The sequence below is a fragment of the Stenotrophomonas sp. STEN014 genome (genome assembly GCF_056760315.1).
Genome location: NZ_JBRREN010000001.1, coordinates 114,363 through 229,705, shown reverse-complemented (window position 1 = coordinate 229,705; position 115,343 = coordinate 114,363). Strand labels below are relative to the sequence as shown.

Here is a 115,343-nt window from a genome sequence, read left to right as displayed (position 1 = left end):
GGAGAGCGAGGTTTTCACGAGCAGCGGATTCCCGGATTGCGAGCACCGATCATGGCATCGCAGGCCGCTGCCTGACATGGTTCGAAAGTCCTGCCCGCACCCTCCGGCCGGCGGACCGCCCCATCCGCGTCAGTCGCCGGCCCTGTCCCGCTTCCAGCCGTGATGGCGGATATCCAGCCGCAGACTGTAGAGCGCGGTGAACGCCGGGAACAGGTTCTGGATCACCCCCACCGCGTCCTGCTTGGCGGAAAACAGGAAATAGCTCAGCGTCATCAGGCTGCCCAGCACGCTCATGTACCAGAACAGGCGCGGGATCACCGGCTTGCCGGCGCGGCGCGAGGCCGTGAACTGCACCAGCCAGCGGCCGCCGAACATCAGCGCCCCGGTCAACCCGATCAGCTTCCACGGCGACATGTGCACGCCGGTCCACTCCAGCCAGACCAGCGGCTGGTTCATGAACTCCATGCTCAGACCTCTTCCACTGCGGTGCGCCGGGAGCGCGCGATCAGCCAGGCCACGCCACGGAGATCGCGGATGCCGACCAGCGCGCGGCCCAGGTTGTTGTACTTGGACACCCCGGCGGTGCGATGGCGATGGTTGACCGGCACGCTGACCGTCTTCCAGCCGGCGCGCTGCATCAGCGCCGGCAGATAGCGGTGCATGTGATCGAAATACGGCAGTTCGAGGAAGGCCTCCCGCTCGAACAGCTTGATGCCGCAACCGGTATCGGGGGTGTCATCACGCAGCATGCGCGCACGGATCGCATTGGCCCATCGGCTGGCCCAGCGCTTGGAGCCGCTGTCCTGGCGGTTGACGCGCCAACCGGCGAACAGTTTCACCGTGGCCGGGGCGGTATCCCGCTCGGCCAGCAGTCGGGGGATATCGGCCGGGTCGTTCTGGCCGTCACCGTCGAGGGTGGCGATCCACGGCGCCCGCGCCGCCTTCACCCCGGTCCGCACCGCGGTGCTCTGCCCGCTCTGGCTGACGTGGTGCAGCACCCGCAGCTCGGGATTGTCGGCCTTCAGCGCCTGCAGCTGCTGCAACGTGTCATCGCTGGAATGGTCATCGACGTAGACGATCTCGAACGCCAGCCGCCCGCGCAGCGCGGCGGTGATTTCACTGACCAGCGAGGCGACGTTGTCACGCTCGTTGAAAACGGGAACAACCACGGAAAGCGCGGGGTGATTCATTACAGGATCCGTAAGGCAGGCAGGGTGATGGGGCATGCGTATTAAGGAAACGGAACAGGCATTCTCCCGGGCCCGACTTAGCACAGCGTGAAATCAGGCGCGCGATCCAGAGCAGGCGCAGCGCCCTGGCAGCGGAACACCCGACGGCCAGATACTGCCACGCCGACGGCGCGACGGGGACGGCGGCTGTAGCGCAGCCAAGCACCGAGGGTGGCCGCCGGAGGTGACAACCGCGGGAAGATAGCGGCGACGATGTCGGAAACATGTGTGAACTCACCCGGCCACCCGGCCACCCGGCCTCACCGGTGCCACGTCCGCGGCGGCAGTGGAGGGCAGGGGCGAGGCGCGTATTCAGAGTAATATTTCCCGGTTATGCGACGCCCATGACAGCCGGCCCGGGAGGTTTCCCGGGCGGTGCGATGAAGGGACTTCAGGCGTGTTGTGCACCACCTTCAACGGATCTCGGCGTTGCGTAAGCTCACCTGGCGTTTCCTGCTGCTCACCCTGGTTTTCCTGACCCTGTGCCGGCTCGGACTGGCGCTGTGGCTATGGCCGCGGGTGCAGCCGGCCGGTGGACTGTGGCCGATCCTGTTCGGCGGCTGGCGCATCGATCTGAGCCTGCTGGCCATGGTCTGCGCCGTCCCGGTCCTGCTCTCACCCTGGCTCGGCCACCGGGATTGGCCCACCCGCATCACCGGCGGGTGGTACCGGCTGTGGTGGCTGCTGTTCGTGCTGCTGGAAGTGTCCACGCCGCAGTTCCTCCTGGAATACGACACCCGCCCGAACCGGCTGTACGTGGAGTACCTCAACAGCCCGCAGGAGGTCTCGGCGATGTTGTGGCAGGGCTACAAGGGTGTTCTGCTGCTGGCCACGCTGGGCCTGGCGGTGCTGGGTTGGGCCGGATGCCGCTGGCTGCAGGCGAGGCGCGATGCGGTTTCGCTGAAACCCTGGCTGCGCGCGGTGGCTACCGCCAGCGCCTTTGTGGTGCTGTTCCTGGCCGCGCGCGGCACCCTGGACCACCGTCCGCTCAACGCTTCCAAAGTGGCCTTCAGTGACGATGCGATGATCAACGCGCTGCCGCTGAACTCGCTGTACAACGTGCTGCACGCCATCCGCGGCATGACCGGCGAACGCTCGGCCGCGCAGGTCTACGGCGCGATGCCCGAGCCGGAAATGCACCAGCTGGTGCGCGAGGCCGCCGGCATCACCGGGCCACCGCTGGATCCGCTGCACCCCAGCGTGCACCGGCAGCAGGCCAGTGCCGCACCGGCCAAACCGCTGAACCTGGTGGTCATCGTCGAGGAAAGCCTGGGCGCGCAGTACATCGGCACGCTGGGCGGGCAGAAACTGTCACCGCAGTTCGACGCGTTGGCCGAACAGGGCTGGCTGCTGGCACGGGCCTACGCCACCGGCACCCGCTCGGTGCGCGGACTGGAGGCGCTGAGCACCGGTTTCCTGCCCACCCCGGCCGAAGCGGTGCTGAAGCTGCCGCGCAGCCAGAGCGGCTTTTTCAGCCTGGCCGGCCTGCTCGGCCAGTTCGACTACCGCTCGCGCTTCCTCTACGGCGGCGAAGCGCACTTCGACAACATGAAGGCATTCTTCCTCGGCAACGGTTTCGATGAGGTCATCGACCGCCCGCGCTTTGCGGTCAAACCCGGCTTCGTCGGCTCGTGGGGCGCCTCCGATGAGGACATGTTCAACGAACTGCATCACCGCCTGCTGCACGATGACGGCCAGCCGCGCTTCACGATGGCCTTCAGCGTCTCCAACCACAGCCCGTGGGAATACCCGGCCGGGCGCATCCAGCCCAGCACACCGGCCGCCAGCGTGGAGAACACCGCCCGTTACGCGGACTGGGCGCTGGGCCAGTTCTTCGCCCGTGCCAGGCAGTCGCCGTACTGGGAGAACACCGTGTTCCTGGTAGTGGCCGACCACGATTCACGCGTGTTCGGCGCCAGCCTGGTGCCGGTCAAGCACTTCCACATCCCGGCGCTGATCCTCGGCCCCGGGGTGCCGGTGCGGCGCGACGAGCAGATCGTCAGCCAGATCGACCTGCCGCCGACACTGCTGTCACTGATCGGCATCAGCAGTACCCATCCGATGCTGGGCGTGGACCTGACCGTGCGCCAGCCGGGCCGGGCGATCATGCAGTACGGCGACAACTACGGCTATCTGCAGGGCGAGCAGTTGCTGGTCCTGCAGCCACAACAGCCGGCCGAGCAGTTCCACTACCGGCGCGAGGGCGAGACGCTGACGCCTGCCGCGGTGGATCCGGCGCTGGCCAGATTGACCTTGGCCCACGCGCTGTGGCCCAGCTGGGCCTATAACCAGCAGCGTTATGCGGTGCCGGCCAGGGAACTGCAGCCCCGGTCACCCCCGCCCGCCCCTGGGCGCCGGCCGGTCGCTGTGGAACGATAGCCCGCCGGCCGGAGCCCTGAAAAACATAGCCGGAAAGTGGCGGGGCTACTCGATTCGAATTGAGGACGACCCGGCCAGCGGTCCGCCCGGCGGCAGCGCTCAACCAGATGCCTGCCGTGCGCCTCGACCGCGCCTGCTGTCATCGAAACGGCGCCCGCGTACCCGTACCGGCGCGGCAACGCCGGCTCAGGCGGCGCTGCCGAAATACTCGCGGCACCACTGCACCACCGGTGGCAACCCGGTTTCGATCGGGGTGCGCGGCGCGTAACCGAACGCGGCGTGGGCGCGGCGGGTATCGGCCATGGTTTCGACCATGTCGCCGGGCTGCATCGGCCGGTAGATCTTGTGCGCCGGGCGCCCGGCCGCGGTGGCGATCACCTCGATGAAATGTTCCAGTTCCACCGGCGTGTGATTGCCCAGGTTGAATACCTGGTGCGGCGTGGGTTCGGCCGAGGGCTGCGCCAGCGCCCCGAGGATGCCGGCCACTATGTCCGACACATGGGTGAAGTCACGCCGCATGCGCCCCTCGTTGAAGACCTCGATGCTGCGCCCGGCCAGTACCGCCCGGGAGAACAGCAGCGGTGCCATGTCCGGCCGGCCCCACGGGCCATACACCGTGAAAAAGCGCAGGCCGGTGGCCGGCAGACCGTACAGCTGGGCATAGGTGTAGGCCATCAGCTCATTGGCCGCCTTGGTCGCCGCGTACAGCGAGCGCGGCCGGTCCACCCGCTGGTCTTCGGAGAACGGCGGTGTGGCCGAGTCCCCATAGACCGAGCTGCTGGAGGCATACAGCAGGTGCTGCACGCCGCGATGGCGGCACAGCTCCAGCACATTGACGAAGCCCACCAGATTGCTGTCAACGTAGGCGTGCGGATTCTCCAGCGAGTAGCGCACCCCGGCCTGCGCGGCCAGATGGACCACCCGGGTCGGCTGGACCTCGTCGAACAGCGCGGCCAGGCCGTCGCGATCGGTGAGGTCCAGCGTGCGGATATCCACCTGCGGACACAACGCGGCCACGCGGTCACGCTTGAGCTGCGGATCGTAGTAGTCGTTGTAGTTGTCCAGCCCGACCACCCGCTCGCCACGGGCAGCCAGCGCCTGGCAGGTGTAGGCACCGATGAAGCCAGCCGCGCCGGTGACCAGGATGCTCATAGCCTGAGCGGCTCCCGGGCCAGCGCCGCCTTGCGCTCCTTGCTGAAGGCCCACCACGGCTGCGGCGCCTCGCCCGCCATGAAGCGCACCACCGACAGGAACACGTCGATCACGCAGGGGTCGTGCTCCACGCCGGTTTTCAGGCACAGCTGCGCGTACATGTCGTAAGGATCACGCCCGCGCAGATGCGCGGGAACCCGGATTCCGATCAGACGGAGATCCTTTTCACAGGCCGGCCCCACATTCGGGAGGTCGGTCAGACGCAGCAAATGATTGCGGTCGACCTTGGTGGGGTTCATTGCGGTAGGTGCACCTCGGAAAAGTGGATGACGTCAGCCCGGCTGGCGGACGCGCAGCCGTTCCAGCACGCCATCGAGCGTGTCCAGATCGGTGTAATGGATGACCAGTTTGCCCCGGCCACCGCGGCCGTGGGCGATCGCCACCTTGGTGCCCAGCGATTCGGACAGCTCGGTCTCCAGCGAGGCGATGTCGGCCTGCGGCGCGCTCGGACCCGGCTTGGCCTTGCGCGCGCCCGGCACCTTGCCGGCGGCGAACTGCTGCGCGCGGTGCTCGACTTCGCGCACCGACCAGCCCTCATCGGCCGCGTCCTGGGCCAGTTTGGTTGCCAGTTCCGGCGCCAGCGTCAGCAGCGCGCGGGCATGGCCCATTTCCAGGCGGCGGGTTTCCAGCAGCACGCGCACCCCAACCGGCAGATCGATCAGGCGCAGCAGGTTGGACACCGAAGCGCGCGAGCGGCCCACCGCCTGCGCCGCTTCGGCGTGGGTCAGCGAGAACTCGCTGACCAGCCGTGCCAGCGCTTCGGCTTCTTCCAGCGGATTGAGGTCTTCACGCTGGATGTTCTCGATCAGCGCCATCGCGATGACGGTGCGGTCTTCCAGCTCGCGTACCACCGCCGGCACTTCGTCCAGCCCGGCCAGGCGCGAGGCGCGCCAGCGGCGTTCACCGGCGATGATTTCGTATTTGCCGCCCTCGATCTGGCGCACCAGGATCGGCTGGATCACGCCCTGGGCGGTGATCGACTCGGCCAGCTCGGCCAGCTTGCCTTCGTCCATGTCGCGACGCGGCTGGTACTTGCCCGGCTGCAGGGCATCGATGGGCAGCTTGCGCAGCACTTCCCCCGGCTGCGGCTCGGCCACGGCGGCAACAGAGACCGGTGTCACCGCGCCGCGCGGGCCCAGCAACGCATCCAGCCCGCGGCCCAGACCGCGCTTCTTCGCCGTACTCATCAGACAGCCTCCGCGGCGTGGACGGCCGGTTTGCGTTCGGTGTTGCGGCGGATGATCTCGCCGGCCAGGCCCAGATAGGCCACCCCGCCACGCGAACCGCGGTCATAGCCGACGATGCTCTGGCCATGGCTGGGGGCCTCGGCCAGGCGCACGTTGCGCGGCACGATGGTGCGGAACACGCGGTCGCCGAAGTATTCGACCAGCTGCGCGGACACCGCGTTGGCCAGGTTGTTGCGCACATCGAACATGGTGCGCAGCACGCCTTCGATCTCCAGCGCCGGGTTCAGGTTGATCTTCAGCGCCTCGATGGTTTCCACCAGCGCGCTCAGGCCTTCCAGCGCGTAGTACTCGCACTGCATCGGCACGATCACCGAATCGGCGGCGGCCAGCGCGTTGAGCGTGAGCAGCGACAGCGCCGGCGGGCAGTCGATCAGGATGTAGTCGTATTCCTCGCGGATCGGTGCCAGGGCGCGCTTGAGCCGCTGCTCGCGCTCGCTCTGGTTCATCATCTGGATTTCGGCCGCGGTCAGGTCGATGTTGCCCGGCAGCAGGTCGAAGCCTTCCGGGGTCTTCACCCGCACGTCGGCAGCACTGATCTCGCCCAGCAGCAGATCGCAGGTGGACGCGGCGACCTCACGCTTGTCCACGCCACTGCCCATGGTCGCATTGCCCTGCGAATCCAGGTCGACCAGCAGCACGCGCTTGGGTGCGGCGGCAAGGGAAGCAGCCAGATTGACGGCCGTGGTGGTCTTGCCGACGCCGCCTTTCTGGTTGGCGATGGCGATGATGCGAGCCATGCAGGAGAGCCTCGTAGGCGGGTTGGGACTGGGCATTATGCGGCTAGCGGCGCGCAGGCGGAAATCGGCGCGCGCACCCGCGCGCCGGCAACCACCGGCAAACGGGGCCCGTCGGCACCGCTGACCGCGCCCTCGGAACGCTGCGGCGGAAGCGTGATGACGGTCTCAGCGGCGCTGGACCACTACCAGATGGCGGTCGCCCACCAGCCCGGGTACCTGCAGCGGACGCACTTCCAACACCTGCCAATCGGCCGGCAACTGCGCGATTTCCTCGTGCGGGTAGACGCCTTTCATCGCCAGCAGCTGCCCTCCCGGTCGCAGCAGGTGGCCACCGACGGCGATGATGCCGGCCAGGGTATCCATGGCGCGGGCGGTAAGGTTGTCGTAGGCGCCCGGCTCCTCCAGCGCCTCGGCCCGGGATTCGGCCACCCGCGCGTTGCCCAGTCCCAGCTTGCGCACCGCCTCGCGCAGGAAGCGGGCCTTCTTGCCGTTGCTCTCCACCAGCGTGACCTGCAGCTGCGGGTGGGTGATGGCCAGCGGGATGCCCGGCAAGCCCGGGCCGGTTCCCAGATCGGCCAGACTGCCGGAATCGACATGCGAGGCCATCGCCAGCGAATCGAGCAGGTGGCGGGTCACCATTTCGCGTGGGTCGCGGATGGCAGTGAGATTGTAGGTGCGGTTCCAGCGCACCAGCAGGGCCAGGTAGGCCAGCAGCGGCGTGGCCAGTGCGGTGTCCAGACCCATGGCCTGCAGGCCGCGCGCCAGATCGGTGGCGACTTCCGGCGGAAGGGAGATGTCATTCATGGGCGAATTATCGCAGGCCCGATGCCGCTTCCGCCGCCTCCCGCCTGGCTGACAGTAAAATAAGGCCCCGAACCAGGAGGTTCCACGACCTGCCGGCACCCTGTCCGCGCCGTACGACCGGCGCCCGCGCCCACGACGCCCGGCCTCACAGCGGATACCACGCCAGCGCCGCGCGAAAGTCCGCCGTGGCCTGCCACTCGTGCAGGCGCCAGTGGCGGGCCTGGCCCAGCCCCGGATCGCACCAGGCCAGCACCAGCGCGCCGGCGGCCGTCGGCGCGAACTGCAACTTGTGCAGGCCGAAGGAGATGCCATGCCCGTGCGCCTTGAGCAGCGCCTCCTTGGCGCACCACACGCGGAAGAACCAGTGCTCGCAGTCGGCGTCATCCAGTCCCAGCAGCCATGCGATCTCATCGGGATGGAAGAAGCGGCCGATCACCTCGCGCATCTGCCGGCGCGGGCGCTGCTGCTCCAGATCCACGCCCAGCCGCGCGCCCTTGCCCAGCGCCACCAGCAGATGCCCGCCGCTGTGGCTCCAGCCGGTGCCGTAATGGTCCAGCGCGCCGATCAGCCAAGGCCGGCCGCGCTCATCGCGGGTCAGCGGCAGCGCCTGCGGCGTCATACCCAGTTCGGCCGCCAGCACCTCACGTGCCTGCGGCTCGCCGCGGGTGCCGGGGGTATGCGGCAGCATCCACACCTGCACCGGTTCGAACCGCCAGGACGGCCATGGCCCCCGGTTCATGCTGAATGGAACCGGGCAGGGGTCGACAAGGTTTTCACGGCGCCGCGCGTTGACTGTAGGCCCCGCACCGGCACAGGTGCTTTTAGGCAGGGAGAATCAGGCATGGGCCTCATCATCTGGTTGATCGTCGGTGGCGTCGTGGGCTGGCTGGCCAGTCTCATCATGCGCCGCGATGCACAGCAGGGCATCCTTCTGAACATTGTCGTGGGCATTATCGGCGCGATGATTGCCGGCTTCTTCTTCAGCGGCGGCAGCATCAATGCGGCCATCACGCTGCGCTCGTTCCTGTTGTCACTGGTGGGGGCGGTAATTCTGCTGGCCATCGTCAACCTGTTCACCCGCAAAAGCGTGCGCTGAGCCCGGTGCGCAATCACGGATCGGCACGGCTCGACTGGCAACAGCCGGGCCGTGCCTGATTGCCGGCGCGAACCGCCCCACTCCGGCCAGGGCTGCAGCCGTCAGCCCAGTTGCACCCACGCCGGGGCATGGTCGCTGGGGCGCTCCCAGGTGCGTGGCTCGCGGTCGATGCCCGCGGCCACCGCACGCGACTTGAGCGCCTCGGACACCAGGGTCAGGTCGATGCGCAGGCCCAGATCGCGGCGGAAGCCGGCCGCACGGTAGTCCCACCAGCTGAACACACCGGCGGCGTCGTTGTGCAGCCGGAACGCGTCGTACAGCCCCAGGGCCAGCAATTTCTCCAGTGCGCCACGCTCCGCCGCCGAGGTGAGAATGTGCTCCTCGTTCCACACGGCCGGGTCGTGCACGTCGCGCGCGTCCGGGGCGATGTTGAAATCGCCCAGCACCACCAGCTGCGGATACTTCTGCAGCTCGGCGGCAATCCAGTCGTGCACCGCCTCCAGCCAGCGCAGCTTGTAGGCGTACTTGTCGGTGCCGATATCCTGGCCGTTGACCACATACAGGTTGATGATGCGCACGCCATCGACCGTGCCGGCGATCACCCGCTTCTGCTCGTCTTCGAAGCCGAGAATGCCGATCTGCACGTCCTCGATCGGTTGCCGCGCCAGCAGCGCGACACCGTTGTAGGTCTTCTGCCCGGCGAACACGTTGCGGTAGCCCAGTTCGAGCAGGCGTGTGTCCGGGAATTTGTGGTCCTCCAGCTTGGTTTCCTGGATGCCGACCACGTCGGGGGCGAAGCCGGCCAGCCACTGCTCCAGATGCGGCAGGCGGACGTTGAGCGAATTGACGTTCCACGAAGCGATTTTCATGGCGGTGATTCTAATCCGGCGCCCTCGCAAAGGGAGGACAGTTCCCCTGCAAATGGCAACAAAGCCTATCTAGTGAATATTGGGGAATACACTTTTTCAGCGTTCCGATTCGCGCAGACTGCCCGTGGAGATGAGGGGAAGCCATGCGTAGCAAGCTGTTTGTACCCGGCGCACGTCCGGAACTGTTCGACAAGGCGATGGCCGGCCCGGCCGACGCCTTGTCCTTTGATCTGGAAGATTCGGTACCCGAGGCGGGAAAGCAGGCCGCGCGTGAAGAGGTGGCCAGCTTCCTCGCCCGCACCGACATCACCGCCACCGGCAAGCGTCTCATCGTCCGCACCAATGGCAGTGACAGCCCGCACTTCGCCGCCGATCTTGCCGCCGTGGCTGTGCCCGGCCTGTGGCTGCTGAACGTACCCAAGATTGAATCGGCCGCGCAGGTTCGCCACATCGCTGCCGCGCTGGACCAGGCCGAGATCGCCAACGGCGTCACCCGGCCGATCGGCCTGCTGCTCAATATTGAAACCCCGCGTGGCCTGCGCCTGGCCGCTGAGCTGGCCACGGCGCATTCGCGCGTGGCCGGCCTGCAGCTCGGTCTAGGTGACATGTTCGCGCCCAACGGCATTGCGCGCGATCCAGCCAACGTGCACTTCACCCTCTCCGTATTGAAGATGGCCGCCGCCGAAGCGGGTGTGTTCGCCTGCGATGGCGCCTGGCCAGATGTGGCCGACAGTGAGGGTTTCCGTATCGAAGCAAAGATGGCGCAAAGGCTGGGCTTTATCGGCAAAAGCTGCATCCATCCCAGCCAGGTGGCATTGGCGAACGATATCTTCCGCGTTCCCCAGGCGCTGATCGAAGAGGCAGAGCGGATTGTGGCCGCGGCGGCCAAGGCCAGTGACAGCGGCCGCGGCGCATTCCTGTTCGAAGGCCGGATGATCGACCTGCCTTTTCTGCGTCGCGCCGAAGCATTGCTTGCCGCAGCGCGCCCCGTCTCAATCTAGATCGCTTCCGTCGACGTTCGAATTCCTTCTGCCTATCGTGCGGCGGCCCTGTCCGGACCCGCCCACCTTTTACCCGGTCCTTCCATGTCCAGATCCGCGGCCTGCGCTTTCGTCCCCACCCTGCTCCGATACTGCGCACACCCGCTGCGCATGATCGCCATCACCATGCTGTTCATGGTCAGCAGTACCGTGGCAGCCGAGAGCCTGACTACGGTAAGCGCCGGCACCCTGCCGCCGTTGCCGGGGAATGTCGCCCCGGAGGAACTGCTCAGCATCGATGGCCGTACCGTGGCGCTCGGCAAAGGTCAGGCATGGGCACTGCGCGCCGACAACAAGGCCTGGGAACTGCTGACGGGCAAGATCGATGCAACGGTACACGGGGCCATAGCCGCAGGCGGACGGGCCTATCTGCTGGAAGGCAGCGCCGCAGGCACCAGCGATCGCCTGCAGCCACTCCAGCTGCAAAAGAACGATCTGAAGAAGGGCAGTGCGGTGCCACTGCCGCTGGCATTGACCTCGACCCATGCCACCGTGCTGGGCGATACGCTGTACCTGAGCGGCAATGACGATACGGGCGCTACCCGTCTGTACAGCCGCAGCCTTGCAGCCTCTGCCACCAGCGCCTGGCAGCCGCAGACCGTCTGGCCGCAAACCGGCACACCCAGCGCGCTGCAGGCCCAGAAAGGCAGGTTGTATGCCGTGGTGGGTGGTTCACAGGAAAACGACCAGTTATGGCGCTGGTCCACTGAAGACGGCTGGCAGTCGATGCCACCGCTGCAAGGCAAGCTCATCGACGGATCGATGCGCGCCCTGGGCCAGGCCCATATGCTGATGCTGGTGAAAACTCCAGGCGGGAAGATCCAGGCCCGGACCTTCCACTCGATCACCAGTGCCTGGAACACGCTCGAAGATGCACCCACCATTGCCGCACCGCAGGCGATCACCAGCTGGGGCAATGGCCTGCTGTGGGCCAGCACCGGCGCTGGCGGCAGTCAATTCCAGTACGCACAGATAGAAAGCAGCAAACACCTGCTGCGCTGGCTCGACTGGGCAGTGATCATCGTCTATCTGGCAGCGATGCTCGGCATCGGCGCCTGGTTCTATTTCCAGGAAAAACATGGCAGCACCTCCGACTTTTTCGTCGGCGGTCGCAGCATTCCTTTCTGGGCCGCCGGCATCAGCCTGTATGCCACCAACACAAGCTCCATCAGCTTCATCGCCATTCCTGCCAAGGCTTTCGAGACGAACTGGCAGTACATGACCAACAACCTGATCGCCGTTCTGGGCCTGATGTTCGTGGCGATCTGGATCGTGCCACTGTTGCGCCGCCTTGATCTGATGAGCGTCTTTTCCTATCTGGAAACCCGCTTCCATCCGACCATCCGCATGCTGGCCAGCGGGCTGTGCATCGTCATGCAGATCGGCAGCCGGATGAGTGTGATCCTGTTTCTGCCGGCGCTGGCGATCTCCACCATCACCGGTATTGATGTGGTCTGGAGCATCCTGCTGATGGGGGTGTTCACCATCATCTACACCACGATGGGTGGCATGAAAGCGGTGATCTGGACCGACTTCGTGCAGGTGTTCGTGATGTTCGGCGGCGCCATCTTCGCCATCGGCTTCATCATCCAGCAGATCAACGGCGGCATGCCGGAGTTCCTGTCCACGGCCATGGCCGAAAACAAGACCCAGCTGTTCGATTTCAGCTTCGATCTGACCAAAGCCACGGTCTGGGGCTTCATCTTCCTGGTCGTGTTCGACGTGGTGCTGACGTTCCCCAAAGACCAGGTGTTGATGCAGCGCGTGCTGTCGACCAAGTCCGACAAGGAAGCCGGACGTTCCATCTGGACGTTCGCGGCGATGATGATTCCCGGGGGCTTTGTTTTCTACGGCATTGGCACCGCTTTGTGGGTGTATTACAAGAACAATCCGGAACGACTCAATCCCCTCCTGCCGATTGATGCCACGTTTCCGCTGTTCATTGCGGCCGAACTGCCGATGGGGGTGACCGGACTGATCATCGCCGGTATCTTCGCCGCCGCGATGTCCACGCTGTCGAGCATCATCAACAGTGTCTCCACACTGGCCTCTGTCGATTTCTACGAGAGGCTTAAAAAGAATCCGACTCCCAAGCAGAGCGTCCGGTTTGCCGAGTGGATCGGGGTGCTGGTGGGTTTGATCGCCATCGGTATCGCACTGGTGATGAGCAGGTATGACATCCATTCGCTGTTCGATGTTTCCATCGAACTGGCGGGACTGCTCGGCGGCGGTTTCGCCGGTGCCTACACGCTGGGCATGTTCACCCGCCGTGCAAACTGGCAGGGCGTGGCGATCGGCGTAGCCGGCAGCATTCTCATCACCCTGATTTTCTGGTCGATGAGTCTGGTCCATCCGTACTTCTATCTGGCCATCTCCATCCTGCTGTGCATCGTTATCGGCTATCTGGCCAGCCTCTTCTTCCCACCGCCGGCAGCCTCGCTGAAGGGTCTGACCATCTACAAACAGGACACGGCATAACGACCTCTGGGCGTTGAACCATGACCTTGGTCCATCGCACCGGCTGGTCGGCTGATGTAGCGTGCTTGGCAGCTGAGAGGTAGATCGTGGAAACCCAGTTCCTCAATACATTCGTCACCGTGGTCGATCGTGGCTCGATGGCCGCCGCCGCACGTTTGCTGCACATCACGCCAGCCGCCGTGGCCCAGCAGATTCGCACCTTGGAACGCGAACTGGGCGTGCCGCTGATCGCCCGCGCCGGACGTACGGTGAGCGTGACCGAAGAAGGCGCGCGCATATTGCAGCGCGCGCGCGACCTGCTGCGCAACGTCGCCGACCTGCGCAGCGTGGCGAACGAGAACGATCTGGCAGGCGAATTGCGTTTGGGCGCGTGCCCCACCGCACTGGCCGGACTGCTGCCGGACATCCTGTCGCGGATGGTGGCCACATTCCCCCAGATCAACGTCTTCATCAAACCCGGCTATTCGGCGGACCTGTACCGCGCGGTGGAAGGCGGCGACGTGGATGCGGCGATGGTGATGCAGGCACCCTTTCCGCTGCCCAAGACCTGCAACTGGCAGCTGCTGCGTGAGGAACCACTGGTGGTACTGGCGCCAGCCCGTTTTGCCGGGCGCGACCCACACGAATTGCTCTGCGAGCAGCCACTGATACGCTACGACCGTCATGAATGGGGTGGCCGGCAGGCCGACGAGTATCTGCGCCAGGCAGGGATCGTGCCGCGCGAGCGTTTCGAGCTCAACGCCTTGAACGCCATCGCGGTGATGGTGGACCGGGGCCTTGGCGTATCGCTGGTTCCGGACTGGGCCAGACCGTGGCCCGAAGGGCTCAATGTCGTGCGCATCCCTTTGCCGCTGCCCAGCGAACCGCGCCGGATCGGCGTGGCCTGGTCGCGATCTTCGGTGCGGATCCGGTTGGTCAACGTGTTGCTGGAAGAAGCCCGCGCCGCGTTGAACGAGCGTCAGCGCTGAAACAGCGGTCCTGCGCCTGTGCGCAGGGGGCGATAAGCAACAAACCCTAGGGAATGAACATAGATAGCCTCGGTTCTATCACCCTGGGGCCGGCTCTAGTCTCACGCGTATTGCCGGTTGTGCTTGCAGCGCCCTGGGAGGGACGTACACACGGGTCGGCGACCTGGACGCTTGCGTCCATGCAAACCATTCGGCGCTGACAATCCCCAATTGTCCCCGCTGTTTTTTTCCAACGGGGGAGAAATCAATGATCAAGCCACTTTCCGCAGCCATCAGTGCGGCACTGCTCGCATGCGTGATGAGTCCTGCCCAGGCGCAGGACAAGAACGCCACCGACCTCGACCAGGTCATCGTCACCGGTACCCGCACTCCTGTTGCGATCGACAAGGTCCCCGGCGCGGTCACCCTGGTGACCCCCGAACAAGTACAGCGCACCCTCAACCTGACCGAAGACGCCACTGCGGTGCTCGCACGCATGGTGCCGGGCTATTCCGAATCCTCGCAGGCGATGAGCAACTCCGGTGAGACCCTGCGCGGCCGCATCGCGCTGCGCCTGTTCGATGGCGTGCCACAGGGCTCGCCGCTGCGCGAGGGCAACCGCAACGGCACATTCACCGACATGGGCGTCATCGGCCGGATCGAAGTCATCAATGGCCCCTCGGCCGCCGAGGGCATCGGTGGTGCCGGTGGCGTGATCAACTACCTCTCGAAGAATCCGGACGTGGACGGCCACGAGACCACCGTGAGCACGCGCTACGGCACCCAGTTCAAGGATGACAGCGCACAGTCCAAGATCGGCATCATGCATACCTACAAGGGTGATGCAGCCGACTTCCTGGTCAGCGGTGCCTACATCGACCGCGGCGTGGCTTACGACGGCGACGGGCGCCGGGTTGGCCTGAACACCTCCGGCTCGCTGTCCGATTCGTACAGCAAGAACCTGTTCATGAAGGGCGGCTACAACTTCGGCGAAGGCCAGATGCAGCGCATCCAGGCAAGCTACAGCAACTTCCATATCGGCGGTAAGCACAACTACAAACCGGAGGAAGGCTGCCGTTTCGATCCGGTCGAATGTCCGGTGCCGTCCACCAACACCGCCGTGAAGGGCTCCATCGCCGGGTCACTGGCCGAGTTCAATGATTTCGAACAGTTCGCGGCCAAGTACACCAACGCCGACTTCTTCGGTGGCGACCTGAGCGTGGACGCCTATTGGGCGCAGCAGGCCATGCGCTACGTGCCTGAGAACGGTTCGGATCGCCAGCTGGTCAAGCCGGCGCCACCGGAAGCCGAGCGTATCTGGGACCAGTCCGAGATCAACAGCGAGAAGAAGGGGCTGCGCTTCGGCTACGCCTACAACGACCTGTTCAAGGTGGAGGGGCTGCGCCTGCGCGCCGGCCTGGATCTGGTGGAAGACACCGCTGAACAGCGCCTGGCACTGACCAACCGCCTGTGGGTGCCGCCGATGAAGTACACCAGCCTCGCCCCCTATGCCCAGCTGAGCTGGGACATCGGTCCGGTGACGCTGGATGCGGGCATCCGCCGCGAAGACGGCGAGCTCGAGATCGACAGCTACACGACCGTGGCCTTCCGCGACAATACCCGTGTGCAGGGCGGCAAGATGGATTACAAGGCCAACATGCCCAACTTCGGTGCGATCTGGCGCATCAGTGATGAGTGGTCGGTGTTCGCGTCGTACTCGGAGGGCTTTGGCATTGCCAACGTCGGTATTCCGCTGCGTAACATCCAGGCCAACAGCCCATGCAAGGCCGTGTCCTGTATCGCCGACCTGCAGCCGTTGATCACCGAGAACAAGGAAATCGGCTTCAACTGGCGTGGCGCCAAGGGCCAGGTCGGCGCGTCGGCGTACCGCTCGACCTCCGACTTCGGCTCCACCTTGACCATCGACAAGGTCACCGAAGACTTCATCCTCACCCGTGCTCCGGTGGAGATCGAAGGCATCGAGCTCAACAGCGCCTGGACGTTCAACGACCAGTGGAAGGCCACCTTCCTGTACTCGCGCATCCGTGGCCAGACCCAGTACTACGCAGGTTCGGGCCTGGTGAAGGAAATGGGCATCCTGGACATCTCACCGGACAAGGTGAACGCCTCGCTGACCTGGACCCCGGCCGACAACCTCAACGCCACGCTGGGCGTGAGCAAAACCTTCAGCCGCGACCTCCGTGAGACCTTCACCAATCCGACCAACGGCGATGTCTATGAGAACGAAGAGAGCACCTACGGCTATGCGCTGTGGGATCTCAGCGTGAACTACGACACCGGCCGCTATGGCCAGCTGTCTGTAGGCATCGAGAACCTGTTCGACAAGCAGTACGTGCTGACCTGGTCGCAGCTGCCGGGCTGGCAGAACTACTTCTCCGGCCGTGGCCGGATGGTTTCTCTGAGCCATACCATCAAGTTCTGACAGAGGCTTGATGCATAGAGCGCCGCCGCTTTGGTGGCGCTTTTTTTTCGCGCGCCCCGTTGGCGCCAGCCGCACCACCACCGCGTTTTGGAGAGAGAGCGCACCATGAAGAACCTGTTGTCATCGAGCATCACCCTGGCCTTGCTGCTGTCGGCAAACGCACACGCACAGGACACCACAGTGGCAGATCGCGACAAACCCAGCGCCACCACGCTGGACAACGTCATTGTCACCGGCACCCGTGCGCCCAAGGCGGTGGACCGCATCCCGGGCGCAGTCAGCATCATCAGCCTGCAGGAGTTGAACAATTCGCTGAGTCTGACCGAGGACGCCACCGCGGTACTGACGCGCACGATTCCCGGCTACTCCGAATCGACCCAGGCACTGACCAACTCCGGTGAAACCCTGCGCGGCCGCATCGCGCTGCGCCTGTTCGACGGCATTCCACAAACCTCGCCGCTGCGTGAGACCAACCGTGCCGGCAGCTTCACCGACCTGGGCGTGATCGGCCGCATCGAGGTGGTCAACGGCCCCTCCGCGGCGGAAGGCGTGGGCGCGGCGGGCGGCATCATCAACTACATTTCCAAGACACCGGAAGAAGGCAGCCACACCAACGTCAGCACCCGCTACAGCAGCCAGGGTCGCGACGACAGTGAGGGCTGGAAGGTTGGCCTGACCTTCGGCCACAAGGAGGACGCCTACGACCTGCTGCTGTCCACCTCGTTCGTGGACCGTGGCATGGCCTATGACGCCAAGGGCCGCAAGATCGGCATGCGCGGCTCAGGCACCATCAACGACTCCGAGTCGAAGAACCTGTTCCTGAAAGTGGGCACCAACTTCGGCGAAGCGGACATGCAGCGCCTGCAGGCCACGCTCAGCCGCTTCAATCTGACCGGCAAGGGCAACTACACGGGCATCAACGGTGACCGTGCCAACAACATCACCTCGACCTCGATCGCCGGCACCCCGCTGGGCGCCAAGACCGAGTTCAACAATTTCAACCAGTTCTCGCTGTCCTACAGCCACGCCGATTTCTTCGGCGGCACCCTGCTCGCCGACGCCTACCGCGCCGATCAGGCGATGCGCTATCCGGCCGAGAACGGTTCGGACAAGCAGGACCCGCTGTTCGCACCGCTCGGCCAGCTGGTCGACCAGTCCGAAGTCAATTCGGAAAAGCGCGGCGTGCGCACCTCGTGGACCCGTGGCGAGCTGTTCGGCGTTGAAGGGCTGGAACTGCGTGCCGGTGTGGACGTGGTCAAGGACCTCACCGACCAGCGTCTGGCGCTGACCCAGCGCGTGTGGGTACCGCCGATGGAGTACACCAGCACCGCGCCGTATGCCCAGCTGTCGTGGGATATCGGCCCGCTGACGGTCAGCGGCGGCCTGCGTCAGGAAGACGGCGAGTTGAGCGTGGACAGCTACACCACCACCTACTACAACAAGCGCGTGTTCGTGGAAGGCGGCAAGCTGGACTACAAGACCGACCTGCCCAACCTCGGTGTGGTCTATCGCTTCACCGACGAACTGTCGGCCTATGCCTCCTACTCGGAAGGCTTCAGCCTGCCCAACGTCGGCATCCCGCTGCGCAACATCAACAAGCCGGGCCAGAGCGTCAGCGGCATCCTCGATCTGCAGGCGATCATCGTCGAGAACCGGGAAATCGGCTTCAACTGGCGCACCGGCAACGCCACATTCAGTGGCTCCTACTACCGCAGCGACTCGGACTTCGGTGTGTCGCTGAGCACCGATCCGGTCACCGGCGATTTCGTCATGAACCGCGGCCCGGTCAAGATCAACGGCATCGAGTTCAGCGGCAGCTACGACTTCAGCGATGACCTGAAGGTCAATGCGATGTACTCGCACATCGTCGGCAAGACCTGGTTCACCAAGAACGGGCCGCTGGACAAGCGCATGGGCGCCAACGATGTCAGTCCGGACAAGATCGGTGTGAACCTGTTCTGGCGCCTGGCACCGCAGGTTGATCTGAACCTGGGCGCGATGACCCTGCTCTCGCGCACCCTCAACCAGGGCAAGAGCGGCGCCGAACACACCTCCGGGCGCACCCTGCTCGATGTGAGCGTGAACTACGACACCGGCCGCTTCGGCAAGCTGACCCTGGGCGTGGAGAACCTGCTCAACAAGCAGTACATCCTCACCACCTCCGAGGCCAGCAACAGCAACGACGACTGGATGGCCGGTCGCGGTCGCGTGTTCTCCCTGTCGCATAACATCAACTTCTGATGAGCGACCTCACAGCCCGGGGCGTATGCCTCCGACATCGCGATCATGCCCGCCCCCGTGCCCGGCGTGACGCGGTGTGGCTGTACCGCGGCGTCCGGGGCCTGGCCCTGGGCGCCGTGCTCTGTTTGACGGGATTTCCGCTGGTGGCCTGCTCCACCGCGCCCAGCCACGCCGCGCTGCCAGTGGCACCGGTGGCCCTGACAGCGGCACCAGCGCTGCCGGCAATCGACGACTTCCTGCGCGATGCAACTGCCGAGCGCGGCTATCCCGGCGCGGTCGCACTGATCCTGCACAATGGAAAGACCGTGCATGCCGCCAGCTATGGCTGGCAGGATCTGGCACATACCCGGCCGATGCGCCGCGACAGTATCTTCCGCATCTATTCGATGACCAAGACCGTAGCCTCGGTCGCGGCACTGATGTTGATGGACGAGGGCAAGCTGGGTCTGGATGATCCGGTGGCACGTCACCTCCCCGAATTTTCCAAGCTGCAGCTGTTCACCGGCGGCAGCGCCGCCGCCCCACAATTGCGCCCGGCAACCCGCACGCTCACCGTGCGTCATCTGCTCACCCACACCGCCGGCTTCGCCGCTGGCGGCGAGGGGTTCGAAGCGGTGACGCAGCTGCTGGAACAGCACCGGGTGCGCGAGGTGGACACGCTGGCCGAGTACGCCGCACGCTTGAGCCAGGTGCCACTGGCCGCCGAACCCGGCACCCGCTTCCGCTACGACAGCACCTCCACCGAGACCCTGTCGCGGCTGGTGGAAGTAGTCGCCGGTATGCCCTTCGAGCAGTTCCTGCAACAACGCATCTTCACCCCGCTGGGCATGCTCGATACCGGCTTTGAAGTGCCGCTGGCACAGCGCGCGCGGGTGGTCGAGCTGACCACGATGGGCGATGACGCCACCCTGGTGCTGGCCGATGAAACGCATGCACGTGCACCCGGCACCGCATTGCGGCCCTATCGCAGCGGCGCCGGCGGGCTGTACTCCACCGCCGATGACTACGGCCGTTTCGCGCAGATGCTGCTCGATGGCGGCGAGCTTCAGGGCGTGCGCCTGCTCCGCGCCGATACCGTGGCGCTGATGCTGCAGAACCAGCTGGTGCACACCGCGCTGCCCAAGCCGGTCACCGAATTCAGCGATGCCGAGGGCTTCGGTCTGGGCGGCTCGGTGCTGTTGGATCCGGCATTGAAAGGCCGCACCGCCGCGCCCGGCGCGTTCGGCTGGTCCGGTGCCGCCTCGACCTATTACACGATCGACCCGGGCAAAAAACTGGTCGCGATCCTGATGCTGCAGCACCTCCCCGGCGGCGCACAGGATCTGCCGCGCATCAGTACCCGGTTCTACAACCTCGTCGATGAGGCGATACACCCATGACCCAGGTCCAGCCCCGCACTGTGCTCGTCGCCGGTTCGGCCAATCTCGATTTCGTCGTACGTGCCTCGCACGTGCCGGCCCCGGGTGAAACCGTGCTCGGCCGGGAGTTCGGCACCTTCCCTGGCGGCAAGGGTGCCAATCAGGCGGTGGCCTGCGCGCGCGCCGGTGGCACCGCCACGCAGATGCTGCTCGCCCTGGGCCAGGACGACTTCGCCAGGCCGATTGAAGCTTCGCTGCATGACGCCGGCGTGCTGCTGCACACCGTGCGTGACGCTGCATTGCCAACCGGCACCGCCTTCATCTGTCTGTCCGACGACGCCGAGAACGCGATCACCGTCGCGCCCGGCGCCAACATGGCACTGCGCGCCGAACACCTGCCAGCGCTGGACGGCATCGGCTGGCTGCTGCTCCAGCTGGAGACACCGTTGGACACGGTCACCGCCTATGCACGCGCCGCGCGTGCGGCCGGGGTCAAGGTCGCGCTCAATGCGGCCCCCGCGCAACCGCTGCCCGATGCGCTGCTGGCGCTGCTGGACATGCTGATCGTCAACGAGGGCGAACTGGCGGTGGTAGCCGGCAACCCTCCGGCTCTGGCCACCGGGCTGGCGCGCGTGGACGTGCCATGCGTGATCGTGACGCTGGGGTCACGGGGGTGCCTGGCACGCGTGGACGGGCAGATCCTGCTGCAACCGGCATTCCGGATCGAGCCGCTGGATACCACCGCTGCCGGCGACACCTTCTGCGGCGCGTTGATCGCATCGCTGGCCCGCAATTCCCGGCTGCAAGATGCCCTGCTGATGGCCAGTGCCGCTTCGGCGCTGACCTGCACCCGGCTGGGCGCGCAGTCGAGCATTCCTACCTTCCCCGAAGTCGCCGCGTTGCTGGCGGACCGCACCCGCCGACCCGGTGATGACGCCCATGCCGCGCTCGCGGCATGGTGCGCGCTTTGATGCTTTTTCTTTCCGTTCCCTGCTGGATGCCTCGCCCATGACCATGCCTTATCAGATCCCCGACTACGACAATGAAGCAGCCGATCACGGGCGTGAGGCAGTCACCACCGAGTACAAGTTCTCGCACGTCACCACCGGCCGCTACCTGCCCACGCCGGGCAAGGCGCCGGCCTGGCCGTTTGCCGATATCGGCAGCTGGATGATCGACGCCAATGCCTCGGCTTCCGACTGGCTGACCGAGCTGCGCGACTGGCGCACCGAGCACCTGGTGCGTCTGGGCTACACCGACGTCAATTACCGCCGCCCGGAACTGCAGTGGGCCCAGCGCAACTTCGTCCATGCGCAGATGATGGTCGAGGACCGTTATTTCTACGACGTGGAAACCGCGCAGTACACCGTCGACAAGTACCTGGACGACCTGGAGGCGCGCTTCGGCGGGCTGGATTCGGTGCTGATCTGGTACATCTACCCCAACATCGGCATCGATGACCGCAACCAGTTCGACCTGGCCCACACCCTGCCCGGCGGCATCGATGGCCTCAAAGCCGCGGTGCAGGCCTTCCAGGCCCGTGGGGTGAAGGTGTTCCTGCCGGCCAAGCCCTGGGACCACGGCACCCGTGACCCGGGTGTGACCCACTGGGATGGCCTGGCCGAAATCATCCAGTACACCGGTGCCGATGGCATCAACGGTGACACCTTCAACGGCGTGCCGCGTGCGTTCTTCGAGGCCTGCGATGCCCGTGGCAACCCGGTGGTGGTGCAGCCCGAATCGACCATCAGCTCCGAAGAGCAGCTGATCTGGAACGTGCAGAGCTGGGGCAAGAAGGCCCCGGACGGCCCGGTGCCGCCGGTGTCCAAGTGGAAGTGGCTCGAACCGCGCCACATGGTCAACTACGAGAACCGCTGGGGCCGCAACCGCAACCACGACCTGCAGTACTGCTTCTTCAACGGCATCGGCTACAACGCCTGGGAAAACATCTGGGGCATCTGGAACCAGTTCACCGAGCGCGACGGCGAAACCCTGCGCCGCATCGCGCGCATCTACCGCCAGTTCCCGCAGCTGGTGGTGGCCATGGACTGGGCGCCGTACCAGGTCTGCCTGCAGGGCGGCATCTTCGCCAGCGTGTTCCCGGTCGAGGGCCTGGCCCTGCGCACCTTCATCAACCGCTTCGAGTACGACGTGTGCGGCGAGCAGATCGCCATCGACCACGTCGACGGCACCCGCTACTTTGATGTCTGGAACGGCCGCGAGCTGAGCCCGGCGATCCGTGATGGCAAGGCCTACCTGTCCTTTGATATCGAAGCCCGTGGCTTCGGCGCCGTGCTGAGCGTTGCCGCCGGCACCACCGTCGATGGTCTGGAAGACTTCATTGCGTTCACCGCCGAAGCCAACGCCAAGCCGCTGTCGGCTTATTCGGGCGCCTGGAAGGCGCTGCCGCAGCAGATCGCGGAGATCGCCCCGACCGCGCCGGCGGCTACGGCTCCTGAAGGCATGGTCAGCGTGCCGGGCGGCGAGTTCGTGTTTGCCGTCGGTGGTGTGGAAATAGAAGGCTTCAACTGGGCCGGCCAGGACGTGCAGTACCCCTGGGAATCGGTGCCGCGCCGCCACCACCGCCAGGTGATGGACATCGCCGCCTTCCACATCGACCGCCACCTGGTCACCAATGCCCAGTTCAAGGCCTTCATCGATGCCACCGGCTATGCACCGGCCGACAGCATCAACTTCCTGGTCCACTGGGTCGATGGCGCCCCGCGCGCCGGCTGGGAGAACAAGCCGGTGGTATGGGTTTCGCTGGAAGATGCCCGCGCCTACGCCGCCTGGGCCGGCAAGCGCCTGCCGCACGAATGGGAATGGCAGTACGCCGCGCAGGGCACCGACGGCCGCACCTATCCGTGGGGCAACGACTGGGATGCCAGCCGCGTGCCGCGCATCAACCGTGGCCGCCGCATCCTCCCCGCCGAGGATGTGGGCAGCTTCCCACAGGCGGCAAGCCCGTTCGGCGTGGAAGACCTGGTCGGCCATGTCTGGCAGTGGACCGAGGAATTCGGCGATAAGCACACCCGCGTGGCGATCCTGCGCGGTGGCTCCAGCTACCAGCCGCAGACCTCGCACTGGTACTTCCCGCAGGCCTACCGTCTGGACCAGCACGGCAAATACCTGCTGATGGCCCCGGCCAAGGACCGCAGCGGCATGCTCGGCTTCCGCTGCGTGGTGGATGCGGCATGAGCGCATCCATCACCTTCGGCCAGCAGCTGATCGCCCCGGCCGCCGTGCAGCTGGGCGGCGTGTTCGGCGACATGCTCGCGGCCAACCGGTCCGGGCGCCTGTCCAGCTTCATCGTGGACGAGAACAGCCCGTCGATCTCGATCTTCGGCCAGGCCCACAAGCAGCAGAACCAGGAAGGTGACTGGTACGGCGAGCACGCCGGCAAGTGGCTCTCGGCCACCGCCCGTGCCGTGGCCCAGGGCGGCCAACCGCAGCTGGAAGCCAACCTGCGCCGCGTGGCCGACTGGCTGATCAGCCAGCAGGATGCCGATGGCTACCTGGGCAATTACGCCGAAAACCGCCGCTTCACCGTGCCGCAGCCGCCCAAGCCCGAGAGCTGGAACGGCGAGCCGGCGCTGCGCACCTGGGACACCTGGACTCACAGCTACCTGCTGCTGGGCTTCATCGAGACCTGGCGTGCGCTGGGCGATGACGCCTACCTGCAGGCGGCGCGCCGCATTGCAGACCTGTGCTGGGACACCCTGGAAAGCGGCATCGACATCACCACCCTGGGCAACCATCACGGCATGTCGGCCACGGTGTTGCTGGACCCGGCTGCCGACCTGTACCTGGTCACCGGCGAGCCACGCTATCTGGCGCTGGCCGAGAAGATCCTGCAGCAGGCCAATGCCAATCCGCGCCTGGCCCTGCTCGACAAGGGCATCGCCAACGAAGACGCGGCCTTCATCGCCACCGGCAAGGCTTACCAGCTGTCGTGGAACCTGGTGGGCCTGGCCAAGCTGTACAAGGCCACCGGCAACGCCGATTACAAGCGGGCCATCGACAACCTGTGGGACAACATCCGCGAGCAGCACCTGACCCTGGGCGGGGGCCCGTGGGGCGGCGTGGCGCATCGCTCGCGCGAGGTGTTCAACGCACCGCGTACGTTCTTCCCGCAGGCCTATGTGGAAACCTGCTCGGTACTGGCCTGGATGCAGCTCAACCGTGAACTGCTGGCCATCAGCGGCCACGCCCGCTATGCCGACGAGCTGGAGCGTACCGCCTACAACGACCTGCTGGCCGCGATGGCACCCAACGGTGAGGACTGGTGCTACTACACCTTTCCCAACGGCAAGCGCGTGCACACCACCTACTGGCGCTGCTGCAAGTCCTCCGGCGCGATGGCGGTGGAAGAGCTGCCGCAGATCGCCTATGGCGTTGCAGCTGATGGCGGGCTGCGGGTAAACCTGTACGGGGCAGGCGAAGCCACGCTCCATCATGCAGATGCCGGCAAGGTGGTGCTGCAGCAGCAGACCCGCTATCCGTTCAACGGCGATATCAGCCTGCGCGTGACGCCCGAGCACAGCGCCAGCTTCGGCATCGGCCTGCGCATCCCGGCCTGGGCCGAGGACGCCCGCATCCAGGTCAATGGCATCAACGTACCGGTACAGGTTGGCGCGGATGGCTACGTGCAGCTGCAGCGCCAGTGGCAGGCCGGCGATCTGGTCAGCGTGAAGCTGCCGATGCAGCCGCAGCTGCACCGTGCCGCCAACATCAATGTGCAGGAATCGCGTGCACCGGACGGTTCGCCGGTGGCACAGGAAGTACTGCGCTGGGAGTACATCGGCCTGAGCTACGGCCCGCTGGTCTATGCGACCACGCTGATCGATGGCTTCAAGACCGATGAAACGATAAAGCTGCCGGAAGGTGATCCCTTGCGCTGGCTGCAGGTGGGCCAGGACGACGGTGAAGGCGCGCCGGTGACAATGCAGCTGGAGTGCCGCGCGCCGCTGGTATTCACACCGTACTACCGCTGCGGTGGACGTGAGCACGGTGCATGGCGCCTCACGTGGCTGTCATTGGCACCGCAATAAAGCTGTTGCCACCGTCTGCCCCCTGCAGGGTGCAGGCAGCGGTTGAGAGGAAGGCGTTGGCAAGGCGATCCCTGCTTTTTGTCCTCGCTGAAAATACCCGCACGATATGTTTCCTGCCGTGCACGCGGAGGAAACTGCGATCAAGGATTCGAGTGCAGCCCATGTCAGCAAGCAACAACCCATCTCCGTTCGACATCGCCCGGCGCGATGGTGCCCGCGGCCCGCTCAGCGGCGTGCGCGTACTGGACCTGAGCGCCTATATCGCCGGGCCGTACGGCTGCACCCTGCTGGCCGACCAGGGCGCGGAAGTGATCAAGGTGGAGCCACCGGTTGGCGACAATCTGCGCCAGTACCCGTCCACGCTGGAAGCCGAAAGCCGCGCGTTCCTGGGGGTGAACCGTTCCAAGCGCGGGGTGGTGCTGGATCTCAAGCAGTCCGACCAGCGCGCAGTACTGATGCGGCTGGTGCGCGAAGCCGACGTGCTGGTGCACAACTTCCGCCCCAGCGTTCCGGCCCGTCTTGGCATCGACTTTGAAAGCCTGCACAAACTCAATCCGCGGCTGGTGTATTGCTCGGTCACCGGGTACGGCGAGCAGGGTCCGCTCAAAGACAAGGCCGGATACGACCAGGTGCTGCAGACCATGACCGGCATGTGCATGATGCAGGGCAAGGCCGGTGGCGCCCCGGAAATCCTCTACGGTTCGGTGGTGGACTACTACGCCGCCGCGCTGGTGGCCGCCGGGGTGTCCTCGGCGCTGTACGAGCGCGAGCGCAGTGGCGAAGGCCAGTTCGTTGGCGTGTCGTTGCTGCGCAGCGCCTTGACCATGCAGTCGGCGCGGATGATCTGGGCCGAGGGTGAACCCGAAGTGGTGGGCCGCGACATGCGCTCGGGCGGTGTCACCGGCATCCACCCGACCGCCGATGGCTATCTTTATGTCTCGGCCAATACACCGCGGTTCTGGCAGGCCCTGTGCGAGAAGACCGGGTTGGCCGAACTGGCCAGCGACCCGCGTTACGACACCGTGCGCAAACGCGCCGAACACGCCAGCCTACTGCTGTCGCAGCTGCATACCGCACTGGCCGCGCGCAGCGCGCTGGAATGGGAAGCACTGTTCGGCGAAGAGGTGCCGTGCGCGGCCGCGCGCAAGGTCGAGGACATGTTCGACCACCCGCAGGTGCTGGCCGAGGACATGATCGCCTCGCTGCCGCACCCGCTGCTGGGCAGCTACCGCGGTATTACCCGCCCGATCGTGTTCGGCCGCACGCCCGGCCCGCAACCGTTCGCCGCTCCCGTCTTCGATCAGGACACCGCTGCCGTGAGCGCGCTGTTCAACGCCCCGTCTGCCGATTGACCGCAAGGAACACCGCATGACCTCGCCCTCCAAACTCGCCCAGCTGCGCGAACTGTCCGTTGTCGTCGCCGATACCGGTGATTACGAGGCGATCAAACGCCTGCAGCCGGTGGACTGCACCACCAACCCGACGTTGGTGAAGAAGGCGCTTGACCTGCCGGTCTATGCCGGCCTGATCGAGCGCGAATTGCAGTGGGGCCGGGCCCAGTCCGGTGACAGGCAGGCTGTTGCCAACGCCGTGGTCGACCGCCTGACCGTGGGCGTGGGCACGATGCTGGCCGAGCTGGTGCCGGGCCGCGTCTCCACCGAGGTCGATGCCGACCAGGCGCACAACACTGAAGCGACGATTACCAAGGCGCGCGAGTTCATCGCCATGTACGAGGCGGCCGGCGTGCCGCGCAGCAAGGTGCTGATCAAGATCGCCGCGACCTGGGCCGGGGTGGAAGCCGCGCGCGTGCTGCAGGCCGAAGGCATCGACTGCAACCTGACCCTGATCTTCAACCCGACCCAGGCGCTGGCCTGCGCCGAAGCCGGCGCGTTCCTGATTTCACCGTTCGTCGGCCGCATCCTGGACTGGTATGTGGCCAACGGCCAGAGCCCGGCCAGCATCGACGAGGACCCGGGCGTGAAGTTCGTGCGCGGCGTCTACGCCGAGTTCAAGCGCCGCGGCTCGCCGACCGTGGTGATGGGCGCCTCGTTCCGCTCCACCGCACAGATCGAGGCGCTGGCCGGTTGCGACCGCCTGACCATTTCCCCGGACCTGCTGGAAACGCTGGACGCCGATTTCGGCGAGCTGCCGCGCAAGCTGGTTGCTGGTGCTGCGGAAGCGGTGAATGCCGCCGCGATCGACCAGGCCCGGTTCGACGCCGATCTGGCCGCCGATCCGATGGCCACCGAAAAGCTGGCCACCGGTATTGATGCGTTTGCGAAAGATCTGAACGCGCTGCGGCAGATGATTGCCCTGCGTCTTGCCTGAGGTTATTGCCATGTCCCTGCGTATCCATGGTCCGCTTTCCCGCATCATCGCCCTCGGTCTGTGCGCGCTGGGCAGCGCCTGCGCCACCCACCCGGCGTCTTCCTTCAGCGTGCCGGAGATCCGCCCCGGCGTTGCCCAGGGCTATCTGGAAACAGCACAGCTGCCCGACAGCATTGCGCTGCTGCCACCACCACCGGCAGCCGGCTCGGCCGCGTTCGCGCTCGATGAGCAGGTCAACCTGGCCCGCAATCTGCGCGGCACCCCGCGTTGGGAGCAGGCCATTGCCGATGCCAACCTGCAGTTCCCGGCGGCGGCATCGATCTTCGCCTGCGCCATCGGCACCGACGTCAGCGAACAGACCACGCCGCGCCTGTACGGCCTGCTGCGGCGTACCCGCACCGATGCCGCCGTGGTCAGCGACGCCGCCAAGCACCACTACAACCGCACCCGTCCGTTCGTGGCCAACGGTGAGTCCACCTGCACGCCGGACAAGGAAGCCGGTCTGGCCGAGAACGGTTCCTACCCTTCCGGACATACCTCCATCGGCTGGGCGTGGGCGCTGATCCTGGCCGAGCTGGCGCCTGATCGCACCGACGCCATCCTGGCGCGTGGCCGCAGCTACGGTGAAAGCCGGCTGGTGTGCAATGTGCATTGGCACAGCGATGTGCTGTCGGGCCGCTTGATGGGCTCGGCGGTGGTTGCCCGTCTGCATGCCGATGCCCGCTTCCGCACCGATATGGACGCGGCGCGGAGCGAACTGGCGGCGCTGCGCGCCCGTAATCCGGCTCCCCCTGCGAACTGCGCGGCCGAGGCGGCCGCGTTGGCGCAGCCGCTGCCGGTTACCGCGCACTGATTTCTTTAGGTGTTTCGCTGCCGACCGGACTCTCCCCCACCCGGCACACCGCGACCGGACGCAGACTCCACCGCGCCCGGTCGCGGCTTTTTCTAACCGCCAGACGCCTCAGCGCGAGATCAGGTCGATGAAGCGCGCCACCTTGCGGTAGGGCGGACGCAGCAGATCGCTGCCGGCGCGCCGGCTCTGCCACAGTACCGGCAGCCGCTTGCTCATCGCATCGAAGCCGGCCCTGCCATGGTAGGCGCCCATGCCGCTTGCGCCGATGCCGCCGAACGGCAGGCCGTTGATCGCAAAATGCAGCAAGGCATCGTTGACGGTGACGCCGCCGGCCAGGGTCTGGCCGAGGATCGTCTCCACCGTGGCCCGCTCATGGCTGAAGGGATACAGCGCCAGCGGGCGATCGCGGCCGTTGATCATGGCGATGGCCTCCTCCAGCGTGCGGTAGCTGCGGATCGGCAGGATCGGCCCGAAGATCTCCTCCTGCATCACCTGCGTGTCATCGCCGGGCTGGAGGATCAGCGTCGGCGGGAACAGCCGCTCGCGGCGGGCGCGCTCGCCATCGATCATCGCCAGTTCCACCACCTGCGCGCCGCGCGCGCGTGCATCGCAGACATAGCCGTGCAGACGCTGGTACTGCGCGTCGTTGATGATGCGGCTGTAGTCACGCGGGTCACTGAAGTCGCCGTAGCGCTGGCGCACCTGCGCGCGCAGCGCCGTCACCAGCGCGGCCACGCGCGCTTCATCGATGAGCACATAGTCCGGGGCGATGCAGGTCTGTCCGGCGTTGAACCATTTGCCCGTGGCCAGGCGCGCGGCGGCCGTCTCCAGCGGATAGTCCGCGGCGATGATCGCCGGCGACTTGCCGCCCAGCTCCAGCGTCAGCGGAGTCAGATGCTGCGCGGCGGCGGCCATCACCTTGCGGCCGACCGCGGTGGAGCCGGTGAACACCAGATGGTCCAGCGGCAGGGCCGAAAACGCAGCGGCCACGGTGGCATCGCCCTGCACCACACGCACCCGTTCGGGCGGAAACACCTCGGCCAGCAGCGACTGCAGGAACGCCGAGGTCTGCGGCGTGTGTTCGGAGGGCTTGAGCAGCACGTGGTTGCCGGCGGCGATGGCCGTGGCCAGCGGCACCAGCGCCAGGTTGACCGGATAGTTCCACGGCGAGATCACCCCGACCACGCCCACCGGCAGCGGCCGCACCTGCGCCCGCGCCGGCCAGAAGCGCCAGCCCACGCCGACCCGCTCGGGCTTCATCCAGCCGCGCAGGTGCGCAAGCAGGTGATCGATCTCGCCGGTGACCGTCATGCCATCGGCGATCACCGACTCATGGTGCGAGCGGTGGCCGAAATCGGCGGCGATGGCCTCGCTCATCGCGCCGATGCGGGTCTTGAACACCGCGCGCAGCCGGCGCAGGTCATCACGGCGTTGGCGGTAGTCGGGCCGCTGCCGCAACCAGGCCTGGCGCAACTGCGCCAGGGTCTGGGTCAATGTGGTCTGTACGTCGCCGTGCGAATCCATCACAACCTCCCCAAGGTCAGCGGCCACTGTAAACCAGAGTGCGTCGCACAAAAAAAAAGGGCCGCCCGTCGCCGGGCGGCCCTTGGCCATCACTGCCGGAACCTCAGTGCGAGGACGCCTTGCTGGCGCCGATGCCGGTTTCGGCACGCACCTGCTGGGCCGGATAGGCGGCACGTTCGGCCTGTGCGTTCTTGCTCTTGTCGGTGATCGAGAACAGCCAGATGCTGACAAAGGCGATGGTCATCGAGAACAGCGCCGGGCTGGTGTACGGGAACGGCGCGCTGCCGGCCGGATTGCCCAGCGTGTCCACCCACACCGACGGCGAGAGCAGGGTCAGGATCAGCGACGAGGCCAGACCGAGCGAACCGCCAATGACCGCGCCGCGGGTGGTGCAATCCTTCCACAGCAGCGACAGCAGCAGCACCGGGAAGTTGGCCGAGGCGGCGATGGCGAAGGCCAGCGACACCATGAAGGCCACGTTCTGCTTCTCGAACACGATCCCCAGCAGCACCGCGATCACGCCCAGCACCAGGGTGGTGACACGCGAGACGCGCAGTTCCGTGCCTGCCGGCGGCCTGCCCTTCATGATCACCGTCGCGTACAGGTCATGCGACACCGCCGAGGCACCGGACAGGGTCAGGCCGGCGACCACCGCCAGGATCGTGGCGAAGGCCACCGCGGAGATGAAGCCCATGAACAGGTTGCCGCCCACCGCCTTGCCAACCAGCACCGCGGCCATGTTCGGGCCGCCCTGGATGGTGCCGGTGACCGGATCGGCGTACTCGGGATTGGTCAGTACCAGGGCGATGGCGCCGAAACCGATGATGAAGATCAGGATGTAGAAGTAACCGATCCAGGTGGTTGCCCACAGCACCGACTTGCGGGCCTGCTTGGCATCGGGAACGGTGAAGAAGCGCATCAGGATATGCGGCAGGCCCGCGGTACCGAACATCAAGGCCATGCCGAAGGAAATGGCCGAGATCGGATCCTTGACGAAGCCACCCGGGCCCATGATCGCCAAGCCGGTACTGGCCGCTTCCTCCGCGCTCTTGCCGCTGTTGGCCGCGATCTGGGTCTTGACCCGCACCGCCTCGCTGAACAGCGCCTCGAAACTGAAGTTGAAGTGCCACATCACCATCACCGCCATGAAGGTGACGCCGGACAGCAGCAGGCAGGCCTTGATGATCTGCACCCAGGTGGTGGCGGTCATGCCACCGAACAGCACATAGACCATCATCAACACGCCCACCAGCGCCACCGCGACCCAGTAGTCCAGGCCGAACAGCAGCTTGATCAGCGCACCGGCGCCCACCATCTGCGCGATCAGGTAGAACAGCACCACCACCAGCGTGCCGGAAGCGGCGAACATGCGGATGGGCTTTGCCTGGAAGCGGTAGCCAGCGACGTCGGCGAAGGTGAAGCGGCCCAGGTTGCGCAGGCGCTCGGCCATCAGGAACGTCAGGATCGGCCAACCGACCAGGAAGCCCAGCGCGTAGATCAGGCCGTCATACCCGTTGGTCATCACCGCGGCGGTGATGCCCAGGAACGAGGCGGCCGACATGTAGTCACCGGCAATGGCCAGGCCGTTCTGGAAACCGGTGATGCCGCCACCGGCGGTGTAGAAGTCGGACGCGGACTTGGTGCGGCCCGCGGCCCACTTGGTGATGCCAAGCGTGAACACCACGAAGGTCGCGAACATGATGATCGCGGTCCAGTTGGTCGGCTGGCGCACGGTCTGGCCGATGTCGCCCCCGGCGGCCATGGCCGCACCGCTGGCGATCAGCAGGCCGAGCAGGGCGCCGGATCGCAGGACGGAGTAGGTCATTGTGCTTCCTCCATGATCTGTTCAGTCAACTTGTCGAATTCCCTGTTGGCACGGCGCACGTAGAAGCCGGTGATCAGGATGGTGAACACCATCAGGCCCAAGGCGATCGGAATGCCGACGGTGGTGATCTTGCCGGCGCCGATCGGCGTGGCCAGGAAGGCCTTGTCGAAGGCGATCAGGCCGATATAGCCGTAGTAGGCCAGCAGCATCACGATGGTCAGGGTCCAACCCAGCTTGTTGCGCGTGCTGCGCAGCCGTTGGTATTTGGGGTTGGAGGCGATCCGCTCTACACGGGGATCGGCGGAAGCAGTCATTTTCATTCTCCGGAGGAAGGGAATACCGCGGCCACAACGCGCCAACGCGCTGCCGCTGCGACATGAGTGCTCCCCGTGGGGGTAGGGAGAGAGGCGTACTGCGTTTTCGGACGCGGTACCGGCGGCACTGCACCGCCGGTACCGGAGGGGTCAGAAGCTGTACTTGGTGGTGAACTGCACGCGGCGGATGTCGCCCTTGCGGCCGTCCTCGATCTCGCGCACGCCGTACATCAGCTCGGCGCCGATATCCACCTTGGGCATCGGGGTGTAGAACACATTGCCGCGGATGGACTGCACGCTCTTGGTCACCAGCGGCCCGGTGATCGTCGCGTCGTTGTCGTAGTCGCTGCGGGCGTAGATCAGGTTGGTGCGCAGCTGCGGCGAGAACGCATGGCGCCAGCCCACGTAACCGGCCAGCACACCGGTGGGATCGAGCTCGTCGCGTGCCGCGTCATAGGCACTGTCGGCGGTGATGCCCAGGCCGACATAGCGGGCGATGCCTTCGCCACCGGTGAGCTGGTAGTGCAGGCTGTCGCTGTCGGCCATCACCCACTTGCCGCCCAGGGTCAGGCCGCCGGCGATCTTGCTGGCATCGGCGCCGGTGACCTGGTTGTCCACTTTCAGCTGGCGCAAAAGACCGGCCACTCCGAACGTGCCCCAGTCGCCTTTCCAGCCGTAGCGCACGGTCAGGTCCGGCACCGAGCCGCGATCGGAATTGGGCGCGCCGATCAGCGTGGTTTCCGGATTCTCCAGCGCCACGCTCAGCCCGCCCTTGGTGTAGCGCACCTGCGCCTGGCGCACGAACAGCACGCCATCGGTCGGGCCGACGAAATCCACCGCCTCGGGAATCGACGCGGCGTCCATGAAGTTGGACCAGGTCTGGCCGGCCAGCCAGTTGTTCCAGTACATGTAGGCATGCCGCAGGGTCACCCCATAGGTGTTGGTGGCGGTCTGGTTGCCCAGCGCATTGCCGAAGAAGTCCATCTCCACCAGCGCGCCGGCCTTGTCGCCGTTGTCGGCCACATGGTCCACACCGAGGTTGAAACGCGAGAACTTGGCGTGGGCGTTGTAGTCCACGTCCGAGCGCTCGCCCGAGCCGCCGGCGCCCTGCACTGGGGTCTGCCCGGGCAGGTACAGCGCACGGCCGGTAGCATCGTCGGCCAACTGGCCATCCCCGGTCTGGGTGGCCAGGAAGTCGGCCTTGATGAAGCCGCCGAACTTGAACGTGGTGCCGGGCGTGGCGCCCGGGGTGATGCTGGTGACCTGGATCGGCTGCTTGCCGGCCGGCAGCGCCGGTGTGGCGGCGCGTTCGGCCTGCACGGTGCGCACCTGCTGCACCTCGCTCTGCGTCTGCGTGATCGCCCCCTGCTGTTGCTGCTGGGTGGACACCAGCAGCTGCACCTGCCGTTCAAGTTCGGCCACGCGCGCTTCGAGCGCTTTTTCCCTGGCCGTTTCCGCAAAGGCCACACCCGGCGCAACCAGCGCGAGCAACAGCACGGCAGCCAGCGGGCGGCGGACGGTTTTCAACATGTGTCGATTCATCGGATCAGCCTCTCTCCAGGCGGGCGGCGGCCGCCACCAGTTGCACGGTCGCAGCCAGCGTGCGCGGCAAGCAAGACGCCCGGCTATTCGCCATTAGTCGAACCCGGCGCCGTATTCGACCATCGTCTAACCCGGGGGGCAGCGCGCGATGGAGCGTATGCGGCACACTTGGGAAGTTCCGGCTGTGCCACAAACACAGCTCCCCCCATTGGTTACAAGTGCAAAGGTGAGGGTTGCCATGACTGATGTTTATCCCGTTGATCCCGCATTCGCCGCGAAGGCGCGGATCGACAAGAACACGTACCAGCAGCTGTACCGCGAATCGGTGGAAAACCCCGACGTGTTCTGGGCCAAGGCCGCCGAGCGCCTGGACTGGTTTGTAAAGCCGACCAAGATCAAGAACGTCAGCTACCAGCTTGATGATTTCCGCATCAAGTGGTTCGAGGACGGCGAACTCAACGTCAGCGTGAACTGCCTGGACCGGCAGCTGGCTACCCGCGGCGACAAGACCGCGCTGCTGTTCGAACCCGACAGCCCGGACAGCACGGCGCAGAAGGTCAGCTACCGCGAGCTGTACGAACGCGTGTGCCGCCTGGGCAACGCGCTGCGTGCGCTGGGCATCAAGAAGGGCGACCGCGTCACCATCTACCTGCCGATGATCGTCGATGCCGCCGTGGCGATGCTGGCCTGCGCTCGCGTCGGTGCGATCCACTCGGTGGTGTTCGGTGGCTTTGCCGCCAACTCCATCGCCGACCGCGTCGGTGACTGCGGCAGCAAGCTGATCATCACCGCCGATGAAGGCCTGCGCGGTGGCAAGAAGGTGCCGCTCAAAGCCAACGTCGACGCCGCGCTGAAGCTGCCGGGCACCCACACCGTGGAAACCGTGCTGGTGGTGCGCCATACCGGCGCGGCTGTGGACATGCAGGCCCCGCGCGACCGCTGGTTCCACGACGTGGTCGATACCCAGCCGGCGGTGTGCGAACCGGAGCGCATGAACGCCGAAGATCCGCTGTTCATCCTCTACACCTCCGGCTCCACCGGCAAGCCCAAGGGCGTGCTGCACACCAGCGCCGGCTACCTGCTGTACGCAGCCTACACCCATGAGGCGGTGTTCGACCTGCGCGAGGACGACATCTACTGGTGCACCGCCGACGTGGGCTGGGTCACCGGCCACAGCTATATTGTCTACGGCCCGCTGGCCAACGGCGCCACCTCGGTGATGTTCGAAGGCGTGCCGAACTACCCCGATACCTCGCGTTTCTGGGAGGTGATCGACAAGCACCAGGTCACCATCTTCTATACCGCGCCGACGGCGATCCGTGCGCTGATGCGCGAGGGCGAGGCACCGGTCAAGCGCACCTCGCGCAAGAGCCTGCGCCTGCTCGGCAGTGTCGGCGAGCCGATCAATCCCGAAGCCTGGCGCTGGTACTACGAGGTGGTGGGCGATGCGCGCTGCCCGATCGTGGATACCTGGTGGCAGACCGAAACCGGCGGCATCCTGATCTCGCCGCTGCCCGGCGCGATCGACCTGAAGCCGGGCTCGGCCACGCTGCCGTTCTTCGGCGTGCAGCCGGCACTGGTCAACGCCGACGGCGAAATCCAGCACGGCGCGGCCGAAGGCAACCTGATCATCCGCGACTCGTGGCCGGGGCAGATGCGCAGCGTCTACGGCGACCACCAGCGCTTCATCGACACCTACTTCCGCACCTACCCGGGCAGCTACTTCACCGGCGACGGCTGCCGTCGCGACGCCGACGGCTACTACTGGATCACCGGCCGCGTCGATGACGTGATCAACGTCTCCGGCCACCGCATCGGCACCGCCGAGGTCGAAAGCGCGCTGGTCAGCCATCCGAAGGTGGCCGAGGCGGCCGTGGTCGGTTTCCCGCACGACATCAAGGGCCAGGGCATCTACGCCTACGTCACCCTGGTGGCGGGCGAGGCGCAGACCGAAGAGCTGCTCAAGGAACTGGTGGTGTGGGTGCGCAAGGAGATCGGCCCGATCGCCGCACCAGACCACCTGCAATGGGCGCCGGGTCTACCCAAGACCCGCTCGGGCAAGATCATGCGCCGCATCCTGCGCAAGATCGCCGAGAACGCGCCGGACCAGCTGGGCGACACCTCCACCCTGGCCGATCCCTCGGTCGTGGCCTCGCTGGTGGAAGAACGCAAAGTGAAGTGACGTTCGACCACGCCGGCGCGCCGCGGTGCGCCGGCTGCCGGTCCGCGCGGAGGGCGTGGACCGGTATGCCTGCCGTTATCCTGTTCCACTGGAAGGGCGCACCCCCTTCCCCCGCATTGGACCTTACATGCCCACCCTCCTGATCGCCGATGACCATCCCCTGTTCCGCGAAGCCCTCAAGGGCGCGGTGCAACGGATCATTGCCGGCGTGCAGCTGCTGGAGGCCGACAGCGTGGAAGCGCTGTACGCGCTGGCCGAACAGCATCCCGATGCCGACCTGGTGCTGATGGATCTGAACATGCCCGGCGCGCAGGGCTTCAACGCGCTGGTGCACCTGCGCGCGTTGCATCCGCAGCTGCCGATCGTGGTGGTATCCGCCCGCGAGGAGCCCACGGTGATGCGCCGCGCGCTGGACCATGGCGCGTTCGGTTTCATTCCCAAATCCGCCGACTCGGACACCATCGGCCACGCGCTGGGCACGATCCTGGACGGCGAGCGCTGGGCGCCGGCCGAGGCGCACAACGTGCCGCCCACGCCGAACGAGGAGCGCGAGGTCGGCCAGCGCCTGCGCGAGCTCACTCCGCAGCAGTTCCGGGTGTTGCAGATGCTCGGCGTCGGCCGCCTGAACAAGCAGATCGCCTACGATCTGGGCGTGTCCGAAGCCACCATCAAGGCCCATGTCACCGCAATCCTGCGCAAACTCGGCGTCACCAACCGCACCCAGGCGGTGCTGATGGCCGGCAAGCTGGCCATCGACGACGACAGCATCGTGCTGCCGCCGGAAGAGGACTGAGGGGTCCGGCACACGCCCTGACAGAGCCGGTCCGGTCCCCGGGCTGCTACAATCCGCGCTCCCTTGGGGAGTAGCCTGCTTCCAGCAATGGAAGCGCCCACGTCAACATACTCGGCCAGTGCGCCGTGGCGTGGGCAGCCAGATCCGGTTGGCGAGACCAGCGGCCTGCGTGCGCAACGACGGTTGGGCGCCACGCGGGTCGTTCGTGTCCGCCCGACCAGGTAATCCAGATGTCCCCTCTTTCGATTGTTCTCATCGGCTTTGCCATGTCCACCGATGCCTTTGCCGCAGCGGTCGGCAAAGGTGCGGCGATGCGCAAACCGCGCCTGCCCGATGCCCTGCGCGCCGGCCTGATCTTCGGCGTGATCGAAGCCATCACCCCGGTCATCGGCTGGCTGCTCGGCCGCGCCGCCTCGCAGTATGTGGAAGCCTTCGACCACTGGATCGCGTTCGGCCTGCTCGGTGTGCTCGGCGTGCACATGATCGTGGCCGGCCTAAAACCCGATGACGGGGAGGACGCCGGCAGCCCGGAAAGCGGCAAGGCGCGGCACGGTTTCTGGGCACTGGCCGCCACCGGCTTTGCCACCAGCATCGACGCGATGGCCATCGGCGTGGGTCTGGCGTTTCTGGATGTGCATATCGGCGTGGTCGCGCTGGTGATCGGCCTGTGCACACTGACCATGGTGACGCTGGGCATCATGCTCGGCCGCGTGCTGGGCGCACTGGCCGGCAAACGCGCCGAGATCATCGGCGGCGTGATCCTGATCGTGATCGGCAGCTCGATCCTCTACCAGCACCTGGGCGGCGCGGCCTGAGCCGTCAGGTGGGAACGATACGCGCCGGCTACTTGCGGCGCGGCTCGTGCAGGGCGGTGAGGAAGGCGCGCAGCGAGGCCGGCTTGACCGGCTTGGTCAGCACCCGGTAGCCGCGCTCGCGCGCCAGCCGCTTCAGTTCGTCACGGCCGTCGGCGGTGAGCAGCGCGCCCGGCAGCGGCCGGCCGGCGGCCTCGCGCAGCGCCACCAGCGTATCCAGGCCATCCAGGCGGTCATGCAGGTGGTAGTCCACCAGCATCACATCGGGTTGTTCGGCCAACTTCTGCAGCGCCATGTCCACGGTGCTGGCGGCGATCACCTGCACCTTCCAGCGGCCCAGTAGCGCGCGCATGCCGTCCAGGATCTCCTGGTCGTTGTCCACGCACAGCACGCGCATGCCGGCCAGCGAATCGTCATTGCCGAATGCCGAGGACGCCCGTGGCACCGGCGGCGGTGCCGCCGGCGTCGGCACCCGCGGCAGGGTGATGGAGAACATGCTGCCGTGACCGGGCTGGCTGCGCGCGTTGAGCGCGTGGTCGAGCAGGCGCGAGATGCGCTGGCAGATCGACAACCCCAGCCCCAGCCCCTGCTCGCCCCAGTCGAACGGCTGCTGGTAACGGTGGAACTCGGTGAAGATCTGCTGCATATGGTGTTCGGGAATGCCCGGGCCGGTATCCCAGACCTGCAGTTCCACCTGCCCACCGCGCACCCGCAACGCCAGCACGATGCGGCCGCTGCGGGTGTAGCGCAGCGCATTGGCCATAAAATTCTGCAACACCCGTCGCAGCAGCCGGCGGTCACTGCGCACCCAGGCCGGACGCGCGAACACGTGCAGGCGCAGGCCGCGCCCGGCGGCAATGGGCGTGTACTGCGCGGCCAGCTCGCGCACCAGCACGCTGGCGTCGAACTCGCTGAGGGTCGGGCGCAGGCCGCCGGCATCGAGCCGCGACACGTCCAGCAGACCGTCGAGCAGCTCCTCGGCCGCGCGCAGCGAGGCGTCCACGCGCTCGGCCAGGTGCCGCTGCTCGTCGCTCTCATGCAGGCTGTCGCGCAGCGCCGAGGCGAACAGCCGCGCCGCGTTCAGCGGTTGCAGCACGTCGTGGCTGATCGCGGCCAGGAAGCGGGTCTTGGACTGCTGCGCGGCCTCGGCCGCCCGCGAGCGCTCGGCCACGCGCTGCTCCAGCGTCTCGTTGGCTTCCCGCAGCGCCTGTTCGGCCTGCTTGAAATCGGTGATGTCGTTGTAGCTGGTGACATAACCACCGCCCGGCAGCGCCTGGCCACGCAGCTCGATCACCTTGCCGTCGGCACCGGTGCGCTCGAACACATGCGGCGAGCCGGCGCGCATGTAGCCGATACGGCGGTTGATCTGGATCTCGATATCGCCCTCGCCCAGCTCGCCACGCTCGGCGTTGTAGCGGATCAGGTCCGCCACCGGACGACCGACGTAGAGCATGCCGTCGGGGTAGCCGAACATCTGCTGGTAACGGCGATTCCACGCGGTCAGGCGCATTTCCGGATCGACCACGCTGACCCCGCCGCTGATGTTCTCCAGCGTGGTGGAGAGGATCTCGCGGTTGAAACGCAGCTCCTGGCCGGCCTCGTCCAGCACCGCTACCACCTCGCCCAGGTCCATGCCCGAGCCACGCAGCAGGCTGGTCAGCAGCAACCGCGCCGAGGCCGCACCGATGGACGCGGCCAGCAGGCGTTCGGTGAACTGCACCCAGACGCGGTCGGCGGCCGCGGCCGGCTGCAGTTCGCGGCGCAGGGACTGGGCCTGTTCGGCGAAGGAACGGCGGGCGCGATTGTCGCCGATCACCCGGGTGGCCAGCGCCAGCAGATCGCGTACCTTGATGTGTGCCGGCCAATCGCCGGCCACCACCGGGCGCTTGGCGTAAGGATCCAGGAACGGTGCCGCGCGCAGGCGTTCGGCCACATCCGGACGCCAGCGCATCGACACCAGCAGCATCGTGGCGGTGTTGAGCAGCAGCGACCAGAAGGTGCCGTGGGTCAGCGGATCCCAGCCGGCCAGCCCGAACAGCTGTTGCGGCCGCAGCCAGTCGATGCCGAACGGCCCGGTCCGCAACAGGCTCTGGTCCAGCCAGCCGCCCTGCGCCAGCGCCGGCACCAGCAGCGTGTACACCCACACGCAGAAGCCGGCCACCATGCCGGTTTCCACGCCGCGCCGGCTGGCGCCGCGCCAGTACAGGCCGCCGATCAGGCCCGGGGCGAACTGCGCCACCGCCGCGAACGCCATCAGCCCGTAAGTGGCGAGCATGGTGTCGTTGCTGCTGCCGCGGTAATAGCCGTAGGCCACCAGCGCCAGCAGCAGGATCGCCAGGCGGCGGATCCACAGCACCCGCGAGGCGACGCTGGCCGCTTCGCGGTGGTCGCCACTGCGCCGCAGCAGCAGCGGCATCACCAGGTCGTTGCTGATCATCGTCGCCAGCGCGATCGAGGAGACGATGACCATGCCGGTGGCCGCGGAGAAGCCGCCGACATAGGCCACCAGCGCCAGCGCGGTGTTGCCGCCGGCCATCGGCAGCGCCAGCACCAGGGTGTCATCGGACGCCAGACCGGTGCCGAACAGGGCCGCGCCGGCGCTGGCGATGGGCACGATCATCAGCGAGATCAGCACCAGATAGCCGCCGAACATCCAGCGCGCGCGGCGCACGTCGCCGGCATCGGCGCATTCCACCACCGCCACGTGGAACTGACGCGGCAGGCAGATCAGCGCCAGGAAGCTGAGCAGGGTCTGCGAGACGAAACCCACCGGCGGCATGCCCTCGAACAGGGCGCGGGCCGAGCGCACCACCGAATCGCCACGGTCGGCCAGCCAGACATAGGCGAACACGCCCACCGCCACGATCGCCAGCAGCTTGATCATCGATTCCAGCGCGATCGCCAGCATCATCCCGTAGTGGTGCTCGGTGGCATCGACCTGGCGGGTGCCGAACAGGATCGCGAACAGCGCCATCAGCAGGGCCACATACAGCGCCGGATCGGTGAACACACCGCTGCCGGCGGCATTGCCGGTCAGCACCTGCAGGCTCATCGCCACCGCCTTGTACTGCAGCGCCAGATACGGCACCACGCCGACCAGCGCGATCAGCGCCACCAGCGCCGCCAACCGCCGCGAGCGGCCGAAACGCGAGGAGATGAAGTCGGCGATGGAGACCACGTTCTCGCTGCGCGCGATCAGCGCCAGCCGCTCGATGATGCGCCAGCCGAAGATCAGCATCAGCAGCGGACCCAGATAGATCGGCAGGTAGCCCACGCCGTAGCGCACCGCGCTGCCGACGCCGCCGTAGAAGGTCCACGACGAGCAGTACACCGCCAGCGCCAGGCTGTAGACCACCGGCCGCAGCCACGGCCGGTCCGGGTACAGCGGACGGCGGTCACCCCACCAGGCCACGCCGAACAGCAGCGCGGCATAGCCGAGTGAGACCAGTAGCAGGATCCAGCTGGAGACCAAGAACACTTCCCGTGCGACGGAGCGCGCCCAGTGTAGCCATTCCGCCGGCCGCCACGTCCCTGCCCCGCTGCTGAATGGAGGCGACGCACACGCCGGCAGCGGTACTTCCTGCAAGACCACTGCGCGCCCGCAAACGCCAACGCCCCGGCAGGACCGGGGCGTTGGCGGGGAACCGCGGGCGCGGGACTACTGCGCCAGCTGGAATTGCACTTCCACGCGGCGGTTGGGCAGCAGGCATTCCAGCAAGGCCGCACGCGGCGTCACGCCGTCGCACTGCTGCACCTGCTGGGTGTCGCCGCGGTACTCGTAGCTGATCCGGGCCGGATCGATACCACGGCCGATCAGCAGCTCGCGCACGGTCTGCGCCCGCCGCTGCGACAGGCCCTGGTTGTAGTCGAAACCGCGGCCCTGCATGCGGTCGGCATGCCCGACCAGGGTCACCCCGGCCAACTCGCGCTTCTCGCTGGCGATGGTGGCCAGTGCACGGTCCACGCTTTCCAGCGAGTAGGTGCGGATGTCGCGGTACTGGTCACGGTCGAACTCGAACACGACATTGGCGATCAGCGGGCCCATTACCGGGGCCGGACCTGCGACCGGACCGCCCGGATCGACACCGCACAGGCGCGCGGCGGCCTCGGCCTCGTTGACCAGGTCCTCGGCGATCTGGATGTAGGGCTTGGAGTGGCGCCACTGCTGCTGGTTGAACTCGTTGCCGGCGTGCACCAGCTCGACCTCGCCGCAGGCCACCTTCTGCGCGGCGCAGGCAAAGCCCGGCGTGCCATGGATGACCTTCAGCCGCTGCCACAGGTCGGCGCGCAGGTACTTGGCGTCGTTGACCAGGGCGGTGTCGGTGGGGATCGGCGAAACCCCGTTCTCCATGTCCACGATCAGCTTCTCCGACTCGGTCAGCGCTTCCTGCGGGAACGCGCTGCGGTCGTTGCGGGTGTATTCGTGGAAGGACACGTCCAGCCAGCACTGCGCCTTGGACAGGTGGTAGTCGCGGATCGGGCGACCGCCGTCGTTGAGCGCCTGGATGCGGCCCTGCGTGGCCTCGTAGGACGCCAGGTCGGCATGGATCGCCTCGTCGCTGATGCGCCTGGCCTGCGGGTTGAGCTGGGTCTGCTGGGCGCCGGCGACACCGCTGACGGCAGCCAGGACAGCACCGGCCAGCAGCGTGCGGAACGAACGGTTGTTGATGTGCATAAGGGTCATGGTGTCGTCCTCAGCGGGCCGGATCGCGGTAGCGGACCGGGTCCCGACGGAAAAGGTCTTCGTCGAACTTGAAGCGCAGACGCAGGAACAGGCCCTGCTGCGTGTACTCGTAGCCATTGAGATCGCGATCGCCCGCAAAGCCGGTCCAGTTGTAACCGGCCGACAGCCACAGGTTCTGCCGCAGCAGGCGGCCCACTTCCACGCCGTAGGCGTACTGGTTGGCGCCCTGCTGGCCACGGAAGGTGGAGCCCAGCACGCCGATATCCCAGTTCTCGGTGATGTCGTAGACGATGCGACCGGATACCAGCACCGCGTTGAAGCTGCTGTTGACGCGGCTTCCGTCGCCATAGGCGAACTGGTCGCGCTGCCACTTGCCGGCGATGCGCCCGGTCAGCCACCACGGCCGCGACGGATGCCAGTCGGCATGGGTGGAGACGATATGCGCTCGCGTGCGCACATCCTGGCTGGTGCCATTGACCACCTCGCCGTCGAGCAGGGTCAGGCCGCTTTCATCACGCTCGAGCTTGTACTCGTAGCGCATCAGCGCATTGACCCGGTTGCGGTCGGTGTCGCGGTAGGCCAGGCCCAGCTGGAAGCGGTCCTGCAGCACATCGCCGCGTTCCTCGTAGTTGGTCGCCAGCAGGTAGTTGCGGCCGAGCAGGGTCCAGTCACGGCTGAGCTTGCGCGCGAGCATGAACTGCAGCAGCGAGGTCTTGAACGCCTCGTTGCTGTCCACGGTGCCGGGCACGTCCTCGGAGATGCGGTGCTCGGCACGGATAGCGCCGCGCCACAGCGGATTGGCGCTGTAGTCCAGCGCCAGCGCCAGGCCGGTGCTGTCGCCGGTATCACCGGCCACCACGTTGACGCGCTCGATCGAGCTGCTCAGGCGCAGGCCCTGGGCGATATCCCAGTTGTTGCGGATGCCCGAGGCGGCCTGCACGTCGCGGCCACTGACCGCATCCCGCAGGCGGTACTCGGAGAACGCCTGGGTGTCGCGGAGGTAGCTGGTGTCGATACCGAGCACCAGCGCATCGGCCTCGCGGTCGGTGGTGGTGATGCCGTAGGCGCTGGTCAGGCCGGTCTGCTTCTCGTAGCGGCCATACAGGCGGCTGCGCTCGAACAGCTGGTAGTCCACGCCGGCCGCCACGCGTTTGCGGTCCTCGCCACTGACGCTCTGCTCCACTTCCGCCCCGCCGCTGAACCGGTCATTGAAACGGTAGCCCAGGCCGAGGCGGGCGCTGTCCGATTCCAGCTCGGTGCCGATCGGCAGGTCGCTGGTGATCGGGCTGCCGCTGGAGGAGCCGTTGATCACCATCAGGCCGGTGGCCGGATCCAGTGCCTGCTGGCCGTAGCCCAGCGCACCGCCGCCGCTGCCGGTGGCGAAGCCGCCGGTCAACCCGCCCATCTGCCCGAACGGTGCGCCCGAGGACCACGGCGAGGTCACGCCGATGGTTTCGCGGATGCTGCGCAGGCCGACGTCCACGGTCAGCCGTTCGGTGGCACCGATGCGCACGCCGGCGCCGCCGGCATCACGTTTGCCGCCGTCGGGATTGCGGTCTTCGCTGCGCAGGGCTTCCACGTAAAGCTCCAGGCGCGGACCCACGGCATAGGACATGCGGCCGCTGTATTCGCCACGGCCGCCGTACAGCGGCGAGGCCGGGTTGTTGAACGCCGGGTCGGTGCGCGCACCGAACAGGTGCGCGTCGAACCTGGCACCGTCGTGGGCGAACTCGACGCGCCAGGCATCGCCTTCCACTTCGCCCACCACGTCCTTCAGGCCCTGCGAGGTCACCTGGTTGAGCGAGTTGGTGTTGACCTCGCTCCGGGTGCGGGCGAACTCGGCCACCAGCGCGGTGTTCTCACCGAAACGGTAACCGGCGTTGACGCTGCCCATCTTGAAGGCGGCATACGGGTTGCGGTCTTCCACCGCCGAGGCGCCGACCTCGAGCTTCTCGGTCAGCTTGTACTGGCCATCGGCCCCGACCACCCAGAACTTCTCGGTCTGCTGATCGAGTTCATAGGTGATGCGCAGCGAGACCGGGTTGAGGTCACTGTCAAAGGACGGCAGGAACTGGTTGAGCAGGATGCGCCCGGAGAACGGCTCGAAGCTGTAATCCACCAGCCGCGCCAGCGGCTTGACCGAAACGATGCGGGTCGGCTGGTTGCGGTCGCGCACGATCATTTCCACGCGCTCGCTGCCTTCCAGCACCGCGTTGTTGCGCAGCGCATAGGGGCCACTGCCCTGGCTGCGGAACTCCTCGATGATCTGTCGCAGCGAATCCTCGATGGCGAACACGTTGCTACGCACGCGCTCGCTTTCGAAATGCCAGCCCAGGCCGGTGGCGGTGCGGTTGTAGGTGCTCAGGCTGCGCTGCGGGATCGGCCCGCTGCCGCCCACACCGGTGACCGTAGCCAGCGTGTCGCCGGTCTGGAAGTCGCCGTACAGCAGGTAGCTGCGCTTGTTGTCCACGCGCACATACAGGCGTTCGGCCGAACGCGCATCGAAGCCGCGCAGCGAGGAATCGCCATAGACCGGATAGAACTCCTCCGGCTGGATGTCGCGCAGCAGGCGGCCACGCACGTCCTTGTCCGAGTCATAGGCGGCGGTGAGCAGGTACTCGCCCTTGATCTGGCCCTTGACGAAGAACGCGGTGCGCGCGCTGGCGTTGGCCTTGCCGTTGTTGAACTGCTTTTCCCAGCGGCGGATGTCGCGGTCGAACGCATCGTGGTGCTGGACCGGCGAGATCAGGCTGGCGTTGGATCTGTTGCGGAAGTTGACGATGCCTTCGATCAGGCCGGTGGCCAGCAACTCGCGCATTTCCGGCAGGAAGCCGAGCGTGCCCTCGGCGGTCTGGTCGCCGGCGGTGATACGCAGCAGCACGTCCTGCGGATCGTGCGGGGCGATGAGGTCGAACTCGGCCACGCCGTTTTCCACCTCGACCTGGATGCCCGGCATCACCTTGTCGGCGTCGGCCGCGCCCGGACCGAACTCGTCGGTGCGCGAACCCGGCAGACGGATGCGGCCACCGCTGTGCTCGAGGGTGGCGAACGCCTTGCCGGCCAGCGGCTTGCCGTTGGCACCAAGCAGCCGCACGGTGATGTGTACCGGCGTCTGGCCGTCGGCCGGCACACCGTCACGCTCCACTTCCACCAGGACCCGGTCGACAGCGGTATTGCGGCTGTAGTCGGCCTGGCCCGAACGGTCGGCGACCACTTCCGGCGGCGTGTCGGTGGTGACCAGCGAACGCGGATACAGCGTGATGGCATCACCCAGCACCGGGGTGAAGCGGGTGCTGCTGCCCACGTTCTGGGCCAGCGCCGGCGCGGCCGCCGTGGCCAGTGCGCAGGCCAGCAGGCTCAGGCGCGGGGTCTTGCGCAGGGCGCGGCTCATGGCTGCACCTCCTGCGCGGCGGCCGCCGGGGGCGGGTTGGGTCGGGGTTGCACGATCGGTCTCTGGTTGGCCGAGTCCGTGGCCTGTTGCGGCGCACGGGCGGGCTTGCTGTCAAAGCGCAGCGGCGACTGCCCGGCTTCGGTTTCCGGCGCGCGCACCTCACCCTGGGTGCGGCGGGCCTTGACCTGTTCCAGCAGCGGGTTGGAGCAGCTGCCCTCGACGAAGTCGGCACGGTGCAGCTCGCCGTTCTTCAGGTCCAGGAACAGGCTGTCGGCATCGCCGAGGTTGCGGTTGGAGCTGGTGGTCAGGCGCGAGCCCACCGGCAGGGTGGACGGATCCACCTTCAGGGTGTGGCTCTGCGGCGGCAGGCCGCAGTAGCTGTACTTGCCCTCGGAATCGGAAACCATCCAGGTGCCGTTGGAGAAGTACAGGCGCACGCCCGGAATACCCAGCTCTTCGCTGTCCTGCACGTGGTTGTTGTTGCAGTCCACGAACACCTTGCCCAGCACACAGGCTTCCTCGGTGAACACGCCACCGGTGACGCGCACGCGGTACTCGGCGCGGTTGGACGGGATCGAACCCGGCACCGGCGTCAGCCCGACCGGATCGATACAGCCGCCGGCGATGGAACAGCCATGGGCCTGGGCGCGGTTGACGCCATCGCCCTGCTGCGCACCCACGCCGACACGCACACGGTAGGTCAGCACCAGCTGGCCACCGACGTCGATGCCGCCCAGGTCGAAGCCCAGACGCGGGCCCGGACGACCCAGCGGATCGGCCAGCGCACGGCCACCGACGCGGCCGGTGCCCTCGATGTAGGTGAAGCCCCGCGGCAGCGTGTCGACGATGTTCACCGTCTGCAGCGCACTGCCGGCGGTCTGCCGCACGGTGATCGTGTACTGCACGGTGTCACCGATCTCGGCGGTCTGGCGGTCACCGGTCTTGGTGATCACCAGGCCGGTGGCTTCGGCCGTATCCAGCGGAATGTGGTTGTGGATGATGCCGGCCGTGGCCGAACCGGAGAACAGGGTCAGCCAGTACTGCGTGGCTGTGCCCACCGCGCCGGTCGGCGCGGTGGCCTGCGGCTGCACCAGATGGTTGCTGCCCACCGCACCCGGCGGCGACAGCGAGCCGTCCTGCGGCGGAATCATCGACGACACGAACTGGTAGCCACCCGGCGGAGTCACCGTCAGGCGGAACTCGCAACGCGCCGGCGCGGCCGGACCGAACACGAACTGGTAATAGCCGTTGCTGCCGACCGTCATAGAGATCGCATTGCCTTCCACCGTGTAACCCCCGGCGGCGGCGTTGAGCACCGCGCTCAGCGGGTCGTAGCCGTTGCACACGCCCACCGGGGTCAGCGTGACGATCGAACCGGGCACCGGATCGCGGGTGGTGGCGTCATACACCACACCCGACGGATCCACCGGCAGGCTCTGCTGCGGCAGGTGTTCGCCCGGCTTGAGCACCACCTGCAGCTGGCTGCTGCCGTTGTCGCTGGTGCGGCAGGTACTGGCATGGCCATTGGCCAGGGCGCTGTCCACATCGCAGCTGACACCGTGGCCGGCGGTATTTTCCTGGCTGACCGGCCAGGCCCAGATCACGCCCGAGCTCGGGTCGCGGAACTGGATGTGCCAGGTCACGCCCGGCACCACATCACCGAAGTGGTAGCTGCCGTCGGCCGCCGTGGTGGTGGTCCGGGTCACCGCACCCGTCGCCGGGTCGACCAGTTCCACGATCCACGAATGCAGTCGGTCGTCGCCGCCATCGAGCAGCGCATCGTCATTGCCAATGTCGAACCACACCGTGCCGCCGACCGAGGCCGCCAGCTGCACTTCGTTGGGCACCCGGCAGGCGTTCTGGGTGATCGTTGCATCGCAGACCGGCAGGCCGTTGATATCGCCCTCGAAAGTGCTGCGCTCGGTAGGGGTCGGGGTACGGAACTCGTTCTCGCCGCCACCTTCGATCAGCACCGCATTGTTGACGGTGCCGGCCTTGGCCGCCTCGGCGTTGACGTTCACCTTGACGGTGATCTCCGACAGCGAGGTGGCACCGGCGTTGACCACTTCCGCGCTGCGGCATTCAAAACGCGCATCGCCCACCGCACCGGAACACGTCCAGCCGTTGCCGGCCGGTACGTCGGCCAGGGTCAGGCCCACCGGCAGGCGATCCTTGACCACGTACTGGCCAAAGGACGGCTTCTGCCCGCCGTTGCGGACACGGATGGTGTAGGTCGCCACGTTGTTGACGGTGAACTTCACCGTGCTGGACGACTTGCTCACCCGCATGTCCGGCGAATCGCCGATCTCGCCGAAGTTGTTGTTGACCGAATCGCCGCCGATCGGCAACACGAGCTGGCCGATCTTGGACGGGGTGGTTTCCTTGTCGGTGGCCACACCCACGCTGGTGCCGTCGATGGTGCCGGCGGTGGTGATGCCGTTGAGGGTTTCCGGCGGCTGGTTCGGCTCGATCACCTCGTAGGTGCCCGGACGCAGGCCGTCGAAACGGTAGTTGCCATCGGCATCGGTGGTGGTGCTCAGCTTGACCGGGTTGCCCAGGTCATCGGTGCCCACCAGCTCGATCACCACAGTGGCAATACCGCCCTCGTCGTTCTCGGCGATGCCGTTGTCGTTGCTGTCGTTGTAGACCTTGCCGCTGATCGCACCAACCGGAATCTCGCCGAAGTTGTTGTTCTGCGAAACCTCGCCCACCCCCACGGTGATCGTGGTGATGGTCGATGGGTTGGCGTCGGTGGCGCTGCCGGCGGTAGAGCCGGTGCCACCGGTGGTGCCCGGCACGGTCTGGCCGTCGGCAGTGCCTTCCGGCTGCCTGCTCTCGGTCACCGTGTAGGTGCCCGGCGGCAGGTTGCTGAAGCTGTACTCGCCATTGGCATCGGTCACCACGGTGACCGGGGTGACCGGCTCGCCATTGATGTCGGTACCGGTCAGCACCATTTCCACACCCGGCAGGCCCTTCTCGCCCGGATCCACCACGCCATCGTTGTTGCGGTCTTCCCAGACCTTGCCAGTGACGCCGCTGTTGGTCGGCAGCTCGCCGAACAGGTTGTCCACCGAGGCACTGCCCGGAACACTCAGGTCAATGGTGGCAATCGCGCTGGGGGTGGTGGTCACCGGGGTGGCGGTGCCACTGCGGGTGCCGTCCACGGTACCGGCGGTGGTGATGCCGTTGGCGGTGCCGGCCGGCTGGGTCGGTTCGGTCAGGGTGTAGCTGCCCGGACGCAGGCCCTCGAAGCGGAAGGTGCCGTCAGCGGCCGTGGTGGTGCTCAGGCTGACGGCCTGCCCCAGGTCATCGGTACCGGTCAGGGTGATTTCCACCCCGCCAATGCCGGTTTCGGCCACGCCGGCCATCGTGCCGTCGTTGTTGACGTCAAAGAACACGGTGCCCGACGCGGCCACCGGCAGGATCTCGGCAAAGTCATTGCCCAGCGAGGCCTTGCCAGCCGGCAGCACGATGCCGCTGATGCTGCTGGGCACGGTGCTGACTGCCGTGGCGGTACCGACGGTCAGGCCGTCGATGCTGCCGGCGGTGGTCACGCCGTTGAGGGTGGTGGTGCCGTTGTAGACCGGCTGCGCGGCCTGCTGGGTCAGCGTGTAGTTGCCGGCCTGCAGGTCATCGAAGCGGTAGCTGCCATCGGCGGCCGTGGTTGCACTGGTCAGCGTATTGCCCAGCGCATCCACGGTGCCGGCAGGCAGGCTGACCTGCACGCCCGGCAGCGCCGGCTCGCCGGCATCACGCACACCGTTGTTGTTGCTGTCCAGGTAAACCATGCCAGCCAGCGACGCGGCCAGCTCGCCGAAGTTGTTGTCGGTCGAACCGGTGCTGGGCAGGTTGGTGATGCTGATCAGGTTGCCGCTGTTTTCCTGGCCATCGGCCAGACCGGCCGGCTGGGTTTCAGTGATGCGGTAATCCTGGCCAGCCACCGCGCCGCCATAGCTGTAGTTGCCATTGGCATCGGTGGTGACGGTGGCGGTGGTGTCATCGGCGGTGCCGAACACGCCATCCGGGCCGGCACCTTCAATGGTGATGGTCACCCCGCCGATACCCGGCTCGCTGCCGGCCTGCTGGTCGCCATCGTCATTGCGGTCCAGGTAAACCGTACCGCTGATCACGGCATTGGCCAGTTCACCGAACAGGTAGCCGGTGGCCTGCTGGCCTGCACCGAGGCTGATGCCGCTGATGACGTTGGCCACGGCGTTGCTGCCCGGCACCACGCCATTGCCGGCGGTGTGCTTGCCATCCAGGTAAGCACCCGGCTGGGTTTCGGTCAGCACGTAGCCTTGGGCATCGGCCGGCATCAGGTCATCGAAGCGGTAGCTGCCATCGGCCTCGGTGGTGGCGGTCTTGTTGACCGGGTTGCCGTTGAGGTCGGTACCGGTCAGGGTCAGGACCACGCCCTGGATCGGCTGCTCGCTGTTTTCAAACAGACCGTTGTTGTTGTTGGCGGCGATGGCCGAGAAATCCTCGAACACGAAGCCGGCCAGGCTGCCCAGACGTTCGCCGAAGTTGTTGCCCGACGAGCCAGCCAGCGGCAGGTTGTTGATGGTGATCCGGTTGCCTGGATTTTCCTGCCCGTTGGCATACCCGGACGGCTGCACTTCCACCACGATGTAATTCTTGCCGACCACCAGCTCGGCAAAGCTGTAGCTGCCATCGGTAGCGGTGGTGGTGGTGGCGATGACCGTGCCGTTGCCATCCTCCAGATTGATGGTGACCCCGGCAATGCCGACATCACCGGCGCCGTTGTCCAGGCTGCCGTTGTCATTGCGGTCCAAGTAGACGGTGCCGCTGATCGAGGTCACCGCGTCCTCACCGAAATTGAAGTTGATGCCATCAAAGCCGGCGGACAGGTCAATGTTGCTGATGCGGTCGGTGCTGACGGCATCACCGCCCACCCCGCTGCCGGCCACACAGCCACCTGCCGCACAGGCCTGACCGTTGATGGTGCCCGGGTTGATCGCACTGGGACGGTTGCGGTAGCCACCGGTCGGCAGTACCTCACGCAGCGTGTAGGTGATTTCCGGATCCAGATCGTTGAAGCGGTAGTTGCCGGTGGCATCGGTGATGCCGGTGGCGATCACACTGCCGTCGGCGGCGTTGAGCAGCTCCACGGTGGCGCCGGCAATCGGCGTATCGGTGCCACTGGTGTAGGTGTCATTGAAGTTGACATCGACATACACCACACCGGACAGGCTGGGACGGCGCACTTCAGGGAAGTCGTAACGCACCGCGTCCACGCCGCCGCCCAGCACGATTGCGCTGTAGCTGGAATCGGCCGAGCCCCCTCCACGGGCGTAGTCGCCGCCTTCGCTGGGCGCATTGGCCCCACTGGTCGGCGGGGCGACCGGGCCGTTGCTGTGGCTGGCCGGCTGGGTCTGGGTAATGGTGTACCCGTCGACAGCGGATGGCGGAAGGTCGATGAACTTGTAGTTGCCCGCACTGTCGGTGGTGGCGGTCTTGCTGACCGGGTTGCCCCACTGGTCATTGCCGCTCAGGGTCACGGTGACCCCGGACAAGCCGGTTTCCGCGCCCTGGAAAATGCCGCCGTTGCCGCCCGCACGGTCACTGTCCTCGAACACGCGCCCGGCCAGCGAGGACACCTTGATGTCGTTGGTGACGGTGCTGCCATCGTTGCCCGGGGTCGGGTCGACCTGCTCGGTCTTCAGGGTCACGCTGTTGCTGCCCTTGCCATTGGCCGGCAGGGTCACCCAGCGTGCCGGAATCAGCACGCGCGCCTTGCCGTCCAGGGCAAGGTCGCCGAGCTGGCAGGTCAGGGTACGCCCGGCCTGTGCACAGGTACCGGTACCGGCAGCGGCCAGGTCGCCGTCATTGCTCGGCGTCGGCGAGTCGATCTTGCGCCAGGTCACCTGTGCGCCCTCGATCAGCTCCAGGCCAGCGGCCAGCATGTCGGTCACCACGGTCCCGGTGCCATTGAGCGGACTGCTGCCATTGCGGTCAACCGAACGGCTGTGGCCCGGGCCCAGGTTGGTGATGTCCAGCACATACCACAGCGGCTGGAACAGGAAAGCCTCGGTGTTGGCCGTGATGGCCACCGACGGGTCGGCGTCCGGCGCACTGGTGGTCATCAGCTTGACCACCTGCAGGTCAGAGCGGGTGCGGATCGAGGTGGTCTGCTCGGCCTTGTTGTTGCTGCTGTCGGTTTCGGTCTCGTTGGAAACGGTCTGGACCTTGTTGACGATGGTGGCACCACTGGCCGGCGGCGCGGTCAGGTACTCATACACCAGGTACAGGTAGCTGGTCTGGTTCACCGCGATCTGGCCACTGCCGGCGATGCCGACACCGGCATTGGGCATGCTGCAGCGCAGGGTCTGCTCACCGCCCAGCGCCGTCGGGTTGGCACCACTGATCACCTGGCACGGTGCACCGGCATCGCCGATGTCCACCACCGGGCCGCTGGGCGCAGTCAAGCTGCCTCCCTGGCTGCCCAGCAGCCGGATCTGCGCGCCCACCGGGGCCTGGATGGTGTCCTCGATGTAGGTACCGGTGGCCAGCGAAGGGCCAGCATTACGCACCGCAATGCGGTACTTCAGGATGTTGTTGACGTTCTGACCCGGGCGCGAGTCAAAACCGAGCGGGTCAATGCCGCCGGTAAAGCCCCTGTCTTCCTTTTCAACCGACAGGTCCACTCGACCGGCCTGGAATACCAGGCTCGCGCTCTGGCTGTCATCGGCGGTGCTGGTGTTGTGGTTGAACGGAATGCCGTTGGCATCGGTGCCGGTGGCCGGGTCGGCCACGCCGTCACCATCACGGTCCAGGAAGAAGTCCGCCACGTTGGTGAAGGTCCGCCCGGTGTTGAGCGCATCCACATTCGGGCGGATCTTGATCGTCAGGTTGCGGGCTTCATCGCCCACCAGCGTGACCGGCGTACAGGTGATGGCCAGGGTTGCGGGTGAGGCCGAGGTGTTGGCATAGGACATGCCGCCGGCTGCCGGGGTCGCCACGATGCCCGTCGCCAGCGGTGTCAGCACCGAACAGCTGCTGCCAGGCTTGGAGCTGAGCGCCGAGATCAGCACGAACCCCGCGTCGTCGGCCGGCAGCGTGAACACATCACGCATCACCACACCGGGCGCGGTCGACGCCTGGGTGTTGCGGTAACCGATGACGTAGGTGGTTTCCACGCCCGCACGGCCCGGGTTGCCCGAGGTGATGGTCTTGCCGGTGGTGGCCACATTGGTCACCGGGTAAACGGCAAACCAGTCGCTGGCGCGGTCATCGGTCGTGTTGGTCGTGCCGATGGCGTTGGCAACCTTCAGGTCAATACCGACGCCGGCGGTGTTGCAGAAGCGCCCGGCCACATTGCCGGTGCAGGCAGTGGCCGCCTGGCCCAGGCTGTCGGCCAGCGGGCGGGGAGCACGCACGGTGACCGTGAATGCGTTGGCAAGGCCCGGCAGCAGCAAGGTGGTGCCCGAGGCACAGCTGAAGCTGCCGCCATTGGTGATGCAGTTCCAGGCCGGGTTGCTCTGGCTGACAATGGCCAACTTCCCACCGGCATGGCCGGGCAGGGTGTCATTGATCACCACACCACCGGTGGCGGCGCTGTCGTCCGAGCTGTGGACACTGATGGTGAAGTCCACATGGGTATCGGTGATGTTGACGATATTGTCCGCATCGCCCGCGGCATTGGTGCGCTTGCTGATTTTCAGGTCAACGTAGCCATTGGTGGCGGTGGCGCCCGCACCAGTACAGTTGTTGGCCAGGTTCGGGTCGCGATTGACCCCGCCGGCAGTCAGCGGCGGAAGGCTGCCGCCCGCCCCGCCCGTACACACGGTGTTGCGCAGTTCACCCACCACCAGCGGCAGGGTGTGAAGCCTCAAACCGGCTGTGGCGTCCTTGGCCACCGGATAGCCGCTGACCATGTCGCAGGTCACCACCTGCTGGCTGCCGGCCGTATAGGCCGAATCGACCGAACACTGCCAGTTGCCGACGGTCACCGGGATGCCCGGCAGCAGCTCGTTGCCGGCTGCATCCACCCACTTTTCGCCAACGGCCAAGGTTTCCACCACCTGCAAATCGCCGCTCACCGCCCGCGGCCCACCGTTGGTCACTGTGATGTCCGAGGTCCAGATGCTGTCGGCCAGCGGCTGGCCCGGCTTCCACACCGGCACCCGTTCCTTGGTCTTGCTCTTGCCGATGCTCAGGTCGGCGCCGTCGGCCAGCACGTCGAAGGTGGCCGAACCCTGGTTGTCCTTGCCCTGGTCGAACGGGTCCGGGGTATCACTGCTGATGGTGGCGGTATTGGTGACCTTGCCGCTGGCATCCAGCGGCACCGTCGCCACGATGATGATGACCTGCTGCTCATCCTTGGCCATGCTGCCAAGGGTGCAGTTCACCGTCGTGCCGCCGGTGCAGCTGCCCTTGCCGGGGGTGGCACTGACAAATGCAAAACCTGCCGGCAGCGTGTCGGTCACCTGCACATTGCTGGCGGCACTGGGGCCCATGTTGCGCGCGGTCAGGGTGAAGGTGACCGCCTCACCGGCAATCGCCGGTAGCGGGGCAGCGGTCTTGGTCAGGGTCAGGTCGGCACCGGTGGTGACATTGGTGGTCACCGTGTCGCTGTTGTTGTCCGGGTTGTTGTCCGGATACTTGCCTGCACCGGTGGCAACCACCGCGCCATTGGTCACCGTGCCACTGCCGACATTGGCCTTGGCCTTGAAGGTGTAGGTGGCCGAGGCCCCCACGGCCAGGATGCCGTTGTAGGTACCGTTGGCGCCGTCAAAAACCCAGCCGGCGCCAGCGGCCGAGCCGGCCACGAAACTGGTGTTGCTGTCCAGGCTGTCGGTCACCTTGAACCCGGTTGCCGCCGATGGACCGTGGTTGGTCACGCTCAGGGTGTAGGTCACCTCACCGCCACCGACCACCGGGTCGGGCGTAGCGGTCTTGTCCAGTGCCAGGTCGGTGGCTTCGGTCAGCGTGGTGCTCTGGCTGAGCACGTTGTTGGCCTGGTTGGTGTCCTTGTCGGTGCCGACACCGAAGAAGGCGTCACCCTCAGACAATCCGCTGAGTGGCGTGGTGGCCGCCGGCGCGTTGGCCGCATAGCCAACGGCCGCGTGCACCGTCATTCCCGCTACCGGACGCCCCAGGGTGGTCACCGGCAGGATGAAGTCATGCGGTGCATCCAGTGCGCTCATTGACGCCGGGTTGACGCAGGTCACGCGGGTGCCGCCGTTGCTGCCCGGTTCGGAGGTGCAGAACGGCGGCGCACTGGACGCCAGCGCAGCACCGGCCGGCAGGTCGAACAGGGTGACCGTACCGGCGGCAGCGCCGGTGGCGCCGTTGGTCACACTGACCGTGTAATTGACAACCGTGCCCACCGGGCTGGGGTCAAAGCCGGTGTCCGAGAACTCGCTCACCTGCAGGTCCACCGCCAGTGCCGAGAACGGCATGGCAAGCAGGGTGGTCAGCACGGCCGCATTGCGCCGCCGCAGTGCTGGCAGCCCTGCGTTGAGCCGGCGTCGCAACTGCTTCCAGATGGCCCGGGCATCATGCACCGGGGCCGTCACTGCATCGGAGTTGTGTGCGGCCATATCCTGCTCGAACTGGTTGTTCACCGGGCAAACCTCTTGCAAACGCTGCGCTCTCGGGCCGCCCCGCTGATGGGCAGCCCGTGAGTTGTTGAATTCGTGTAGTGGGAATCCGCCCCAAAACGGATCCGCAGTCAGCACCCGTCGGATGCTGGGTCGGCGCGGATTCTTACGGCGGGCACGACCAGATGCAGTACCTTTTTCTTGCAGAAACTCTCACTTGCTCTCGAAGTGAACCCGCCCGCTTTTCCTATTTCTTAACATCCAATTGATTTCACGATGATTTTCGTGAATACGGACAAGTGGAAATGAACGTGGGTCTCTTCAAAAACGTGAAACGAAACTGAACCCAAAACTGTGACTCAGAGCATCAACCGGTAGCCGGCGCCCCGGATTGCGCGGATCGGCACGGCACTTTGGGTGGCATTCCGGACCCGGTTGCGGAGCCGGTGGACCAGCACTTCGATCCGGTGGGGGTCGAAATTCCATGGCTGGTCGGTCATGGCCGCGATCAGGCGATCCCGGCTGACGGTCTGCCCGGGTGCGGCAAAAAGCACGCCGAGAAAGGCGCGCTCGGCTTCGGTCAGGGCCAAGGTCCGTCCACTGGGGGTGTGCAGCAGGTCCCAGCCGTCAGCCTGCAACTGCCAGTCGACCACCGGCTCGGCGGCAGCCGCTTCGATGAGCTGCACCGGCTCGCCGGGCAGGCGCCGACGCAGGCTGTACAGGCGTGCGGCCAATATCTCCGGCTCCGGGCGATGGGCCATGCAGGCGTCGGCGCCGGCCCACAGCCCTTCGGCGATGGCCTGCGGCGTGGCCGGGTCCACCAGCAGCACCACGCCCAGATCCTCGCGCCGGCGCAGATGCACCACCGTCCCGGCCAGGTCGGCCGCGGCGTAGGCGGTATCAATCAACACGATGTCGCACGGCACGATCGCCAGTTCGCGGTACAGCGCCGCGATGCTGTCCAGCGCATGCACCTGGGCGCCGTGGCACTCCAGCGGCTGGACGATTTCGCTATCTCCGACAATCCATATCCGCAGCGGTGCAAGCGCCAGATGGCCCCTCGCACCGCTCAATGCGTTCTGTTGCAGTTGCACGACAACACGCTCCTGGACGCAGGCCAAGCGGGAGAGGGAAGCCTGCGTATTCAGGGGATTCTAGCGTGACGTAATTCCAATTACGCGCCTTCTCTGGTCGGCCGTGCGTCCCGACGGCAACGAAGAAGGGGAGCGATGACCGCCCCCCTTCTGTCTGCTTACTCGGCCGGGACGCCCATTTCCCTGAGCAGTTCCGGTGCCGGGTAGACCTTGGCCAGCAGCCAGCGCAGGTAGCGCATGTCCACATGCACGGCCCGCTTGTAGCGCGGATCGAACCACCAGCTGGCGCTGACCGATTCCCAGTTGGAATCGAAGTTCAGGCCGATCAGCTCGCCCTTGGCATTGAGCACCGGCGAGCCGGAGTTGCCGCCGGTGGTGTCCAGGTTGGTCAGGAAGTTGACCGTCTGGGTCTTCAGCGCCGGATCGGCAGTGCTGCCGAAATCGCCCTTGGCGATGGCCGCCAGCAGCGGCTTGGGCGCATCGAACGGCACCGTGTTGGTGTTCTTCTCGACGATGCCGGCCACCGTGGTCACCGGCGCGTAGCTGACCGCATCACGCGGGTGCAGCGCCTCGACCTTGCCATAGCTGATGCGCAGGGTGCTGTTGGCATCGGGGTAGACCGCACGGCCCTGCTTGGCACGCCAGGCGAACAGCGCCTGCATGTAGGACGGACGCAGGCGCAGCTGCTCGCCCTGGCGCTCCTTGCTCTGTCGCTCGTCGTTGAGTTGCGCCATCACCAGCGCCGAGGCCACCGAGACCAGCGGGTCGGACTCGATGAAACCGCCCTTGCGCGCGGCCTCGAAGCGCGACAGCCGCTGTGCCTCATCCCCCAGCGTGGTCTGTGCGTACAGCTCGTCCAGGTGCTTGGCCAACTCGGCCGGGGTACGCCCGAACAGGTTGTCGTAATGCGCATCGCGCTGGTCGTCGGGCAGCTGCTGGTAGCGGGTCAGCAGCGCGGTGAGGATGGCCTTCTCCACCGTCGGGTCGTAGCGGCGCTGCACCTGCTTGAGCACGCCTTCGATCAGCGCCTGGTCGCGCTGCTGGTAGCCGCTCTCGCGCTCGGCATCGGGCTTGGCCGATTCGATGCGCAGCCGCTCCAGCAGCAGCGCCGAGCGCAGCAGCTGGGTCTGGCTGGACATCAGCGTGACCAGGAATTCGCGGGTACCGGCCTGGCGCTCGGCGGCCAGCGAGGCGAACAACGCATCGATGTCGGCTTTGTACCTGGCATCGGTGGCGGCCAGCATCGCCTGTTCGTCAGCGGCGCGCTGGGCCTTGGCATCGCTGCGCAACAGGCCTTCCAGTTCACCGGCGGCGCGCTTGCGGTTGTTCTTCAGCGACTGCAGCTGCGAGGCGTAGCGCGTGCGGGCATCGGCATTGCCCTTGCCGACCGCCTCGATGGTGTCGATCAGCTGCTGGAACACCTCCACGCGGCGCGGCAGCACGGTATCGATCTGGTTGGCGAACTCGTCGGCGGTGCGCAGCCGGTAGGTGGTGCCCGGGTAACCGGCCAGCATCGCGTAATCGCCTTCCTTGGGGCCATCCAGCGCCATCTTCAGGTGTGCCGGCGGCTGGTACGGCACGTTGTCCTTGCTGTACGGCGCCGGCTTGCCGTCCTTGCCGACGTAGGCGCGCAGCAGGGTGAAGTCACCGGTGTGCCGCGGCCACATGAAGTTGTCGATCTCGTCGCCGTAATTGCCGATCGCACGCGGCGGTGCATAGACCAGGCGGATGTCGGTCAGCTCCAGCTGGCGGATGCGGTAGAAATCGCTGCCGTAGTACATATTGGCCACCGAGCAGCGCACGCCGCCTTCGGCCTCGCAGTCGGCGACGATGCGCTTGCGCGCATTTTCCACTGCGTCGTAATAACCGCGACCGGTCTTGCCGCGCGCGTCCTTGAGCACCTCGTCGGTGACCTTGTCGAAGCCCACCGTCACCAGCACCCGGTAATCGGGATTGGCCGCGCGCTCATCATCGCGGCCGCGGGCGATGAAGCCCTCGTCGATGGTGTTGTGGTCCTTGGTCGCGTTGTACTGGATCACGCCATAGGCGACATGGTGGTTGGTCAGCAGCAGGCCATCGCCGGAGACGAACGCGCCGGTGCCACCGCCGACCCGCACCACCGCACTGAGCGGCGGCGCGGTGACATCGGCCAGCTGCTTCGGATCGCCCTTGAAACCGGCCGCCTTCAGCGTTTTGGCCAACTCCGGCAGCTGCGTGGGCATCCACATGCCCTCGTTGGCATTGGCCGCAGCGGCCAGGCCCATCCCCAGCGCCAGCGTGGCGGCAAGCGGTTTACGCGTCATCAAAAACTCCAGCAGACCTTCAGAACAGCCGCCGACAGTAGCGGCCACCGCGCGCAGCGGCAACCATCGTTGGTCACGAGGGGGCTATCCTGCGCGGATGCGTATCTTTGCCGCTTCCCTCGTCGTGATGGGCCTGTTGCTCGGCGCCTGCTCCGGTCCGGACCGGTCCCGCTCTGCCCACACGAGCGCATCTGCGCTGGCGCTGCGAATCGAGCCGTGGACGCTGCCGGCCGATGCGGTCGCCGCGCAGCCGGATCTGGTCACCGCGCCCGATGGCAGCCTGCTTTTGTCGTGGCTGTCGCCCGATGCGCAGGGCCACCGGCTGCGCTACGCGCGCTTTGCCGGCAACCAGTGGCAGCCGCCGCAGCAGATCGCCCGCGGTGACGACTGGTTCGTGAACTGGGCCGACACCCCGCATCTGCTCGCCAGCGCCGATGGCGCACTGTGGGCGCAATGGCTGCGCAAGTCCGCCAGTGCCCCGTATGCCTACGATGTGCAGCTGGCACGCTCGGCCGACGGCGTGCGGTGGTCGGCGCCGGTCACCGTGCACGATGACGGCACCGCGAGCGAGCACGGCTTCGTCTCGCTGTGGCCCGAAGGCTCCGATGGCCTGGGCATCGCCTGGCTGGACGGGCGCAACACCGTCGGCGGCGCCGGGCATACCCATCACGGCGCTGGCGCGATGACGCTGCGCAGCGCGCGCTTCGATGCCAGGCTGCACAAGCACGACGAGGTCGAACTGGATGCGATGACCTGCGATTGCTGCCAGACCGCCGCCGGCATGGCAGCCGACGGCCCTCTGCTGGTGTACCGCGGCCGCGATGCCGCCGAGATCCGTGATATCCAGCTGCGCCGCCGCAGCGGCAGTGACTGGCGCCCCACGCAGCGCGTGCATGCCGACAACTGGACCATGCCGGCCTGCCCGGTCAACGGTCCTGCGGTGGCGGCTTCCGGCCGCGATGTCGTGGTGGCCTGGTACACCGCGCCGCAGGGGGAGCCGCTGTTGCGGATGGCCTACAGCGGCGATGGCGGCGCCACGTTCGCCACGCCGGTGGAACCGGATCGCGGGGTCGAACTGCAGGGGCGGGTGCAACTGGCCGTCGATGCCGGTGGTGTCTGGCTGGCCTGGCTGCGCGAGGACAGCAGCGGACAGTCGCTATGGCTGGCCCGCTATGCGCCGGCACTGCAGCGCGAGCTCGGCCGCCTCCAGGTGGCGGCGCTGGAAGGTCGCGGCCGCGGCACCGGCTTCCCGCGCCTGCTCGCCGAGCCCGGTGGTGCGCAGCTGGTCTGGACCGATGTGGTCGCTGGCAAACCACAGCTGCGCGGCGCACGCGTCCGGGAAGTGGAGCCGACGGCGGCAAAGCAGGGCCGCGCCGCCGCGGCCACCCCCGGGCCGCACCGCACGGATCTGCCTACAGCGGCGGCTCCGGCCACCGCGGGCGATTACCCCGCGTCGCCGGGCAGCCGCGCCGTGCAGTAACGCCAGCGTTTCACGTCGCGGTAGTCGCGCCCATCCGTTTCCACGGTCAACCGCTTTCCCTCCAGCAGAAACCGCAGATCCACCGGCGACGCGTCCCCGGGCTCGGGCAACTGGTCGATGCCGAGCCACGCGGTGGCCTGCCAACGGCCGGGAGCGCGCAGCCGCAGCTGCTGCAGCTGGTAGAACGTCCATTCGCCGTATTCGGAGAATTCGTGCAGATAGCCGGGCCGGACCAGCAGCATTCCCACCATCGCCGATCCGGCGTGTTCCCACGGATCGGCCAGCACGCGATAGCGGTCGCACTGCGCCTGGCCTTCAGGGTCATCGCTGACCCACAGGCCATGCAGCGGCGCCGGCACCGCCGGCGGCCCGGGCAGCTGCGCAGCGGCATGGGCCATGCCCATCGCGCCTCCGCCAAACAGGGCCATGCCCAGGCACCGTTTCCAGAAAACCGCTGTTTTGGATGACGTCATCGCCCGTTCCTGTGGCAGTTGAGGGTTACCGGGTCGATCCGGCCGGCGCGGTGCTTGCCTACTTCTCTTTGCGCCAGTTCACCGAACCGCGGTTTTCCACCGTGGACGACTCGATTTCCACGTCGAAGCCGCGCCGCAGCAGGTACTTCAGGGTGAGCACCGAGCCGCTGCCGACCAGCGAGACGCCGTAACCGATGTACAGCTTGGGGGTGATGTATTTGCCCACGCCGATCACCGAACCGCCCAGCGCGCGCGACTGGCTGACCCCGGCATCGTCCAGCCCCAGTTTGGCGCCGACCTGCGCGGCCAGCAGGCCGCTGCCGGCCGACAGCGCCGCCGAGGCGGCATTGACCTGCTGCGCCTGGTCGCTGCTGGCCATGCTCAGACTGCGTCCGAGCACCAGATAGGCCAGCGATTCGGACTGCGACATGGCCGGGTTGGACCATACATCCACCCGCGGCGCCTGGGCGCGGCCGGTGACGTGGATGCCGGCGGTGACCTCGCCGATCTGGCGCTCGGCACGGATATTGATGCGTGGATCGGACACGATGCCGTGGTTCCACAGCAGCTGGCCGTCGGTGATGGTCAGGTCCTGGCCGTAGGCCTTGTAGCGGCCGGTCACGTCCAGACCGCCGTTGGCGGTCATCTCGCGGCCGGGAATGGCGCGTACCTGCATCTTGCCGGTCAGAGCGCCCTTCAGGCCGAAGCCGCTCATCTTGACCTTGTTGCCGAGGCTGATGGTCAGGTCCATGTCCAGCGGCGAAGCAGGGCCCTCTTCCGGATCGACCGGATCCAGCACCACGATGTCCTCCGAGACCGACGTGCCGCGATCCAGCCGCTCCAGATCCAGATAGGCCTCCGGCACATGCACGCGCCCGCTCAGCGCCATCGCGGTGCCGGCCAGGGTGAAATCCAGATCCGGGTTGCCGACCAGGCGCAGCTCGCTGGTGTTGGACAGCAGCACGTTGTCACCAAAGATATGCAACTGCAGCGGCTGCGCATCGCCGAACCAGGACAGCCCACCGTCGACCCGCAACACGCCTTCGCCGCCGGTGTTGGCCGAGGCGCCGATCCGTGCCGAACCATCGGGCTGGGCGATGAAATCGGCCTTGCCCTCGCTCAGGGTCAGCCCCAGCGCCGGCAGTTCGCCGGTGAAGTTGCTGAGTTTGGCTTCGCCGCCCAGGGTGGGTTGCGCACGGGTGCCACGCAGACTCACGTGCCCTTCGATCAGCCCATTGGGCCGCACCAGATCCGGCGAGAACAGTTCCATCCAGTACAGCCGCGACATGTTCAGGTACAGCTCGCCGTTGAGCGCCGCGCCGGGCTCCCACGCGGTCTGCACCTTGGCGTCGATGAAGCCATCCCCCTGGAAGCCCACGCCCAGATAGCCCTTGATGCTGTTGGGCTGCATTTCCACGTTGAGGGAGAAATGGTCGTAGCGCACCAGTTCGCCGCGGGCGTTGTCGCCCAGGCGGATGCCGCCCTCGGCCGAGGCGACCTTGAACGCCCCCTCCCACGCATTGCCGCGCGGACGCAGGCTGCCGTCCAGGGTGATCTCGCCACGCAGATGGATGCGGCGACCGGCATTGGGCGGCAGCCACGGCTGCACCAGCGCCAGCGGCAGGGCGTCACCACGCAGCTGCACGCCCTCGCGCGGCCAGTTGGCCGCCACGCACAGTGCGCCGCCGGTGGCCGAACCCAGACAGGCATCGCCCAAGGTGAGGGCGCTGCCCTGCACGCTGAACGCCGCCGGCGCGCGCAGATCCCACGGCGCCCCCTTGACCGGCACCAGCCGCAACGAGGACAGCTCGCCACGCCAGGCCGGTCCCGCCTGGCGCAGCTGGCCGGCCAGGGCCAGCGTGCCCAGTTCATTGCGGGTGTCGGCCTCCAGCCGCAGGTCGCGCAGGCTGCCGTGGGCGCTGATGCGCAGCTGGTCGAGCAGCATCCCCGCCTCCACCGCGCTGGCGTGCAGCTGCAGCGTGCCGTTGTCCCCGCTCCACGGCAGTTGGCCGGTGAGGCTGACCTGGCCGGCCTTCCAGTCCTCCCATTGCAGGCCACTGCCGTGCAGATCGGCGGTGATATCCGGCTGACTGGTGGTACCGCGCAGGCGCAGCGTGCCGGCCAGCGTACCGCTGCTGCCGGGAAGAAGATCGGACAGGTGCAACGGCTCCAGCCGGGCATCCACGTCCAGCCGATCGCCCACCTTGCCCGTGGCCTGGAGGCGGCTGTCGCCCATCACCACACGCACATCGCCCTCGCCCTGGGTACCCCGCAGGGCCAGCTTGGCGCGTGCATCCACCGCGCGACCGCGCAGCCGGCCCTTCAGCTGCGGCACGTCCAGCGTGGCCTCGAAACGCAGCTCGTCACTGCCCGCCGGTGCGGGCAGCTGCGTGCCGGTCGAGGCCAGCGTGCCGGACAGCTCACCCTCCCAGCCGGGCACGAAATAGCCCGGATCAAAGCGGGCCAGGGTGGCGTCCACATCCCATGCCAGCACCGGGGCCCACGCCGCCGAACCGCGCAGTCCCAGTGAACCGCCCGGCGTGGTGGCGGTGAGCTGCTCGATCCGCGCCTGCTGGTCGTTGCCGCGCACATCGAAATCGAGCTGCGCGCCCTGCGCCTCGCGCGCCACCTCGGCCTTGCCGATCGCCGCCCAGTTCTTCAGGTTGCCAGCCACGCCCAGGCGTGCCTCCTTCAGGTGCAGTGGTACCGGCGTGCGGTCGGCCGCAGTGGGATCCGGTTCGGGGGTGAAGGTCAGCTGCTGGGCCACCACGGCAAAGCGGAAACCCGGATTCTGCGCATCACTGAAGTCGGCCGTGCCCTGCAGCCGGACGTTGCCACCGAAGGCCTCGGCCACCAGCGGGGCGACGGTCAGCACCTGGTTTTCCAGCATCACATGGGACGGCGCCAGCACCAGTTCGTTCTCGCCCTGGCGCACCCGGCCGCGCAGCTGCGCCTTGCCGCCGCGCCCGCGTGCGGTGAAATCCAGCGCCAGCGGCGGCGGCGCCTGCGCCAGGAACGGCGCCGGCACCAGCTGCCCGATCTCCAGCTGCTCCGAACGCGCGGTCAGGTTCCACACCGGATCATCGCGGCCATCGAACACCAGCCGTGCCTGCAGCGGCTTGGGCGCATAGCCGGCCAGCGCCACGTCCATGTGCGCCAGATCGCCGCGCGCGACCAGCCCCAGCCGCGCCGGCGCCTGGCCCGGCCGCGCCGGCATCAGCGCACGCACGGTCAGGTCGGTGGCGTAGTCCTCACGCGGCAGGTAATGGCCGTCGATGCGGAAATCACCCAGATTGCTGTTGATCCTGAGCTGGCTGGCGCTGAACTCGCCCTCGGCCGCCTCCAGCCCGCCGCGGATGCGGGTGATGTCAATCAACGGCTCCTGCAGCCGGGTGATGCGCAGGCCATCGATCACGATGCTGTCGGCCTGCAGCGCCAGCGGCAGCGCGATGGGCGGCAATACATCCGGCCAGCGCGGCAGCTCGAACGGCTTGTCCTCCGGCGGCCCCAGCTCCAGCGTGGCCTCAGTGATGCGCAGCGCATCCAGGCGCAGCTTGCGCCCCAGCAGCGGGCGGATATCCGGATCCAGGTAGGCCTGGGCGGCGCTGAAATGCAGGTCCTGATAGCGGAAGTCCAGGTCGTGCAGGATCAGCGGCCCGGCCAGCGGTCCCTCGGCCTTGCTCCAGGTCAGCGAGGAACCAGCCGGCAGCCGTGCCACCACCTGCGCCAGCAGCACCTCGCGCCCGGCCACGGTCTGCAGCAGCCAGTACAGCGCGAACAGCGCCAGCAACAGCAGCGCGGTGACGGTGATGCCACTGCGGATCGCCAGCGTGCGCAGCCGCGCCTTGCGCCTGGCGCGCAGTTCGGCGATACGCGCCTCGCGTTCTTCGGGCGTCACCTCTTCCGGCACCCGGCTCACAGGTCTGCTCCGATGTTCAGATACAGCTGGAACTGCGAATCGGGACTGTTCAGGCCGTGGGCGATGTCGATGCGCACCGGGCCCACCGGCGATTTCCAGCGCACGCCCAGGCCCACACCGGTATGCAGGTCGATGGTGTTGTCAAAGGCGCTGCCGGTATCGACAAACACCGCCGCGCCCCAGGGACCACCGTTGAAGTAATGCTCGTATTCGGCCGACCCCACGACCAGGTGCTTGGCGCCGAGCGCGAACCTGTCCGGCGCCGGCGTGCGCGGGCCGACTTCGCGATAGGCGTAGCCGCGGATCGAGCGGTCGCCACCGGCGAAATAGCGCAGGCTCGGCGGCATCGCCACCAGATCACTGGTCCAGGTACTGCCGGCCTGGCCGCGCAGGATCAGGCGGTCGGCCGCACCGACCGGCAGGTACCAGCGCAGCGTCGCATCGGCCTGCAGGAAACTGGTGTCCGAGCCGGCGCCGCCAATACCGCCGCGCAGCGTCGCGTTGCCGCTGATGCCGCGGCGCGGGAAACGCTCATCGTCCACGTCCACGTAATCGGCGGTCAGCTGCGGATAGATCAGCGTGGAGTACTGGTAGACCGCATCGTTGACCGCATCGCCGGAGCTGTAGCGCCAGCGCTCGCGCAGTGCGTTCATCGACACGATCGCGGTCCAGTGGTCGTTGATCTCGCCGCTGCGGCTGGCGATCAGCTTGACGTTGCGCAGGTCGATGTAATCGGTCTGCTCGTCATAGGCGCTGAGCGCGTAGGTGTACCAGCCATCCAGCCAACGGAAGCCGGGCACGCGGTAGCTGGTGATGAAACTCTTGCGCTTCTGCGCATAGTCCAGCTGGGTGTTGAGCTTGTGGCCGCGGCGGTTGACATAGCGCCGCTCCACGCCACCGCGCACACCGGCGCCACTTTCCGAGCCGTAACTCAGGCCGGCGGTGTAGATGGTGCGTTTGGCACGGGTGAGCTTCACGTCCACCGGCACCTCGCCATTGTCGTCGGCCAGCTCCGGGTGCGGCTGGATATCGATGACGCTGAAGTAGTCCAGCTTGGTCAGCGATTCGCGCAGGCGGTCCAGCTTGCCTTCGTGCCAGTAGCTGCCCTGCTCCCAGTACACCAGCGGCTCGAACAGGTCCGGCCGGAAGTAGTCCTGCTCGAAACGGATCGGCCCCATGTTGTAGCGGCGGCCGCTGTCCCAGGTCAGGAAGATATCGGCCGCGTTCTCGGCACGGGTGACCTCGACCCGGCGCTGGGTGAAATCCGCATCGAAATAGCCACGCTCGGCCAGACGCCGGGTGATGGTGACCTTGCTGGCCTCGTAGTTGACCGAATCAAACACCTGGCCGCTCTTGGGTTCGAAGGCGGCCAGGTCCTTCTGCAGATACTGGTCGCGTGCCGCCGGGCCGGTGATGATCACCTCCTCCTGGCGCACCCGCACCTGCTCGCCCTTGTCCACCTGGATCACCACCTGCAGCGTATCGCCCTGGCGCGGCGCCTCCACGGTGATGGTCGGATTGTAGAAACCGAACGGCTCCAGCGCCTTGCGGGTCTGCCGCTCGGCCTGCGACAGCAGGTATTCCAGCCGCGATTCGCCCTGCACCTTGCCAATCGCGTCATAGACGGACAGCGATACCTCGATGTTCTCGATGATCTCGGCATCGCTCCCCTTGTCCAGCCCCTTGAGCTGCACCTTGTCGATCGTGCCGCGGGCGTGGGACAGGGGCGCGGCCAGCAGGGCGGCGAACAGAAGAGGCAACGTGATTCGTAGAGGCGGCATGGGCAGCAGCATACCGGCCTGAACGTAACCGGCAAAATCGCGGTTCACCACTCAAAACCGGCGTGAAATCCACGTAAAGAAAAATAAAAACAAAGCCCGCTCGCGCGGGCCTTGTTCAAATCGTGCCAGACGGCCGTCAGCTCGACAGATGCTCGATCGCCGCGACGCTGCCGAGGCGGTCACCGAGCGTGCGCAGCAGCGCCAGCCGGTTGCCACGCAGGGCCAGGTCGTCGGCGTTGACCATCACCTGGTCGAAGAACGCGTCCACCTGCGGACGCAGCCTCGCCAGGCGGCCGAGCACGGCCACATAGTCCTTCTGCGCCAGCGCGATGCCGGTGTCGTCGATGGCCGCGGTCACCGCTTCGGCCAGTTCGCTCTCGGCCGGCTCGCGCAGCAGCGAGGCGTCGATCGTGCCCGGAATCTCACCTTCGGCCTTGCGCAGGATGTTGCGGATGCGCTTGTTGGCCGCAGCCAGCGCCTCGGCTTCGGGCAGCTGGGCGAAGATGCCGATGGCGTCGAGGCGACGGTCGAAGTCGTACAGCGAAGCCGGCTTGAGTTCGGCCACCGCGTTGAAGTGGGTGGCCGGCACGCCCTTGTCGGCGTAGTAGCCCTTCAGGCGATCGAGAATGAAGTCGTACAGCTCGTTCGCATCGGCCTGCACCGTGCGCTCGACCAGTCCGGCATTGGCTGCGGCAAGCAGCGCGCGCAGATCCAGATCAAACCCCGACTCGATGAGCGTGCGCGCCAGACCCAAGGCATTGCGACGCAGTGCGAACGGATCCTTGTTGCCGGTCGGCTTCAGGCCTGCGGCAAAGCCGCCGGCCAAGGTATCCAGACGCTCGGCAATGGCCAGCACCTTGCCCAGCGTCGAGGCGGCGATGGCATCGGCGGCAAAGCGCGGCTGGTAGGCCTCGTCGATGGCCAGCGCCACCGCCGGCGACTCGCCACCGGCCACGGCGTAATGACGGCCGGCAATGCCCTGCAGCTCGGGGAACTCGCCCACCATGCGCGACTGCAGGTCGTTCTTGGCCAGTTCGGCGGCACGCCTGGCCTGCACCGGATCGGCACCGACCTGCGGCGCGATCACCTGCGCCAGCGTGCTGACCCGCTGCACCTTGTCGGCGATGCTGCCCAGCTTGGCCTGGTAGGTGACGGTCTTCAGACCGTCGCCCATCGCTTCCAGCCCCTGCTTGAGGTCCTCGTCGAAGAAGAACTTGGCGTCGGAAAAGCGCGGACGGATCACCCGCTCGTAGCCCTTGGAAACTTCAGCCACGTCCCTGGATTCGATGTTGGCGATGCCGATGAACTTCTCGGTCAGCTTGCCGCCGGCATCGAGCACCGGGAAGAACTTCTGGTTGATCTCCATCGTCTCGATCAGCGCTTCCTGCGGCACGGCCAGGAACGCGCGCTCGAAACTGCACAGCACCGCGGCCGGCCATTCGACCAGGTTGACCACCTGCTCCAGGTTGTCCTCGGTGATGCGCGCCACGCCACCGGCCTGGGCGGCCGCGGCGTTGACCTCGGCGACGATACGCTCGCGGCGCGCGTCGGCATCGACCAGCACGTTGGCCGCTTTCAGCGACTCCACGTAATCGTTCGGATGGCTCAGCCACACCTGCTTGTCGGCCATGAAGCGGTGGCCACGGCTGAAGCGGTCGGCGCTCAGGCCCAGCAGTTCGGCCGGCACGATGTCGTTGCCGTGCAGCAGCACCAGCCAGTGCACCGGGCGGGCGAAGGCATACGCGTGCGCGCCCCAGCGCATCGGCTTGGGAATCGGCATCGCGGCGATGGCTTCGCGCACGATCTCCGGTAGCAGCGCGGCGGTCTGCGCGCCCGGGGTCACCGAGCGCAGCACGAAGCGCTCGCCCTTGGCGTCGGTGGTGCGCTCCAGCGCGGTCCAGTCGATACCGGCCTTGGCGGCGAAACCGGTCAGCGCCTTGGTCGGCTCGCCATTGGCGTCCAGGGCGATGTTCAGATACGGGCCGAACACTTCCGAGTGCTGCTCGGGCTGTTCGGTTTCCACGCCCGGCAGCAGCACCGCCAGACGGCGCGGGGTGGACAGCGGCTTGGCGCCGTCGCGGTCAAAGGCGATACCGCGCTTGGCCAGGCCGTCAATCACGCCATCAAAGAACGCCTGCGCCAGGCCCGGCAGCGCCTTGACCGGCAGCTCTTCCACACCCAGTTCGATCAGCAGCGGCTGCATGCTCATGCCTGCACCTCCTTGGCGGCCACGGCTTCAAGGCGCTTGGCCTCGTACAGCTTGGCCACGGCCATCGCCAGAGTGCGCACGCGCAGGATGTAGCGCTGGCGCTCGGTCACCGAGATGGCGCGGCGCGCGTCCAGCAGGTTGAAGCTGTGGCTGGCCTTGGTGACCTGTTCGTAGGCCGGCAGCGGCAGGCCGGCGTCGATCAGCTTCTGCGCTTCGGCCTCGCAGGCGTCAAAGCGGTGGAACATCTCGTCCACGTCGGCATACTCGAAGTTGTAGGTGCTCTGCTCCACCTCGTTCTGGTGGTATACATCGCCATAGGTGACCGGGCTGCCATCCGGGCCGTAGGTCCAGACTAGGTCATAGACGTTGTCGCAGCTCTGCAGGTACATGCACAGGCGCTCCAGACCGTAGGTGATCTCGCCCAGCACCGGCTTGCACTCCAGGCCGCCGGCCTGCTGGAAGTAGGTGAACTGGGTCACCTCCATGCCGTTGAGCCACACTTCCCAGCCCAGCCCCCAGGCCCCCAGGGTCGGCGATTCCCAGTTGTCCTCGACGAAACGCAGGTCGTGCACCAGCGGATCGATGCCCAGCGCCTTGAGCGAATCCAGGTACAGCTGCTGGATGTTGTCCGGACTGGGCTTCATCGCCACTTGGTACTGGTAGTAGCGCTGCAGGCGGTTGGGGTTTTCGCCGTAGCGGCCATCGGTGGGACGGCGCGAGGGCTGCACGTAGGCCGCATTCCAGCTTTCCGGACCGATCGAGCGCAGGAAGGTGGCCGGGTGGAAGGTGCCGGCGCCCACTTCCAGGTCCAGCGGCTGGATCAGCACGCAGCCCTGCTTCGCCCAGAAGTCGTTGAGGGTCTGGATCAGGCCCTGGAAGGTGATCGGAACTGTCGGGGTCGCGGACATGCTGCGGATTGCCGTACGGAGGGGTGCGCTAGTATAGCGACCGGCCGCGCGGTGGCCGGGCAAGCAAGGGGTGGGCAGTGGAACAACAGGCCGCGCACGGCGCGCAGATCCCCTCCGCGGCCGTTCCGATCGCCCCCGGACGGCTGCAGTTCTCCAACGTCGCCGCCGCCCTGTTCGCCGACGGGCTGGTGGCCGCGCACGACCACGAACGCATCCGCTTTTCCGCGCAGGGCGCGCGCAACGCCAGCGAGGTGCATCCGCTGGTGCTGCTGGCCAACCTCAAACTGGCCGCCGCCGCGCCGGCCGCCGGCGAGCTGGGGCTGGAACGGCTCACCGAATGGCTGGCCCAGCGCACCGGCACCCGTTACCTGCGCATCGACCCGACCCGCGTGGACGTGGCCGCCGCCACCGCCGTGGTCTCCCACGCCTACGCCCGCCGCCACCGGATCCTGCCGCTGGCGGTGGACAGCGAACGCGTGCTGGTGGCGACCTCCGAGCCAATGGCGCGCGACTGGGTGCCGGACCTGCAGCACTTGAGCCGGCGCAGGATCGAGGTGGTACTGGTCAATCCGCTGGACCTGCACCGCTATTCGATGGAGTTCTTCGGCGTCACCCGCTCGGTGCGCGGCGCCCGCGGCGATGCCCGCGACGGCGGCAACGGCAGCGCGCTGCCCAGTTTCGAGCAGCTGGTGGAACTGGGCCGCGCCGGTGACGTCACCGCCGACGACCACCACATCGTCAGCATTGTCGACTGGCTGCTGCAGTACGCCTACGAACAGCGCGCCAGCGATATCCACCTGGAACCGCGGCGCGACATGGGCCGGGTGCGTTTCCGCATCGACGGCGTGCTGCACAAGGTGTTCGAGGTGCCACCGTCGGTGATGACCGCGGTGGTCAGCCGCATCAAGGTGCTCGGACGCATGGATCTGGCCGAGCGCCGGCGCCCGCAGGACGGCCGCATCAAGACCCGCTCGCCGGGCGGGCGCGAGGTGGAGATGCGCCTGTCGACGATGCCCACCGCCTTCGGCGAGAAGTGCGTGATGCGCATCTTCGACCCGGACTCGGCGTTCAAGAGCATCGAGCAGCTGGGCTTCAGCCCCGAGGAAGCGGCCGGCTGGAACGAACTGGTGGCACGTCCGCACGGCATCGTGCTGGTTACCGGGCCGACCGGTTCGGGCAAGACCACCACCCTGTATTCCACGCTCAAGCGGCTGGCCACGCCGGAGGTGAACGTGTGCACGGTGGAGGACCCGATCGAGATGATCGCGCCGGAATTCAACCAGATGCAGGTGCAGACCAACATCGACCTGGACTTCGCCACCGGGGTGCGCACGCTGCTGCGCCAGGACCCGGACATCATCATGATCGGCGAGATCCGCGACCTGGACACCGCGCACATGGCGGTGCAGGCCTCGCTGACCGGGCATCTGGTGCTCTCCACCCTGCACACCAACGACGCGCCCTCGGCCATCACCCGCCTGCTGGATCTGGGCGTGCCGCATTACCTGATTGCTTCCACCGTCAACGGCGTGCTGGCGCAACGGCTGGTGCGCACCCTGTGCCCGCACTGCAAGATCCCCGACATGCTCACCGATGCCGACTGGGCACCGCTGCGTGATGCCCATGAGGCATTACCTGATGTCGTCACCGCATATGCGCCGGTCGGTTGCCTGGAGTGCCGGCGCACCGGCTACCTGGGCCGGATCGGCCTGTATGAGCTGCTGCCACTGGGCTCACGGCTGCGCGCGCTGATCACCCGCGACATGGACCTGGCCGGATTCAGCCGTGCCGCGCGGGGGGAAGGACTGCGCACCCTGCGCCGCACCGGGCTTGAAAAGGTGGCCGCCGGGCTGACTACAATCGAGGAAGTCCTGTCCGTACTGCCGCCCTCGGAATGAAGCCCCAGCCGTTTTTAATCCTCGAAACCGGGCAACCGTTCCCGACCCTGCGCCGCTATGGCCGCTTCCCGCACTGGATCCGCGTCGCCGCCGGGCTGGAGCAAGCCGAGACGGTGGTGGTCAATGTCGAACGCGGCGAACCCCTGCCCGGGCGCGACGGATTCGCCGCCACCATCGTCACCGGCTCGGCCGCCTTCGTCACCGACCGCGCCGACTGGAGCGAACGCAGCGCGCACTGGTTGCGCGAGGCCGCCCACGGCGGCATGCCGCTGCTGGGCATCTGCTACGGCCACCAGCTGCTGGCCCATGCGCTGGGCGGCCAGGTCGACTACAACCCGGCCGGGCGCGAATCGGGCACGATCCGGTTGGAACTGGAAGCACCGGCCGCGACCGACCCGCTGTTTGCCGGTCTGCCGGCCAGCTTTCCCGCCCATGCCACCCACCTGCAGACGGTACTGCGCGCCCCCGAAGGCGCCACCGTGCTGGCCCGCTCGAACCAGGACAACTGCCACGCGTTCCGCTGGGGCGCGCAGACCTGGGGCCTGCAGTTCCACCCCGAGTTCGCCACCCACCACATGCGCGGCTACGTCCAGGCGCGGGCCGACTGCATCGCCCGCCATGGCGGCTGCGCCCGCCGCGTCGCCCGCGAGGTCAGCGCCGCGCCGCTGGCCCGGCAGCTGCTGCGCCGCTTCGTGCGCCACGTCCGCCACGGCAACCGCCACTGAGCGGACCGCAAGTGCTGCAAACCGTTGAGGCACTGCTCCGGCAAGCCGCCTCTACCCTGCGGCCAACGGCTCCATCGCCATCGGCTACGGGCAACGTTTACCGCCGGAACGCAGATACGCCAAAGGTCACTCGCCCGGGGCCCGGGTTCCAGCGATAATCGTGCGGTGTCAGGCCGGTCCTGGCATCCCCCCTGTTTCGGAATTGCAATGAGCGAAATTCGCAAGGTGCCGGCCTCTGCCGGCGCGGAATGGTTGTTGACCGGGTTCGGCCTGCTCAAGCGCGCGCCGCTTGCCCTGGGCTCGCTGGGCATCCTCTGGGGTGTGGGCACCTGGCTGGTGCTGTCGCTGTCGATGCTGGTGCCGCTGCTGGGCACGGCGGTGCAGTTCCTGCTGCTGCTGGCCGGCCCGTTGTTCATGGGCGGCCTGCTGTGGGCGATCCGCGAAGTCGACCAGGGCCGCATCGCCCGGCCCTCGCACCTGCTGCAGGGCATCCAGGAAGGCCGCGCGCCGCACCTGCTGATCGCCCTGCTGCCGCAGCTGGTGGCCGCCTTGCTGCTGGGCACGCTGCTGCTGGTGCTGGTGGGCACCGCCGGCCTGCAGCAGCTGTCGGAGGTGATGCTCAAGCTCAACGAGATCAGCCAGTCCGGCGCGCAGCCGGACCCGGCGCAGATCGAAGCGCTGGTGGCGACGCTGCCGGCCGGGCGCATCCTGCTGTGGCTGCTGCTGTTGCTGGGCACCTTCGCCGCGCTGACGCTGGCACTGTTCGTGATGCCGCCGCAGGTGATGTTCGAAGGCCGCACCGGCTTCCACGCCTTGCGTGAGAGCCTGCGCGCGAGCCTGCACAACCTGCCGGCGATGCTGGTGTTCTTCGTGCTGGCCTTCATCGCGATCTTCGCGATCTACTTCGCGGTGATGATCGTGGCACTGATCATCGGCCTGATCGCCGGCCAGGCTGCGGCCATGGCGGTGGCGCAGCTGGTGCTGATGGCGGTGCTGATGCCGGTGTTCGCCGGCTCGGTGTATGCGGCCTGGAAGCAGATGCTGGCGCCGGCGGGTACCGGCACACCGCCGCCGGCGACGGCTGGACACGTGATAGAAGTCTGACAACGGCGCCGGTGCGCGCTGGCCGGCGGGTGGGCGGGCTTGAAGGCCCGCGCCCGAGCCGGACCGGTTGCGTACACGCCCTGCCTTGGCGTCCAACGCGCGGACGCGCTGTTCGCACGCCGGCCACTGGCCGACGGATAGTCCGGATAGCAGGCCACCGGCAGACGCCATCCCCATCTCAAGTGACGGCCCCGGGCCGGGGGCGGGAGCAGCGCCTGCCGCCGCTACGGCGAACGCGCCGGGGACCGGTTGGCCACGACTGCCGGCCTGGGCCGACCCAGCGGTTTCAGGAAGCGGCGGCCTTGTTCGGATCGCGCGGCTGCAACCAGCGCGCGGCATGGATGCCGAGCTCGTACAGGATGCACATCGGAATGGCCAGCATCAGCTGCGAGACCACATCCGGCGGCGTCAGGATCGCGGCCAGCACGAAGATGCCGACGATCGCGTAGCCGCGCCCTTCGCGCAGCTGCTGCGGCGTCACCCAGCCCAGCAGCACCAGGATCACCATCGCCACCGGCAGTTCGAAACTGGCGCCGAAGGCGAAGAAGATGGCCAGCACGAAATCCAGATAGGCGTTGGCATCAGGGGTGATGGCGATCACTTCCGGGCGGAAGGTGGTCAGAAAATGGAACACCGTCGGCAATACCAGAAAGTAGGCGAACGCACAGCCGAGGTAGAACAGCGCCACCGCCGAGCCCAGCAACGGCACGGCCAACCGCTTCTCGCGCGCATACAGGCCCGGCGCCACGAACGCCCAGGCCTGGTACAGCAGCCACGGCACCGCAACGAACAGCGCGGTGAAGAAGGTCAGCTTCAGCGGCGCGAAGAACGCGCCGGCCGGATTGGTGGCGATCATCGACTGCCCGGCCGGCAGCTGCGAGACCAGCGGTGTGGCCAGGTGGGTGTAGAGCGTGCGCGAAAACGGCAGCAGCGCCAGCAGCACCACGCCCAGCCCCATCAGCCCGCGCACCAGCCGCGCGCGCAGCTCGACCAGGTGCTCGATCAGCGTGCTGTCGTTGAAATCCTGCTCGCTCACGGCTTCGGCTCCGCAGCATCGGCCGGGGCCTGCGGGCTGTGAGATGGAATCGCGTGATCGCCGGCGGCGCTGCCGGTGCCGGCAGGCGCAGGCACCCCGGCCACCCTGTCCGCCGTGATCGGGCGCGGTTCGATCACCCGTTCGGTCGCCTCGGCGGGCTGCTCCACTTCCTGCCTGAAGCCATCCACCTCGCCGCGCACCTGTCCGGCCTGGTCGCGCAGCCCGGCCTCGGTCTGCTGCATCGAGTGGCGCACGGCCTGCAGGTTGCGCTTGAGCTCCTCGGCGTGCAGTTCGCGTTCGAGTTCCTGCTTGACCGAATCCCACTGGTTGCGGGCACGCCGCACCCACAACCCGGCAAAGCGGGCCGCCTTGGGCAGCCGTTCCGGCCCCAGCACCACCAGGGCCACCACCGCGATCAACAGCAGTTCACTGAAGCCGATATCGAACACGCCCGGAACCCCGGATCAACGCGCGTCGCGGTCGTGCTCGGCCTGCTTGTCACCGCTCTTGTGCGCATCGCGCGACTGGTCGCCCAGCTGCGCGGCCGGCTTGTCCTCGTCACGCATGCCTTTCTTGAATTCCTTGACCGCACTGCCCAGATCCTTGGCGCCGCTGGTCAGACGCTTGGTGCCGAACACCAGCAGGACGATGACCAGCACGACCAACCAGTGCCAGATGCTGAAACTGCCCATGATCCGCTCGCGTTATCTGTGTGGAGGGGGTCGAGCATAGCGCACCGTGCCTGCTCGATCGCTATGCCGAAGGTCAGTGGCCGCCGTCCAGCGATTCGGTACGGATTTCACCTTCCGACACCGGCTGGAAGCCCTGCTGCGGCGCGTGCTCGGCCGTGGCCGGCTGCAGCGGCGCGGTGGTGGCGGTATCGGTGCCGCCGCTGACCACCGGCGCCTGCACGCTGACCGGCGCGCTGCGCGCGGCCGAAGCGGTCACCGGTGCCGGCGCGCCCTGGGTGCCGCGCTTTTCACGCGCGGCGTAGGTCGATTCCTCCAGACGGTCGCGGAAGGACACCACATCACTGGACGGCGCCTCGTTCAGACGGCCTTCCAGGATCATCCGCGGCGTGGTGTTCGGGCCGTAGGCGTCGAGGTTGGCGGCATCGTCGATCTGCAGCACCGCGCCATCAAGCGCGACCCCGGCGAACAGGCCGCGCGCGCGCGACCACGACCAGATCTCGGCCTTGAGCTGGCCGTCGGTGGCGGCGGCGGCACTGCGCCCGACCGGACCGGCGGCCACACCGGCGTCGGCACCGAGGGTGAACTTGCCGTTGACGATGTTGTCCAGGCTGCGGTCGTTGCGGAACACCAGGATCACATCGGAGGACTGCACGCCGGCCTGGAAGCCGATGCTGCCGCCGGTGAGCTTGATGAACACCGGGTTGGACCAGCTGCCATCGGCCATCTTCACCGACATCAGACCGTGGCCGCGACGGCCGCCGAGCACCAGCCCGGCCTTGATCGTGTCGGGAATGACGATGACCGCGCGGCCCTCGTCCAGCAGTTTGTCGGGAATGGCCTGCTCGGGAATGTTCTGGATCTCGCTCAGCACGCGTACCGCATTGCGGGCGCGCTGATCCTCCTGCGGGCCGGCAACGGCGTTGGCGGACAGCAGGCTGGCAGACAGCAGCAGGGCAAGGCACGGCAGGCGGCGCATGGTGAACTCCGTAGGTCGGTGCACAGGAAGATAAAGCAAGTGCCTGAAAATAGGAGCGCCGCTCTGAATACGCAGTGAGCGGAGATATCCGGCGCCGCGTCCGCATTGCCATCTTCGCATCGCCGGCAGCGGCGGGACCTGCGAGAATGTGCGCATGTCCGACGCACCCATCACCGCGCTGCTCGCGGTCAATCTAGGTACGCCCGAGACGCCCACCGCTCCTGCGGTGCGTCGCTATCTGGCCGAATTCCTCAGCGATCCCCGTGTGGTGTCGATCCCGGCACTGCTGTGGAAACCACTGCTGTACGGGGTGATCCTGCCGCTGCGCAGCAGTCGCTCGGCCGCCAAGTACGCGCAGGTGTGGCTGCCGGAAGGCTCGCCGCTGGCGGTCTACACGCAGCGGCTGACCGCGCGCCTGCAGCAGGAACTGCCGCACTGGCGCGTGCGCTACGCGATGCGCTACGGGCAACCGGCGCTGGACAACGCGCTCGATGCGCTGGTGGCCGAAGGCATCCGCCGCATCGTGGTGCTGCCGCTGTATCCGCAGTACTCCACCACCACCACCGCCTCCATTGAAGACAGGCTGGCGCGCTGGCAGGCCCGCAATCCATCCATCACGCTGCAGACCATCCGCGACTACGCCACCGATCCGGCCTGGGTGGCGGCGGTGGCGGGCTCCATCCGTGATTACTGGCAGCAGCACGGCCGCGCCGAGAAGCTGGTGTTCTCTTTCCATGGCATTCCGCAGCGGGTGGCCAACAATGGCGACCCCTATCCGCAGCAGTGCCAGGCCAGCGCGCATGCCATTGCCGCGGCGCTGGAACTGCAGCCACACGAATGGGCCATGGGTTATCAGTCGCGCTTCGGCCGCGAGCAATGGCTGCAGCCCTATGCCGAGCCGATGCTGTGGGAGCTGGCCGCCGCGGGCGTCCGGCATATCGATGTGGCCTGCCCCGGCTTTGCCACCGATTGCCTGGAAACACTGGAAGAAGTGGCGATGGGGTTCACCGAGACCCTGGCCGAACGTGGCGCGCAGATGCGCTACATCCCCTGCCTGAATGATGCGCCGGCGCACGCCCGCGCTCTGGCCCGCCTGGCCGCAGCGCAACCGGGATGACCGTGCAGCCGCTGGAGTTGATCGCCGATGGCCTGCCGGTCGCGGCGCTGCGCAGCGGCACGCCCGGCGGGCTGAAGGTGCTGGCCCTGCACGGCTGGCTGGACAACGCGGCCAGCTTCCTGCCGCTGGCCGCGCAGCTGCCGACACTGGATCTGGTGATGGTGGATCTGCCCGGTCACGGGTTGAGCGATCACCTGCCGCCGACCACCCCCTACACCACGCCCTACGCGATCGTGCAGACGCTGGCCATCGCCGATGCGCTGGGCTGGGACCGCTTCGTGCTGCTGGGCCATTCGATGGGCGCGGCGATCGCCAGCCTGGTCGCGGCGGTGGCGCCGCAGCGGGTGCAGGCGCTGGTCTCGATCGAGGCCCTGGGCGGGCTGAGCGCGCCGGCCGATGAGACGGTGCAGCGCCTGCGCACCCATGTCGAGGCCCTGCGCAAACTCGACGGCCGGCCGTTGCGGGTGTTTCCCGACCTGGCCGCCCCGGTGCGGGCACGGATGATGGTCAACCAGCTCAGCGAAGCGTCGGCGCGGTTGCTGGTCGAGCGCGGCGTCAAACCGGTCGAGGGCGGCTGGAGCTGGCGCAGCGATCCGCGGCTGATGCTGCCCACCGCGGTGCGCATGAGCGAGGAACAGATCCGCGACGTGGTCGGCGCCATCGCCTGTCCGGTGCAGGTGATCTACGCCACCCCGGCGCAGGACTATTTCCCCGAGCCCGAACGCAGCCAGCGCGCGGCACTGCTGGCCGATGGCCGGCTGGCGACCCTGCCGGGCCACCACCACGTGCACATGGATCAGCCCGGCGCGGTGGCGGCGATCCTCGCCTCGTTCATCGCCGCGCTGCCCGACGGCAGCTGAACAAAGCCGCGTCATCCGCCGCACGCAAGGATCAAGTGGCGGCGATTGCGGCCGATATCCGGATAACGCCGTATACCGAGATGATGTTCCGCGCAGGCCCGCAAGCGACCTGCCCAGTTCCTGCCCCATGCGCGCCCCCCTTACCCGCCGGCCCGGTGTCCTCACCGGTGTGATCCTGCTCGCCTGCTGGCTGGGCTGGACCGCCACCAGTTTCGCCGCCCTGGGCACGCGTCCGGTCGGCGACGCAGCGGCGGTCGCGCAGCTGCTGGCACGGCTGGAAGGCAGCGGCCTGCGGCTGCCGCCGGGACAGCCGCTGGCGCTGCGGTTGCCGTCGTCGGGTTGCACCTGCCTCGACGGCGACGCCACATGGCGGCAGACGGTGCTGGCCATCGAAGCCCAGGGCGGCCGCGCCATCACGCTGCCGGCAGCGTTTGTCGATGGCCACGGCTACGCGCTGCTGGTGCTCGATCAGCGCGGCCAGCCGGCCTACGCCGGCCCCTTGGCCTTGCCCGCGCTGTACTGCGGACAGGGTCGCGCCGCACTGGCCGACTGGCTGCCGGACCTGCTCTCGGCGCACACGCCGCCCCTGATTCTTCCTCCCCGCTGTTCCTGCTGAACCGGAGTTCCCCGATGCCCGCCCGTCCCCACACCAGCGCCCCCGCGCGCGATGCCTATTACCAGCAGTTGGTCTGTGCGGCCGACCGCCTGTTTCTGCTGCTCGGCCTGATCCTGGGCGCGGCCTCGCTGGGCATCGCCGCGTGGAACGGCAGCTGGCTGCCGTTTGCCGCAATCAGCGCGCCGTCGCTGGTGCTGATGGCCGTGCAGCTGCGCCTGGCACCGGGCAGCCTGCTCAGCCGCGTCACCGTGGCGCTGGTGCTGATGGCACTGGTCGCCGCGACCATCCAGCAGACCCAAGGCCTGGTGGAAATGCACTTCGGCGTGTTCGTGGTGATCGCGCTGCTGCTGTTCTACCGCGACTGGATACCCGTGGCCGTGGCCGCCGCCGCCATCGCCGTGCATCACCTGGCGTTCTACTGGATGCAGACCCGCGGACTGCCGGTACGCGCCTTCACTCCCGGCAGCGGCACCGGCATCGTGCTGCTGCATGCGCTGTATGTGGTGGTGGAAGCCGGTTTTGTCTGTGCGATGGCGGTACAGCTGCGACGCCAGGTCCTGACCCTGGGCGCGTCGCCCGAACAGCTGCGGGCGGTGGTCGACGCGCTGGCTGCCGGCGACACAAGCAGTTCGGCGACGGCCGCGATCCAGGCCGCCCCCGGTACGCTGGCCGACGGCGTGCTGCGCATGGACACGCAGCTGCGCGCGCAGCGGGCGCAGGAGCAGGCGCTGAACCACGAGAACGCACAGATCCGCGCATCGCTGGACGCCTCGCGTACCGGCATGATGATCGCCGATGACGATCACATCATCCGCTACGTCAACCGCTCGGTGGTGGCGTTGCTGCGCAACCAGCAGGAAACGCTGCGCAAGGCGTTCCCCGGCTTCGACGTCGACAACCTGGTCGGCAGCAGCATCCACCGCTTCCACGCCAACCCCGGGCGCATCCGCGCGATGCTCAATGCGATGCAGCAGCCGCATTACGGCCGCATCCAGATCGGAGGCGTGCATTTCAGCCAGGCGGTGACGCCGGTGCTGGATGCTGCCGGTACCCGCATCGGCTTTGCGGTGGAGTGGCACGACCGCACCCAGGAAATCGAACTGGAAGACAGTGTCGCCACGCTGGTCGGCGCCGCCGCGCAGGGCGATCTGGGCCGGCGCCTGCAGCCGGTGGCGGAGCCCGGTTTCATCCGCACCCTGACCACGGGTATCAACCAGCTGCTCGACACGCTGGCCGGCGCCACCGGCGAGATCCGGCAGATGCTGTCGGCGCTGGCGCAAGGCAACCTGGACCACCGCATCGAACGCGACTACGCCGGCGACTTCGAGGCGATGAAGCGCGATGCCAACCTCACCGCGCAGCGCCTGGCCGACATCGTCGATCGCATCAAACAGTGCTCGGGGGCGATCAATACCGCAGCGCGCGAGATCGCCGTCGGCAATACCGACCTGTCCGGGCGCACCGAGCAGCAGGCCGCCAACCTGGAGGAAACCGCCGCCTCGATGGAGGAGCTGACATCCACCGTGCGCGCCAATGCCGACTCGGCGCGGCACGCCAACCAGCTGGCGATCGGCGCGGCCGATGTCGCCGCCCGTGGTGGCCAGGTGGTCGGCCAGGTGGTGAACACCATGCAGGCCATCGAACAGTCGTCCCACCGCATCGCCGAGATCATTTCGGTGATCGACGGTATCGCCTTCCAGACCAACATCCTGGCGTTGAACGCGGCGGTGGAAGCGGCGCGCGCCGGCGAGCAGGGCCGCGGCTTTGCGGTGGTGGCCTCGGAGGTACGTACGCTGGCGCAACGCTCGGCCACGGCCGCGCGCGAGATCAAGTCGCTGATCGATGATTCGATGACCAAGGTCGACGATGGCGCCGCGCTGGTCGCCCAGGCCGGCAGCACCATGGCAGAGATCGTCGGCTCGGTGCAGCAGGTCACCGACATCATGGCGCGCATTTCCGCCGCCTCGCAGGAGCAGTCCGCCGGTATCGAGCAGGTCAACCACACGGTGATACAGATGGATGAAACCACCCAGCAGAACGCCGCACTGGTGGAGGAAGCCACCGCCGCGGCGCGCACGCTGGAACAGCAGGCCGATGCGCTGGCCGATGCGGTGTCGGTGTTCCGCTACGGCGGCACCGCCGATAACCACCCCAGCAGCGCGCGGCGGGCGGCTTCGTACTGATCCAGCGCAAGGCGATCCCGCCGGCCGGCAGCGCTCAGCTGCGTGTACCAACAAGGCCCGCCGTGCGGGCCTTGTTTATGCCTCATCCCTTGCCATCTGCCAGCATCGCCCACGCGGGCCTGGCACGGTGGCCAGTGCCAGCAACGCCGCGCCGGCAACCGGCGCGGCGTTGCACATGCCGCCTTGCGGATCAGGGCGTGGCCGGTGCCAGCAGCTCGACTTCGGCCAGGCGCAGCGAGTCGCGCGAGGCCAGGCGCAAGCGGTATTCGGCATGCTTGCCCGGCTGCGCGATGCGGAACGGCCGGGTCTGCCGCGCCCAGGCGAAGGCTTCGTCGCTGCGCTGGTCGATCACCTGCCACTGGCCGCCGGCACTGCGTGCCTCCAGCGTCCAGCTGGCGCTGCGGATCGGATCACCGCCGCTGGTCAGCGTGTACATCGCCGCCGCACCTTGGGCCGCGCCAGTGAAGATGACCGTCGCATTGCCACGTAGCGGGCTGTCGGTGGCCGCATCGTCATCCAGCAGCGCCGGTGCCGGGTCGCCCTCCCCCACGGTGGCCTTCGCCCCTTGCAGCAGATCGCGCTGCGGCGTCGGCTGCTGGCCCGGTGCCGTCAGCGAACGCGGCAGCGCATCGGCGCCGGTACCCCAGCGTGAGGGCTGCGGCCCCATCTCGAACTCCAGCACCGCTCCCTCGGCCAGCAGCGCGTGCGGCACCCAGACCTTGTTCCACGGCTTGCCGTTGATCTTCAGCGACTGCACGTAGACGTTCTGCGGCGAGTTGGCCGGTGCCTTGATCACCAGCTGCTTGCCGTTCTGCAGGCGCACGCTGGCCTCGCGGAACAGCGGCGAACCGATCACGTACTCCGGCGCGCCCATGCGCAGCGGATACAGGCCCAGCGAGGCGAACAGGTACCACGCCGACATCTCGCCGTTGTCCTCGTCGCCCGGATAGCCCTGGCCGATCTCGCTGCCCAGATACAGCCGCGACAGGATCTCGCGGGTCAGTTTCTGCGTCTTCCACGGCTGCCCCGCATACAGGTACATCCACGGGATGTGGTGCGCCGGCTGGTTGCTGTGCGCGTACATGCCCAGGCGCACGTCACGCGCCTCGGTCATCTCGTGGATCACGAAACCGTAGGAACCGGACAGCGCGCGGCTGGCGGTTTCCGGCGTGCTGAAGAACTGGTCCAGCTTGGCGGCCAGCTGCGCGCGGCCACCGTACAGCGCGGCCAGGCCCTCGCCGTCGTGCGCGGCGGTGAAGGCGAACGTCCAGCCGTTGGCTTCGGTGTAGTCATAGCCCCACTGCGCCGGGTTGTAGTCCTTGCCCTCCACGCGCCAGCGGCCTTGCGCGTCGCGGCCGATGAAGAAGCCGGCGTCACGGTTGAATAGGTTGGCGTAGTCGGCGGCGCGATGACGCAGGTACTGCGCTTCGGTGGCGTAACGCTCACGCGCGGCCGGCGTGCCGGCCCGCTCGGACAGGCCCTGGGCCAGGTTGGCCAAGCCGAAATCGTTCAATGCGCCGTCCATCGTCCACGACAGGCCTTCGTGGATACCGGCCTCGACATAGCCCTGGAAAGTGGAGCGGGCCATGCCCTTGCGGCCGACATGGCGGTCCGGCGGCACCACGGTGGCGTTCTTCAGGCCGGCCTCGTAGGCCTCGGCCGGGTCGAAGCCGCCGATGCCCTTGAGCCAGGCGTCGGCGAAGGCCACATCCGAGCTGGTGCCGACCATCAGGTCGGCATAGCCGGGCGAAGACCAGCGCGCGATCCAGCCGCCGGCGCGGTACTGCTCGATGAACCCCTGCACCATCTGCCCGGCATCGTCGGCACTGAACAGCGCATAGGCCGGCCAGGTGGTGCGGAACGTGTCCCAGAAGCCGTTGTTGACGTACATCCTGCCGTCACGCACGCCGACATAGCTGCGCACCGCGCTGCCGTCAGTGTTCTGGTCCGAGCCGCTGGCCTGGTTGGCGTAGCGCCAGTCCGGCGCGGCCTTGCTGCCGACGTTCTCGTGGCCCGAGTTCGGGTACAGGTACAGGCGGTACAGGTTCGAGTACAGCGTGGTCTTCTGGTCGTCGCTGGCATCGCCGATGTCGAATGCGCCCAGGCGCTGGTCCCAGGCGTCCTGGGCGCGCGCGGCGACGCTGTCCAGATCATCGGCGGCGCTGATTTCCAGCGCCAGGTTGTGCCGGGCCTGCTCCACCGAGATCAGCGAGGTGGCGATGCGCATCTGCACCCGCCGCGCGCTGCCGGTGTTGAACTTGATGTAGCCGGTGGGCCGGCCGGTGTCGATGCGGCCGCTGGCCTGCCACGGCGTATCGAAGGTGGCATAGACGTACATGCGCGAGGCGCCGTTGGACAGCCCGCTGCGCACGTCGGTGTAGCCGCTTACCGTCTGCGTGGCCGCATCCAGGGTCAGGCCGCCGCGCGCGTCGACGTTGTCGAACAGCAGGTTGGCGTCACCGTCCTGGGGGAAGTCGAAACGGAGTACAGCGGCGTGGTCGGTCGGGGCGATGGCCGCGGCGATGCCGTTGTCGAAGTTCACCGCGTACCGGTACGGGCGCGCCTGCTCCTGGTCGTGCGAGAACGACAGCGCGCGCTTGCCGCGGTCGGCTTCGGGCACGCCACGGTCCAGCGACGGCATCACCTGGAAGGTCTGCCGGTCGCCCATCCACGGGCTTGGCTGGTGGCTCAGCGCCAGCGCCTGCAGCTGCGGCCGGTTGTCGGCGTTGCTGCGCTCGTTCCAGTGGTAGAGCCAGCTGATCGAACCGGCATCGGTCACCGGCGTCCAGAAGTTGAAGCCGTGCGGCACCGCGGTGGCCGGGATGTTGTTGCCGCGCGAGAAGGTGCCGTTGGACTGGGTGCCACGGGTGGTCAACACCCAGTCCGACACGCGCTGCGGTACCTGCCGCGGTTGTGCGTCCAGGCGCACATCGTCGATCCAGCCGGAGACCGGCGTGCCGGCGGCACTGGCCACTTCCAGCTCGACCGCGACCACGCGGCGCCCGCGCAGCGCGGCGATGTCACCCAGCCGCACCGACTTGCGCGTCCACTGCTGCGGATACAGCGTCTTGGAATCACCCTGCGCCCGCGCACCGAGCGCCATGCCATGCTGGTCGCGCGCCAGCGTGGCCGACAGCCGGCTGCCGTCATCGAGCAGCAGATCCAGCGACACGTAGGTCGAGGCCACGGTGTCGCCGGCGACGATCTCCGGCAGCACCAGCCACGACAGCGTGGTATCGGCCTCGACCAGCACGTCGGCCTCGAGCAGCCGCTGCCGCGCCTGGCCGCCACTGCTGGCGTAGTGCAGCGCCTGCAGGCCGCTGTAGCCGGCCTTGGCCTTGGCCGCGTACGGCGCCTGCGGACCGCTGCCGACCTGCAGCGAAAGCGCCGTGTCAGCGGCGCTTGCCGGCGCCGGCTGGCCCGGCTCGAACGAGGTCCACAGCCCCGGCGTGGCGGCATGGCCCAGCAGCGGCAGCAACGCCAGCGCAAGCAGCAGCGGACGGGGGGAGGGCGTGACGCGCGGGATGGCAGGCAGGTTCAAGGACGTGTCTCTCGGAGCCAGGTTGAAATCAGGTGCCAGCCCGGCAGACGCCCCCCGGCGCACGCCGTTGGGCATGCGCCGGGGGGGCGAGGACACCGGCCCAGCAGTATTTGAATCGATTCAAATCGTGCCCGGATCGTGCCGTAAACGCCGGGTCCGGGCAACCGATATCCGCGTGGAAAACTTGCTGCATTGCGCAATATCCGCCGGCATCGCCGCCGTTTGTACGGCGCCGCTCAGGACCACGGACCCCGCGCAGATGCCGCTGCGGCGGGAGGGACGCCGGCTGCGCAAGTGCCGGCCACACCCGGACAAAACGATGCGGCAACGCACCACAGATGAGGGCCGCCCGGTGCCAGATCGTGCGGTGGCGGGCTCAAAACGGCGGGGGATCGGCCGTGCCCGGCGCTCCTCCTCGGGACCGGCGTACACCGCTCAGCGGTCCGCTGGCGGGGTGATGCTCAGCAGCATCCGCAAGGTCGCCTTCAGCCGCCGGCCCTCGGCGTGGAAGTAGTCGCGCTCCTGCCGCCAGCGCGGGAAGCGCGCCTCCACCTCGGCCCAGAACGCCGGCGAGTGGTTGGCCTGCAATAGATGGCACAGCTCATGGACCAGCACGTACTCGAACGCCGAGGGACGGCCGAGGATCAGCGCCAGATCCAGCGCCATCGAGCCGTCCGGTGCCAGCGATCCCCACTGCGAGGACATCACCTTCAGCCGCAACCGCGACGGCGCCCGCGGCAGCCCGGGCAGATACGCCGGCAGCCAGCGGCCGACATCGGCCCGCATCTGCGCCTCGTAGAACTCGCGCAGCGCGCGCCGCAACGCCGGCTCACCGGCGCGCGCCGGCAGCTGGATGCAGGCCACCTCCGCGTCGAGTTCGACCCGCGCAAACCGCCCGACCTGCCACTGCACCGGCAGGTAGTCACCGCGCAGCGGCAACTGTCCGGGCTGGCGCAGGCGCAGGGTCGGCACCGGCAGCGCCTGGTCGCTGAAGCGGGCCAGCTGTTGCTGCAGCCACTGCCGGTTGGCGTGCAGGAACTGCTCGCCGGAGGCCAGGCTCGCACGCAGCGGCAAGGTCAGGCGCGCGCCCCGCTCATCGACGCTGAGCTTCAGACGCCGCGCACGGGGATCACGCACACGCAGCACGTCGATCTCATCGCTTTCGCCCAGCCGCAGGCGCACGGTATCGCGCTGGATCACCGGCGCGGCGGGTGCGATCAGGCGGCGGAGCAGACGGGACATGGTCGCAGCTTAGTCCCCGCCGCGTTAGCAGCGCGGCAGGAACACGGTGGCGTCAGGCGTCGGCCTTGCTCAGCTTGAACGCCTGTTCCAGCAGCAGGAACAACCGGCGGATCTCGCCACTCTGCAAGGCGAAGCGCGCTTCCAGTTCGGCGCGGTGGCCGTCCTCATCGATATGCTCGAGCTGGTCCAGCGCGCCATCGAGGAACTTGAGCTTGCGCACGATCAGGTCATCGCCGAGCACGAAGGACAGGTTGTCCTCGAACACCAGGCCCAGTTTGGTGACCTGCTTGCCGGCATCCAGATGCTTGTCGATCTCGTCGCAGCGCAGTTCCTGGTGCTGGCACTTGACCACCGCGCCGCCCTCGGCCGGATCCTTCATCTCGCACTCTTCGCCCAGGCTCAGGCCCTCGGGCAGCGGTTCGCCGGCGATCCACGCGGTCAGGATCGAACGCGGCGCCACTTCGGCGTTGAGCGGCATCGCCGGGAAGCTGCCGAGCACCCCGCGCACATCGCTCATCACGTTCTCGGCGGTCTTCTGGCTGGAACCGTTGACCACCACATAGCCGTGGACCAGATCGAAGAACGCATCCACGCGGGAGGTCTTGACGAAGGCGCGCGGCAACAGTTCGTGCAGCAGATCATCCTTCAGCCGCTTGCGCTCGCGCCCACCGGGCCTGCGGCCCTCCTTCTCCTCGATCTCCTCCAGCCGGCGCTCGAGCAGGTCGTTGACCACGGTGCTGGGCAGGATCTTGTCCTCGCCGCCGATGGTCAGCCACAGCGCCTCGCCCAGACGGTGCGAGAACTGCTCCTTTTCCTCGCGGCCGAACGGCGAGATGAAGCCACGCGAGCTCATCTCCAGCGCGCCCACCGGCTTGAGCACGGCCGGCGGCAGCAGCGTATCGATCTCGGAAAAATCAACGGACGAGGGGAAACGGAAGAACGTCAGGTTTTTGAAAAACATGGATTGCCTGTAAAGAGGAATTCAGAAAAAGACGCCAACGGCGTCCACTTAGGCGTCGGCGGTCTCAGCACCCGCAGCGGTGATGCCAGCCAGCCACGCATGCGCGTCCGGCAACGGCGCCGCCGCGCGGCGGCCAAGCGCCATGAAATCGAACAAGGCCGGATCGGCCAGCTGCGAAGGCCGCACCGTCCCCAGCGCGCGCGATATCTGTTCCACGCGACCGGGGTGCTCCTTCTCCCATTGCTGCAGCATCAGTCCGACCTGCTTGCGCTGCAGGTTCTCCTGGCTGCCGCACAGGTTGCACGGAATGATCGGGAAGCGGCGCGCGGCGGCGTACTCGATGATGTCGGCCTCGCGGACATACGCCAGCGGGCGGATCACCACATGCTTGCCGTCATCGCTGAGCAGCTTGGGCGGCATGCCCGACAGTTTGGCGTGCTGGAACAGGTTCATGAAGAACGTGGCCACCATGTCGTCGCGGTGGTGGCCCAGCGCGATCTTGGTGAACCCGTTCTGCTCGGCGTAGTTGTACAGCGCACCACGCCGCATCCGCGAACACAGCGAACACATCGTCTTGCCTTCCGGGATCACCCGGCTGACCACCGAATAGGTGTCCTGTTCGATGATGTGGTGCGCCACGCCCAGCCCGGCCAGGTAGTCGGGCAGCACCTGCTCGGGAAAATCCGGCTGCTTCTGGTCCAGGTTCACCGCCACCAGCTCGAACGGCACCGGCGCCTTCTTCTGCAGCTGCAGCAGCACATCGAGCAGCGTGTAGCTGTCCTTGCCGCCGGACAGGCACACCATCACCTTGTCACCGGCCTCGATCATGCCGAAGTCGGCGATGGCCTGGCCCACCTGGCGGCGCAGGCGCTTGGCCAGCTTGTGGTGCTCGCGCTCGGCCACGCGCGGGTCGCGGGCGCGCGGCGCGGGATCGGGAAGGGGAATAACAGCAGTCATTGGCGCCATTCTACCGGCTTGGCGACGCCGCTCTCGCTGAACCCGGCAACCGGGTATGCTCGACAGCTGTGGACACCATGACCCTAGACCAGATCAGCCAGCGCATCGCCGAACTGCGGGCAGAGCACCGCAGTCTGGACGAGCGCATCGCGCGGCTGGCCGCCAACCCGGACGACGAGCTGGAAGCCAAGCGGCTGAAACGGCGCAAGCTGCAGCTCAAGGACTGCATCGGCAAACTGGAAGCGATGCTGATCCCGGACGAGCCGGCCTGAGCCCCTCCCGTATCGGATGACCGCCCCCGACGGCGGACAAGCGGGCGGCGAGTGCCTGCAACACCCCGGCACCGGCCCTGCGGAAGTCCGCCGCGCCGGCATCCGCCCCCCCCTGCGCTGGCCGCATCGCTCAGCCCTGCGGCGCAGGCGCCTCGGGCTTCACCGCTTCGGGACTGACCCGCTCGATGGTGTGGCGCAGTTCGCGGCCAAGAATGAACTTGGCGTCCTTGGCCCAGGCGTCCAGGCGTTCGTCGAACAGCAGCTTGCTGTTCTCGTCCGGCCACACCAGCCGCAGCTGGCGCAGCTTCTGGATGAAGCTGCGGAACAGGGTGCGGTCGAAGAACTCCGGCGCGGCCGGCGCATAGAGCAGGCTCAGGCGCTGCGCGGCCTGCTGGCACAACCCTTCCAGCTCACCGGCACCGAGTGTGCCGGGGCCATTCTTCACCAGTACCGAGATGGCGATGTAGTAGCGCTCGAAGGCCTGTTGCAGCGAATGGCCGATCGCACGCAGGCGGAACACCTCGTCGGTCTGGCCGGTGCTGCGCGCGAGCATGCCGCCGTCGTCCTCGCCCACATGCTGCAGCAGGCCTTCGCGCACGAACACGTCGATGGTCTGGTCGATGCGCGCGGCGAACTCGTCCTCGCTCCATGGCAGGAACAGCTCCTGCTGCAGGAACGGGTACAGCCCGCGCCCCAGCCGCAGCAGGCCGCCGCGGCTCATGCGGCGGTTGTTCTGGAAGCAGCACGCCACCCACGACGACGCCGTGAACAGGTGCAGCACATTGTTGCGGAAGTAGCTCAGCAGCACCGCGGTGTCGCCACTGACGCTGAGCACGTCGCCCAGCGGGTGCTTGACGCGGGTGAGGACGTTGATCTCCTCGGCGTGGGCGATGATCCGCTCGGGCGAATGCGGGGTGACCGTGACCCGGTCCGAATACGGCATTTCCACCAGCAGCTTCTTGCACAGCTCGATCTGCGCGATCAGGTCGGCCTCACCCATCGCGTGCTTGGGCGTGGACAGCAGCGCCAGCGCCAGCAGGTTGATCGGATTGACGTCGGCGGCGCCGTTGATGTGCACCTGGATCTGCGTGGCCAGCGTGTCCACGGTGCCGGCCAGCCAGCCCGGCTTTTCGTCCTCGGGAACCGGCTGCCCGTCCCACTCCGGCGCCATCCTGGCCAGCACGTCGTTGAGCGCGATCGGCTCGCCGAAATTCACCACCACCTGGCCGTAGTTCTGCTTGAGCACCTTGGGAATACCCCACAGCAGCGCCCAGATCGACTCCTTCTCCTTCGGCCGGCCGGACAGCTCGTCCAGATAGCTGTTGCCCTCCATCAGCTTCTCGTAGCCGATGTAGACCGGCTGGAACAGCACCGGCTTGCGCGGCTGGCGCAGGAACGCGCGCAGCGTCATCGAGATCATGCCGCCCTTGGGCTGCAGCAGACGTCCGGTCCGCGAGCGTCCGCCCTCGATGAAGTATTCGATCGAGTAGCCGCCGGACACCAGCTGCGCGACGTACTCGCTGAGCACCGCCGAATACAGCGCATTGCCCTTGATCGAGCGGCGGATGAAGAACGCGCCGCCCTTGCGCAGCAGGGTGCCGACCACCGGCAGGTTGAGGTTGATGCCGGCCACGATGTGCGGCGGCACGATGCCGCGGTCGTAGAGCAGGTAGCTCAGCAGCAGGTAGTCCATATGGCTGCGGTGGCTGGGCACATAGATGACCTCATGCCCGGGCGCGGCTTCCTTGAACTTGTCCAGGTGATGCACCAGCACGCCGGCGTAGATGCGGTTCCAGACGTGGCTGAGCATGAAGCTGGCCGAGCGCACCACCGGGGTGGAGTAGTCGGCGGCGATTTCCCAGGCGTAGCCCTGCGCCTTCTTCCAGGCCTCGGTGGTCTTGGAGTTGTCGCGCTTGGCCTGCACCGCGATGGCTTCACGCACCGGATCGGACTCCAGCACCTTGTCCACCAGCAGGCGGCGGGTGGACAGATCCGGGCCGATGATCGATTCGCGGATCCGGCGGAAGTGGGTGCGCAGCACGCGCTGCAGCTTGCGTACGGTGCGCTCCGGCTCCAGGCCTTCATCCACGGTCTCGCGCAGCGATACCGGCGGAGCGAAGCGGACGATGGTGTCGCGACCGTTGAGCAGGATCGCCAGCAACCGGCGGAAGCGGCCCACCAGCGCCCAGTTTTCCGAGAACAGCACCGCGAACCAGCCGCTCTGCTTGTCCGGGGCGCGACCGACGAAGATCGATACCGGTACCAGGTGCACATCCAGCGCCGGATTGGCACGGTGCGCCTGCAGCAGCTTGGCCAGCGAGTCCGAATGGGTCTTGGCGCCGCGCTGTTCGGGAATCAGCGCGCTGTTGCTGGAGCGCCGCGACAGTGCCACGTAAGCGCGTTTGCGCCCGGTCAGGTCGCCGGCCAGCGGCACCAGCGGCGAGGGCAGTCCCGCGTCGCGGCAGGCCTTGTCCAGGATCAGCGCGTTGGACAGGCCGTAGTTTTCCAGCACGTACACCACCGGCCGGCCGTCATCGTGGTCACCGGCCTGCTCCGGTTCGATCTTCAACCCCAGCCAGGGCTCGATCAGCTTGCCCAGCAGGCGCGCCCACAACGGGCGGCGACCGGCGGCGCGGACATGCGGCGCACGCGCGGCGGTGCCGGCCGCGGAGGCGGCAGGAGAGGCGGACGGCGCATGGGCGGTGTCCGGCGGCAGCAGCTCGCCCTGGTCGGGCTGGGATTTCTGTTTCGACATCGGCGCCATTATGGCTTAGCCGCTGTACCAGCGTTATCGCCGCCGTCCTGCGCGGCGGTTTCCGGCACCGACGGCGCGGCGGCCGCGGCCTCTTGCACCCTGGCCTGCTCGGCGGCCTGTGCGGCGGCCAGCAGCGCGTCGACCTCGGCCAGCGTCTGCGCCGGGTACCAGTGGCCATCGCGCCGCACCAGCATCACCTGCAGATCCAGTTCCGTGCCCGCCAGCGGGTACTGCACGCGCACGGTGGCCTGCTCGCCCTGCTGCGTGACCAAACCGGTGCGCAACTGGTCGATGCTGTCATCCAGCCGCAGTCCGTAGCTGGCCAGCACCTGCTTGAGCGCGGCCGCGAACGGCCCCAGCCGCTGCAGGCTGGCGGTCATACCGGCCTGCTGGAAGGCCTGTACGCTGTCCAGCCCGGTCGCGCGGGCGGCGGTCGTCAACGTGGTGATCGCGCTCTGCGCCAGCGTGGGATCGGACAGCGGCGCGGCCTGCGCCCAGCCACTGAGCGCGGCGACCAGCTGCACGTAATGGGCACGCTGGGCCGGGCTGTAGTCGCCCTGATGGGTGATGTACTGCACGCCGAACAGCTCCAGCGAGTGCGCGGCCTGACGCACGCTGGCGGCCTGCCCTTCCAGTTGCGCCTTGAATGCGCGCCGCAGCTGCTGCTCGGCATTCTTCTCGGAAAGCGCGGCCAGCAACGCCGGCAACTTTTCATCCAGCGGCAAGTCGCTCAACGGCCAGCGGCTGTGGCCCTGCGCCCAGGCAGTTTCCAGCGCGGCGTACTGCGCCGGCGGTACCGCCGCGCGCGCGTAGCCGACCAGATCGTTGTTGCGCAGATGCATGGCCAGCTGGCGCACGGCAGCGGCCGGCTCGGTGGCCGCGCCGGGCAGTTCCTGCGGCGTGCGACCGCACGCAGCCAGCAACAGCAGCGCGGTCAGCGACACGGACATCAGGTACGGGCGGCGGCGTGATGAAGAGCGTGGCATGGCGTTGTCGGTCCTCCCCCGGGGGCGGTGGCATCTTGAGGCCTGCCCGGTGAGCCCAGCAAGCACAGCCATCACGTGCGGGCGCCGGCGCTCCTTCCCCCGTCCCGCCGCGCCCGCCTCATGGCGCAAGCGCAAACCGGCCGGCGGAGACCGGGGGCTTACGTCCCGGCGCCCGTCCAGCGGGTGAACAGGCAAAAAAAAGAGGCCGCACCGGTACCCGGCAGCGAACCTCCTCAAGCCGGCGCGAGCCGGTGGACAGTTTTGACGCATGGCCGGCAACGCCGGACGGGACGTAGCCTACGCGCCCGATTAAGTTAATGCAACACTTCATGAATCACAATTCAAGTAATTGATTTACTTGAATGATTCTGCGATTTCCGCCTGGATGAGCTGCGCCGCGACGTACGGATCGGCCGCCAGCCGGATCGGCCGCCCGACCACAATCGCATCGGCGCCGTCGGCAAAGGCCCGGGCCACGCCCACGGTGCGCTGCTGGTCATCCCCGACCGGGCCGCCGGGACGGATGCCCGGGCAGACGATGGAGAAACCGGCACCGGTGGCGGCGCGGATCGGCGCGGCCTCCTGGCCGGAGGCGATGACCCCGTCAATGCCGGCCCGCTGCGCGGCCAGCGCGCGTTCGACCACCACGTCCACCGGCTCGCGGTCGATGCCCATCTGCGCCAGATCCGGCCGCCCCATCGAGGTCAGCACGGTCACCGCCAGCAGCCGCATGTCCGAGGTGTTGGCCGCGGCGGCGGCCTCCATCATCGCCGGATGCCAGCCGTGGATGGTGCAGTAACTCACCGGCCATTGCGACAAACGACCGACAACACCGGCGATCGTGGCCGGAATATCGAAGAATTTCAGATCCACGAACACACGCTTGTCGCGTTTGGCCAGTGCCTCGAGCACATCGAAATATTCGCCCGAGGCGAGCAGCTCCATACCGATCTTGTAGAACGACACGGCATCGCCCAGGCGCTCCACCCACTCGATGGCCTGCGCCTTGCCCGGCACATCCAGGGCGAAGATCAGGCGTTCATCGGTGCGCAACGGCAGCGGCGCGCGGCTCATCGGGCCAGCTCCAGCGCCTCGCGCTTGGCGCCGTTGCGCAGGTCCGCCGGCAGCGACCAGGCATTGTTGAACGAGGCGCCCTCCCAGCCACCGTAGGTGGGGTTGGGCAGGATCCACCAGCGCGAGCCGATCCAGTCCTGGTGCTTGTCCAGCAGCGCGTCGCGGTTGGCCAAGGTGTTGTCCTCGATCTGCAGGAAATCGGTGAACTGGTCACCGACCTGCATCAGCACGCGGTACTGCCGTGCGGCCAGCTGGCGGCGGCAGCCCTTCTCGCTGCCGACCTCGGTGCAGCCCGGCACCGGCGTGCCCAGACCCAGATAGACGCTGTCATCGGCCACCGGGAAGCCGACCTTGCGCAGGTTGGCCACGGTGGCGTCCTTCATCGCCGCGGTGCGGTTGCTGATGTAGATCATGGTCACGCCCTTGGCCGCGGCCAGCTGGGCGAAGGCCACCGCGCCCGGTACCGCCTGCGCCTGCTGCTCGTCCACCCAGGCCGCCCAGGTGGCGTCGTTGTAGCTGGTGCCGTCGCGCACCAGACGGGCCTGGTAGGGCGAGTTGTCCAGCACGGTCTCGTCCACATCCACCACCACCGCCGGCTTGAGCGTGGCCGACTGGTGGTTGCCGCCCTCGTCCGGCAACAGTGCGGTCCAGTCCGGATCGGCCAGGGCGCGGTCCAGGTGCTCACCGGCCGATTTCCAGATCTGCAACGCACTGGCGCGGTATTCCTGCGAGCGCTGCACCCACAGCACCGCGTTGAGGTTGTCGTGGGCGCCGTGGGCAGCCATGGCAACCGGCGCCGGCTCGCGGTGGAGACGGTCGGTGGTGGTGCAGGCGGCCAGCGACAGCATGGCGCCGGCCAGCAGGGTGAAGGCGGGGATACGGGACATGGGACTACCGGACTGTTCGAAAACCCGCGCAGTTTACCGGCTCCCCGCCTTGCCCGGGCCGGCGGCTCGGCTATCCTTGCGCCCCCGTGTGACCGGACCACCGATGATGACCGACGCCAAGCAGCCCGCCGACCTGCCCGTACTCGATGCCGCCCAGGCCCGCGTACTGGGCTGCCTGATCGAAAAAGAGGCCACCACGCCGGATACCTACCCGCTGACGGTCAACGCCGCGCAGGTCGCGGCCAACCAGAAGACCGCGCGCGAGCCGGTGATGAACCTTGCCGCCGGCAACGTGCAGCACGCGCTGCGCCAGCTGGAGGGCATGGGGCTGGCGCGCCAGCACTTCTCCTCGCGCGCCGAGCGCTATGAGCACCTGCTGGGGACCAAACTGGACCTGCCGCGGCAGCAGGTCGCGCTGCTGGGGCTGTTGTTGCTGCGCGGCCCGCAGACCGCGGGCGAGCTGGCCGCACGCAGCGAGCGCATGGCCCGCTTCGCCGACGCCAATGATCTGCGCCATCAGCTCGAGCGCCTGCAGCAGCGCGGGCTGGTGATCCTGCTGCCGCGCGCATCGGGGCAACGCGAGGACCGTTTCATGCACCTGCTGTGTGGCCCGGTGGATGGGGAGGCCCTGGCCGCACAGTACCGCGCCCCCGCCAGCGCGACGTCAGCGGCCGACAACAGTGCGCTGGAAGAGCGCGTGCTGCAGCTGGAGGCGGCAGTGGCCCTCTTGCAGGAACAGCTGGCCCGGCTGCAGCAGCAACCGGGCGGCTGACGGCCCTCAGTTCACGGCATTGACCAACAGCAGCAGCGGTTCGTCCTTGCCCGGCAACAGCACGGTGCCGTCACTACGGAAACCGAGCTTTTCCAGCAGCGCCACCGAGCGGGCGTTGTCCGGCGACACGACCGCGCGCAGCTCGCCCAATCCCAAGGTGTTGCGCGCGTAGTCCAGCACCGCTCGTGCCGCTTCCAGCGCATACCCCTGGCCGGTGTAGGCGCCCAGCAGGGCGTAGCCAAGATCGGCACAAGGCAGACCGTCACGTCGCACCAGTCCGGCATTGCCCAGCCAGGCGCCGTCGCTGCGCCGCTCGATGGCGTACATGCCGAAGCCATGCGTGGCATAGCTGCTGAAGGTGTGATTGCGCAGGTAATCGCGCGCCTGCTCCAGCGTACGCACGCCGCGGTCACCGATGTACTGGTGGAAACCCGGGTCGTTGAGCAGCTCCAGCATCGCCGCCGCATCGGCCGCGTCATCACGCAGCGGCCGCAGCCGCAGACGTTCGGTCTGGATCACCATCGTCATCGGACATGCCCGGGTTGAACGCCCCCTGAAAACTGCCGCCGACGCGGGCGGCTGGCAAGTGCCATCAGCCGGCGGCTCAGTCGAACAGCGCCTCGATCGCCGCCAGTCCGGCCTTGGCGCGCTCCTGCTTGTGTGCGGCATCGGCGACTGGATCGGCGCCATCGCGCTGGATCTCGGCCGCCGGCAGCTCGGCGAAGAAGCGGCTGGGCTTGAGCCGGATGTGCTCGCCGAACTTGCGGGTGAGCTTGCTGTAGCTCATCCACAACTGCACCTTGGCGCGGGTGATGCCCACATACAGCAGGCGCCGCTCCTCCTGCAGATTGCCCTCGTCCAGGCTGACCTGGTGCGGCAGCACGCCATCCTCGCAGCCGACGATGAACACGTAGGGAAACTCCAGGCCCTTGGACGCGTGCAGGGTCATCATCCGCACCTGGTTGCCGCCATCGTCCTTGTCGTTGCGCGAGATCAGCGCCAGCTGCGCGGCCATGTCGGCGGCACTGGCGCCGCGCGGGCCGCTCTCGAACCACGACGCCAGCTCCTCGATGTTGCCGGCACGGCGCTCGTAGCTGCTGGTGTCCTTGGCCTGGTTGCGCAGCTCCGACAGCAGCCCCGAATCCTTGGCCACGCGCCGCACCAAGTCGCCCGAACTCAGCTGCCGCATGTCCATGCGCAGCGCGCGCAGGATGTCGGTGAACTTGCTCAGGCTGTTGGCCGCCCGCGGTGGCAGCTGCGCCAGCGCGCCCATCGCCTCGGCGGCCTGCGCCATCGGCATGTCCTTGGCCGAGGCCAGCTCGGCCAGCTTGGCCAGGGTGGTGGCACCGACATCGCGCTTGGGCGACTGCACCGCGCGCATGAACGCGGTGTCATCGTCCGGATTCACGATCAGCCGCAGCCACGCCAGCGTGTCTTTGACCTCCTGCCGTTCCAGGAACACAGTGCCGCCGTTGAGGTGATACGGCACACCGACCAGCTGCATCGCCTTTTCCAGCGGCCGTGACTGGAAGTTGCCGCGGAACAGGATGCAGAAATCGCTCCACGGAATGCGCCGGCTGGTGGCCAGGAAATGGATTTCCGCGGCGACCTTCTCGGCCTCGTGCTCGGAGTTGCGGCATTCCCACACGCGGATGCGCTCACCATCGGCCTGGTCGGACCACAGCGTCTTCAGGTGCTCGTGCGGATTGTGTGCGATCAGCGCATTGGCCGCGCGCAGCACGCGGTTGGAGCAGCGGTAGTTCTGCTCCAGCTTGATGATCTGCAGCGCCGGATAGTCCCGGCCCATCTGCTGCAGGTTTTCCGGATTGGCGCCGCGCCAGGCGTAGATCGACTGGTCGTCATCGCCCACGCAGGTGAAGTTGCCAGCCGGCCCGGCCAGCTGCTTGAGCAGGCGGTACTGGGCATCGTTGGTGTCCTGGCATTCGTCCACCAGCAGGTAGCCGATGCGCTCGCGCCAGGCCAGGGCAATGTCCGGGTTCTCTTCCAGCACCTGCACCGGCAGCCGGATCAGATCATCGAAATCCACCGCGTTGAAGGCGGTCAGCCGTGCCTGGTACAGCGCGTAGACCATCGCCGCGTTCTTCTCGCGGCTGCTGCGCGCCGCCGTCATCGCCTGCTCCGGCGACAGCCCCGCATTCTTGGCGCGCGAGACCAGGTTTTTCACGTCCTCGATGTCGTCGGGCTTAGCATTGCTGCCGCCGAGCAGATCCTTGATCTGCGCGGCCGCATCGTCGGCGTCGAAGATCGAGAAGCTGCGCTTCAGGCCGACATGCTGGTGCTCGATCTGCAGGAACTTCAGCCCCAGCGCGTGGAACGTGCAGATCGTCACCTCGGCCGCATCCTCGACGCGCAGACGCTTGGCCACACGCTCGCGCATCTCCTTGGCCGACTTGTTGGTGAAGGTGATCGCCGCGATGCGCTTGGCCGGATAGCGGCCGATGCCGATCAGATGGGCGATTTTCTCCACGATCACGCGCGTTTTGCCGCTGCCGGCACCGGCCAGCACCAGCAACGGCCCCTGGGCATGGAGCACGGCAGCACGTTGGGGAGGATTGAGCTTGTCGAGCATGAGCGGTTCCACAGGCAGACGGCCATTTTAGCCAGCCCAGGCCGACCCGGCCTGTACCGGGGGAATGAATGGAGGGCAGCGCCATTGCCCACTAGCGGGTGTGCTAGGTTTGGCCGGTCACCGACATGATCCGGAGCCTGACCATGCCGTCTGTCCGCCCTGTTGTTGCAACACTGCTGCTGGCCTGCCTGGGGGCTCCGCCGCCGCTGACCGCTGCGGACAGCGAAGGACCGTCAATCCACATGGACGAGGACCTGCTCATGGCCGGCCTGGCGAACAGCCACGGAGACCTGTACTTCCGACGCACGGCCCAGCTCTCCCTGGAGGCCGGCAGAAACGACCAGGCGATGCGCCAACTCAAGCGGGCGGCTCATTTCGCCGACAAGCCGTCCCAGGCCCTGGTGGCTGAAATCCTGTGGAATGGCTCACACGGCCAGCCACAGGACCGGCCGGCGGCCTACGCATGGATGGATCTGGCCGCCGAACGGGGTTACCCCGAGCTGCTGCGCCTGCGTGAGGCCTACTGGGCGGCCCTGTCTCCGGCCGAGCAGGCCCAAGCGCTGGCCGTGGGTCGCAAGTTGTATGAACGCTATGGCGATGATGTCTCTCGCCCGCGTCTGGCGAGGCAACTGCGCCGGCAGCAATACCGGGTTTGCCGGCGGGGTCACCATCCTGGCCCTGTCACCGGGGGGCAGTGGCGTCCGGCGTGCGGCGGCGAGCACGGGAATGGAAGGTGACAATTTCGCCCCGGTGGTAACCATCGCCGGAAGCCGCTTTTATGCACCCCATTACTGGAAGCCTGAACTGTATTTCCAGCATCAGGACCGCAACTGGCGCGTCGGCGTGAGCGAGCAACCCATCGGCTCGACCGAGGTCGGTCCCCTGACACCGGTCAAACGCTGACTGCGCCACGAGCCCCCTCCCATGTCGCGGTAAAATCCCGCCATGGCCAAGCTCTATTTCTATTATTCGGCGATGAATGCCGGCAAGACCACCACCCTGCTGCAGTCGGCGCACAACTACCGCGAGCGCGGCATGCGGGTGGCGATCCTGACGCCGCATCTGGACCACCGCGCCGGTACCGGCATGGTCGCCTCGCGGATCGGCCTGCAGGCGCAGGCCACCGCCTTCGAGCGCGATACCGACCTGGAGAAGCTGATCCAGCAGGACATCGCCGCCCACGGCAGGCTCGGCTGCGTACTGGTGGACGAGGCGCAGTTCCTGAGCAAGGCGCAGGTCTGGCAACTATCCGAGGTGGTCGACCAGCTGCGTATTCCGGTGCTGTGTTACGGGCTGCGCACCGATTTCCGCGGCGAGCTGTTTGAAGGCAGCCAGTACCTGCTGGCCTGGGCCGACGAGATGCAGGAGATCAAGACCATCTGCCACAGCGGCAAGAAGGCGACGATGACCGTGCGCGTGGACGAGAACGGCTTTGCCGTGCAGGACGGCCCGCAGGTGGAGATCGGCGGCAACGAGCGCTATGTGTCGGTGTCGCGTGCCGAATTCAAGAAGATCACCCGTGGCGAAGGCCGGATCGACCCGATGCAGGCGCCGCTGCCGTTGTAGGTACGAGGGCACCCCGCACCCGGAGCCACGGGGAATGCCCATGCGTGGCGCGTCCCGCATCTACGGTTTCGGGATTTCCAGGGCGACCTGTTCCGCCGCCGGGTCGCACGTGGCGCAGCCCATGCCGGCGGCGTTGCCGGCGCCGCAGCGCTGGACCCGCCCGCAGTCCACTTGCATCGGCTGCGGGTAGGCGTCCGGATCGATGCCGGTGGCGTTGACCTTGCCCGCCCAGTCGCCACGCCTCCTGCCGCGGGGAGCACGCGGGCTGGCGTAGTGCACGCCATCGACGTAGCAGCGGATCTCGTCCTGTTCCTACTACAGCGCGTAAACGGGGAAGCCGTCAGCCGGGCTCGCGCCGCCGGGCAGCAGGTGCCAGGTGCCGGCATGCACGTTGGCGGCCGGCCGTAGTGGAGGGTGCCGTACACGCGCGTTTCCGGAGTCCCAGGCACGGCGCCAGGCATGTCCGCGGGCATGGCCCGGTTCACCGCCTCCAGGGTGTCGATCTGGAAGCGGCCGAACGTCCGCTCCTCGCCCCTGGGTACGCTGCCGCGCCGAGGCATACGCAGCGTGGCCGTGGCACCACCGCGATCTTGCGACGATGCCGGGCCGGTCCTGGTTTCGCGGCGCGCGACGACGTGCAGCAGCCCATCGGCCCGCCAGGCGTTGGGGCCCGGCGGGCAGTCGCGGGCGGGGTGCAGCACTGCTGCTCGTGGTTGCCGCCGCCCCAGCAGGTGTCTTCCAGCTCCCACTTCGACAGTTCGATGGCCGGGCCATCGAACTCCTCCTGCCACATCAGCTCCCAACATGGCGGCGCGGCCTGCGCGGCGCCGCCAGCAGCTTCAAGGCGTCGGGCATTCGATCTTCCGGTCGTAGTCGGTGCCGATGCTCACCCTGGCCAGCGACAGGCGCAGGCCGGCGCTGCCGCGCAGGGCGAACGGCATGTCCAGCCTGGCGGTGTCGGCGCCGGTGTCGCGCAGGCACTTGAGCGGCACGCCAAGGCGCGCCCACTGGCCCTGCGGCAGCTTGGCCAGCGCATTGCCGATGGCGAGCTCGCCGCTGCAGCCGGTGCCGCAGGTGGCGAGGTAATCCACCTTGGCGCCGGCCGGCAGCGCATCGACCCGCACGTTGGCGATCGCCAGTACGTCGCCGTTGGTTTCCCGCACCAGGTCCAGTGGCATATTCGCGCGCAGCTCGAGGCGGCCGGGACCGTTGAACGCGAACTGGCGCGCGCCTTCCTGCACCTCGGTGTTGACTGCGGTCATCACCACCGACCCATCGGTGGTCGCCGCGTTGGGATGCACGATATCCATCGCTTCGCCGTCGGCGCCGGTCAGCCGCAGGACCAGGCCGGTGGTCGCCACGCCGCGATCGAACCAGACGCTGGTGCGCGAGGCGTCCGGGTCGATGCCCGGGTCCTCGGACAACGCCGCCAGGTCGCCATTGTCGGCGTAGGTAAGGCCATAGCCGTAGGCGAACTGCGGGTCGTAGTCCTTCTGGCCGACGTTGTTGGCGTACTGGTCGGCGCGGCGCGGCCAGGAGAAGCTCAGCTTGCCGTGGAAGTCGTATTGCACGCCGCCGTCGGGCCGGCGCAGCAGCACATCGGCGACGCCCGCGCCTTCCGAACCCGGCAGCCAGGCGGCGACGAAGGCGTCGGCGGCGTTGATCTCGCGGTTCATCCACAGCGGTCGGCCGCTGAGGAACACCGCCACCACCGGGATGCCGTCGGCCTTGAGCTTCCTGATCAGTTCCAGGTCGCCCGACTTGCCGCCCTTGAACATCAGGTCGGGCAGGTCACCTTGGAACTCGGCGTACGGCTCCTCGCCAAACACCACCACCGCCACGTCCGGCCTGGCCTGGTAGCGGCCATCGACGGCCAGCTCGGCCTTGCCGCCGGCCGCTTCCACCTGCGCCTTCAGCCCGTCCCAGAGGGTGTCGGCGTTGGGGAAATCGGCGCGCTTTGTGCCGTCGCCCTGCCAGGTCAGCGTCCAGCCGCCGGCCTGCTGGGCCATGTTGTCGGCGCCGCCGCCGGCCACCAGCACGCGCTGCTTCGGCGCCAGCGGCAGCACGCCCCCCTGGTTCTTCAGCAGCACCAGCGATTCGCGCACCGCCCGGCGCGCCACAGCGCGGTGTTCCGGGGCGCCCAGCAGCTCGAACCTGCCGCCCAGCGCGCGCGCCGAGGGCTTCGGTTTCTCGAACAGGCCCATGCGGAGCTTGGCGCGCAGGATGCGTCGCACCGCATCGTCCAGCCGCGCCATCGGCAGGGTGCCGTCCTTCGCATGGGCCAGGGTGCTTTCGTACATGCCCTTCCAGCTGTCCGGCGCCATCGCCATATCAAGGCCGGCGATGTAAGTCTGCGCGCAATCGGTGTTGCTGCAGCCCTTGACCTGGCCGTGGCCGTTCCAGTCGCCGACGACGAAACCACCGAACTGCATGCGCTGTTTCAGCACGTCGGTCAGCAGCGGCTTGTGGCCGTGCATCTTCTCGCCGTGGAAGCTGTTGAACGAGGCCATCACCGACTGCGCGCCGGCGGCGATCGCCGGCACGTAGCCGGCGGCATGGATGTCGCGCAGCTGCGCTTCGCCGACCGTGGTGTCGCCCTGGTCCTTGCCGTTGTCGGTGCCGCCGTCGCCGAGGAAGTGCTTGACCGTGGTCATCACATGGTGGTCGTCGAGGAAATCGGCGGCGCCGACCTTGCCCTGCAGGCCCTCGACGAACACCCCGGCGTAGCTGGCCACCAGCGCCGGATCTTCCGAATAGCCTTCGTAGGCGCGGCCCCAGCGGTCGTCCTGGGGCACCGCCACGGTCGGCGCGAAGGTCCACTCCATGCCGGTGGTGCGGGTCTCGGCGGCGGTGATGCGGGCGATCTCACGCAGCAATTCCGGATTGCGTGTGGCGCCGAGGCCGACGTTGTGCGGGAACAGCGTGGCGCCGACCACGTTGCTCTGGCCGTGCATGGCGTCGATGCCCCAGATGATGGGGATCGCCTTGCCGCCGCCCCGGGTATCCATCGATGCCTCCCAGAAGGCATCGGCCAGCGCCAGCCATTCGGCCGGGCTGGCGTTGTACCTGCCGCCCGGATCGGAGCCGCCGCCGGCCAGGATCGAGCCGAGCCGATACCTGCGCACGTCCTCGGGGGTAACGCTGGCGATATCGCCCTGCACTACCTGGCCGACCTTCTCCTCCAGCGTCATCGCCGCCACGAGCGCGTCGATGCGTTTTTCCATCGCCGGGTCCAGCGCCAGTGGCCAGGCCGGCTGCGGCCAGTGCGCGGGGTCGATGCGGACCGGTGCGGCGGCGTCCTTCGATGCCGATGCGGCAACGACAGGCGCGCAGGCCAGCGCCAGCGCGACGCCAAGCAGGAGCGGGCGCAGCCGTCGACGATCTGTGCGGGGGCGGGAGTGTGGAAGGCTGGGCTTCATGGGCGAGGGTCTTCCTGGACGGAGGGCTGGAGGAACGCACGATTGTGCAGAACACCATGACAGCGTTGTCAGGCAGCTGCAGAATAGCGCCAGTGCGCGATGATGGCTTGCTGCATAGCGGCACGCCGCATTGCGGATAAAGTTGCACCTGTATCCATGTGCGTTGGCACCTGCCAGGCGGAAACCGGGAACCATATGACTGGCAAGAAACGGGCGGCGGCCGAATCCACGCAGGCGACCGCCGGCAAGCCCGGACGCGTGCGCATCGAGGACGTGGCGGCGACGGCGGGCGTGTCGATGAAGACCGTCTCGCGCGTGCTCAACAACGAACCGAACGTATCCGAGCGCACTCGCACGCTGGTCGAGGCGGCGGTGGAGCAGCTGCGCTACCGGCCGCTGCCGTCGGCGCGCGTGCTGGCGGGTCGGCGCTCGTACCTGGTGGCCATGCTGTTCGACAACCCGTCCTCGAACTACCTGATGGAGATCGAGCTGGGCGTGCTCGACGCCTGCCAGGCGCAGCACTACAACCTGATGCTGGCGCCGCTGGTGTACGACGCGGCGGACATCGTCGGCAAGGTCGAATCGCTGATCATGCAGTCGCAGCTGGACGGTATCGTGCTCACCCCGCCGCTCACCGACGATACCGCGCTGCTGGAACGGCTGGTCGACCTGGGCATTCCGTACTCCAGCATCTCGGCCAAGGAGCAGAACCGGCATGTCGGCGTGGTGGTGGACGAGATCGGCGCGGTCTGCGCGCTGATGGCGCACCTGGCCGCGCTCGGGCACACCCGCATCGCGCACATCAAGGGCCATGCCGCGCACGGCGCCGCCATGTGGCGCCTGGCCGGCTACCGCGAAGGTCTGCGCCGGGCAGGCTTGCGCTACGAGGCCGCGCTGGTGGTGGATGGCGAGTTTTCCTACGAATCCGGCTATGCCGGGGCCAGTGCGCTGCTGGACCTGCCCGATCATCCCACCGCCATCTTCGCGGCCAATGACGATATGGCCGCAGGTGTCATCTGTGCCGTCTGCGAGCGCGGCCTGTCTGTCCCCGGGGACATCTCGGTCTGCGGCTTTGATGACACGCCTATCGCCCGGCAGATCTACCCGGCACTGACCACCGTGCGCCAGCCTACCCGTGAAATGGGGAAGCTGGCCGCCGCCGAACTGCTCAAGGAAATCCGCGAGATGGGCAGCGGTGGCGTGGTGGACGTGGCTTACACCTTGCAGGTGCGGCGTTCAACCGGACCGGTGAAACAGCGGGCACCGAAATAGGCGGGGAACCCATGGAACAGGCCGTACGCACCGGCGCTTGCCTGGGCACGGCCTCTGGCTCCGTTTTTCTTCCACGGGCCCCGCGCTTGAGCTCAATGCCCGCCTTCGGCCGCCAACTGGTCCAGATCGATACCCTGCCGGCGCAAGGTGCGGGTGGCGGCAACGGCGTAGAACGCCAGATAGGCGAAGCACAGCACGCCGACGATGAAGCTGTGATGCACCCCTACCTTGTCGGCCAGCGCGCCCTGCGCCCAGCTGACGAGGCCGCCCCCCATGATCATCATCACCAGCAGGCTGCTGCCTTGGTTGGTGTTGTTACCCAGCCCGGTGATGGCCAGGGTGAAAATACACGGCCACATCGTGCTGCAGAACAGGCCGACACTGATGAAGGCGATCACGCTGAGCATGCCGGTGGTGAACATGCCCACCAGCTGCGCGATGATTCCGCACAACGCGAAATACAGCAGCATCCGCGCCGGATTGCCCTTGCTGGCCAGGGTGGCCAGGATCATCAGCACGATCACCGGCGCATAGTGGTAGAACCGGGATACGTCATGGCCGGAGATCGCATTGACCGCCAGGTACACGCCGAAGGCCACGAACGGCAGAACCAGCATGAGCAACTTCTTTGTCCCCGCCCTGACATCGAAAGCGCCTGCCGCCCCGCCCCAGCGACCGATCATCAGACTGGCCCAGTAAAGCGACACGAACGGCGCGATCAGCGAGGTGTCGATACCCAGCCCCCCCTTCTCTACCGGCAGCTCCAGATAGGCCGGCAGATTGTCGATGGTGGAAACTTCAACGCCGACGTAGAGGAAAATGCCGATCATGCCCATGACCAGCTGCGGGTAGGCGAACGCTGATTTCTTGTGGATCAGCTGGCTGCTGTCCTGCGCCTCGGTTTCGGACAGCTTCTCCAGGTCGAAGTGGTTGGGCACCGAGGAGAATTTCAAGAACAGCGCCACCAGCACGAAGGCCGCGCCCAGCACCAGGTAGGGCGTCTTGACGCTTTCAATGCTGGCCTCGGTATTGCCGGCAGCGACGCTGCCGAAGATGGCGATGCTCACCAGCAGCGGACCGACCGTGGTGCCCAGGTTGTTGATGCCGCCCGCCATGGTCAGCCGCTGCGAGCCGGTGGCCGGATCGCCCATGATGATGGCCAGGGTGTTGGCGGCGATCTGCTGCAGCGAGAAGCCCAGGCCGACGATGAACAGGCCCGACAGCATCAGGGTGAACGAGCCCAGGTTGGCCGCCGGGTAGAACAGCAGCGCGCCCAGCGCCGAGATCAGCAGGCCGATGCAGATGCCGTTCTTGTAGCCGATGCTGTTGAGCACGTCCACGCCCATCGCCTTGGACACGGCGACGTAGATCAGCGAGCCGACCGTGTAGGCGACGTAGAACGCGATCGCCACGTACATGCTCTGCGCCTGGGTCAGGTCGAAGGCTTTCTTGAACACCGGGATCAGGATGCCGTTGCTGGCGGCGACGAAGCCCCAGAAGAAGAACACCGTGATGAGTACACCGAACTGCGACCAGCGGGTTTTTTGGGTCATGGCTCTTCCGTCATGGCGGAATGTTGGCGTCATGCGTGGCGTTGCCCACGCGCATCCGCAACGCGGCGGCCGGCAAAGGCCGGCCGCCGCGGGCGGTCCATCCTGTCACATCAGAACTGGTAGCGCAGACGCAGCCCGTAGCTGCGCGGATCGTTGAGGAAACGCACGTTGATGCCCGACCCGACCAGCGCCTTCTGCGAAATGTCGTTGTCCAGCAGGTTGTTGCCCCAGGCTTCCACGCGCCAGTGTCCGTCCAGCGTGGTCAGGCCGATGCCGGCGTTGACCGTGGTGCGGGCGCGTTGGCGGTCGGGGAAGCCGGCTTCGACGGCGCCTTCGATGTAGTCCACCGTGCCGGCGGTGTCGGAGATGAACACCACGTCGCGGTTGTTGTACTGGGTCAGGTAGTAGGCCGAACGGTATGAGGCCAGCAGCTGCCAGTCCAGGGTGCCGAACGGCAGTTCCATGGTGTGCTGCAGGCGCGCATTGAAGGTTAGCTTCGAGGCCAGCGGCAGCTCGTTGCCGGACAGGTCGATAATCGAGGTGATGCCGCCGGCGCCGTAGTTCTGGCTGCGCACGTCGGCCACCTTGCCTTCCTTGATCTCGCTGTCCAGCCACAACGCGTTGAGGTTCAGCATCACGTTGCCGGGGAAGCGCAGCACGCTTTCCAGCTCGACGCCGTACACCACCGACTTGCCGACGTTGCGGTTGACCAGGGAGTAGCCGGTGGCCTCGCCGGTGGACGGATTGGTGGCGATCACCGCCAGGTCCTGGAACACCTGGTCGCTGTAGTCGTAGTAGAAACCGCTGGCGTTGAAGGTGGAGGTGCGGCCCAGCATCTGGAACGAGTTCTTGCTGCCGATCTCGTAGGCGACGATGGACTCGGGCTTGAACGTCTCCGGGATCTCCTTCGGATCGAAGGTGTCGTTGAAACCGCCGGCCTTGTGGCCGCTGGAGATCAATCCGTAGAGCAGGCTGTCGTCGGACACGTCGAACTCGAAGCCCACGCGCCAGTCGGTGAAGTTGAACTTGCTCTTACCGAACTGCTGCGCCGGGATGCCGCTGACCTGCACCCAGCTCTGGTAGGGGCAATCGACGGTGTCGCCGCCGATGTCCGGGCGGTCCACGCAGCCGAACGCGCCGCCATTGGGTACGTCGCCGATCTGCTGCTGGATGGTGTCGTTGCGGCCATGGGCGAGGATGCCCTGCAGCAGGAAGCGCGCCATCTCCGCCTGCGAGGTGATGTTGCTCACGTCGAAATTGGGGCGCTTCATGAACGCCGGCTCGAAGCCCGGCGTACCGAGACGGGTGGAGAAATCGCCGCCTTCGCCCGGCAGGCCCAGCGCCCAGTTGCCGCCGATGCCGTAGCGCGACTTCTCTTCTTGGGTGTAGCGCAGGCCGCCCTTCAGGCGCAGGCGGTCGGTGACGTCGAAGGTGCCATCGGCGAACGCGGCCGAGGAACGGCCGTTGACCTTGGGCATGGTGAATTCAGTGCCCGAATACCACCTGCCCTTGTCCACCAGCGACAGGTAGCCAACCTGCTGGTCCTCGTTGAAGTGGAACAGGCCGGTGGTCCAGCGCAGGCGCGTGTCGTCGGCCGAGGACAGGCGCAGCTCGTGGATGTAGGACTGCGACTGGGTCATCCAGTACTGGGTGGAATAGTTGTCGTAGTCGACGCCGCCGGGATTGGCGGGCGAGACCGGCTCGATGTTGCGGTCCGGCCACAGGATGCCTTCGCTCTGCGCGTTGGTCTGGCGGTAGTCGACGTCGCGGTAGCTGGCGTTGTATTCCAGCGCCACCGGGCCGAAGTCATAACTGACGTTGGTCTGCGCGCCCCAGTTGGTGCTGTCCAGCGTGCCCTGGGCGCCGCGGTAGACGATCTTGCGCAGGTCCAGGTCCTCGGGCAGGTAGCCGGCCTTGGCGGCGGTGTAGACCGTGGCGCCCGGGTAGCCGGTGCCGCCTTCCTTGCCCATGTCGGCCATGGCGAACACCGACAGCTTGTCGTCGGGCTGGTACAGGAACGACACGCGCGCGCCGTGCTCGTCCTGGATGCCGGCCGGGTCAAGCTCCTGCATCCTGCCGGCGTTCTCGAACGACGAATCCTTCTCGACCTGGTAGCCGGCCACGCGGATCGCGGCCCAGCCGCCCAGCGGCATGTTCAGCGCGAACTCGCCGCCGCGGTGGTCGCGGTTGCCCGCCTCGGCCTGCACGTAGCCACCGAATGCCTCCAAATCCGGGCGCTTGGTGATGATGTTGAGCGTGCCGGCCAGTGCGTTGCGGCCGCGCAGCGTGCCCTGCGGGCCTTTGTTGATCTCCACGCGCTCGATGTCATAGAACATGCCGCCCAGGCCGCGCGGGCGCGGGATGTAGGCGCCGTTGATGTGCGGCGCGGCGCCCGGATCGCCCAGCTCGGTGTTGTTGGACGAGCCGACGCCGCGGATGAAGATTTCCAGGTTGCCCTCCTGGTTGGCCATGCTCAGGCCCGGCACCAGCGCCTGGATGTTGCGCAGCTCGTTGTTGATGCCCAGCGCGCGGGTGTCCTCGGCGGAGATCGCCTGCGCGGTGCCGGCGTACTTCTGCAGGTCCTGTTCCCGCCGCTCGACGGTGACGATCACCGCGTCGAGCGTGGAGGCATCGCGGGTTTCGGTCTTGCCCTCCTCCTGCACCGATTGCGCGGCGGCGGGCAATGCGGTGGCGGTGGTGATCAGTGCAGCGAAGATCGCGCGTGCAAGCGCGTGTTGCCGGCATTGGCTGGTCATCTGGTCTCTCTCCCCAAGACTTTCGGAATGTTTGTGACGGCGTGGTGGCCGGCGAAGGTCGTTTTACGCGCCACCTGACAACGCTGTCAATCAGCCGGATGGAGAAAGCCCGCGCGAGGCCTCGTGCAGCGGCAAGCCGCGGAACAGGAAGGGATTTATCGCTGCAATGCAGCATGAAAAAGGCGGGGGCAGCGCGCGCCGATGGCGCCGCCCGCCGCGGCGGCAGGCAGCCGGTCCATCCCGTGCGGCGCCCCGATGGGCGGCCGCGGATCGGCGCCAACGCGGATCAGTAGAGCGTGCGCTGCTCCGCCGGCGGCGGGCTGTACTGGTACAGCCACGTTTCGGTCAGGGTCTTGCCGCCGCTGCGCAGGTACAGGCGGATATCGATCTGCTGCGTGCCGTCGTCGGGCGGCACCAGGTCGAACATGGCGCGGTAGCCCTTGATCTCGCGCAAGGGGCGCGCCGAGACGACTTCCACGCGGCCGCGGCTGGTTTCCACCACCGCCTCGACCTCGCCCTTGTCGATCAGGCCGGCCAGTTCGCCGCCTTCGAAATCCACCGCGAAACGCCACGAGAAATACTCGCGCTTCTTGCCGATCACTCCACCAAGACCCGTACGGCTGGCCACGCAGTGCGCCAGTGGCGGGCGGGCCGGCGGCTGCGCGCCCCAGTACAGGCGATAGCCGACCAGCAACTCCTGGCCGGGCTGCGGCTTGGCCTTGGGGTTCCAGAACGCGACGATGTTGTCGAAGGTCTCATCGACCGTGGGAATCTCCACCAGCTGCACCGAGCCTTCGCCCCATTGCCCCTTCGGCTCCACCCACAGGCAGGGGCGCTTCTCGTAGAACACGCCGTCGTCCTGGTAATGGTCGAAGTTGCGGTCACGCTGCAGCAGGCCGAAGCCGCGCGGATTGTGGTCCACGAACATGTTGAAGCGCAGGTGGGCCGGGTTGCACAGCGGCCGCCAGATCCACTCGCCCGCGCCGTTCCACATCGACAGGCCATCGGTGTCGTGGATCTCCGGGCGCCAGTCCCAGCCCATGCGGCGGTCGTTCTCGCCGACCTGGTACATGCTGGTGCACGGCGCGATGCCGAGGCGCTCGATCTCCCTGCGCGGATACAGCGCGCTGTCGATGTCCATCAGCAGCACCTCGCCATTGGTGATGGCGAAGCGGTAGGCGCCGGCCACGCTGGGCGAATCCAGCAGACCATAGACGACGATGGTGTCCGAATCGGCGCTGGGCTGTTCCAGGTAATAGGCGATGAAGTCCGGGAACTCCTCCGGGCGGCCCAGACCGGTATCGATGGCCAGGCCACGCGCCGATTGTCCGTACTGGCCCTCCTTGCCCACGGCGCGGAAATAGCTGGCGCCGAGGAAGGCAGCGAAATCGCGATCGGTATCGGTGCGGGTGTTCAGGCGGAACCCGGCAAAGCCCAGATCGGCCGGCAGCTGGCTGCCGTTGATGCCGCTGTTGCCGTAATCGAATGCCGCGCCGTCATAGGCCAGCTCCTGCGCCTGGCCATCGACCACATCGAACATGCGGACCGGCGAATGGAAGTACAGGCCCAGATGGAAGAACCTGGCCTGGAATTTGCCCGGCTGATCGGCCCACAACGCATGGTCCTGCCGGTAACGGATGGACTGGTACTGGTCCCAGTCCAGCTTCTCCACCGCCGGCGGCAGCACCCGTTTGTGACTGCGATACGGCGCCTGTGCCAGCGCGCGCGCCTGGCCCTTGAGCGTGGCGAAGTCGAACGGCTGCGGCTGGCCGATACGGCGCAGACCCTGTTGCTGGGGGCTGGCGGCGCAGGCAGGCAACGCGGGCAGGCCGAAGGCGGCCAGCGCCAGCGAGGCACGACGGAGGAAATCGCGGCGGTGCATGCAGTCATCCGTGGCAGGAGGTTGCGCATGATAGGCACAGCCCGCCTAACCGTACGCTGGATGGAAGCCCGCCTCCGCCCGCTCAGCGTTGGCAGTGCCCACACCAGACGGTGGCCCGCTGGCCGATGGCGGCGTAGCGCAGGTCGCGCCCGCACTGCTTGCAGGTCTGGCCTTCCCGTCCGTACACCAGCAACTCCTGTTCGAAGTAGCCCGGGGCTCCGTCGGGGCTGATGAAATCGCGCAGGGTGGTACCGCCCCGCACAATGGCGTAACCGAGGATCTGTTTCACCGCATCGGCCAGCCGCTGGTAGCGCGCGCGAGAGACCTTGCCCGCCTCGCGCAACGGGTTGATGCCGGCCATGAACAGGCTCTCGGCCGCGTAGATGTTGCCCACGCCGACCACGATGCGCTGGTCCATCAGGAAGGTTTTGATCGATGCGCTGCGGCCACGGCTGCGCGCGAACAGGTAGTCGCCATCGAAGTCCCCATCGAGTGGCTCCGGTCCCAGATCGCGCAGCAGTTCATGGGTTTCACCCACCGGCTGCCACAGCAGGCAGCCGAAACGGCGTGGATCGTTGAAGCGCAACACGCGGCCGTCCTCCAGACTGAGGTCGACATGGTCGTGCGTGCGCACCAGCGTGTCGCCGGGCAGCACCCGCAGGCTGCCGGACATGCCCAGATGCAGCAGCGCGCTGCCGGCCGCGGTATCCAGCAGCAGGTACTTGGCGCGGCGTCGGATCGCAGCAATACGCTGGCCCGGCAACTGTGTTTCGACTTCGGCCGGGATCGGCCAGCGCAGGTCCGGCCGGCGCAGGATCACGCCATGGATGCGCCGGCCCTGCAGGTGCGGCTCCAGGCCGCGGCGGGTGGTTTCGACTTCGGGTAATTCGGGCATGCGGAATTCTCTTTCGGTGCAGTTGCTTGCCGCTCAGACGGCTGGCGTGGGCGCACGCACTCAGCGCGGCGGCGCCATCAGTTCACGGGCGCTGAGGTAGCCGTCACCGTTGGCATCCTGGCGGGTGAAACGGGACAGGATCACCTGCCGCTGTTCTTCGCGGGTGATCGGCTTGCCGCGGCCGCCGGGCTGTTCGGCCGGCTCCAGCACGCCATCGCCATTGCGGTCCATGCGGTCGAAGGCGTACAGCATCCACTGCAGGTATTCGTCCGGGCTGACGCGGCCATCGCCATCGCTGTCCATCCGCTGCAGGTACTGGCTGGTGTCCTGCACCTGCGCCATGGCCGACAGCGCGGCCAACAGCAGGCCGGGCCCGAGGAGAAAAAACGGTCGTGTCTTCATGCGGTACCCGGCGGATAGTCTTTTAGCCGTGCGGCATGCGCCGGCAATGCCGCGCTGCCGCTGGCTTGGGCCTCATGGCATCGCTGCCGCCGCTGGTGCCGGCGCTTGGCCGCAGGGTGGCTGCGCGCTTCCAGCAATGCCGACAGGCGCGCGCTATGCTCCACCGGCAACGTGAGGTGCCGTTGGATCCAGTCCTGCGCCGTGCCGCGGCAATGCTGCTTGATGTCCGCCTGCTGCGGGCGGGAATCCACCCCGCGGTGGGCCGGACTGCGGTGCAGGTACAAGGTCGCCGCGAAGAGGATCCGCTGGGTGGCCGCCAGCAGCCCCCATCCGCCCCGTCCGGTGAGGCCGCGGCAGAGGAAGTCGATAACGGTGGGGGACATTGCGCAGCTCCGGGCCGGTCGATGGCAGATGAAACCAGTGGTTCCATGATGGCGCCTGCCGCTGCAAACTGCATCCGCCCGGGACGCCGTCCCGCGTCCAACCCGTCCGCTGCCCCGTCCTGTCCTGCATGTCCATCGCACCTGCCGCTGGCGCGGCCCCGTTGATCGAACTGGACCAGGCCTGCGTCATCCGTGGCCAGGTCCGCGTGCTGCATGAGCTGAATCTGCGCATCGAGCAGGGCCAGCACACCGCGATCCTGGGGCCGAACGGCTGCGGCAAATCCTCGTTCATCAAGCTGATCACGCGCGAGCTGTACCCGCTGGCGCGCGGCGACGGCCAGCTGCCGGTGAAGGTGATGGGCCAGGCCCGCTGGCAGGTGGACCGGTTGCGCGCGCAGCTGGGCATCGTCACCGGCGATCTGTCCGGCAACCTGGCCGACATGCCCGGGCTGGGCGTGGAGGAGGCGGTCATTTCCGGCTTCTTCGCCAGCTACGTGGTACCGCCGCATCGCGACATCACCCCGGCCATGCGCGAGCGTGCCCGGCAGGCGCTGGAACTGGCCCGCGCCCTGCCACTGCTGGGCCGCGGCTATGCCGAACTGTCGGCCGGGGAAACCCGCCGCGTGCTGATCGCCCGGGCACTGGTCAACCAGCCCCACGCACTGCTGCTGGACGAACCGTCCACCGGACTGGACCTGGTCTCGCGCCAGCACCTGGTGGAGACCATGCGCCACCTCGCCCAGCGCGGCATCACCCTGGTGCTGGTCACCCACCACATCGAGGAAGTGATTCCGGAGATCGAACGGGTGGTGCTGATGAAGGGGGGACGCATCTTCGCCGACGGCCACCGTGCGGACCTGCTGCGGCCCGGACCACTGTCGGAGGTGTTCGGCGGGCGCATCGAGGTGCGCGAGGAGCATGGCCGGCTGAGCGCCTGGGCCTGCGCCGGCTGATCCCCGGCGTGGCGCGAGGGTGCGATCATGCCGCCTGTTCCACCGCTCCGGTCACCGTCGCAATGTCCTTTTCCTCCCGTTTCCCACGCCTGGGCGCCGTCTTCGTCCTGGCCACCACACTGGGCGCCTGCGCCAGCACGCCCGCCCTCGTCGACACCCCCGCGCCGGCCATACCGTCGGCCACCACCGCAGACGCCGGGGCGGCGCCGCCGGTAACCGGCTATCTGCATGGTCCGGCCATCCCCGACAGTCTGGCGCTGAGCCCGCCGCCGCCCGCACCCGGATCGGCCGCCGCCGCACTGGACACGGCTGTCGCCGCCCAGGCGCTGGCCCTGCACGGCAGCGCGCGCTTTGCGCAGGCGCACATCGATGCCGATCTCAGTTTTCCGGCCGGCGCCAACCAGTTCAGCTGCGCGCTGGGCGTGACGGTCGATACACCGCACACCCCGGCGCTGTACCGCCTGCTTGAACGCAGCCGCATCGACGCCAGCGCAGCCACCAAGGCCGCCAAGCACCACTACCAGCGGCCGCGTCCGTTCATGGTCAACCAGCAGCCGACCTGCACCCCGGACAGCGAGGACGGCCTGCGTAAGAGCGGTTCCTATCCGTCCGGACACACCGCCATCGGCTGGGCGTGGGCGCTGATCCTGGCCGAAATCGATCCGCAGCACGCCACCGCCCTGCTCCAGCGCGGCCGCAACTACGGCCACAGCCGGCTGGTCTGCAATGTGCACTGGCACAGCGATGTGCTGCAGGGCCAGCGCCTGGGCGCGGCCACCGTGGCGCGGCTGCATGACGACCCGCAATTCAGCGCCGATCTGGCGCTGGCACGGCGCGAACTGCACTACGCCCGCAGCCTGAAGCGGACGCCGCCGCGCGACTGTGCGGCCGAAACGGCGGCGCTGGCGACGGAGCTTTCCGAAGCCCGGTAACGCAGCTTGCAGAAGCTAAAGAGCCGCTTCTGCGGCAGCCTGACCAGGGCCACCGGCCACCATCCGGGCCTGCGCAATGCGGCGCTGGCCCTGCCGGACGGCCACAACACCGGGGCGGCGGTGCAGCACTTACTCGATGCCGGCGTGCCGGCGCCCACGCGCAACGTCGGCGTGCCGTTCCACGCCCCGCAGCTTCGGCGAGGTGAGCCCGGCCCACCACGGCCACTTCCAGAAATTCACTACCGAGGTCGGCCTCATCACCCGGCGCGACATCCTCTACATCCTCTACATCCGCCACCGTGCGGCACAACGCCTTGCACGGCGGGCAACGAGCCGACGGCCGCATGCACGCAGGGCGCGGCATGCCGCGCCCTGCGTGTTTCACTCCTTCAACCGCAACGCTCAGAACTTGGCGGTGAACTCCACGCCGTAGGTGCGCGGTTCGTTGAGGAAGCCGGTGAGGTTGTTGAAGTCGATCGCCCCGACCACGCGGGTCTGGTTGGTCAGGTTGCGGCCGAACACCGCCACGTCGTACTGGCCGTAAGCCCAGTTGTAGCCCACCCGCAGGCCGCCCTCCAGCGAGCTGCGGCTGCGGAACTCCGGCGATTCGTAGAGGAAGAAATTGACCGGGCTGCGATAGGCCCAGTCGGTATAGGCATACAGCTCGCTGGCATCGGTGAGCGGGAAGCCGGCACGCAGGGTCAGGTTGTGGATCCACTTGGGCGCCTGCGGCAGCGGGTTGCCGTTGACCAGCGCATAGGTGCCGCCGTTGATGATCGTGGTCGGATCGGTGATCGTGCAGCCGCCGCCGCAGATCGCCACGGCCAGATCCTTGTCCTTGATCTGCGTGTCGTTGTAGCTGCTGCCCAGGGTCAGCAGCACGGTGTCGGTCAGGTAGGCCTCGAAGTCGAGCTCCGCGCCCTGGCCGATGGTCCTGTCGGCATTGAGCAACGTGGCGGTGTTGTTGGCCCCTCCCACGGCGATCAGCTGCTGGCCATCGACGTGGTAACGGAACACGTTGAAGCCCAGCCGGGCGCGACGGTCGAACAGGTCGGCCTTGATACCGGCTTCATAGGAGATCACCGTCTCCGAATCGGCCTGCGAGACGCCACCGAAGGCCAGCCGGCCCTGGATCGACGGCGCGCGGAAGCCCTTGGCCGCCCGGGCATAGACGTTGAGGTTGTCGTTGAGCTGGTAGACGCCACTCAGGTCCCAGCTGACATCATCCACATCGGTATTGGCGATGTACGGGCCACTGACAGGAGTACCGAACGGCACGGCCTGCAGCACGCTGGCGGTGAAATCCTTTTTGTCCTGGGTGTAGCGCACGCCGCCACGCAGCTTGAACTTCTGGGTCACGTCGAAATCGCCGGAGGCGAACACCGCCCACGCCTTGTTGCGCTGGCTCTGCACGGCGTGGCCGGTCTGCGGATTGCCCGGGCTCAACGAGTCGTAGTTGAAGCTGTCGATGGTGACGTCTTCATCGAAATAGAACACGCCGGCCTGCCAGTCGAAACGGCCCCACTCGTTGGATTCGACGCGGAATTCCTGGGTGATCTGGCGGTGGTCGGGCAGGCCGTCCATCGATTCGGCGGCAAACGGGATGAAGCCCGGGCCGGACAACGGCAGGAAGGCGGCGCCATAGCCGCCATCGATGTCGCCACGGTTCTGCGATTTGGCCGTTTCATAGCCGCTGATCGAGTACAGCGTGAGCTTGCCCAGATCCCATTTCAGGCGGGCGCTGCCACCCCAGGTTTCCAGCTCGGAATAGTTCACGCCATCGAGCGCGACCTTGTCACGGTCGAAATCCTCGACCAGCGCGTTGCTGCCCGGCTGGAGGATGTTGGCGCGGAACAGGCGCGCGGTGCCGTTGAGCTTGCGCTTGTGCAGGTTGAACAGGCCTTCGAAGGCATCCCCCTCGTACAGGAACTGCACGCGGGCGGCCGCTTCGTCATAGCCTTCGAAGCCGTCGCTGGGCGCGTTGGCCAGGGTGTTGTCGACGTAGTCGTCGCGCCGCTGGTACAGCGCCGACACCCGCGCCGACCAGCGATCGGTCAACGGACCGCCGTAGGCGCCCTGCGTGTTCCAGGTGTTGTAGCTGCCGTAGCCGACCTTCAGGTAGCCATCGGCGTCCTGCGCCGGACGGGCCGAATCGAACTTGACCACGCCGGCCGGGGTGTTGCGGCCGAACAGCGTGCCCTGCGGGCCGCGCAGCACTTCCACGCCGGCCAGATCGAACAGCGGGAAACCCTTCAGCAGCGGGTTTTCCTGTACCACATCGTCATACACCAGCGACACCGGCTGCGAGGCGTTGAGATCGAAATCGGTGTTGCCCAGGCCGCGGATATAGAACCGCGGGAACGCACGGCCATAGGACGACTCGATGTTCAGGCTGGGCACGCGCGCGGACAGGAAGCGGATGTCATCGCCGGCCGAGCCGAGCACATCGAGCTTCTCGCCCTGGATGGCGGTGATCGAGACCGGCACGTCCTTGGCGTTTTCCACACGACGCTGCGCGGTGACCTGCAGCGTATCGAGGGCGACGGCCTCCTTGGCCGGGGGGACGTCCTGGGCGGCGGCGGTCAACGGCAGCACGGCCAGCACAGCGACAAACAGCGGATGCGCAGCCGGCAGTCGGCCGCGGACGGTACGGGTCGGAGTCATGGCGGAGAAGGACCTGTTGGAGGAATGGGAACTGCGCCTGGCACGGGATTGTTGCAGCGCGGAATTCATGCCGCAAATCCCTAGCATTCAGCCGCATGACCTCTGTCAGCGGCGTGAAAGGCCGGCTATGCCTAGACTTGGCTTCCTCATCCCTTACCAGGCAAAGCGCCATGACCCAGTGGTATTTCCATGTTCCCGGCCAGGCCGACCGCATCGGCCCGCTTGACGAGACCGCCGCGCGCCAGTTCGCGCAGGGCAATCACCAGGCGCTGGCCTGGCGCGAAGGCATGCAGGGCTGGCTGGCGGTGGGCCA

At 67.3% G+C, this 115,343-nt stretch carries 81 protein-coding genes and 1 riboswitch (2 of these 82 cut by a window edge); of the genes, 34 read left to right on the top strand and 47 right to left on the bottom strand.

The window, feature by feature from the left end; all coding sequences use genetic code 11:
* From ACVOMC_RS00865 to ACVOMC_RS00855, 3 genes are all read right to left on the bottom strand, one after another.
* Positions 1 to 18: the beginning of a DUF885 domain-containing protein gene (locus ACVOMC_RS00865; protein WP_481522467.1), read on the bottom strand. The gene continues 1,770 nt to the left of window position 1, outside the view; the window shows 18 of its 1,788 coding nt (coding positions 1-18); it begins with the start codon at positions 16 to 18; the stop codon falls past the left edge of the window.
* Positions 19 to 129: 111 nt separating this feature from the next.
* Complete coding sequence (locus ACVOMC_RS00860) at positions 130 to 465, bottom strand: lipid-A-disaccharide synthase N-terminal domain-containing protein (RefSeq protein WP_054657716.1); 336 nt, start codon at positions 463 to 465, stop codon at positions 130 to 132.
* A gap of 2 nt (positions 466 to 467) precedes the next feature.
* A complete protein-coding gene (locus tag ACVOMC_RS00855; protein WP_054657715.1) occupies positions 468 to 1,190 on the bottom strand; it encodes a glycosyltransferase family 2 protein in 723 nt (240 codons plus the stop codon).
* A gap of 468 nt (positions 1,191 to 1,658) precedes the next feature.
* Between ACVOMC_RS00855 and ACVOMC_RS00850 the strand changes: the two genes are divergently transcribed.
* Complete coding sequence (locus tag ACVOMC_RS00850; RefSeq protein ID WP_481522466.1) at positions 1,659 to 3,608, top strand: LTA synthase family protein; 1,950 nt, start codon at positions 1,659 to 1,661, stop codon at positions 3,606 to 3,608.
* 186 nt (positions 3,609 to 3,794) lie between these two features.
* Here the strand turns inward: ACVOMC_RS00850 and ACVOMC_RS00845 are convergent, their stop codons facing one another.
* From ACVOMC_RS00845 to ACVOMC_RS00820, 6 genes are all read right to left on the bottom strand, one after another.
* The gene (locus ACVOMC_RS00845) at positions 3,795 to 4,760 is read right to left on the bottom strand and encodes an SDR family NAD(P)-dependent oxidoreductase (protein WP_481522465.1); all 966 of its coding nucleotides are present in this window, start codon (positions 4,758 to 4,760) and stop codon (positions 3,795 to 3,797) included.
* A complete protein-coding gene (locus ACVOMC_RS00840; RefSeq protein WP_054657710.1) occupies positions 4,757 to 5,059 on the bottom strand; it encodes a helix-hairpin-helix domain-containing protein in 303 nt (100 codons plus the stop codon). Before ACVOMC_RS00840 ends, ACVOMC_RS00845 begins: the two co-directional genes overlap by 4 nt.
* 33 nt (positions 5,060 to 5,092) lie before the next feature.
* Positions 5,093 to 6,007 carry a ParB/RepB/Spo0J family partition protein gene (locus tag ACVOMC_RS00835; RefSeq protein WP_057505670.1) on the bottom strand — a complete coding sequence of 305 codons (915 nt, stop codon included), beginning with the start codon at positions 6,005 to 6,007 and terminating at the stop codon, positions 5,093 to 5,095.
* Positions 6,007 to 6,804 carry a ParA family protein gene (locus tag ACVOMC_RS00830; RefSeq protein WP_057505671.1) on the bottom strand — a complete coding sequence of 266 codons (798 nt, stop codon included), beginning with the start codon at positions 6,802 to 6,804 and terminating at the stop codon, positions 6,007 to 6,009. Before ACVOMC_RS00830 ends, ACVOMC_RS00835 begins: the two co-directional genes overlap by 1 nt.
* A 165-nt stretch (positions 6,805 to 6,969) precedes the next feature.
* Positions 6,970 to 7,608, bottom strand: coding sequence for a 16S rRNA (guanine(527)-N(7))-methyltransferase RsmG (gene rsmG, locus ACVOMC_RS00825; protein ID WP_057505672.1), 639 nt, complete (start codon positions 7,606 to 7,608; stop codon positions 6,970 to 6,972).
* Between the two features lie 145 nt (positions 7,609 to 7,753).
* The gene (locus ACVOMC_RS00820) at positions 7,754 to 8,347 is read right to left on the bottom strand and encodes a 4'-phosphopantetheinyl transferase family protein (protein ID WP_481522464.1); all 594 of its coding nucleotides are present in this window, start codon (positions 8,345 to 8,347) and stop codon (positions 7,754 to 7,756) included.
* Between the two features lie 102 nt (positions 8,348 to 8,449).
* Between ACVOMC_RS00820 and ACVOMC_RS00815 the strand changes: the two genes are divergently transcribed.
* The gene (locus tag ACVOMC_RS00815) at positions 8,450 to 8,704 is read left to right on the top strand and encodes a GlsB/YeaQ/YmgE family stress response membrane protein (protein ID WP_054661002.1); all 255 of its coding nucleotides are present in this window, start codon (positions 8,450 to 8,452) and stop codon (positions 8,702 to 8,704) included.
* A 101-nt stretch (positions 8,705 to 8,805) separates the two neighbouring features.
* On the opposite strand, the gene xth is transcribed toward ACVOMC_RS00815, so the two are convergent.
* Positions 8,806 to 9,573, bottom strand: a complete 768-nt coding sequence (gene xth, locus ACVOMC_RS00810) for an exodeoxyribonuclease III (protein ID WP_481522463.1) — start codon at positions 9,571 to 9,573, stop codon at positions 8,806 to 8,808.
* Positions 9,574 to 9,716: 143 nt separating this feature from the next.
* On the opposite strand from xth, the gene ACVOMC_RS00805 reads away from it, so the two are divergent.
* The 12 genes from ACVOMC_RS00805 to ACVOMC_RS00750 all read left to right on the top strand — a co-directional run bounded on the left by ACVOMC_RS00805 (position 9,717) and on the right by ACVOMC_RS00750 (position 28,312).
* Entirely contained in the window at positions 9,717 to 10,574 is an 858-nt protein-coding gene (locus tag ACVOMC_RS00805) for an HpcH/HpaI aldolase/citrate lyase family protein (RefSeq protein WP_481522462.1), read from the top strand.
* A gap of 150 nt (positions 10,575 to 10,724) precedes the next feature.
* On the top strand, positions 10,725 to 13,091 hold the full coding sequence (locus ACVOMC_RS00800; RefSeq protein ID WP_481522461.1) for a sodium:solute symporter family transporter: 2,367 nt from the start codon (positions 10,725 to 10,727) through the stop codon (positions 13,089 to 13,091).
* A gap of 86 nt (positions 13,092 to 13,177) precedes the next feature.
* Entirely contained in the window at positions 13,178 to 14,059 is an 882-nt protein-coding gene (locus ACVOMC_RS00795) for a LysR family transcriptional regulator (protein WP_057505676.1), read from the top strand.
* 247 nt (positions 14,060 to 14,306) lie between these two features.
* Complete coding sequence (locus ACVOMC_RS00790) at positions 14,307 to 16,481, top strand: TonB-dependent receptor (protein WP_481522460.1); 2,175 nt, start codon at positions 14,307 to 14,309, stop codon at positions 16,479 to 16,481.
* A 105-nt stretch (positions 16,482 to 16,586) separates the two neighbouring features.
* Positions 16,587 to 18,722 carry a TonB-dependent receptor gene (locus tag ACVOMC_RS00785; protein ID WP_481522459.1) on the top strand — a complete coding sequence of 712 codons (2,136 nt, stop codon included), beginning with the start codon at positions 16,587 to 16,589 and terminating at the stop codon, positions 18,720 to 18,722.
* Positions 18,723 to 18,847: 125 nt separating this feature from the next.
* Complete coding sequence (locus ACVOMC_RS00780; protein ID WP_481522458.1) at positions 18,848 to 20,101, top strand: serine hydrolase domain-containing protein; 1,254 nt, start codon at positions 18,848 to 18,850, stop codon at positions 20,099 to 20,101.
* Positions 20,098 to 21,051, top strand: a complete 954-nt coding sequence (locus tag ACVOMC_RS00775) for a ribokinase (protein WP_481522457.1) — start codon at positions 20,098 to 20,100, stop codon at positions 21,049 to 21,051. The genes ACVOMC_RS00780 and ACVOMC_RS00775 overlap by 4 nt, the downstream gene beginning before the upstream one ends.
* Positions 21,052 to 21,088: 37 nt before the next feature.
* Entirely contained in the window at positions 21,089 to 23,278 is a 2,190-nt protein-coding gene (locus ACVOMC_RS00770) for a formylglycine-generating enzyme family protein (RefSeq protein WP_481522456.1), read from the top strand.
* Positions 23,275 to 25,131 (top strand): glycoside hydrolase family 127 protein, encoded by a 1,857-nt coding sequence (locus ACVOMC_RS00765; RefSeq protein WP_481522455.1) that lies wholly within the window; start codon positions 23,275 to 23,277, stop codon positions 25,129 to 25,131. Before ACVOMC_RS00770 ends, ACVOMC_RS00765 begins: the two co-directional genes overlap by 4 nt.
* 161 nt (positions 25,132 to 25,292) lie before the next feature.
* Positions 25,293 to 26,483 (top strand): CaiB/BaiF CoA transferase family protein, encoded by a 1,191-nt coding sequence (locus ACVOMC_RS00760; RefSeq protein WP_481522454.1) that lies wholly within the window; start codon positions 25,293 to 25,295, stop codon positions 26,481 to 26,483.
* Positions 26,484 to 26,499: 16 nt separating this feature from the next.
* Complete coding sequence (locus ACVOMC_RS00755) at positions 26,500 to 27,459, top strand: transaldolase (protein WP_481522453.1); 960 nt, start codon at positions 26,500 to 26,502, stop codon at positions 27,457 to 27,459.
* Positions 27,460 to 27,469: 10 nt separating this feature from the next.
* Positions 27,470 to 28,312, top strand: a complete 843-nt coding sequence (locus tag ACVOMC_RS00750; RefSeq protein ID WP_481522452.1) for an acid phosphatase — start codon at positions 27,470 to 27,472, stop codon at positions 28,310 to 28,312.
* A 108-nt stretch (positions 28,313 to 28,420) separates the two neighbouring features.
* On the opposite strand, the gene ACVOMC_RS00745 is transcribed toward ACVOMC_RS00750, so the two are convergent.
* From ACVOMC_RS00745 to ACVOMC_RS00730, 4 genes are all read right to left on the bottom strand, one after another.
* Positions 28,421 to 29,836, bottom strand: coding sequence for a coniferyl aldehyde dehydrogenase (locus ACVOMC_RS00745; protein ID WP_481522451.1), 1,416 nt, complete (start codon positions 29,834 to 29,836; stop codon positions 28,421 to 28,423).
* A 103-nt stretch (positions 29,837 to 29,939) separates the two neighbouring features.
* On the bottom strand, positions 29,940 to 31,661 hold the full coding sequence (locus tag ACVOMC_RS00740) for a cation acetate symporter (protein WP_057505681.1): 1,722 nt from the start codon (positions 31,659 to 31,661) through the stop codon (positions 29,940 to 29,942).
* Positions 31,658 to 31,975, bottom strand: a complete 318-nt coding sequence (locus ACVOMC_RS00735) for a DUF485 domain-containing protein (RefSeq protein ID WP_054658381.1) — start codon at positions 31,973 to 31,975, stop codon at positions 31,658 to 31,660. The genes ACVOMC_RS00740 and ACVOMC_RS00735 overlap by 4 nt, the downstream gene beginning before the upstream one ends.
* 150 nt (positions 31,976 to 32,125) lie before the next feature.
* Entirely contained in the window at positions 32,126 to 33,505 is a 1,380-nt protein-coding gene (locus ACVOMC_RS00730) for a DcaP family trimeric outer membrane transporter (RefSeq protein WP_481522450.1), read from the bottom strand.
* Between the two features lie 250 nt (positions 33,506 to 33,755).
* Between ACVOMC_RS00730 and acs the strand changes: the two genes are divergently transcribed.
* From acs to ACVOMC_RS00715, 3 genes are all read left to right on the top strand, one after another.
* Complete coding sequence (gene acs, locus ACVOMC_RS00725) at positions 33,756 to 35,699, top strand: acetate--CoA ligase (RefSeq protein ID WP_481522449.1); 1,944 nt, start codon at positions 33,756 to 33,758, stop codon at positions 35,697 to 35,699.
* Between the two features lie 127 nt (positions 35,700 to 35,826).
* Positions 35,827 to 36,492, top strand: a complete 666-nt coding sequence (locus tag ACVOMC_RS00720; protein ID WP_054658387.1) for a response regulator transcription factor — start codon at positions 35,827 to 35,829, stop codon at positions 36,490 to 36,492.
* Between the two features lie 63 nt (positions 36,493 to 36,555).
* Positions 36,556 to 36,715, top strand: a riboswitch (yybP-ykoY riboswitch).
* A 7-nt stretch (positions 36,716 to 36,722) separates the two neighbouring features.
* Entirely contained in the window at positions 36,723 to 37,307 is a 585-nt protein-coding gene (locus tag ACVOMC_RS00715; protein WP_057505683.1) for a manganese efflux pump MntP, read from the top strand.
* Positions 37,308 to 37,335: 28 nt separating this feature from the next.
* On the opposite strand, the gene ACVOMC_RS00710 is transcribed toward ACVOMC_RS00715, so the two are convergent.
* The 6 genes from ACVOMC_RS00710 to ACVOMC_RS00685 all read right to left on the bottom strand — a co-directional run bounded on the left by ACVOMC_RS00710 (position 37,336) and on the right by ACVOMC_RS00685 (position 58,342).
* Positions 37,336 to 40,776, bottom strand: a complete 3,441-nt coding sequence (locus ACVOMC_RS00710; RefSeq protein ID WP_481522448.1) for a hybrid sensor histidine kinase/response regulator — start codon at positions 40,774 to 40,776, stop codon at positions 37,336 to 37,338.
* A gap of 186 nt (positions 40,777 to 40,962) precedes the next feature.
* Entirely contained in the window at positions 40,963 to 41,988 is a 1,026-nt protein-coding gene (locus ACVOMC_RS00705) for an OmpA family protein (RefSeq protein ID WP_481522447.1), read from the bottom strand.
* 10 nt (positions 41,989 to 41,998) lie between these two features.
* Positions 41,999 to 45,379: an Ig-like domain-containing protein gene (locus tag ACVOMC_RS00700; RefSeq protein WP_481522446.1), complete on the bottom strand. Its 3,381-nt coding sequence runs from the start codon at positions 45,377 to 45,379 to the stop codon at positions 41,999 to 42,001.
* A complete protein-coding gene (locus ACVOMC_RS00695; RefSeq protein WP_481522445.1) occupies positions 45,376 to 54,966 on the bottom strand; it encodes an SdrD B-like domain-containing protein in 9,591 nt (3,196 codons plus the stop codon). The genes ACVOMC_RS00700 and ACVOMC_RS00695 overlap by 4 nt, the downstream gene beginning before the upstream one ends.
* 335 nt (positions 54,967 to 55,301) lie before the next feature.
* Complete coding sequence (locus tag ACVOMC_RS00690) at positions 55,302 to 56,036, bottom strand: winged helix-turn-helix domain-containing protein (RefSeq protein WP_481522444.1); 735 nt, start codon at positions 56,034 to 56,036, stop codon at positions 55,302 to 55,304.
* A 158-nt stretch (positions 56,037 to 56,194) separates the two neighbouring features.
* Entirely contained in the window at positions 56,195 to 58,342 is a 2,148-nt protein-coding gene (locus ACVOMC_RS00685) for a S46 family peptidase (RefSeq protein WP_481522443.1), read from the bottom strand.
* A 94-nt stretch (positions 58,343 to 58,436) separates the two neighbouring features.
* Here ACVOMC_RS00685 and ACVOMC_RS00680 point away from each other — a divergent pair, with 94 nt between their 5' ends.
* The gene (locus ACVOMC_RS00680; RefSeq protein WP_481522442.1) at positions 58,437 to 59,819 is read left to right on the top strand and encodes a hypothetical protein; all 1,383 of its coding nucleotides are present in this window, start codon (positions 58,437 to 58,439) and stop codon (positions 59,817 to 59,819) included.
* Here the strand turns inward: ACVOMC_RS00680 and ACVOMC_RS00675 are convergent.
* From ACVOMC_RS00675 to glyQ, 5 genes are all read right to left on the bottom strand, one after another.
* The gene (locus tag ACVOMC_RS00675; RefSeq protein ID WP_481522441.1) at positions 59,783 to 60,247 is read right to left on the bottom strand and encodes a hypothetical protein; all 465 of its coding nucleotides are present in this window, start codon (positions 60,245 to 60,247) and stop codon (positions 59,783 to 59,785) included. The two genes, ACVOMC_RS00680 and ACVOMC_RS00675, sit on opposite strands and share 37 nt — an antisense overlap.
* 103 nt (positions 60,248 to 60,350) lie before the next feature.
* Entirely contained in the window at positions 60,351 to 64,163 is a 3,813-nt protein-coding gene (locus ACVOMC_RS00670) for a translocation/assembly module TamB domain-containing protein (RefSeq protein ID WP_481522713.1), read from the bottom strand.
* Positions 64,164 to 64,207: 44 nt separating this feature from the next.
* Complete coding sequence (locus ACVOMC_RS00665; protein ID WP_481522712.1) at positions 64,208 to 66,004, bottom strand: autotransporter assembly complex protein TamA; 1,797 nt, start codon at positions 66,002 to 66,004, stop codon at positions 64,208 to 64,210.
* A 124-nt stretch (positions 66,005 to 66,128) separates the two neighbouring features.
* On the bottom strand, positions 66,129 to 68,201 hold the full coding sequence (glyS, locus tag ACVOMC_RS00660) for a glycine--tRNA ligase subunit beta (protein ID WP_481522440.1): 2,073 nt from the start codon (positions 68,199 to 68,201) through the stop codon (positions 66,129 to 66,131).
* Entirely contained in the window at positions 68,198 to 69,109 is a 912-nt protein-coding gene (gene glyQ, locus ACVOMC_RS00655) for a glycine--tRNA ligase subunit alpha (RefSeq protein WP_054660686.1), read from the bottom strand. The genes glyS and glyQ overlap by 4 nt, the downstream gene beginning before the upstream one ends.
* A 107-nt stretch (positions 69,110 to 69,216) precedes the next feature.
* On the opposite strand from glyQ, the gene ACVOMC_RS00650 reads away from it, so the two are divergent.
* The 3 genes from ACVOMC_RS00650 to ACVOMC_RS00640 all read left to right on the top strand — a co-directional run bounded on the left by ACVOMC_RS00650 (position 69,217) and on the right by ACVOMC_RS00640 (position 72,836).
* Positions 69,217 to 71,007, top strand: a complete 1,791-nt coding sequence (locus ACVOMC_RS00650) for a GspE/PulE family protein (RefSeq protein WP_481522711.1) — start codon at positions 69,217 to 69,219, stop codon at positions 71,005 to 71,007.
* Complete coding sequence (locus ACVOMC_RS00645) at positions 71,004 to 71,732, top strand: glutamine amidotransferase (protein ID WP_481522439.1); 729 nt, start codon at positions 71,004 to 71,006, stop codon at positions 71,730 to 71,732. The genes ACVOMC_RS00650 and ACVOMC_RS00645 overlap by 4 nt, the downstream gene beginning before the upstream one ends.
* A gap of 207 nt (positions 71,733 to 71,939) precedes the next feature.
* Entirely contained in the window at positions 71,940 to 72,836 is an 897-nt protein-coding gene (locus ACVOMC_RS00640; RefSeq protein ID WP_054660930.1) for a BPSS1780 family membrane protein, read from the top strand.
* A gap of 286 nt (positions 72,837 to 73,122) precedes the next feature.
* Here ACVOMC_RS00640 and tatC read toward each other — a convergent pair whose 3' ends face one another.
* The 4 genes from tatC to ACVOMC_RS00620 form a co-directional block, all read right to left on the bottom strand.
* A complete protein-coding gene (tatC, locus tag ACVOMC_RS00635) occupies positions 73,123 to 73,872 on the bottom strand; it encodes a twin-arginine translocase subunit TatC (RefSeq protein ID WP_481522438.1) in 750 nt (249 codons plus the stop codon).
* Entirely contained in the window at positions 73,869 to 74,321 is a 453-nt protein-coding gene (tatB, locus tag ACVOMC_RS00630) for a Sec-independent protein translocase protein TatB (protein ID WP_481522437.1), read from the bottom strand. Before tatB ends, tatC begins: the two co-directional genes overlap by 4 nt.
* Before the next feature lie 15 nt (positions 74,322 to 74,336).
* On the bottom strand, positions 74,337 to 74,564 hold the full coding sequence (tatA, locus tag ACVOMC_RS00625) for a Sec-independent protein translocase subunit TatA (protein WP_481522436.1): 228 nt from the start codon (positions 74,562 to 74,564) through the stop codon (positions 74,337 to 74,339).
* Positions 74,565 to 74,637: 73 nt separating this feature from the next.
* Positions 74,638 to 75,540, bottom strand: a complete 903-nt coding sequence (locus tag ACVOMC_RS00620; RefSeq protein ID WP_057505691.1) for a lipid-binding SYLF domain-containing protein — start codon at positions 75,538 to 75,540, stop codon at positions 74,638 to 74,640.
* A 154-nt stretch (positions 75,541 to 75,694) separates the two neighbouring features.
* On the opposite strand from ACVOMC_RS00620, the gene hemH reads away from it, so the two are divergent.
* The 4 genes from hemH to ACVOMC_RS00600 all read left to right on the top strand — a co-directional run bounded on the left by hemH (position 75,695) and on the right by ACVOMC_RS00600 (position 80,316).
* Complete coding sequence (hemH, locus tag ACVOMC_RS00615; protein WP_481522435.1) at positions 75,695 to 76,657, top strand: ferrochelatase; 963 nt, start codon at positions 75,695 to 75,697, stop codon at positions 76,655 to 76,657.
* Positions 76,654 to 77,517, top strand: a complete 864-nt coding sequence (locus ACVOMC_RS00610; RefSeq protein WP_481522434.1) for an alpha/beta fold hydrolase — start codon at positions 76,654 to 76,656, stop codon at positions 77,515 to 77,517. The genes hemH and ACVOMC_RS00610 overlap by 4 nt, the downstream gene beginning before the upstream one ends.
* A 127-nt stretch (positions 77,518 to 77,644) precedes the next feature.
* Positions 77,645 to 78,133, top strand: coding sequence for a hypothetical protein (locus ACVOMC_RS00605; protein WP_481522433.1), 489 nt, complete (start codon positions 77,645 to 77,647; stop codon positions 78,131 to 78,133).
* Between the two features lie 14 nt (positions 78,134 to 78,147).
* On the top strand, positions 78,148 to 80,316 hold the full coding sequence (locus tag ACVOMC_RS00600) for a methyl-accepting chemotaxis protein (RefSeq protein WP_481522432.1): 2,169 nt from the start codon (positions 78,148 to 78,150) through the stop codon (positions 80,314 to 80,316).
* A 190-nt stretch (positions 80,317 to 80,506) separates the two neighbouring features.
* Here ACVOMC_RS00600 and ACVOMC_RS00595 read toward each other — a convergent pair whose 3' ends face one another.
* From ACVOMC_RS00595 to ttcA, 4 genes are all read right to left on the bottom strand, one after another.
* Complete coding sequence (locus tag ACVOMC_RS00595) at positions 80,507 to 83,857, bottom strand: GH92 family glycosyl hydrolase (protein ID WP_481522431.1); 3,351 nt, start codon at positions 83,855 to 83,857, stop codon at positions 80,507 to 80,509.
* Positions 83,858 to 84,292: 435 nt separating this feature from the next.
* The gene (locus ACVOMC_RS00590; RefSeq protein ID WP_481522430.1) at positions 84,293 to 85,099 is read right to left on the bottom strand and encodes a M48 family metallopeptidase; all 807 of its coding nucleotides are present in this window, start codon (positions 85,097 to 85,099) and stop codon (positions 84,293 to 84,295) included.
* A 52-nt stretch (positions 85,100 to 85,151) separates the two neighbouring features.
* Positions 85,152 to 86,060 carry a recombination-associated protein RdgC gene (locus ACVOMC_RS00585; RefSeq protein ID WP_054659591.1) on the bottom strand — a complete coding sequence of 303 codons (909 nt, stop codon included), beginning with the start codon at positions 86,058 to 86,060 and terminating at the stop codon, positions 85,152 to 85,154.
* A gap of 48 nt (positions 86,061 to 86,108) precedes the next feature.
* Positions 86,109 to 87,026 carry a tRNA 2-thiocytidine(32) synthetase TtcA gene (ttcA, locus tag ACVOMC_RS00580; protein WP_481522429.1) on the bottom strand — a complete coding sequence of 306 codons (918 nt, stop codon included), beginning with the start codon at positions 87,024 to 87,026 and terminating at the stop codon, positions 86,109 to 86,111.
* 68 nt (positions 87,027 to 87,094) lie between these two features.
* Between ttcA and ACVOMC_RS00575 the strand changes: the two genes are divergently transcribed.
* Positions 87,095 to 87,289: a YdcH family protein gene (locus ACVOMC_RS00575; RefSeq protein ID WP_089153165.1), complete on the top strand. Its 195-nt coding sequence runs from the start codon at positions 87,095 to 87,097 to the stop codon at positions 87,287 to 87,289.
* 130 nt (positions 87,290 to 87,419) lie between these two features.
* Here the strand turns inward: ACVOMC_RS00575 and plsB are convergent, their stop codons facing one another.
* The 4 genes from plsB to ACVOMC_RS00555 form a co-directional block, all read right to left on the bottom strand.
* Complete coding sequence (gene plsB, locus ACVOMC_RS00570; protein ID WP_199398888.1) at positions 87,420 to 90,044, bottom strand: glycerol-3-phosphate 1-O-acyltransferase PlsB; 2,625 nt, start codon at positions 90,042 to 90,044, stop codon at positions 87,420 to 87,422.
* A gap of 8 nt (positions 90,045 to 90,052) precedes the next feature.
* On the bottom strand, positions 90,053 to 90,994 hold the full coding sequence (locus tag ACVOMC_RS00565; RefSeq protein WP_481522428.1) for a hypothetical protein: 942 nt from the start codon (positions 90,992 to 90,994) through the stop codon (positions 90,053 to 90,055).
* Between the two features lie 390 nt (positions 90,995 to 91,384).
* Positions 91,385 to 92,104, bottom strand: coding sequence for an orotidine-5'-phosphate decarboxylase (gene pyrF / locus ACVOMC_RS00560; RefSeq protein WP_481522427.1), 720 nt, complete (start codon positions 92,102 to 92,104; stop codon positions 91,385 to 91,387).
* Positions 92,101 to 92,991: a 5'-nucleotidase, lipoprotein e(P4) family gene (locus tag ACVOMC_RS00555; protein WP_481522426.1), complete on the bottom strand. Its 891-nt coding sequence runs from the start codon at positions 92,989 to 92,991 to the stop codon at positions 92,101 to 92,103. The genes pyrF and ACVOMC_RS00555 overlap by 4 nt, the downstream gene beginning before the upstream one ends.
* Before the next feature lie 106 nt (positions 92,992 to 93,097).
* Here ACVOMC_RS00555 and ACVOMC_RS00550 point away from each other — a divergent pair, with 106 nt between their 5' ends.
* A complete protein-coding gene (locus ACVOMC_RS00550) occupies positions 93,098 to 93,763 on the top strand; it encodes a YceH family protein (protein WP_481522425.1) in 666 nt (221 codons plus the stop codon).
* Positions 93,764 to 93,769: 6 nt separating this feature from the next.
* Here the strand turns inward: ACVOMC_RS00550 and ACVOMC_RS00545 are convergent, their stop codons facing one another.
* Together ACVOMC_RS00545 and ACVOMC_RS00540 are read right to left on the bottom strand one after the other, a co-directional pair.
* Positions 93,770 to 94,291: a GNAT family N-acetyltransferase gene (locus ACVOMC_RS00545; protein WP_481522424.1), complete on the bottom strand. Its 522-nt coding sequence runs from the start codon at positions 94,289 to 94,291 to the stop codon at positions 93,770 to 93,772.
* Between the two features lie 76 nt (positions 94,292 to 94,367).
* Entirely contained in the window at positions 94,368 to 96,353 is a 1,986-nt protein-coding gene (locus tag ACVOMC_RS00540) for a UvrD-helicase domain-containing protein (protein ID WP_481522423.1), read from the bottom strand.
* 143 nt (positions 96,354 to 96,496) lie between these two features.
* Here ACVOMC_RS00540 and ACVOMC_RS00535 point away from each other — a divergent pair, with 143 nt between their 5' ends.
* The 3 genes from ACVOMC_RS00535 to ACVOMC_RS00525 are packed head-to-tail and all read left to right on the top strand — an operon-like array spanning position 96,497 to position 97,919.
* Positions 96,497 to 97,090 (top strand): SEL1-like repeat protein, encoded by a 594-nt coding sequence (locus ACVOMC_RS00535; RefSeq protein ID WP_481522422.1) that lies wholly within the window; start codon positions 96,497 to 96,499, stop codon positions 97,088 to 97,090.
* Entirely contained in the window at positions 97,080 to 97,256 is a 177-nt protein-coding gene (locus ACVOMC_RS00530; protein WP_481522421.1) for a hypothetical protein, read from the top strand. Before ACVOMC_RS00535 ends, ACVOMC_RS00530 begins: the two co-directional genes overlap by 11 nt.
* Positions 97,257 to 97,298: 42 nt before the next feature.
* A complete protein-coding gene (locus tag ACVOMC_RS00525) occupies positions 97,299 to 97,919 on the top strand; it encodes a thymidine kinase (RefSeq protein ID WP_054659739.1) in 621 nt (206 codons plus the stop codon).
* Between the two features lie 839 nt (positions 97,920 to 98,758).
* Here ACVOMC_RS00525 and ACVOMC_RS00520 read toward each other — a convergent pair.
* A complete protein-coding gene (locus tag ACVOMC_RS00520; protein ID WP_481522420.1) occupies positions 98,759 to 101,338 on the bottom strand; it encodes a glycoside hydrolase family 3 protein in 2,580 nt (859 codons plus the stop codon).
* 195 nt (positions 101,339 to 101,533) lie between these two features.
* Between ACVOMC_RS00520 and ACVOMC_RS00515 the strand changes: the two genes are divergently transcribed.
* Positions 101,534 to 102,610: a LacI family DNA-binding transcriptional regulator gene (locus ACVOMC_RS00515; RefSeq protein WP_481522419.1), complete on the top strand. Its 1,077-nt coding sequence runs from the start codon at positions 101,534 to 101,536 to the stop codon at positions 102,608 to 102,610.
* A 92-nt stretch (positions 102,611 to 102,702) separates the two neighbouring features.
* On the opposite strand, the gene ACVOMC_RS00510 is transcribed toward ACVOMC_RS00515, so the two are convergent.
* From ACVOMC_RS00510 to ACVOMC_RS00485, 6 genes are all read right to left on the bottom strand, one after another.
* On the bottom strand, positions 102,703 to 104,163 hold the full coding sequence (locus tag ACVOMC_RS00510; RefSeq protein WP_481522418.1) for an MFS transporter: 1,461 nt from the start codon (positions 104,161 to 104,163) through the stop codon (positions 102,703 to 102,705).
* 110 nt (positions 104,164 to 104,273) lie between these two features.
* On the bottom strand, positions 104,274 to 106,919 hold the full coding sequence (locus ACVOMC_RS00505) for a TonB-dependent receptor (protein WP_481522417.1): 2,646 nt from the start codon (positions 106,917 to 106,919) through the stop codon (positions 104,274 to 104,276).
* Between the two features lie 286 nt (positions 106,920 to 107,205).
* Entirely contained in the window at positions 107,206 to 108,801 is a 1,596-nt protein-coding gene (locus ACVOMC_RS00500; protein WP_481522416.1) for an OpgD/OpgG family glucan biosynthesis protein, read from the bottom strand.
* Between the two features lie 82 nt (positions 108,802 to 108,883).
* Positions 108,884 to 109,696, bottom strand: a complete 813-nt coding sequence (mutM, locus tag ACVOMC_RS00495; protein ID WP_481522415.1) for a bifunctional DNA-formamidopyrimidine glycosylase/DNA-(apurinic or apyrimidinic site) lyase — start codon at positions 109,694 to 109,696, stop codon at positions 108,884 to 108,886.
* Positions 109,697 to 109,756: 60 nt separating this feature from the next.
* Positions 109,757 to 110,098, bottom strand: a complete 342-nt coding sequence (locus tag ACVOMC_RS00490) for an EF-hand domain-containing protein (protein ID WP_481522414.1) — start codon at positions 110,096 to 110,098, stop codon at positions 109,757 to 109,759.
* The gene (locus tag ACVOMC_RS00485) at positions 110,095 to 110,481 is read right to left on the bottom strand and encodes a hypothetical protein (protein WP_481522413.1); all 387 of its coding nucleotides are present in this window, start codon (positions 110,479 to 110,481) and stop codon (positions 110,095 to 110,097) included. Before ACVOMC_RS00485 ends, ACVOMC_RS00490 begins: the two co-directional genes overlap by 4 nt.
* Before the next feature lie 128 nt (positions 110,482 to 110,609).
* Between ACVOMC_RS00485 and ACVOMC_RS00480 the strand changes: the two genes are divergently transcribed.
* Together ACVOMC_RS00480 and ACVOMC_RS00475 are read left to right on the top strand one after the other, a co-directional pair.
* Entirely contained in the window at positions 110,610 to 111,434 is an 825-nt protein-coding gene (locus tag ACVOMC_RS00480) for an ABC transporter ATP-binding protein (RefSeq protein WP_481522412.1), read from the top strand.
* Positions 111,435 to 111,496: 62 nt separating this feature from the next.
* On the top strand, positions 111,497 to 112,366 hold the full coding sequence (locus tag ACVOMC_RS00475) for an acid phosphatase (RefSeq protein WP_481522411.1): 870 nt from the start codon (positions 111,497 to 111,499) through the stop codon (positions 112,364 to 112,366).
* 402 nt (positions 112,367 to 112,768) lie between these two features.
* Here the strand turns inward: ACVOMC_RS00475 and ACVOMC_RS00470 are convergent, their stop codons facing one another.
* Positions 112,769 to 115,030 (bottom strand): TonB-dependent receptor, encoded by a 2,262-nt coding sequence (locus ACVOMC_RS00470; RefSeq protein ID WP_481522410.1) that lies wholly within the window; start codon positions 115,028 to 115,030, stop codon positions 112,769 to 112,771.
* Between the two features lie 170 nt (positions 115,031 to 115,200).
* On the opposite strand from ACVOMC_RS00470, the gene ACVOMC_RS00465 reads away from it, so the two are divergent.
* Positions 115,201 to 115,343, top strand: partial view of a TIGR00266 family protein gene (locus ACVOMC_RS00465; protein WP_481522409.1) — the 5' portion only. Its footprint extends 871 nt past the window's final position; 143 of the gene's 1,014 nt are visible here — the first part of the coding sequence; its start codon is at positions 115,201 to 115,203; its stop codon lies beyond the right edge, outside the window.

What these genes read in the sequence shown, in the direction of transcription:
- plsB (WP_199398888.1), bottom strand. Translation starts at nt 90,044, where the DNA reads ATGTCGAAACAGAAATCCCAGCCCGACCAGGGCGAGCTGCTGCCGCCG.
- ACVOMC_RS00500 (WP_481522416.1), bottom strand. Translation starts at nt 108,801, where the DNA reads ATGCACCGCCGCGATTTCCTCCGTCGTGCCTCGCTGGCGCTGGCCGCC.
- ACVOMC_RS00490 (WP_481522414.1), bottom strand. Translation starts at nt 110,098, where the DNA reads ATGAAGACACGACCGTTTTTTCTCCTCGGGCCCGGCCTGCTGTTGGCC.
- ACVOMC_RS00775 (WP_481522457.1), top strand. Translation starts at nt 20,098, where the DNA reads ATGACCCAGGTCCAGCCCCGCACTGTGCTCGTCGCCGGTTCGGCCAAT.
- ACVOMC_RS00480 (WP_481522412.1), top strand. Translation starts at nt 110,610, where the DNA reads ATGTCCATCGCACCTGCCGCTGGCGCGGCCCCGTTGATCGAACTGGAC.
- ACVOMC_RS00740 (WP_057505681.1), bottom strand. Translation starts at nt 31,661, where the DNA reads ATGACCTACTCCGTCCTGCGATCCGGCGCCCTGCTCGGCCTGCTGATC.
- ACVOMC_RS00770 (WP_481522456.1), top strand. Translation starts at nt 21,089, where the DNA reads ATGACCATGCCTTATCAGATCCCCGACTACGACAATGAAGCAGCCGAT.
- ACVOMC_RS00525 (WP_054659739.1), top strand. Translation starts at nt 97,299, where the DNA reads ATGGCCAAGCTCTATTTCTATTATTCGGCGATGAATGCCGGCAAGACC.
- ACVOMC_RS00665 (WP_481522712.1), bottom strand. Translation starts at nt 66,004, where the DNA reads ATGCTGCTGCCCATGCCGCCTCTACGAATCACGTTGCCTCTTCTGTTC.
- ACVOMC_RS00680 (WP_481522442.1), top strand. Translation starts at nt 58,437, where the DNA reads ATGCGTATCTTTGCCGCTTCCCTCGTCGTGATGGGCCTGTTGCTCGGC.
- ACVOMC_RS00675 (WP_481522441.1), bottom strand. Translation starts at nt 60,247, where the DNA reads ATGGCCCTGTTTGGCGGAGGCGCGATGGGCATGGCCCATGCCGCTGCG.
- ACVOMC_RS00470 (WP_481522410.1), bottom strand. Translation starts at nt 115,030, where the DNA reads ATGACTCCGACCCGTACCGTCCGCGGCCGACTGCCGGCTGCGCATCCG.
- ACVOMC_RS00640 (WP_054660930.1), top strand. Translation starts at nt 71,940, where the DNA reads ATGAGCGAAATTCGCAAGGTGCCGGCCTCTGCCGGCGCGGAATGGTTG.
- ACVOMC_RS00705 (WP_481522447.1), bottom strand. Translation starts at nt 41,988, where the DNA reads ATGACCCTTATGCACATCAACAACCGTTCGTTCCGCACGCTGCTGGCC.
- ACVOMC_RS00855 (WP_054657715.1), bottom strand. Translation starts at nt 1,190, where the DNA reads ATGAATCACCCCGCGCTTTCCGTGGTTGTTCCCGTTTTCAACGAGCGT.
- ACVOMC_RS00485 (WP_481522413.1), bottom strand. Translation starts at nt 110,481, where the DNA reads ATGTCCCCCACCGTTATCGACTTCCTCTGCCGCGGCCTCACCGGACGG.
- ACVOMC_RS00520 (WP_481522420.1), bottom strand. Translation starts at nt 101,338, where the DNA reads ATGAAGCCCAGCCTTCCACACTCCCGCCCCCGCACAGATCGTCGACGG.
- ACVOMC_RS00550 (WP_481522425.1), top strand. Translation starts at nt 93,098, where the DNA reads ATGACCGACGCCAAGCAGCCCGCCGACCTGCCCGTACTCGATGCCGCC.
- ACVOMC_RS00790 (WP_481522460.1), top strand. Translation starts at nt 14,307, where the DNA reads ATGATCAAGCCACTTTCCGCAGCCATCAGTGCGGCACTGCTCGCATGC.
- glyS (WP_481522440.1), bottom strand. Translation starts at nt 68,201, where the DNA reads ATGAGCATGCAGCCGCTGCTGATCGAACTGGGTGTGGAAGAGCTGCCG.
- ACVOMC_RS00505 (WP_481522417.1), bottom strand. Translation starts at nt 106,919, where the DNA reads ATGACCAGCCAATGCCGGCAACACGCGCTTGCACGCGCGATCTTCGCT.
- hemH (WP_481522435.1), top strand. Translation starts at nt 75,695, where the DNA reads ATGTCCGACGCACCCATCACCGCGCTGCTCGCGGTCAATCTAGGTACG.
- ACVOMC_RS00540 (WP_481522423.1), bottom strand. Translation starts at nt 96,353, where the DNA reads ATGCTCGACAAGCTCAATCCTCCCCAACGTGCTGCCGTGCTCCATGCC.
- acs (WP_481522449.1), top strand. Translation starts at nt 33,756, where the DNA reads ATGACTGATGTTTATCCCGTTGATCCCGCATTCGCCGCGAAGGCGCGG.
- ACVOMC_RS00605 (WP_481522433.1), top strand. Translation starts at nt 77,645, where the DNA reads ATGCGCGCCCCCCTTACCCGCCGGCCCGGTGTCCTCACCGGTGTGATC.
- ACVOMC_RS00600 (WP_481522432.1), top strand. Translation starts at nt 78,148, where the DNA reads ATGCCCGCCCGTCCCCACACCAGCGCCCCCGCGCGCGATGCCTATTAC.
- ACVOMC_RS00555 (WP_481522426.1), bottom strand. Translation starts at nt 92,991, where the DNA reads ATGTCCCGTATCCCCGCCTTCACCCTGCTGGCCGGCGCCATGCTGTCG.
- ACVOMC_RS00735 (WP_054658381.1), bottom strand. Translation starts at nt 31,975, where the DNA reads ATGACTGCTTCCGCCGATCCCCGTGTAGAGCGGATCGCCTCCAACCCC.
- glyQ (WP_054660686.1), bottom strand. Translation starts at nt 69,109, where the DNA reads ATGTCCGCGACCCCGACAGTTCCGATCACCTTCCAGGGCCTGATCCAG.
- ACVOMC_RS00700 (WP_481522446.1), bottom strand. Translation starts at nt 45,379, where the DNA reads ATGAGCCGCGCCCTGCGCAAGACCCCGCGCCTGAGCCTGCTGGCCTGC.
- ACVOMC_RS00475 (WP_481522411.1), top strand. Translation starts at nt 111,497, where the DNA reads ATGTCCTTTTCCTCCCGTTTCCCACGCCTGGGCGCCGTCTTCGTCCTG.
- ACVOMC_RS00575 (WP_089153165.1), top strand. Translation starts at nt 87,095, where the DNA reads ATGACCCTAGACCAGATCAGCCAGCGCATCGCCGAACTGCGGGCAGAG.
- ACVOMC_RS00535 (WP_481522422.1), top strand. Translation starts at nt 96,497, where the DNA reads ATGCCGTCTGTCCGCCCTGTTGTTGCAACACTGCTGCTGGCCTGCCTG.
- ACVOMC_RS00820 (WP_481522464.1), bottom strand. Translation starts at nt 8,347, where the DNA reads ATGAACCGGGGGCCATGGCCGTCCTGGCGGTTCGAACCGGTGCAGGTG.
- ACVOMC_RS00730 (WP_481522450.1), bottom strand. Translation starts at nt 33,505, where the DNA reads ATGTTGAAAACCGTCCGCCGCCCGCTGGCTGCCGTGCTGTTGCTCGCG.
- ACVOMC_RS00755 (WP_481522453.1), top strand. Translation starts at nt 26,500, where the DNA reads ATGACCTCGCCCTCCAAACTCGCCCAGCTGCGCGAACTGTCCGTTGTC.
- ACVOMC_RS00830 (WP_057505671.1), bottom strand. Translation starts at nt 6,804, where the DNA reads ATGGCTCGCATCATCGCCATCGCCAACCAGAAAGGCGGCGTCGGCAAG.
- ACVOMC_RS00645 (WP_481522439.1), top strand. Translation starts at nt 71,004, where the DNA reads ATGAAGCCCCAGCCGTTTTTAATCCTCGAAACCGGGCAACCGTTCCCG.
- ACVOMC_RS00545 (WP_481522424.1), bottom strand. Translation starts at nt 94,291, where the DNA reads ATGACGATGGTGATCCAGACCGAACGTCTGCGGCTGCGGCCGCTGCGT.
- ACVOMC_RS00610 (WP_481522434.1), top strand. Translation starts at nt 76,654, where the DNA reads ATGACCGTGCAGCCGCTGGAGTTGATCGCCGATGGCCTGCCGGTCGCG.
- ACVOMC_RS00835 (WP_057505670.1), bottom strand. Translation starts at nt 6,007, where the DNA reads ATGAGTACGGCGAAGAAGCGCGGTCTGGGCCGCGGGCTGGATGCGTTG.
- ttcA (WP_481522429.1), bottom strand. Translation starts at nt 87,026, where the DNA reads ATGGCGCCAATGACTGCTGTTATTCCCCTTCCCGATCCCGCGCCGCGC.
- pyrF (WP_481522427.1), bottom strand. Translation starts at nt 92,104, where the DNA reads ATGAGCCGCGCGCCGCTGCCGTTGCGCACCGATGAACGCCTGATCTTC.
- ACVOMC_RS00815 (WP_054661002.1), top strand. Translation starts at nt 8,450, where the DNA reads ATGGGCCTCATCATCTGGTTGATCGTCGGTGGCGTCGTGGGCTGGCTG.
- mutM (WP_481522415.1), bottom strand. Translation starts at nt 109,696, where the DNA reads ATGCCCGAATTACCCGAAGTCGAAACCACCCGCCGCGGCCTGGAGCCG.
- ACVOMC_RS00515 (WP_481522419.1), top strand. Translation starts at nt 101,534, where the DNA reads ATGACTGGCAAGAAACGGGCGGCGGCCGAATCCACGCAGGCGACCGCC.
- tatA (WP_481522436.1), bottom strand. Translation starts at nt 74,564, where the DNA reads ATGGGCAGTTTCAGCATCTGGCACTGGTTGGTCGTGCTGGTCATCGTC.
- ACVOMC_RS00750 (WP_481522452.1), top strand. Translation starts at nt 27,470, where the DNA reads ATGTCCCTGCGTATCCATGGTCCGCTTTCCCGCATCATCGCCCTCGGT.
- ACVOMC_RS00800 (WP_481522461.1), top strand. Translation starts at nt 10,725, where the DNA reads ATGATCGCCATCACCATGCTGTTCATGGTCAGCAGTACCGTGGCAGCC.
- ACVOMC_RS00765 (WP_481522455.1), top strand. Translation starts at nt 23,275, where the DNA reads ATGAGCGCATCCATCACCTTCGGCCAGCAGCTGATCGCCCCGGCCGCC.
- ACVOMC_RS00840 (WP_054657710.1), bottom strand. Translation starts at nt 5,059, where the DNA reads ATGAACCCCACCAAGGTCGACCGCAATCATTTGCTGCGTCTGACCGAC.
- ACVOMC_RS00745 (WP_481522451.1), bottom strand. Translation starts at nt 29,836, where the DNA reads ATGGATTCGCACGGCGACGTACAGACCACATTGACCCAGACCCTGGCG.
- ACVOMC_RS00720 (WP_054658387.1), top strand. Translation starts at nt 35,827, where the DNA reads ATGCCCACCCTCCTGATCGCCGATGACCATCCCCTGTTCCGCGAAGCC.
- ACVOMC_RS00805 (WP_481522462.1), top strand. Translation starts at nt 9,717, where the DNA reads ATGCGTAGCAAGCTGTTTGTACCCGGCGCACGTCCGGAACTGTTCGAC.
- ACVOMC_RS00565 (WP_481522428.1), bottom strand. Translation starts at nt 90,994, where the DNA reads ATGTCCGTGTCGCTGACCGCGCTGCTGTTGCTGGCTGCGTGCGGTCGC.
- ACVOMC_RS00860 (WP_054657716.1), bottom strand. Translation starts at nt 465, where the DNA reads ATGGAGTTCATGAACCAGCCGCTGGTCTGGCTGGAGTGGACCGGCGTG.
- ACVOMC_RS00845 (WP_481522465.1), bottom strand. Translation starts at nt 4,760, where the DNA reads ATGAGCATCCTGGTCACCGGCGCGGCTGGCTTCATCGGTGCCTACACC.
- ACVOMC_RS00785 (WP_481522459.1), top strand. Translation starts at nt 16,587, where the DNA reads ATGAAGAACCTGTTGTCATCGAGCATCACCCTGGCCTTGCTGCTGTCG.
- ACVOMC_RS00760 (WP_481522454.1), top strand. Translation starts at nt 25,293, where the DNA reads ATGTCAGCAAGCAACAACCCATCTCCGTTCGACATCGCCCGGCGCGAT.
- ACVOMC_RS00585 (WP_054659591.1), bottom strand. Translation starts at nt 86,060, where the DNA reads ATGTTTTTCAAAAACCTGACGTTCTTCCGTTTCCCCTCGTCCGTTGAT.
- ACVOMC_RS00590 (WP_481522430.1), bottom strand. Translation starts at nt 85,099, where the DNA reads ATGTCCCGTCTGCTCCGCCGCCTGATCGCACCCGCCGCGCCGGTGATC.
- ACVOMC_RS00620 (WP_057505691.1), bottom strand. Translation starts at nt 75,540, where the DNA reads ATGCGCCGCCTGCCGTGCCTTGCCCTGCTGCTGTCTGCCAGCCTGCTG.
- ACVOMC_RS00510 (WP_481522418.1), bottom strand. Translation starts at nt 104,163, where the DNA reads ATGACCCAAAAAACCCGCTGGTCGCAGTTCGGTGTACTCATCACGGTG.
- rsmG (WP_057505672.1), bottom strand. Translation starts at nt 7,608, where the DNA reads ATGAATGACATCTCCCTTCCGCCGGAAGTCGCCACCGATCTGGCGCGC.
- ACVOMC_RS00715 (WP_057505683.1), top strand. Translation starts at nt 36,723, where the DNA reads ATGTCCCCTCTTTCGATTGTTCTCATCGGCTTTGCCATGTCCACCGAT.
- ACVOMC_RS00530 (WP_481522421.1), top strand. Translation starts at nt 97,080, where the DNA reads ATGGAAGGTGACAATTTCGCCCCGGTGGTAACCATCGCCGGAAGCCGC.
- xth (WP_481522463.1), bottom strand. Translation starts at nt 9,573, where the DNA reads ATGAAAATCGCTTCGTGGAACGTCAATTCGCTCAACGTCCGCCTGCCG.